This is a genomic window from Sphingobacterium detergens, from assembly GCF_003610355.1.
In the GTDB taxonomy this organism is placed as follows: domain Bacteria; phylum Bacteroidota; class Bacteroidia; order Sphingobacteriales; family Sphingobacteriaceae; genus Sphingobacterium; species Sphingobacterium detergens.
The window spans coordinates 2664227-2779569 of record NZ_RAPY01000001.1 but is presented as its reverse complement, the minus strand read 5'-3'; the positions used below and the strand labels follow the sequence as shown (position 1 = coordinate 2779569).

81 protein-coding genes and 2 tRNA genes (2 of these 83 running past the window's edge) are annotated in these 115343 nt (G+C 41.7%); 60 read left to right on the top strand and 23 right to left on the bottom strand.

The annotated features are described in order from the left end of the window. The 13 genes from DFQ12_RS11820 to DFQ12_RS11760 form a co-directional block, all read left to right on the top strand. Positions 1–13 carry the 3' end of an amidohydrolase family protein gene (locus DFQ12_RS11820; RefSeq protein ID WP_120259111.1) on the top strand. It extends 815 nt beyond the left edge of the window, so only the last 13 of its 828 coding nucleotides appear in the window; its start codon lies off the left edge, out of view; its stop codon occupies positions 11–13. Positions 14–193: 180 nt separating this feature from the next. Next, the gene (locus tag DFQ12_RS11815; protein ID WP_120259110.1) at positions 194–982 is read left to right on the top strand and encodes an L-fucose dehydrogenase; all 789 of its coding nucleotides are present in this window, start codon (positions 194–196) and stop codon (positions 980–982) included. A gap of 575 nt (positions 983–1557) precedes the next feature. Next, a complete protein-coding gene (locus DFQ12_RS11810; protein WP_120259109.1) occupies positions 1558–2706 on the top strand; it encodes a glycoside hydrolase family 172 protein in 1149 nt (382 codons plus the stop codon). Positions 2707–2717: 11 nt separating this feature from the next. After that, complete coding sequence (locus tag DFQ12_RS11805) at positions 2718–3956, top strand: DUF6786 family protein (protein WP_120259108.1); 1239 nt, start codon at positions 2718–2720, stop codon at positions 3954–3956. Positions 3957–3961: 5 nt separating this feature from the next. Next, positions 3962–5725 (top strand): L-fucose isomerase, encoded by a 1764-nt coding sequence (locus tag DFQ12_RS11800; RefSeq protein WP_120259107.1) that lies wholly within the window; start codon positions 3962–3964, stop codon positions 5723–5725. Positions 5726–5755: 30 nt separating this feature from the next. Then, on the top strand, positions 5756–7102 hold the full coding sequence (gene fucP, locus DFQ12_RS11795) for an L-fucose:H+ symporter permease (RefSeq protein ID WP_120259106.1): 1347 nt from the start codon (positions 5756–5758) through the stop codon (positions 7100–7102). Between the two features lie 16 nt (positions 7103–7118). Further along, the gene (locus DFQ12_RS11790) at positions 7119–8783 is read left to right on the top strand and encodes a ribulokinase (protein ID WP_120259105.1); all 1665 of its coding nucleotides are present in this window, start codon (positions 7119–7121) and stop codon (positions 8781–8783) included. Between the two features lie 10 nt (positions 8784–8793). After that, positions 8794–9336: an RNA polymerase sigma factor gene (locus DFQ12_RS11785; protein ID WP_120259104.1), complete on the top strand. Its 543-nt coding sequence runs from the start codon at positions 8794–8796 to the stop codon at positions 9334–9336. A gap of 38 nt (positions 9337–9374) precedes the next feature. Next, the gene (locus tag DFQ12_RS11780) at positions 9375–10391 is read left to right on the top strand and encodes a LacI family DNA-binding transcriptional regulator (RefSeq protein ID WP_120259103.1); all 1017 of its coding nucleotides are present in this window, start codon (positions 9375–9377) and stop codon (positions 10389–10391) included. Between the two features lie 2 nt (positions 10392–10393). Then, positions 10394–11446, top strand: a complete 1053-nt coding sequence (locus DFQ12_RS11775; protein WP_120259102.1) for a hypothetical protein — start codon at positions 10394–10396, stop codon at positions 11444–11446. Positions 11447–11646: 200 nt separating this feature from the next. After that, a complete protein-coding gene (locus DFQ12_RS11770; protein WP_208642511.1) occupies positions 11647–14793 on the top strand; it encodes a SusC/RagA family TonB-linked outer membrane protein in 3147 nt (1048 codons plus the stop codon). A gap of 11 nt (positions 14794–14804) precedes the next feature. After that, a complete protein-coding gene (locus tag DFQ12_RS11765) occupies positions 14805–16562 on the top strand; it encodes a RagB/SusD family nutrient uptake outer membrane protein (protein ID WP_120259100.1) in 1758 nt (585 codons plus the stop codon). Positions 16563–16590: 28 nt separating this feature from the next. After that, entirely contained in the window at positions 16591–18693 is a 2103-nt protein-coding gene (locus DFQ12_RS11760; RefSeq protein WP_120259099.1) for a glycoside hydrolase family protein, read from the top strand. A gap of 65 nt (positions 18694–18758) precedes the next feature. Here DFQ12_RS11760 and DFQ12_RS11755 read toward each other — a convergent pair. Then, positions 18759–18831, bottom strand: a tRNA-Phe gene (locus tag DFQ12_RS11755). 42 nt (positions 18832–18873) lie between these two features. Continuing rightward, positions 18874–18946, bottom strand: a tRNA-Phe gene (locus DFQ12_RS11750). 187 nt (positions 18947–19133) lie between these two features. On the opposite strand from DFQ12_RS11750, the gene mnmA reads away from it, so the two are divergent. From mnmA to DFQ12_RS11730, 4 genes are all read left to right on the top strand, one after another. After that, positions 19134–20225, top strand: coding sequence for a tRNA 2-thiouridine(34) synthase MnmA (mnmA, locus tag DFQ12_RS11745; protein ID WP_046672147.1), 1092 nt, complete (start codon positions 19134–19136; stop codon positions 20223–20225). 376 nt (positions 20226–20601) lie between these two features. Next, complete coding sequence (locus DFQ12_RS11740) at positions 20602–22353, top strand: HEPN domain-containing protein (RefSeq protein ID WP_120259098.1); 1752 nt, start codon at positions 20602–20604, stop codon at positions 22351–22353. 155 nt (positions 22354–22508) lie between these two features. Further along, positions 22509–23573, top strand: a complete 1065-nt coding sequence (locus DFQ12_RS11735; RefSeq protein ID WP_120259097.1) for a PA0069 family radical SAM protein — start codon at positions 22509–22511, stop codon at positions 23571–23573. Positions 23574–23626: 53 nt separating this feature from the next. Further along, positions 23627–24169 carry a GNAT family N-acetyltransferase gene (locus DFQ12_RS11730; RefSeq protein ID WP_120259096.1) on the top strand — a complete coding sequence of 181 codons (543 nt, stop codon included), beginning with the start codon at positions 23627–23629 and terminating at the stop codon, positions 24167–24169. A gap of 142 nt (positions 24170–24311) precedes the next feature. On the opposite strand, the gene DFQ12_RS11725 is transcribed toward DFQ12_RS11730, so the two are convergent. The 4 genes from DFQ12_RS11725 to DFQ12_RS11710 all read right to left on the bottom strand — a co-directional run bounded on the left by DFQ12_RS11725 (position 24312) and on the right by DFQ12_RS11710 (position 28667). After that, positions 24312–25733, bottom strand: a complete 1422-nt coding sequence (locus tag DFQ12_RS11725; RefSeq protein WP_120259095.1) for an amino acid permease — start codon at positions 25731–25733, stop codon at positions 24312–24314. 375 nt (positions 25734–26108) lie between these two features. Further along, complete coding sequence (locus DFQ12_RS11720) at positions 26109–26273, bottom strand: FeoB-associated Cys-rich membrane protein (RefSeq protein ID WP_120259094.1); 165 nt, start codon at positions 26271–26273, stop codon at positions 26109–26111. A 52-nt stretch (positions 26274–26325) separates the two neighbouring features. After that, positions 26326–28428 carry a ferrous iron transport protein B gene (gene feoB, locus DFQ12_RS11715; protein WP_120259093.1) on the bottom strand — a complete coding sequence of 701 codons (2103 nt, stop codon included), beginning with the start codon at positions 28426–28428 and terminating at the stop codon, positions 26326–26328. After that, positions 28428–28667 (bottom strand): FeoA family protein, encoded by a 240-nt coding sequence (locus tag DFQ12_RS11710; protein ID WP_104383169.1) that lies wholly within the window; start codon positions 28665–28667, stop codon positions 28428–28430. The genes feoB and DFQ12_RS11710 overlap by 1 nt, the downstream gene beginning before the upstream one ends. A 131-nt stretch (positions 28668–28798) precedes the next feature. Here DFQ12_RS11710 and DFQ12_RS11705 point away from each other — a divergent pair, with 131 nt between their 5' ends. Then, positions 28799–29248, top strand: coding sequence for a MarR family winged helix-turn-helix transcriptional regulator (locus DFQ12_RS11705; protein ID WP_120259092.1), 450 nt, complete (start codon positions 28799–28801; stop codon positions 29246–29248). On the opposite strand, the gene DFQ12_RS11700 is transcribed toward DFQ12_RS11705, so the two are convergent. Further along, positions 29249–30076, bottom strand: a complete 828-nt coding sequence (locus tag DFQ12_RS11700; RefSeq protein ID WP_120259091.1) for a ZIP family metal transporter — start codon at positions 30074–30076, stop codon at positions 29249–29251. Continuing rightward, positions 30076–30657, bottom strand: coding sequence for a phosphatase PAP2 family protein (locus DFQ12_RS11695; RefSeq protein WP_120259090.1), 582 nt, complete (start codon positions 30655–30657; stop codon positions 30076–30078). The genes DFQ12_RS11700 and DFQ12_RS11695 overlap by 1 nt, the downstream gene beginning before the upstream one ends. Positions 30658–30858: 201 nt before the next feature. Here DFQ12_RS11695 and glmM point away from each other — a divergent pair, with 201 nt between their 5' ends. Then, positions 30859–32241, top strand: a complete 1383-nt coding sequence (gene glmM, locus DFQ12_RS11690) for a phosphoglucosamine mutase (RefSeq protein WP_120259089.1) — start codon at positions 30859–30861, stop codon at positions 32239–32241. Positions 32242–32327: 86 nt separating this feature from the next. Next, positions 32328–34403 carry a Na+/H+ antiporter gene (locus DFQ12_RS11685; protein ID WP_167457248.1) on the top strand — a complete coding sequence of 692 codons (2076 nt, stop codon included), beginning with the start codon at positions 32328–32330 and terminating at the stop codon, positions 34401–34403. A 194-nt stretch (positions 34404–34597) separates the two neighbouring features. Here DFQ12_RS11685 and DFQ12_RS11680 read toward each other — a convergent pair whose 3' ends face one another. The 4 genes from DFQ12_RS11680 to DFQ12_RS11665 form a co-directional block, all read right to left on the bottom strand. Next, positions 34598–35620, bottom strand: a complete 1023-nt coding sequence (locus tag DFQ12_RS11680; RefSeq protein WP_120259088.1) for a WD40/YVTN/BNR-like repeat-containing protein — start codon at positions 35618–35620, stop codon at positions 34598–34600. Positions 35621–35843: 223 nt separating this feature from the next. After that, the gene (locus DFQ12_RS11675) at positions 35844–36317 is read right to left on the bottom strand and encodes a hypothetical protein (RefSeq protein ID WP_120259087.1); all 474 of its coding nucleotides are present in this window, start codon (positions 36315–36317) and stop codon (positions 35844–35846) included. A gap of 1 nt (position 36318) precedes the next feature. Further along, complete coding sequence (locus DFQ12_RS11670) at positions 36319–36876, bottom strand: hypothetical protein (protein ID WP_120259086.1); 558 nt, start codon at positions 36874–36876, stop codon at positions 36319–36321. A gap of 198 nt (positions 36877–37074) precedes the next feature. Further along, a complete protein-coding gene (locus DFQ12_RS11665) occupies positions 37075–38097 on the bottom strand; it encodes a LacI family DNA-binding transcriptional regulator (protein ID WP_120259085.1) in 1023 nt (340 codons plus the stop codon). Positions 38098–38220: 123 nt separating this feature from the next. Here DFQ12_RS11665 and DFQ12_RS11660 point away from each other — a divergent pair, with 123 nt between their 5' ends. From DFQ12_RS11660 to dctA, 9 genes are all read left to right on the top strand, one after another. After that, on the top strand, positions 38221–39705 hold the full coding sequence (locus DFQ12_RS11660; protein ID WP_120259323.1) for a xylulokinase: 1485 nt from the start codon (positions 38221–38223) through the stop codon (positions 39703–39705). A 1-nt stretch (position 39706) separates the two neighbouring features. Beyond that, positions 39707–41035: a xylose isomerase gene (gene xylA, locus DFQ12_RS11655; RefSeq protein WP_120259084.1), complete on the top strand. Its 1329-nt coding sequence runs from the start codon at positions 39707–39709 to the stop codon at positions 41033–41035. 52 nt (positions 41036–41087) lie between these two features. After that, positions 41088–42764 (top strand): sodium/sugar symporter, encoded by a 1677-nt coding sequence (locus DFQ12_RS11650; RefSeq protein ID WP_120259083.1) that lies wholly within the window; start codon positions 41088–41090, stop codon positions 42762–42764. Between the two features lie 251 nt (positions 42765–43015). After that, positions 43016–44968, top strand: coding sequence for a gamma-glutamyltransferase family protein (locus DFQ12_RS11645; protein WP_244211719.1), 1953 nt, complete (start codon positions 43016–43018; stop codon positions 44966–44968). A 64-nt stretch (positions 44969–45032) separates the two neighbouring features. Continuing rightward, entirely contained in the window at positions 45033–45635 is a 603-nt protein-coding gene (locus DFQ12_RS11640) for a 2'-5' RNA ligase family protein (RefSeq protein WP_120259082.1), read from the top strand. 83 nt (positions 45636–45718) lie between these two features. Then, a complete protein-coding gene (locus tag DFQ12_RS11635) occupies positions 45719–47596 on the top strand; it encodes an Nramp family divalent metal transporter (RefSeq protein ID WP_120259081.1) in 1878 nt (625 codons plus the stop codon). 120 nt (positions 47597–47716) lie between these two features. After that, complete coding sequence (locus tag DFQ12_RS11630) at positions 47717–49627, top strand: amidophosphoribosyltransferase (protein WP_120259080.1); 1911 nt, start codon at positions 47717–47719, stop codon at positions 49625–49627. Between the two features lie 300 nt (positions 49628–49927). Continuing rightward, on the top strand, positions 49928–50983 hold the full coding sequence (locus DFQ12_RS11625; protein ID WP_120259079.1) for an alpha/beta hydrolase: 1056 nt from the start codon (positions 49928–49930) through the stop codon (positions 50981–50983). A gap of 4 nt (positions 50984–50987) precedes the next feature. Further along, complete coding sequence (dctA, locus tag DFQ12_RS11620) at positions 50988–52241, top strand: C4-dicarboxylate transporter DctA (protein ID WP_120259078.1); 1254 nt, start codon at positions 50988–50990, stop codon at positions 52239–52241. 287 nt (positions 52242–52528) lie between these two features. Here dctA and lon read toward each other — a convergent pair whose 3' ends face one another. Then, positions 52529–55006 (bottom strand): endopeptidase La, encoded by a 2478-nt coding sequence (gene lon, locus DFQ12_RS11615; RefSeq protein ID WP_120259077.1) that lies wholly within the window; start codon positions 55004–55006, stop codon positions 52529–52531. 346 nt (positions 55007–55352) lie between these two features. Between lon and DFQ12_RS11610 the strand changes: the two genes are divergently transcribed. Further along, positions 55353–56003 (top strand): tetratricopeptide repeat protein, encoded by a 651-nt coding sequence (locus tag DFQ12_RS11610; RefSeq protein ID WP_120259076.1) that lies wholly within the window; start codon positions 55353–55355, stop codon positions 56001–56003. Positions 56004–56219: 216 nt separating this feature from the next. Continuing rightward, a complete protein-coding gene (locus DFQ12_RS11605) occupies positions 56220–56774 on the top strand; it encodes a ferritin (RefSeq protein ID WP_120259075.1) in 555 nt (184 codons plus the stop codon). A 158-nt stretch (positions 56775–56932) separates the two neighbouring features. Here the strand turns inward: DFQ12_RS11605 and DFQ12_RS11600 are convergent, their stop codons facing one another. From DFQ12_RS11600 to gpmI, 3 genes are all read right to left on the bottom strand, one after another. Then, entirely contained in the window at positions 56933–59230 is a 2298-nt protein-coding gene (locus DFQ12_RS11600) for a TonB-dependent receptor (protein WP_120259074.1), read from the bottom strand. 726 nt (positions 59231–59956) lie between these two features. After that, entirely contained in the window at positions 59957–60547 is a 591-nt protein-coding gene (locus DFQ12_RS11590; RefSeq protein WP_120259072.1) for a hypothetical protein, read from the bottom strand. Beyond that, a complete protein-coding gene (gene gpmI / locus DFQ12_RS11585; protein WP_120259071.1) occupies positions 60528–62060 on the bottom strand; it encodes a 2,3-bisphosphoglycerate-independent phosphoglycerate mutase in 1533 nt (510 codons plus the stop codon). The genes DFQ12_RS11590 and gpmI overlap by 20 nt, the downstream gene beginning before the upstream one ends. Before the next feature lie 250 nt (positions 62061–62310). Here gpmI and DFQ12_RS11580 point away from each other — a divergent pair, with 250 nt between their 5' ends. The 4 genes from DFQ12_RS11580 to DFQ12_RS11565 all read left to right on the top strand — a co-directional run bounded on the left by DFQ12_RS11580 (position 62311) and on the right by DFQ12_RS11565 (position 65286). Next, a complete protein-coding gene (locus tag DFQ12_RS11580) occupies positions 62311–62694 on the top strand; it encodes a DUF4783 domain-containing protein (RefSeq protein WP_167457247.1) in 384 nt (127 codons plus the stop codon). Between the two features lie 76 nt (positions 62695–62770). After that, a complete protein-coding gene (nadC, locus tag DFQ12_RS11575; RefSeq protein ID WP_120259069.1) occupies positions 62771–63628 on the top strand; it encodes a carboxylating nicotinate-nucleotide diphosphorylase in 858 nt (285 codons plus the stop codon). Between the two features lie 16 nt (positions 63629–63644). Beyond that, positions 63645–64295, top strand: a complete 651-nt coding sequence (plsY, locus tag DFQ12_RS11570; RefSeq protein WP_120259068.1) for a glycerol-3-phosphate 1-O-acyltransferase PlsY — start codon at positions 63645–63647, stop codon at positions 64293–64295. 160 nt (positions 64296–64455) lie between these two features. After that, on the top strand, positions 64456–65286 hold the full coding sequence (locus DFQ12_RS11565) for a M48 family metallopeptidase (RefSeq protein ID WP_244211718.1): 831 nt from the start codon (positions 64456–64458) through the stop codon (positions 65284–65286). A gap of 161 nt (positions 65287–65447) precedes the next feature. Here DFQ12_RS11565 and DFQ12_RS11560 read toward each other — a convergent pair whose 3' ends face one another. The 5 genes from DFQ12_RS11560 to DFQ12_RS11540 all read right to left on the bottom strand — a co-directional run bounded on the left by DFQ12_RS11560 (position 65448) and on the right by DFQ12_RS11540 (position 74602). Further along, positions 65448–67124, bottom strand: a complete 1677-nt coding sequence (locus DFQ12_RS11560) for a DUF4998 domain-containing protein (RefSeq protein ID WP_208642510.1) — start codon at positions 67122–67124, stop codon at positions 65448–65450. A 24-nt stretch (positions 67125–67148) separates the two neighbouring features. Further along, complete coding sequence (locus DFQ12_RS11555) at positions 67149–68420, bottom strand: DUF4959 domain-containing protein (protein ID WP_120259067.1); 1272 nt, start codon at positions 68418–68420, stop codon at positions 67149–67151. 37 nt (positions 68421–68457) lie between these two features. Then, complete coding sequence (locus DFQ12_RS11550; protein WP_120259066.1) at positions 68458–70413, bottom strand: RagB/SusD family nutrient uptake outer membrane protein; 1956 nt, start codon at positions 70411–70413, stop codon at positions 68458–68460. 18 nt (positions 70414–70431) lie between these two features. Then, on the bottom strand, positions 70432–73557 hold the full coding sequence (locus DFQ12_RS11545; protein ID WP_120259065.1) for a SusC/RagA family TonB-linked outer membrane protein: 3126 nt from the start codon (positions 73555–73557) through the stop codon (positions 70432–70434). Between the two features lie 568 nt (positions 73558–74125). Continuing rightward, positions 74126–74602, bottom strand: a complete 477-nt coding sequence (locus tag DFQ12_RS11540) for a hypothetical protein (RefSeq protein ID WP_120259064.1) — start codon at positions 74600–74602, stop codon at positions 74126–74128. 471 nt (positions 74603–75073) lie between these two features. Here DFQ12_RS11540 and DFQ12_RS11535 point away from each other — a divergent pair, with 471 nt between their 5' ends. Beyond that, a complete protein-coding gene (locus tag DFQ12_RS11535) occupies positions 75074–78316 on the top strand; it encodes a TonB-dependent receptor (RefSeq protein WP_120259063.1) in 3243 nt (1080 codons plus the stop codon). Between the two features lie 211 nt (positions 78317–78527). Here the strand turns inward: DFQ12_RS11535 and DFQ12_RS11530 are convergent, their stop codons facing one another. Continuing rightward, positions 78528–80081: a hypothetical protein gene (locus tag DFQ12_RS11530; protein WP_120259062.1), complete on the bottom strand. Its 1554-nt coding sequence runs from the start codon at positions 80079–80081 to the stop codon at positions 78528–78530. A 593-nt stretch (positions 80082–80674) separates the two neighbouring features. Between DFQ12_RS11530 and DFQ12_RS11525 the strand changes: the two genes are divergently transcribed. The 16 genes from DFQ12_RS11525 (at position 80675) to DFQ12_RS11455 (ending at position 101118) form a co-directional block, all read left to right on the top strand. Next, positions 80675–81271, top strand: a complete 597-nt coding sequence (locus DFQ12_RS11525; protein WP_120259061.1) for a hypothetical protein — start codon at positions 80675–80677, stop codon at positions 81269–81271. Positions 81272–82054: 783 nt separating this feature from the next. Further along, a complete protein-coding gene (locus tag DFQ12_RS27940; protein ID WP_147420393.1) occupies positions 82055–82342 on the top strand; it encodes a hypothetical protein in 288 nt (95 codons plus the stop codon). A gap of 307 nt (positions 82343–82649) precedes the next feature. Next, the gene (gene pxpB, locus DFQ12_RS11515) at positions 82650–83375 is read left to right on the top strand and encodes a 5-oxoprolinase subunit PxpB (protein ID WP_120259059.1); all 726 of its coding nucleotides are present in this window, start codon (positions 82650–82652) and stop codon (positions 83373–83375) included. Then, positions 83365–84321 (top strand): 5-oxoprolinase subunit C family protein, encoded by a 957-nt coding sequence (locus DFQ12_RS11510; RefSeq protein WP_120259058.1) that lies wholly within the window; start codon positions 83365–83367, stop codon positions 84319–84321. The genes pxpB and DFQ12_RS11510 overlap by 11 nt, the downstream gene beginning before the upstream one ends. Continuing rightward, the gene (locus DFQ12_RS11505; RefSeq protein ID WP_120259057.1) at positions 84314–85072 is read left to right on the top strand and encodes a LamB/YcsF family protein; all 759 of its coding nucleotides are present in this window, start codon (positions 84314–84316) and stop codon (positions 85070–85072) included. The genes DFQ12_RS11510 and DFQ12_RS11505 overlap by 8 nt, the downstream gene beginning before the upstream one ends. Continuing rightward, positions 85069–86238, top strand: coding sequence for an NRAMP family divalent metal transporter (locus tag DFQ12_RS11500; protein ID WP_120259056.1), 1170 nt, complete (start codon positions 85069–85071; stop codon positions 86236–86238). The genes DFQ12_RS11505 and DFQ12_RS11500 overlap by 4 nt, the downstream gene beginning before the upstream one ends. 237 nt (positions 86239–86475) lie before the next feature. Beyond that, positions 86476–87615, top strand: coding sequence for an acyltransferase family protein (locus DFQ12_RS11495; protein WP_120259055.1), 1140 nt, complete (start codon positions 86476–86478; stop codon positions 87613–87615). 151 nt (positions 87616–87766) lie between these two features. Continuing rightward, complete coding sequence (locus DFQ12_RS11490) at positions 87767–88549, top strand: NIPSNAP family protein (protein ID WP_120259054.1); 783 nt, start codon at positions 87767–87769, stop codon at positions 88547–88549. 124 nt (positions 88550–88673) lie between these two features. Beyond that, positions 88674–89708, top strand: a complete 1035-nt coding sequence (locus DFQ12_RS11485) for a sensor histidine kinase (protein ID WP_120259053.1) — start codon at positions 88674–88676, stop codon at positions 89706–89708. Continuing rightward, positions 89705–90418, top strand: a complete 714-nt coding sequence (locus DFQ12_RS11480; protein ID WP_120259052.1) for a LytR/AlgR family response regulator transcription factor — start codon at positions 89705–89707, stop codon at positions 90416–90418. The genes DFQ12_RS11485 and DFQ12_RS11480 overlap by 4 nt, the downstream gene beginning before the upstream one ends. Before the next feature lie 111 nt (positions 90419–90529). After that, on the top strand, positions 90530–91666 hold the full coding sequence (locus DFQ12_RS28285; RefSeq protein ID WP_208642509.1) for a glycoside hydrolase family 88/105 protein: 1137 nt from the start codon (positions 90530–90532) through the stop codon (positions 91664–91666). Positions 91667–91672: 6 nt separating this feature from the next. Then, entirely contained in the window at positions 91673–93808 is a 2136-nt protein-coding gene (locus tag DFQ12_RS11475; RefSeq protein ID WP_208642508.1) for a glycoside hydrolase family 31 protein, read from the top strand. 274 nt (positions 93809–94082) lie between these two features. Further along, the gene (locus DFQ12_RS11470; protein WP_120259051.1) at positions 94083–97181 is read left to right on the top strand and encodes a SusC/RagA family TonB-linked outer membrane protein; all 3099 of its coding nucleotides are present in this window, start codon (positions 94083–94085) and stop codon (positions 97179–97181) included. Positions 97182–97277: 96 nt separating this feature from the next. After that, on the top strand, positions 97278–98834 hold the full coding sequence (locus DFQ12_RS11465) for a RagB/SusD family nutrient uptake outer membrane protein (protein WP_120259050.1): 1557 nt from the start codon (positions 97278–97280) through the stop codon (positions 98832–98834). Positions 98835–98858: 24 nt separating this feature from the next. Beyond that, positions 98859–99614 (top strand): hypothetical protein, encoded by a 756-nt coding sequence (locus tag DFQ12_RS11460; protein ID WP_147420392.1) that lies wholly within the window; start codon positions 98859–98861, stop codon positions 99612–99614. A 40-nt stretch (positions 99615–99654) separates the two neighbouring features. Beyond that, positions 99655–101118: a polysaccharide lyase 6 family protein gene (locus DFQ12_RS11455; protein WP_120259048.1), complete on the top strand. Its 1464-nt coding sequence runs from the start codon at positions 99655–99657 to the stop codon at positions 101116–101118. A gap of 96 nt (positions 101119–101214) precedes the next feature. On the opposite strand, the gene DFQ12_RS11450 is transcribed toward DFQ12_RS11455, so the two are convergent. Beyond that, a complete protein-coding gene (locus DFQ12_RS11450; protein ID WP_120259047.1) occupies positions 101215–102450 on the bottom strand; it encodes a DKNYY domain-containing protein in 1236 nt (411 codons plus the stop codon). Between the two features lie 710 nt (positions 102451–103160). Here DFQ12_RS11450 and DFQ12_RS11445 point away from each other — a divergent pair. From DFQ12_RS11445 to DFQ12_RS11410, 8 genes are all read left to right on the top strand, one after another. Beyond that, positions 103161–103466 (top strand): hypothetical protein, encoded by a 306-nt coding sequence (locus DFQ12_RS11445; protein WP_120259046.1) that lies wholly within the window; start codon positions 103161–103163, stop codon positions 103464–103466. A 276-nt stretch (positions 103467–103742) separates the two neighbouring features. Next, positions 103743–106934, top strand: a complete 3192-nt coding sequence (locus tag DFQ12_RS11440) for a SusC/RagA family TonB-linked outer membrane protein (protein WP_208642507.1) — start codon at positions 103743–103745, stop codon at positions 106932–106934. 13 nt (positions 106935–106947) lie between these two features. Next, on the top strand, positions 106948–108846 hold the full coding sequence (locus DFQ12_RS11435; protein WP_120259044.1) for a RagB/SusD family nutrient uptake outer membrane protein: 1899 nt from the start codon (positions 106948–106950) through the stop codon (positions 108844–108846). A gap of 23 nt (positions 108847–108869) precedes the next feature. Further along, positions 108870–110060 carry a DUF5000 domain-containing lipoprotein gene (locus tag DFQ12_RS11430; protein WP_120259043.1) on the top strand — a complete coding sequence of 397 codons (1191 nt, stop codon included), beginning with the start codon at positions 108870–108872 and terminating at the stop codon, positions 110058–110060. 20 nt (positions 110061–110080) lie between these two features. Further along, the gene (locus DFQ12_RS11425; RefSeq protein ID WP_167457246.1) at positions 110081–111259 is read left to right on the top strand and encodes a DUF4998 domain-containing protein; all 1179 of its coding nucleotides are present in this window, start codon (positions 110081–110083) and stop codon (positions 111257–111259) included. 11 nt (positions 111260–111270) lie between these two features. Next, a complete protein-coding gene (locus DFQ12_RS11420) occupies positions 111271–113295 on the top strand; it encodes an alpha-galactosidase (protein ID WP_147420391.1) in 2025 nt (674 codons plus the stop codon). Positions 113296–113304: 9 nt separating this feature from the next. Next, positions 113305–114345: a GntR family transcriptional regulator gene (locus tag DFQ12_RS11415; protein ID WP_120259040.1), complete on the top strand. Its 1041-nt coding sequence runs from the start codon at positions 113305–113307 to the stop codon at positions 114343–114345. Positions 114346–114364: 19 nt separating this feature from the next. Beyond that, positions 114365–115343: the 5' portion of a solute:sodium symporter family transporter gene (locus tag DFQ12_RS11410; RefSeq protein WP_120259039.1), read on the top strand. 617 nt of this gene lie beyond the right edge of the window; 979 of the gene's 1596 nt are visible here — the first part of the coding sequence; the start codon lies at positions 114365–114367; its stop codon lies beyond the right edge, outside the window.

Genomic DNA, 115343 nt, shown 5'->3' with positions numbered 1-115343 from the left:
ATATAATCTATAAAAAAGACTTCAGTATGTATGAAAGGGAAGAATGCATACTGAAGTCCTTTCATGGCAGATAAATCGAGTCTAATCAACTCGCTGCTGTTAGGATAAGCTTTAATCAATAACCAGTGAAACGAGTTCGTTGATGTAGAAAACAGACACTCATCAATGAAACATACAATTCAATAAAATTATTATGGATCTTCATTTAAAAGATAAAGTAGTTATTGTTACAGGTGGTGCAAAAGGGATAGGGCGCGCTGTAGTGCATGCTTTGGCCAAGGAGCAGGCTATTCCTGTTATTGTAGGACGTAAGCAGGCCGACAATGAGAAAGTCAAGGAAGAAGTGAAACAGTTTGGTATTGATGCTTTGTGTATCGAAGCCGAATTGTCCAAACCTGAAGATTGTGAAAAAGCAGTACAAAAGACACTTGAGGTTTATGGTCGTATAGACGGCTTGGTGAATAACGCGGGACAGAATGATGGGGTGGGTTTGGCATCTGGTGATTATGCGAAATTCGTAGCTTCATTACATAAAAACCTGATCCATTATTATTTAATGGCGCATCATGCATTGGATGCATTGAAAGCATCTAAAGGAAGTATTGTTAATATATCTTCCAAAACCGGAGAAACCGGACAGGGCAATACATCAGCTTATGCTGCGTCCAATGGCGGGCGAAATGCATTGACACGCGAATGGGCTGTAGAACTATTGCCTTATTCAATCCGTGTAAATGCTATTGTTGTTGCTGAATGCGCCACTCCTCAATACGATACCTGGATCCAGACTTTGCCAAATCCCGAGGAAATATTAAAAAAGATTACCGATCGTATTCCTTTAGAAAATCGCATGACTACGGCTGAGGAAATTGCAGATACAACCGTATTCTTGCTATCTGACAAGTCAAGCCATACAACAGGCCAATTGATCCATGTTGATGGTGGTTATGTGCATTTGGACCGTTCCATTATTGCGGAATAATATCCAGTAAAAATAAGAAACTTGAAGCATCGTGTTTAGCCAGGCTCTAATGAGCTACGTGCGATAAGAAAATAGGGCTGTGCCTGTTAAAGTCGGAAGAACTACTCTTCCGACTTTTTTGTTTTTATATCCGCTGATGATAGGTGGAATGCCCAAGACCGTGAAAATATACAAATAAGGCCGATTTTACACCTAATCTACTGAGGATTTTGATGTTAATAAAAAAAAATATAAATTTTATTTTGTTTATTTAATCGATTAAGCTTATACTTGTATAACTGATAATTATAAACTGAAGATAAACTAGCGGATCCTTTTGCTTTTTTTTGCCCTTTTTGTTTAAACGTTTAAGCTTTAAAGGTAAAAAGATCCTACAGAACTGATTATATAAAATAAATTCCAAATAAATATTACATGGATTATAAACCGTCCATAGTTAAAATTTCAATTTTATTACACAATTGAATGTAATTTTTAAATAGGAAATGCTCCATCTTACTGATGGGAAAGAGCGTGTAACACACTCATTTGTACTGTTTAAAATATACAATCAATAAGATAATCAATTACAGTATATGAAAAGATTCATGTTTTTATGGTGTGTAGTCCTGTTCGGTTATACATCTTTCGCTCAAAATTCAAATGGATTAGGTAATCTATCGAAACTATCGAATGCTAAAACAAGGTCAATCAGTCCTGAAAACTTTAGCGGTGGAAAAGGTAAAGGTGGAATGGCTGTCCCCAATGAAAAGGAAGCAGTACGTAACCAGGCAAATGCTTCCAAAGCTGCCCGAGAGCTCGGCGTGGGATGGAAAGTTAATCCTTATGTCCATATCGGTGCCGGGGAGACATTTACGCTGGCTGAAATAGATGGATCGGGGATTATTCAGCACATCTGGATGACACCGACAGGCAACTGGAGTCAATCCATTATCCGGTTTTATTGGGATGGGGAGACAGAGCCTTCGGTTGAAGCACCTGTCGGAGCCTTTTTTGGAATGGGCTGGAATAAATACGCCCCTTTAAATTCGCTCGCGATGACGGTCAATCCGGGTAGTGCTTTTAACTCCTATTGGCAGATGCCTTTTCGAAAAAAATGCAAGATAACAATGGAAAATGTCAGTATTCATCCCATGGTTCTCTATTATCAAGTCAATTATGCCGAGACAGAAGTTGGTCATGATGAAGCGTATTTCCATGCGCAATACCGAAGATCTCACCCTACGGAAGGTGCCTTACATACCATTCTGGACGGTGTAAAAGGGAAAGGACATTATGTTGGAACCTATTTAGCTGTTGGTGTTAACAATACGGGCTGGTGGGGTGAAGGTGAAGTCAAGTTCTTTCTCGATGGCGATAAAGAGTTTGCTACGATCGTCACCACGGGCTTAGAAGACTACTTCTGTGGATCTTATAATTTTGAAAACAAAGAAACGCGTAGATATCAGGAATTTACTACACCTTATGCTGGTCTACATCAAGTAATCCGTCCGGATGGCATATATGATTCGCAGCAGCGATTTGGAATGTACCGTTGGCATATTCTGGATCCTGTACGTTTTGACGGTGACCTAAAGGTAACCGTTCAAGATTTGGGCTGGCGGTCCGAAGACCGGTATCTGCCGCAGAAATCTGATATTATTTCGGTGGCTTACTGGTACCAGACAGAGCCTCACGGCAAATTTAAGCCACTTCCAGGAAAGAATGGGATAGAAATCAATTAAAGTTCGGAACCATGAAAACAAAACTATTCAAAGCTATGATGATATTCTCCGTATTGTTCTCAGCCTGTCAGGGTAATAACAAGGGACCCGGACAAGCGCAAAAGGGCAAACCTAATTTCGCTGATGATCTCACTTTTCTGCAAAAATGGGATCAGCAACTGATTGTCCTTTCAGCTTCCGGAGGTGAAGCGAAGCTTATTGTTTCACCCAAATACCAAGGCAAAGTGTTTACTTCTACCGCAGAAGGTCAGGGAGGGAAGAGCTTCGGCTGGATCAACTACAAAGCTTTTGATCAGGCTATTGATCCACATATGAATGCTTATGGTGGTGAAGATCGGCTATGGCTTGGGCCAGAAGGTGGGCCTTTTTCCTTGTTTTTTGCACCGAAAAAGGAGATGGTCTTTGATCATTGGCGCACCCCAGCAGCAATTGACACCGAAAGTTGGTCTTTGGTTTCATCCTCCACGAAAAGTGTGCGACTCGCCAAGGATATGGAACTGCAAAACTATGCCGGGACGCAGTTCAAAATAAATGTGAACCGTCAGGTCGAGATATTGGAACGCAAAGAGATCGAAGGTATGCTTTCCATTGTATTAGGGGATAAAGTGAAATCTGTTGGGTTTAAAACAACCAATAGCTTGCGAAATACAGGTGATTTTACCTGGGATAAAAAGACCGGAGCGCCCTGTATATGGAATTTAGATATGTTTACACCGACTCCGGAAACCGTGATTTTAATCCCCTATAAAGAAGAAGCTGAGGGTAAAGTGGCCACAACAGACTACTTTGGTGAGATTCAATCTGATCGGATTGCAATGGAAAAAGGCGTTTTATACTTTAAGGCTGATGGTTTGTCAAGAGGCAAACTCGGTATACCACCTCATCGCGCCAAACCTATCGCCGGAAGTTATGCTGTTGATGAAGGTGTGCTTACGATTACCCTTTTTGACGTAGCTAATACTGCTACTTATCTAAACCAGGAATGGACGACAAAAAAAGATCCTTTCCTAGGTGATGCAATGAATGCTTATAACGACGGCCCGTTAGCGGACGGCACGCAAATGGGACCTTTTTATGAAATTGAAAGTGTTTCTCCGGCGGCTTTTATCCCTCCCAATGAACAGATTGTACACAATCATAGTGTCTTCCATTTTACTGGGGACAAAACTGAGCTGAATACAATTGCTGAGAAGGTGCTAGGAACCTCCCTCGCCCGTGTTTCAACAATTTTTGGTCAACCTAAAAAGTAACAAATATGAAAACATATCCTAAAATTGGTATTCGCCCTATTATCGATGGTCGCCTGGGCGGTATACGTGAATCTTTGGAAGAGACAACCATGAATATGGCTAAAGCTGTGGTGGCTTTGTTTAACGCTGAATTGAAATATCCAGATGGAACACCGGTGGTCTGCGTTGTCGCGGATACCTGTATTGGTGGTGTAAAGGAAGCCGCAGACTGTGCCGATAAGTTTGAGCGGGAGAATGTCGGTGTATCACTTTCTGTCACACCCTGTTGGTGTTATGGTTCTGAAACAATGGATATGAATCCCCTGTTGCCCAAAGCAATTTGGGGTTTTAATGGTACCGAACGACCCGGGGCAGTATACTTGGCAGCCACGTTGGCAGCTCATAATCAAAAGGGCTTACCAGCCTTTGGGATCTATGGTAAGGATGTACAGGACATGGGCGATCAGCATATACCGGAGGACGTGCGTGAGAAGTTACTGGCCTTTGCGAGAGCAGGATTAGCTGTGGCAATTATGCGGGGCAAATCTTATTTGGCTATCGGTTCGGTTTCGATGGGAATAGCGGGGTCTATCGTTGATGCTGACTTTTTCCAAAGTTACCTGGGCATGCGTAATGAGTATGTGGATTCCTCAGAAATCTTGCGCCGGATACAACAGCATATTTTTGATCCGGAGGAGTTTAAATTAGCATTAAAGTGGACGCGTGAACATTGTCAAGAGGGTGAAGACTTTAATCAACCAAAGAATGTCAAAAGCCGCGAAGAGAAAGATCAGGATTGGGAGTTTGTTGTCAAGATGACGATGATTATGCGTGATCTCATGATCGGCAATCCAAGACTTGTCGATCAAGGCTATGGAGAAGAAGCACAAGGTCACCATGCGCTCTTGGCTGGATTTCAGGGGCAACGGCAATGGACAGATTTCTTACCGGATGGTGATTTTTCCGAAGCACTATTGAATTCGTCATTTGATTGGAATGGCATACGTGCACCTTATTTGGTGGCTACTGAAAATGATGCCTTGAATGGGGTTTCCATGCTGTTTAATTATCTATTGACCAATACTGCGCAGATCTTTGCTGATGTGCGGACTTATTGGAGTCCTGAGGCTGTGGCGCGCGTATCTGGTTGGAAGCCGGAGGGAAGGGCTGCGGATGGATTTCTGCACTTGATTAATTCCGGATCGGCGACTCTTGATGGTACGGGGAAACAGCGCCTTGGGGACAAGCCTGTAATGAAACCACATTGGGAAATTTCGGATAAAGAAGTGGATGCCTGTCTCAAGGCTACGACATTTTACCCCTCCAATCGAGATTATATGCGGGGTGGTGGTTTTTCGTCCAAGTTTGTCACTGAGGGGGGAATGCCCGTAACCATGTGCCGACTCAATCTCATAAAGGGAGTAGGGCCAGTTTTGCAAATTGCTGAGGGATGGACAATCGATCTGCCAGAAGATGTCCATCGTATATTGGATGAACGCACAGATAAAATCTGGCCAACCACCTGGTTTGTACCACGCTTGACTGGAGAAGCTAATTTTTCTAGTGTATATGCCGTTATGGCCAATTGGGGTTCCAATCATGGCGCTATTAGTTATGGGCATATCGGCGCAGATCTGATCACGTTGGCAGCGATGTTACGCATTCCTGTCAATATGCATAATGTTGCGCAGGAGGCAATCTTTCGGCCATCGGCATGGGGAGCTTTTGGAATGGACAGCGAGGGCAGCGACTATAGAGCATGTCAGGTATATGGACCCTTGTATAAATAAGATTTAGGCTTCAATATAATTTTTATCACCATGAACACGACATCCCCAAGAAAAAAGAAAAGATCTCTCTTTGTCAATGAGCAAGGAGTCAATTATCTTGTGCCGTTCATTTTTATTTGCAGCCTGTTTCTCCTTTGGGGTTTCGCCCACGGTTTCTTAGATGTTCTGGATAAGCATTTTCAGGATCTTTTGCATGTCAGTAAAGCGCAATCCGGCTTTGTGCAATTTTCCCTTTATATTGGATACTTGGCCATGGCCTTGCCCGCAGGATTATTCATTAAACGATATGGCTATCAAAGAGGTATTATCCTTGGTTTAGCTATTTTTGCTATAGGTGCGTTTATGTTTTATCCTGCTGCAGCATTAGGTGCTTTTATTCCTTTCCTGATCGCTTTGTTTGTGCTGGCCTGCGGACTCACTTTTTTAGAGACCGCTGCGAATCCCTATTCTACTGTACTGGGGGACAAGACAGGAGCTGCCCGACGAATTAATATTTCTCAATCTTTCAACGGACTTGGGTGGATATTAGGACCACTTATCGGCGGGCTTTTCGTTTTTGGGATGGAGTCAACGGGTGAACATGATAAGTTTGATTCTTTAGTGACACCCTATATGATGATCGGTAGTATCGTAGTGGTGGTTCTGCTTATTTTTATGGTCATCAAGTTGCCCGAAGTCAAAGAAGACCCCGATACAGATGGGGAGGAAAACCCGCCATTGCGAAAGCTATTGCAATATCCAGCTTTTATATTGGCTGTTGCAGCACAATTTTTATATGTCGCCGCGCAGACAGGTACGAATTCCTTTTTTATCAATTATGTCATAGATGCTGTTCACGATCTGCAAACACCTATCAGCAATATCATGGTACACTTAGGTTATTTTGGTGATTTTTTTATGCCCAAAAATAATGAACAGGCAGCCTCGATCCTGCTCGCTATCGGTGGGATGGGAGCCTTCTGGATCGGTCGTCTTACAGGAGCATATTTTATGCGGTTTGTGAGCCCACGTAAATTATTGATGTGGTACGCGATAGCCAATAGTGTGTTGGTCGCGGTCGTTATTGCTGATATCGGATGGCTTTCGGTTTTCAGCCTGTTTACGACATATTTTTTTATGTCCATTATGTTTCCTACAATCTTCGCCCTAGGGATTCAAGATCTAGGTACATTGACGAAGAAAGCTTCTTCTTTCTTGGTGATGGCTGTCGCAGGGGGAGCCTTCTGTCCACCTATTATGGGATTGATTTCAGATCATTCTAAGATGGCTGTTGGTTTTTTTATACCATTACTATGTTATTTGTTTATTGCGTTTTACGGATTTTGGATCAAGCGTAAACTTAAAACGGAACGTATCACTGTGGGCGCGTCCCATTAATAAGGAGAACAGAAATATGAGTAAGAATAAATATGTTATTGGAGTTGATTTTGGGACGGACTCTGTCAGGGCTATGCTGATGGATACAATCACCGGAAAGATCCTTTCTTCATCGGTTTGTTTATATGAACGTTGGCATAAAGGCTTATACTGTGATGCTGGCAACAGTCAATTTCGTCAACATCCATTGGATTATATAGAAGGGTTGACGTCAGCAGTTAAAAACTGTCTACAAACGGTGGATCCGGAAGTCAGACAAAGCATCGGCGCCTTATCTATGGCAATGACGGGATCGACACCCGTAGCTGTTGATGAACAGGGGACGGCCCTGGCTCTTCTTGATACTTTTGAGGAGAATCCCAATGCAATGTTTGTGCTTTGGAAGGATCATACAGCGATCCATGAAGCGGTAGAAATCAATGCAGTCGGAAAAAAAGATCATCGAGGTTACTTGCGATATGTCGGTGGAATCTATTCTTCGGAATGGTACTGGGCAAAATTATTACATGTACTTCGTGTCGATCCAGCCGTCGGGGAAGCTTGTTATACCTGGGTAGAACACAGTGACTGGATGCCTTTTTTGTTGACAGGTGGAAATGATGCAAATCAGATGAAGCGGAATGTATGTGCGGCAGGGCATAAAGCACTTTGGTCACCCGCTTTTGGCGGTTTACCCGATGCGGCTTTTTTTAATGCGATCGATCCGATATTAGGTCCCTATGCCGAACGATTTGGTGATAGGGTATATACGACTACTGAATCTGCTGGATACCTTTGTGCAGCATGGGCTGAGCGACTGGGGCTTTCTACCGATGTGCAAGTTGGTATCGGATCCATCGATGCGCACGTAGGCGCTGTAGGCGGAGAAATAAAGCCTTACTACATTAGCAAAGTTATAGGTACATCGACATGCGATATGATGGTTGTGCCCAAACCAGAGATGGAGGGCGTATTTGTAGAAGGTATATGTGGTCAGGTTGAAGACTCCATTATTCCTGGGATGGTGGGACTTGAAGCTGGACAGTCTGCCTTTGGCGATGTGTTTTCTTGGTATAAGGATTTGCTTCTCTGGCCAGCAAAATTAAATTCTTCGGCCGATTTCAGTGCTGTTTATGAACATTTGGAAACAGAACTTTTAAAGGAACTCAATCGTGCAGCTGCGCAGTTACCATTGCATATCGATGATCCTTTTGCTTTAGACTGGTTTAATGGTCGACGGACACCAGATGCCGCGCCGACGCTGAAAGGTCTGATCGGCGGGCTCTCTTTGGGAACAACGGCACCAGCAATTTTTAGCGCTTTGGTTGAGGCAACTTGCTTCGGGTCACGGGCGATTATGGAGCGTATTGAAAGCGAAGGGGTAAGGGTGGAAGGGATCAATGCGATCGGCGGAATTGCTAGTAAATCTCCCTTCGCCATGCAGATGATGGCTGATATATTAAATCGACCCATACACATCGCAGCTACAGAGCAGGTCTGCGCATTGGGCGCTTGTATGTTTGCGGCAGTGGTCAGCAACAGTTATGATACGATCGAAGAAGCGGCAGCCCGTATGGGAAAGGGAGATAAGGAAATTGTACAGCCTAGGCCTGAATATAGGGCACATTTTGATCATCGGTATGCACAATATTTACGTTATGGCACCGTGCAAAACGATCGTGATAACAAAGCACTGACTTAATGCTTTTAGGATGGAAACGATAACGCAAAAACAAGCCCATAGGGGCGGGCTGCAAGGTGTTCTAGATCATGATACTTTTAATCTGGTCTATACAACCTATCAGGGGACTTTGTATAAAAAGTTTATGTTTCTGCTCAATTTTCAAGAGACAGCGGAAGATATTCTTCAAGATGTTTTTTTGAAGACCTGGCAATTGCGGGATACGATCAAGACCGAAAAATCATTGAAAAGCTATCTGTTTCAAATTGGCCGAAATTTAATTATGGATCATTATCGTAGGCAAAAACGGGAGCAAGGTTTTACCCTAATCTATCGTGATTTTATCAATGTGGTGGATCAAATTGATGAGGAATGTATATTCCATGAGGACAAATTTTCTAAATTAGAAGGAATTATCAATAAATTACCCCCGCGAAGAAGACAGGTGTTTGAACTGTGTAAATTTGAGCGAAGGAGTTATGAAGAAGTAAGCGAATTATTGCATATTTCACCATCAACAATAAGTGACCACATCGTTAAAGCAATGCAGTTTATTAAAGTACATTGGAATTAACACGATAACGGTATCCAAACGATTTAGTATAAAAAAATATGAGCAAGAAGATCTCACTGAAGGATATAGCAGAAGCGGTAGGTGTTTCTACTGCGTTAGTGTCTTATGTATTGAATGATAAAGACGAACAGACAAGGGTAAATAAAGACACGGCAAAACGTATACGGGAAATGGCGAAAGAGATGAACTACCAACCCAATCAAATTGCGAAAAGCTTAAAAAGCGGAAAGTCGCAGGCGATTGGATTATTGGTAGCTGATATTTCCAATCCTTTTTTTGGGAATCTCGCTCGTGCGATAGAAGACGAAGCTAAAAAACATGGTTATAGTGTGCTGTTTGGAAGTTCCGATGAGAATCTCGAAAACTCGCAACGCTTGATTGATACATTTATCAATCGGCAGATAGACGGTTTTATTATAGCACCAGCAGAGGGTACAGCTTCGCAATTGGAATACCTAAAAAAAGCCAATATTCCTTTCGTACTCATTGATCGTTATTTTAAGGATTTGGAAACCAGTTATGTGGTTATTGATAATTTTAATGCAACTTATCAGGCTACTCAGTTGCTGCTGAACCAGGGGCATACTAAGGTTGCCTATGTCTGTTATAAAAACCAGTTGCAGCATACAGAGGATCGTTATAGCGGTTATCTGCAAGCGTTACTAGATCATGGGAATGCTGAGGACAGTAACTTGATATGTGAGGTAGAGTTTAATAACGCGGCTTATTTTAGGGAGCAATTTATCGAGCTGTTGCAGCCGGATCGAGGTGTAGATGCTATTCTCTTTTCAACAAATACCCTATCTATTATGGGGTTAAAGATTATCAACGAACTGAATATTACCGTTCCAGATGATTTAGCAGTTTTTTGCTTTGATGAGAGCGAGGCCTATGATCTGTTTTATTGCCCAATAAGCTATGTCAAACAACCTTTGTCGATGATCGGGAAAGAAGCAGTGAAGATATTGCTTGAACAATTACGTGGGAAAGCATCTAGCGAACAGAAGGTTATGTTGGATGTGGAAATCGTTGCACGAAAGTCTTGTCAAAAATAAAAATGAAACGGCTATTACTCCCTTTACTCTTCTTGGTCGCAGACCTTTTATATGGTCAGGGAAGTTCTATGCCCTGGCAGCAGCTGGCGCCACCGGATACAACGGGGACTTGGGTACAACCTGTTCAGGCGAAGCCGGCGATGCCCGTTTGGGGCCATGTAAATGGTATAAGGATTGGATTAGATCCTTTACCGGGACCAAGAGGGCTGATCCGGATTTATACCCCTTATTTAAATTATGGGTTTTCGGAAGTCATGAATTTTATTGCCTTTGAGCCTATTCCCAAGGGTAAAGAGACCCGCGGATTTTCTGAACTTGAAATGAGTAGTATCCATCCCGGAAAACGCGGAAAGCATTTTTGGAGTGCAGATCATCCGACAGGGGTATCAGCCCTGGATGGAGAATATCCGGCACGGGGAATCGTGGAGCAAAACAATGACGAGGAGACGCTAACGGTATATCTATTTGCAGAACCCTTTGACAATGGTGCAAAAGTTTATGCTAGGCTTCGTTTTTTTGCATCCAGACCCTATGAATTTGAATTGGCGACCTATACCTATGAAGGGTCTCAAGAACTGGATTATTTCATACTAACCGCGACAATGGGCAATAAACCTAGGCTGAGGACACTTTTCTTGCGAGATGGAAAAGAATCGGCGCTGGAGCTATGGCCCGATTACAAAGACATCCATTTTACACCTCATGCCTATTTCCCGCAACAGCGTATGATCAGAGACAAAAAAGGGTATGTTTATTTTATTGCAGCTCCTGATGAAGTAGATTATCTCAAAACCGTTTATACAGCTGGGACTAACCAACATTGGAAGTACCGGGGTAAACCGGCGACTCAATACTGGATTAAAAAGAATCCAAGCGAGCAGCTCAATGGACTGCTGACCGGAAGATTCACCTATTGGGCGAGTAAAGAACCCATACCCGGAGGTGTCTCCATTGAAAATTTTGAATTGAAGGAACCATTTAAGGCAGGAGATTCCTTTATTTTTGGGATTACACCGCTTTCGCCCAAAGCATTCATTCAACATATCAAACATTAACCGACGAAACAATAACCAACGAAAAAATAAACCTTCCCGCATAAAGGGTTTTTAATAAAAAAATAGTTTCCGAGCAGAGGATTTTGTGTGATCGAACGTATTAAGTATATAGTTGCTACATCATTACCGATATTTAGCTTAAACGATTAAATTTTTGTGCCGTAGTATAAACTGATTAATAACACCTAATATTAATGACTATGAAACGCTACCTAAATTTAGCACACTGGCTCAGTATAGCCTTTCTGTTTTGTACACTTTTTTGGCAGGCAAAAGCTATCGAATCCCCGTCCATATTACAGCAAAGGATCATCAGGGGCGAAGTGCGGGAAAGTGGTACGAATACCACACTTGCAGGTGTCAATGTGAAGGTTAAAGGGAAAACCGGCGGAACTGTCACCAACTCAAATGGAAAATATGAAATCCCAATTGACTCCAAGGAAAGTATACTTGTTTTCACGTATACAGGAAAGAAGACTGAAGAACGTTTAGTGGGTGAGAACGATTTGATTAATGTGAGCCTTACGGACGAGAGCAATATGCTTGCCGAAGTCTATGTCGGTTATATGACGCAGCGGAAAGCCGATTTAACAGGTTCCGTTGCTATCGCAAACGCGAGTGATATTGCCAGGAATCCATCGGCGAATGCTATGAAATCACTTCAGGGAAAATTAGCGGGTGTACACATCACCACCAATGGTGGAAATCCGGCAGAGGGCGTGAATGTGCAGATCAGAGGTTTGTCGTCACTTTCAGGCGGAGTTAAACCGCTCATTGTTTTGGATGGTATGCCTACTGAGAATCTCAATTTACGGGATATCAATGCAGCGGATATCGAATCTATTCAGGTGCTTAAAGATGCAGCCTCCGCAAGTATCTATGGTGCACGGGCTTCCGGTGGAGTTATTCTTGTCCAAACAAAAAAGGGCAAAATTGGACAGACAAAAGTGGACTATAATGGTAGCGTCGGGGTAAGCAATATTGTGCGCAAGCCCAGATTGATGAATGCCGAGGAATACGGACGGGCGACCTTTCGGGCTTATGCCTACGATGAGGCGGTCTATGGTGTGCCATTGACGCTGCCCAAAACGTACGATTTTACCTGGCATAGGGATGCTGAAGGACGCGCTGTGCTGGATGCTGTTAAACCAGCGGAGTATCTTAATGCCGAGAAAACGGTGAAAAGCGCCGATACCGACTGGCTTGATGAAATTCTCCGTCCAGCGCTGATGACAAATCATCAGGTATCTGTTTCCAGTGGGACGGAAAAATCAAAAAGCATGTTTTCATTGGGCTATTTTGAAAACCAAGGAACGCAGATCCATACCTTCTTTAGGCAGTTTTCACTGCGGGCCAACAATGAGATTAGTTTAATCAATAACCGCCTAAAAGTAGGGGAGAATTTTGCGGTTTCTTATTTAAGATACCGGGATGCAAACGAAATGCGTTGGGCATTGATCAATCCACCAGCTGTTCCTGTACATGATATTTATGGTGGCTGGGCTGGTGCTGCAGGTTTTGATGACTTCACAAATCCTGTTCGTGTACTGACCGATAACAAAGACAATGTAAATAATTATGTCAAGATGATCGGTAATGTCTTTGTTGATTTAAATATCTGGAAAGGAATTTCCGCCCGCTCACAATTTGGTATCGATTACGGAAATGCCTATCGAAGAATAGTGGAAAAGAAATGGTCGGAAACAGGTGGTCGCAATAGCGATGATGAAAATTATGTGGGGAATATCCAGTCTCATCCCCTCAGCTATGTGTGGACAAATACGCTTTCTTACAGCCTACAAAATGACAAACATAGCTTAGATGCGGTATTGGGAACTGAATACACACGATTTGTTGAGGAAGGTTTCTCTGCCCGACGGGAAGGAATATATCTGGAAGATCGTGACTTTGCACATATTGGTGTAACCAATGGAACCAAATACTCACTTGGAAGCACGGCCGACGAATATGTATACCTGTCATATTTCGCCAAAGCCAACTATGTATATAACCAAAAATACCTGCTGTCAGCGACCCTACGTCGGGATGGATCCTCGCTTTTTGGCGCAAACAATAAATTTGCTATGTTTCCCGCATTTTCGGCAGGTTGGCGGATCAGCAACGAACCATTTATGAAGAAGTATACATTTATATCTGATCTTAAACTGCGTGGCGGATGGGGAGCTAATGGAAGTGTACAGGGGCTGCCTAGAGGTTATACTTCAACACCATTTACAACAGATTATTTTGGTACATCTTACCCGATCGAAGGGAATGAGACCGGACCATTATTTTCAGGATATCGACGGACCTGGCTGGGCAATCCTAATCTCAAATGGGAAACAACAACACAAACTGATGTCGCGCTAGATTTTAGTCTATTTGATAGCAGGCTTAGTGGATCTTTTGGTTACTATTTTAAGAAAACAAAAGATATCTTGGTTCAGACCCCATACATTGCCGCCATGGGTGAAGGTGGGGAGCCTTGGATCAATGGTGCAAGTATGAATAACCGCGGGATCGAATTGGATATTAGTTATCACAACAATCCACAAAATGCATTTCGGTATACCATCTCTGCAAATCTAGGAACTTATAAGACCAAAATTGTTAGCCTTCCTAAAGATGTCATCAATAAATACCCGGGAAATGGTGTCAATGACCTTGTGTTGGGAAGGACCCCAAATATCTTGTATGGCATGGTAGCGGATGGTATCTTTAAGACACAAGAAGAAGTCGATAATCATGCTGAGCAACCCGGCAAGGCCGTGGGGCGGATACGTTATAAAGACATCGATGGCAATGGAAAGATCGAGGAGTTCTATGACCGGACTTATATTGGCGTCAAAGATCCTAAGTTTTTCGGTGGGATAACTTTTGATTTTAGTTACCGCAATTTTGACCTTAATATTTTCTTTCAGGGGGTCTTTGGTAATAAGGTAAATAACCTGTGGAAATTGGAATCTGACCTGTGGAATATCAATGTCCCGGCACACAAAAATCATCCCACACGTATTTTGGATGGATGGTATTTTGATCGTACAGACTCCGATATTCCCGCCATCTCAAATTCTACATTAAATGCGGAGCAACGCCCATCAAGTTATACGGTGGAGGATGGATCTTATTTGAAATTGAGGAATATAGAACTTGGTTATACACTTCCACAAGCGATTTCCAAGAAAGCTGCCATGAATAATTTAAGATTTTATGTCTCTGGACGGAATCTCCTGACATTCAAAAAAGGTTGGGGAAAAGACCGATATACCAGTTTCGATCCTGAAATGCCTGATTATGGCTATCTCACCCCTATGTTTTTGACTTTTGGTATCAATGTAACCTTTTAAACTTCCCTATTATGAAAACGTTTAAAATAAAAATATGCCTTGCGCTTTTCCTATTAACTGTTGTAAGTTGTACTGATTCCCTTGATATTGCTCCCAAACAGGTGCTGGACGAATCTTTTCTGGTGAAGCCAGAGGATATGGACGGTTTTGTGACAGCTGCCTATGCCAGGATGACCGATATTCCGTCATTTGATTCACCTTTTGCCCCCTGGTGGTCGGGTTCCATGCGGGCCGATGATTCCTATAAAGGTGGTGGCGGCACATGGGATGGTGATGGCTGGCATAATATGGAGATCTTTGTCGGAGTCAATCCCAATGGATGGCCCCTAGACTATCCCTGGTATGTATCTTACCAGATTATTCAACGCTGCAATACGGCGATACAAAAGTTGCAACTGATCAAGGAGGAAGAATTTCCACAAAAGAATGCCCGTCTTGGAGAAGTGATATTTATACGGACATTCACCTTTTTTAGGCTAAAGCAATTTTGGAAATATATACCTTATATCGACGAAAAGGTAATTGGTACCAGTGCAGACTTTGAGGCGGTTCCGAATAGAGAAAAAGACCAACCCAACGATCAGTATCTTTGGGGAAGAATATTGGCTGATTTTAAAGAGGCTGAACAGTTGTTGCCAGCGACGCAGCCCGAAAAAGGACGTGTTGATAAAAATGCGGCAACTGCGATGGTTGCGCGCACCCTGTTATTTATGGCTTATGAACAGAATGATAAACATACTGTCGTCAATATCAATAAAGAAAGGTTGAGCGAAGCATTGACTTATCTCAACAAATTGACCGACCAGGAAGGGGGAAAGGTTGGCCTACAAACCGATTTTGCGGAAAATTTTGATATAAATTTTGATAACAAGACAAAAGAATCTATTTGGGAGATTCAATATTCCATTGATGATGGAAGTTCAAGTGGAGGTAAGATCAATCGCGGTGAGGGGTTAAATCACCCCTTCCAATGGGGTGGTTTTCAATGTTGCGGATTTCACCAGATCAGCTATACCATGGCGAATGCATTTAAAACCGGAACAAATGGTCTACCTTTATTTGATACATACAATAATGGGAGTTATGCAGATGGGGACGCCGTATTTTTTGGCGGGAACAGCTTTGATCCGCGATTTAGCCATACAGTAGCTGCACCGGGGCAACCTTGGAAATATAATCCGAATCTTCTTTTTGAAACAAAGGGGATTCGAAATGGTGCCGAATATGGTTATTTGAAATCTATTAAGGAATTGCCACAACCAGATTGTAAATGTTTGCTATACGATGGTTGGCAATTTAACTCGATGAACAAGAAAATGATTCGCTATGATGAGGTTTTACTTTGGAAAGCTGAGGTACTGATTCAGCTGGACCGTTGGAATGAATCATTGATACTGATCAACAAGATTCGTGAACGGGCTGCTAAAAGCACAGGGAGATTAGTGAAAAAGGATGGCTCTCCGGTACTCAATTACAAAATTGCAACCTATCAACCCGGTGTCAATTGTACTTGGGATAAAGCTTTTGCCTGGAAGGCATTACAATGGGAAAACCGTCTCGAGCTGGCCGCGGAGGGGCGTCGTTTTTTTGATCTGCAACGCTGGGGAATATTGGAGCCAACGATGAATGCCTACTTTTCAATAGAAAAAAATAGGTTTAAATGGCTGGGAGCGGGGCGTTTTACAGCAGGGCGGGATGAATATTTTCCGATTCCTCAGCCTCAGATTAACTGGGCGAAAGGAAATTATACACAAAATCCTGGCTATTAGTCCATAACTATAACGAAACCGAAGTGTGATGATAAAAATATTAATCAAGAATAACGTATTTCCTTACTGTTTGTCGATACTGTTGACATTATGTTGTGTATACCAGCAGTGCTGGGCGAATGGGGATCCGGGGAAAATAAATGCATTGATTAAAGCAATTAAAGTTGATAGTATAGGGGGGCAACTACCTCAATTGAGCTATCAGAAAATTGCGCCTCAGGTCGTTAAGGTGCGGGTTTCGGTAGATCTGCCCGAAGATGTGCGCTGCGATGATTGGCGGATCAGAATTTTGCCGGCATTTCAGCCCACATTTCATTGGGCACCACATTTGACACCCTCGGATAACCATATTATTGCACAGCATGTCTTTAGGTCGCCCATGATGATGCTAACCGATCAACGGAAGCAGCTGGTTATTATTCCCGATGTAGATCTGTTGAATAACACTTTAGCCAGAGATTGGTACATGGATATGGATGCGCAGAAAAACCAGTTAACACTGGGGCGCTCGCTGGCGCAAGTCGGCGAACATGTTTTGTTTAAACGGAAATCTGGCAATATATACACGCGTGGTAAATTTGAATTTGCATTTTATGTTCTTGCCTTTGACGATCGGGAAGTGGCCGAAAATCCTTTTCGTAGGCCGCTGGCTTTCTATTGGAAAAATTGGGGCGCAGGTCTTTTTGAGAAGGGCGAACCAATCTCCGGAGATATGGAAACCTATGTTCGGCATAGCTATCACTGGGCATTTCAATCCTGGGTCAAGCAGGTATGGCAGTCGTTTGAAATTAATGGAAAAAAAGTGGGCGCACCGACTTTTATCGTCAATACCACACAAAGCCCCAATTATCCTGGGAAAACCAATGAACGGGAGTTCCGTTCGATATGGAATCAGGCCTGGTTTAGTTCTTTACGTTCAGCCAGTGGCCTATATCGTTTTGCAAAGCGGACAGGAGACCAAGAGCTCTTGGATAAAGCGAATCTGACCAAGGAACTGGCACTATCCTATCCCAAAAAGGATGGATTTTTCTATGGTCTGATCGGAACTGAAATGGAAGAAACTATTGCGGGAGAAGGCGATAAAAAATCCGTCCGGAGTAAAGGTTGGGAACACTATTATTGGGGAAATTCAAATCGAAATCCCTATACCTGGGATGCCCGTAAATCCCCTTTTCATCTGCTGGATATGAGCTGGACCGCGCTGTTGATGTTGCGTTGGTACAACGAACTCGAAAAGGACCCACGTTTGCTCGCTTATGCCGAAGATTATGGAAAATCTCTGCTCAAAGTACAGACTGCAGATGGTTTTTTTCCAGGCTGGCTTGATGTAGAGACATTAAAGCCTCTTGCTCACCTCAATGATTCACCCGAAAGCGCCTTGTCGGTAACCTTTTTATTGACCCTTTATCGCATGACGCAAAAAGAGGAGTATAAAGTAGCAGCTCTACGAGCAATGCAAGCGATTATGAAGGAAATTATACCCAATGGGCGCTGGGAAGATTTTGAAACCTATTGGTCTTGCTCCCGTGTCGGTGCTGAAGATTGGGTGGGGAAAAAGGTATTGCGCAACGACATGTACAAGCAGAATAATTTTTCTATGTTTTGGACAGCGGAGGCGCTATTGGAATGCTATCAAATCACTAGAGTGAAACAATACCTCAAGATCGGCCAACGTACCTTGGACGAACTGTTGATGACACAGGCCGCATGGCAACCGCATTTTATTCCCATAAAAGCATTGGGCGGGTTTGGTGTGATGAATGCAGATGGAGAATGGAACGATGCCAGACAGAGTTTATTTGCTGAGTTGATTATTCGTTATGGTAAGGAATTGAAGCAAAGGGAATACCTCCAGCGTGGCTTAGCGGCTTTACGGGCTTCCTTTGTCATGATGTACTGTCCTGAAAACCCGGATACCAAAGCACAATGGGAGGAAGCCTGGCCATTTTTTGGAAAAGAGGATTATGGTTTTATGATGGAAAACTATGGTCATGGTGGGGAGACAAATGCTAAAGGTCTGGGCATAGGAGAGTTTACTATCTACGATTGGGGCAATGGTGCTGCAGCGGAAGCCTATAATCGGATATTAGACCATTATGGAGCATATTTTTTACAGGGGAGGGGATTGTAGTCTTTTGCTAATGTATTGTGGTTAAGAAACAAAAAAAGCCTGCTCAAATGAACAGGCTTTTTTTGTGGTGCCACCTGGGTTCGAACCAGGGACACAAGGATTTTCAGTCCTTTGCTCTACCAGCTGAGCTATGGCACCAGTTGACCTTTTATTTAAATCTGTGATCATCAGATTGAAGCGTGGTGCCACCTGGGTTCGAACCAGGGACACAAGGATTTTCAGTCCTTTGCTCTACCAGCTGAGCTATGGCACCGCTTTCTGCTATGGGTTTGTTCCCCTATTGCGATGCAAATATAGTGTGATAATTTGAATTCTAAAATTTTTATGTGGATTATTTTTGCTCTTTTTTCGAAAGTGTTGATTTTGATCGAGATAAAATTACAAGAAACTAACATAGAGAAAAAGGAATAAGCTGTATCTTTGCATTTCAATAAATAGAGATGAGTAAAAGAGGAAGAGTTTTAGTTGCAATGAGTGGAGGGGTCGATAGCTCCGTTGCTTCTGTCATGCTCCACGAACAAGGATATGAGGTCATAGGTATCACGATGAAGACTTGGGATTATGCATCCGCAGGTGGTTCGTCTAAGGAGACTGGATGTTGTAGCCTCGACAGTATCAATGACGCTCGTACATTAGCCGTAAACTATGGTTTCCCTCATTATATATTAGATATACGCGATGAGTTTGGAGACTTTGTAATTGATAATTTTGTAGAGGAATACATTGCTGGGCGTACACCCAATCCATGTGTTCTTTGTAATACCCACATCAAATGGGAGGCTTTGATGAAGCGTGCTGATAAATTGGATTGTGAATTTATCGCTACGGGACATTACGCCAATATTCGTATGCACGACAATGGCCGTTATGTCATATCAAAGGGTAAAGATGAAAATAAGGATCAATCCTATGTCCTATGGGGTGTATCGCAAGAAAATCTAGCTCGTACACAGTTTCCATTGGGATCGTTCACGAAAAAGGAAATCCGTCAAATGGCGCTTGACATGGGACAGAAGGAGCTTGCCAATAAATCGGAAAGCTACGAAATCTGTTTTGTGCCAGACAATGACTACCGTGCGTTTTTGAGACATAAAGTACCTACATTAGATCAGCAGATCGGTCCAGGTAATTTTATCCTTTCAGACGGAACAGTTGTCGGTAAACATATTGGTTACCCGTATTTTACCATCGGCCAACGTAAAGGTTTGGGTATTGCTTTGGGTAAACCGATGTTTGTGATTGAGATTCTCCCTGAAAGCAATACGGTGGTATTGGGTGAGGAGCATGAGCTTGAAAAATCACATGCCTATGTACGTAATGTGAACTTTGTCAAATATGCAGGTCTTGACCAGCCAATGGAGGCAATTTCAAAAGTACGTTATAAAGATTCGGGTGCTTTGTCTACCATCTCACAAGAGGGCGATAAAGTGCGTATAGACTTTGTACACAATGTGAAAGGTATCGCACCAGGACAATCAGCCGTATTCTACGAAGGAAATGATCTCTTGGGCGGTGGTTTCTTGATGAAATAATAAAAGCTGATCTGAAATTCAGCATAAGAATTCTAATCCCTATACTGTAGCTACAGTATAGGGATTTTTATTTTACAACCGGTGTAAACGAGAGTACTACTCTAGTTTACACCGGTTGTGTGCAGCTATTATGCCAACGGGATTTAAGTCAACCGAATTAAGAAGTAGCGCATAACTACTTCTTTTTTCAAGATAGAGGGTCGAAAGCGATACCAAGATGGTATCGTAATCTTTATCAGGCGAATCAAAGGTGAGCATCTGTTTTATATTTCTTTCTATTTGTATAGAAAATATTTACAATTTCTTTTTATTTGTTTGTTTTATTTTTACATTTGTATAGATAATATATAATAAACAGTATATTGTAATTTAGATTATGGAATTGAACAAGACTCTATTAATTGAGCGGTTGTCCTCAAAATTGGACTTACAGGCTGTATTTCTATACGATTACTGTATTGGAGATGAAATCACAGCACATTTGATGGTGGTGATTAGACCTGTAAAGGGCGTCTCGCCTTCTACCATGACACCTATTGTCAAACTTTGCATGGCAGACATGCCTGAAATATCTTTTCACGTTGTATTGGAAGGGGACTGGTTAAGCCAACTACGTAATGGATCGTTGTACCACAGTTTTGCTTCGTTGCCGAAACATCGACTATATTATGAGCGGGCCAAAGAGATCGATCGTTTGTTGAATAAAAAAGTAGTTAGCTCGCTTATAGAATTGAATCGTTCGGACTATGAGAAGGCTAAGCAGTTTTCAGAGGAGTATTTAGCTGCCGCTGTGGGGTTTGCATTGGAGGAGCGTTTCGATCAGTCATTGTACATGCTGCATCAATCCTTAGAGGTTCGGATTCGTTCGTTTTATACGCTATTGGGAAGACAGTTGGGTAAGAACCATAATCTAGAGAATATTATCAAGAATGTGCGAGGAATTGTACCTGAGCTTTTATCTGTCTTTGCCTACAACACGGGGGATGTGGAGATGTATAGATTACTTGATCTAGCTTACAGAGCCTGTGTCAAAGGAGAGTCTTTGGAAATTGCTGTGGAACAATATGATTTTATTAGTACGCAGTGTATCTGTCTAGCAGAGATACTTGATGCAATGGTGGAGCGTATGGCGACAGGGGTTGCAGCCTATCGTGCTCTGTTACCTGTGGATAAGCCGGAGGAAGGAAAGAAATCTACTGTCGAAGTTGTGAAACAGAAAGAAAAGTTGAATGTGTCTCAACCGGTAGTTTGTGAAGACTTTTCCGGTTTTCCGTGGCCTCAGCAGTATAAGGATAATGCTAATAGGTTGTTGGACGACATTTATTCGAAGCATAGGCCTGAGCAGATTTTGTTGGTTAATTATCGGACAGCTGGATTAAGTAAAGGGAATCCGTTTCAAGAAGGGACATCCGAACAAATGCCTCGTGAGGAACTTGAAATGCACTTGGTCGTATTGATGAAGAATAGAGGACCATTTCGGTTCCGTGAAGTACGGAACAGAGTAGTTTGTGCCACCATGGTGTTCTTAAATTTATCCTATGTAGAAATAGCATTGAAAGAAGGAAGTCGCTTTGTGAATGCAGTATGGAAAAATGGTTGGCTGGTACGGAAGAAAAGTACGTTTGATACACCTGTGGTGCCTGTGGAAATGAACTGGAAGGCAAAGGCTGATCGAGTGGATACGTTAGTCTGTAACGCAGAGGCTGCCATGAAAAATTTATTAATGCTGATGAGGGACGCTCCGATTTTAATGGATGATAGCTCCTTGCTTATTCTGCATCAGTTAATTGACATATCGGTTAGGACTTATCTAAAATGTGTGGTAGGTTTTATCCCGGAGGGGGTAGTTTTGTATACATTGATCGATTGGTGTACTATTGCTGATACGCAAGTTATTGATTATTTGTCTACTTGGAACACATCGGAAAACAAGGTGTTTATTTTTGCAATGGAACCCCAAAGAGTATTGTGGACAAATCTTACAACAGATTTCAGTTCGGAAGATAGACTGATTGTGCAGAGAAAAGCGAAAGAACTCGTTGAGTTTTTTGTTCATCTGTGTAAGGAGGCGGTTCAATCTATGGAGTCCCATGCCATAGAACCCATAGCAGATCCAATGATCGATTAAAAACTAAACAAACAACCATATAAAAAAAACTTTAGAAACAAATACTGTAGTGGTATCCGCAGCCACCGCTTTGTCTAAACGTAAGGTTTTAGTATTGTAATTATCTTAAGATTTTTTTACTTTCTATTTACTAATAATTTTAGTAATTTTAACTTATGAATCCGTCAGTATATTTTAAGGGCAGAGGGGCACAGATCAACCCCAATAACAAATTTTTTTCCAATCAATACGTTCAGGAACATATTGAAGGTTTGGACGAAGAATTTCTTGGGGCCGAAAAAACACAGTTTATTCCGACGCACCCGAAGTCCATTATCTCCAAATCCAATAGCCCAGACCTGCGCTTTGAAAGGTCAATTAATCCGTATCAAGGTTGTGAACATGGTTGTATTTATTGCTATGCCCGCAATTCGCATGAGTATTGGGGTTTTAGTGCCGGATTAGACTTCGAGCGCAAGATCCTGGTCAAACACAATGCCGCCCAACTCCTAGAGCATGAGTTTCGCAAGTCAAGCTATCAGCCTGATTTGATTATGCTCTCAGGCAATACAGATTGTTATCAGCCTATTGAACGAAAACTGGGGATCACACGCTCGCTTTTAGAACTGATGCTTAAATACAGGAATCCCGTTTCTATCATCAGTAAAAATGTATTGATGCGAAGGGATTTTGACCTCTTACGCGAGCTTGCAGCGCTAAATTTGGTATCGGTTGCTGTGACCATTAATTCCCTGCGGGAGGAGGTCCGGCAAAAGATGGAACCCCGTACCGCTACAGCTTCGGCCCGTTTAAAACTTATTGAGGGATTGACGGGGATAGGTGTGCCTGTGATGCTGATGATGGCACCCATTGTTCCTGGAATCAATAGCGACGAGATTTCAGATTTGATCCGCTCTGGAGCAGATGCGGGAGCAATTACTGCCTCTTATACCATTGTTAGACTCAACGGGCAGATCGGAGGTATCTTTAAAGATTGGTTGTATCAGAATTACCCGGATCGTGCTGAAAAGGTGTTGCATTGGATCGAAGCTTGTCATGGTGGAAAAATTAATGATACTGATTTCGGACGGCGGATAAAAGGGGATGGTAATATGGCAGAGAGTCTGCAGCACCTGTTTAAGTTGTCAGTCAAAAAATATATGAATAACGGGGTGCTTCCGCCCTTGAGAAGGGATCTTTTCCGCTTGCCCGATGCGGGAATGCAGTTGGGCTTGTTTTAGTTATTGTTGTCAAATGACTGCTGAAAATTACGCTATTTGTGTAATTTTAAAAAATGGAAATTATATCAGAGCGACTCCGGTTAAGAACAGTGGAAAATGAAGATTTGGAAAAGATTCATTATTTATTAATGTGTCCGGAAACGGCCTTATTTAATCCGAGCGGGCATCCTAACGGGATAGGGGATACCGCCCAAATGGTAAAAACCTGGTCGGAACAAGAAAAGGAATCTGAGGATAGAAAGAACTATACTTTTTATATTGAAACTATTGTGGGGGCGGAATTTGTTGGTCTGATTGATATCAGTATTGTAAAAGTAAAATATAGAAATTCGGAAGTATGGTTTAAGTTGGTCCCAGAAATGTGGAATAAAGGATATGCAACAGAGGCATTAAAACGAATAATTGAATTTGGATTCAGACAACTTAATCTCCATCGGATAGAAGCTGGCTGTGCGGTAGAAAATATCGCGTCTTATAAGATAATGGAAAAGGTAGGTATGATTAGGGAAGCTCATCGGAGAAAGATCTTGCCTTTAAAAGACGGTTGGAGTGATAATTATGAATATGCAATTTTAGATCAGGACTACTTAGATTAAGGCATAGTAAAGAACGATAAGGATTGATTATTTAATTTATTCTTTGCAAAAGGGCCAGATTCCTAAACGAATCTGGCCCTTTATTTCGTCCGGAGATCGATGGCTCCAGAATTATGAGGCTGATAAAATTGATTTACAATCCCTATTTTTTTCTTTTGACCAATATATAGCTGATATATAGTAATAATAACCAGACTGGGATCAATTCAACCGGCAACTTCATGCCTGTTACCCACATGATACCCAACACAGCGATCAGAAAGATCAGACAGATATAATTGCTCAATGGATATAGAAACGAAGGGAATTTCGTTTTTACATGGGCACCGACCTTGTTTTTTCTAAAATATAAATGCGTGATTGAAATCATTACCCAGTTGATGATCAACGAAGAAACAACCAACGACATCAGGATCTCCAATGCATTCTTAGGTGCAACATAATTGATAAAGACACAGATCGCAGCAAACACAGCTGAAACCAGAATAGCATTTATAGGTGCATGGCTTTTGTTTAGCTTGGACAAAAACCTAGGTGCATTACCCTGTTCAGCAAGTCCAAAGAGCATTCTACTATTGCTGTAAACACTGCTATTGTAAACCGATAAGGCTGCGGTGAGTACGATCAGATTGAGTGCGTTTGCGATAATTTTTGTGAAGTAGAATGTTTTTCCGAATAAGGTAAATTCAAAACCATTGAGTTTGTCAAATACCAGTACAAAAGGGCTTGTATCTGCATTTATATTTGTCCAAGGAGTAAGCGAAAACAAGATAATCAGTGCGCCTACATAAAAGATTAAGATCCGGTAGATAACCTGATTGGTCGCTTTGGGGATATTTTTTTCAGGATGCTCGGCTTCAGCCGCAGTAATACCCACCAATTCGAGTCCACCAAAAGAAAACATAATGAGTGCCATGGCGGATAGCAGACCTTCATAACTGCCATCTCCAGTCTGGTTAAACCAGCCTTTTGGAAAGAAACCACCATGCGAAGTGAGGTTGCTCAGGCTAGCCTGTTCACCTGCGGTACCACTAACCAGGAGATAGACACCAAAGACAATCATGGCAATAATAGCAACAACCTTAATGATTGAAAACCAGAATTCTGTCTCGCCATAAATTTTTACAGAAGCAAGGTTCAGGGCATTGATAGCGAAGAAGAAAAATAAGCTGGATCCCCAAAGTGGAATTTCTGGCCACCAATGCTGTACATACACACCGATGGCTGTTAGTTCGGCCATGCTCACTAAAATATAAAGTACCCAGTAGTTCCAGCCGGAGGCATAACCGGCAAAAGAACCCCAATATTTATTAGCGAAGTAACTAAAGCTACCAGATACGGGTTCTTCGACCACCATTTCTCCCAATTGACGCATAATGAAGAACGCAATTATCCCTGCAAAGGCATAGCCAAGTATCACTGCTGGCCCCGCTAGTGTGGCAGCTTTTCCTATTCCAAGAAACAATCCAGTTCCGATGGCGCCACCAAGAGCGATCAGCTGAATATGTCTATTTTGAAGTCCCCTTTTTAATTGTTTCGAATCCTTGTTATTCTGTTTCTCCATTTGTATGGTTAATACGGTTACTTATTTAGTGTCGATCAGTCTTGATCCTGAATATTCTACTCATCTCTTTTCCAACACGGGATTGAGATGAAAATTGGTTTATCTGCAAAGTACTACAAATTATTTAATTTGCTACTACAGCATTTTGACCTAAGCGCATAAAGTTAATAAAACACTTAGGTATTTTATGCACCTTAAGCTTTGCTTTTTACTGGACCAGAAAGCAATGTTTACTAATACTGCTGAAAGACAGGTTTTTAATAGAAAACGCTACCATGAGAATGGTAGCGTTTCATTTGTTCGTAGCTAGTGTGATTTTTGGCCACTCCACCTTAGAACGAAATTTTGTTTGTAAATGATACAGTAAAAGATAAATTAATTTGCTTTCTGTGGTTTTTCCACTGTTCCGCAGCTGCATCCACAACCTTTGGAGCAACCTGATTTACCTTTCAGTGATTTACGGACATTTCTAACGACATACCATACAGCCGCTAACACCAAAATTCCAACGATGAGATATTGTACTGTTAAATTATCCATGATCTTTTATTTTTTAAACTGTGAAAGCATCTATCTCACTTGCACAGCTAGTTTACTTTAAGAGTTGATAAGCAATCAAGGCACTGAAATAAGCCAGGCCTGTCATAAAACCAACTTGAATTAATGTCCATTTCCACGATCCTGTTTCTCTTTTTACCGCTGCTATTGTACTCATACATTGCATGGCAAAAGCATAAAATAAGAGAAGAGATATTCCGGAAGCAAAATTGTAAGCCGGTAAACCCGTATTACGGTTAATCTCGCTCCGCATTTTGCTTAATACTGTTGTTTTCGTTGCTTCATCTTCAATATCCACTTCATCGCCAAGGCTGTATACGGTTGCCATTGTTCCTACAAAAACTTCCCTCGCTGCAAATGAGGAGATCAAACCGATTCCCATTTTCCAGTCATAACCTAGTGGCTCTACAACAGGTTCAATTGCCATGCCAAGATAGCCGAGGAAGGAGTGTTCCAGTCGGTAAGAAGAGATCTCATGGTCAAGATCCTCACCTGAGAGGTTGGGGTTATTTTGTGTGACATATTCCTTGGCCTTGCTAAACTTGTCGTTTGGACCGAAACTACCCAAAGCCCAAAGAATAACAGAAATTGCCAATATAATCTTACCTGCTCCGAATACAAAGCTTGCCGTTTTCTCCCAAACATTTAAAGCAACGTTTTTCCAGTCAGGAGATTTATAAGTAGGAAGCTCAAATATTAAAAAGGACTTGTGTTTGGATTTAATGATTTTGGTCAAGAGTATGGCCGAAAACAAAGCTGCAAATATCCCAAGGAGGTACATCACAAATAAAACCATACCCTGCAATTGAAATCCTGCATATTTGGTGTCTGGAATAACCAATCCGATCAATACGATGTAAATGGGTAGACGGGCAGAACAGGTCATGAATGGGGTGACCAATATGGTGACAAGTCGTTCCTTTGCATTTTCGATATTACGTGCAGACATAACCGCTGGTACAGCACAGGCTACTCCAGAGATTAAAGGGATTACGGATTTTCCGTTTAGCCCGAAGGGTCTGAGCCAACGATCCATCAGGAAAACCACACGGCTCATATAGCCAGTCTCTTCCATAATGGAAATAAAAATGTATAAAATAACGATCTGTGGGATAAATATCACGATACCACCGATACCTTTGATAATACCATTGCTCAACAGATCTGTGAGCGGACCAGCAGGAAGCGTGGTCTGCGTATAAGCGGCAAGATCACCAAAAAGCCCATCAATAAAGTCCATCGCCGGACCTGACCAGGTATAGATCGCCTGGAAAATCAGGAAGAGAATACCAAAGAAGATCAAATAACCAAAGACTGGATGGAGCAATATTTTGTCGATCGCGTTTGTCTTGTTTTTATTGGAGGCATCGTCCTTTGTATAGATTTCAGCTAAGTTTCCATCTAAGGATTTACTCCGAAGAATGGCCTCTTCTTTCTGTAGTTTCTCCGCTTTTAACTGATGCTTGTCGCGAATTTGCTGAATCGAATCGTTTTTTTCTTTCGATAGAAAAGAGACCTCACCTTTAGCAAGATACTGCCAGGTATGGTACTCCGTGTCTAAAGGAAACAATCGTTTGGTTTCTTCCAATGCCTCGTTTGCTATTGGCGGTAACTGAAATTTGCTGACATACATCGGCGGGGTCGCATCGAAATTTTTGATCAGCTGATCAATACCCTGTCCCGTACGCGCATTTGTTTCGTAAACTTTTGTATTAAGTAACTGTTCAAGCTTTGGGATATCTATACTTATTCCTTTTTCTTTGGCCTCGTCGATCATGTTGATGACGAAGATGGCCGGAAGCCCGAGCTCTCGTGCTTGTTGATAGAGGATGACAGACCTTTTCAGGTTGGTTGGTTCGGCAACGACAATAACAAGATTTGGTCTAAAACTGTTTTCTTTGTTGACCAAGGTATTGAAGACGACTTCTTCGTCCATTGAACTCGGAAACAGGGTATAGGTTCCTGGAAGGTCAATAATACGATAGGTTTTGTTGTTGGCTTTAACTTGTCCCTCACGTTTTTCTACAGTGATACCAGGATAGTTTCCTACTTTCTGATTTAATTTTGTAATCCGGTTAAAAAGGGATGTTTTACCCACATTTGGATTACCCAAAAGTGCAATAATCGGGTTATTCATTATTTCTGATCAATAAGGATGACTTTAGCTTCTGATTTGCGAATGGCAATCAAGGCGTTATTAGCAATAATATTTAAACATATAGGACCATCTAAAGGTGCGATATGTTTCACTTCTACTTCAGTACCAGGCACAAAACCTAATTCGAAAAATTTAGCTGGAATATCGTGCGAATCAAAATCAATAATCACCGCTTTTTCCCCTTTTTTTAGCTTATCTAAGCTATTTTTATTACGCATCTACCTATTTTTTTGTATCCTCCAAATATACAGATTTTCTACCATTTAGAATGATTCTAATGTCATAGTTATGTATTTAGCGCAAAAAACAGCTATCTTTACAGGTAAAAAGGGATTAATTATCAACCAAAATGAAAATCGAGGACGAAATCAAAGTAAGTAAATTCAGTAATGAATGGCATCGTTGTACCGTAAACATTCTATATACGTACAATTGGCTTAATAATGAACTTGAACAAAGAGCAGCCAAAGAAGGGATCACTTTGAACCAATTTAATGTCTTACGTATCCTCCGAGGCCAATATCCAAAGCCTGCAACCAATAACCTGATCAAATCACGAATGCTAAGTACAACACCCGATATCTCCCGTATGATGGATCGGATGGTGACGAAAGGACTTGTTTCCCGCTGTCAATCGGGAGGTGACAAACGCGCCGTTGATCTGGTTATCACCGATAAAGGCTTGAAGATCCTTGAAAATCTCGATGAGCCGATGCTGATGACGGATATTTTAACCAATAGAATCCGTGAAAAGGAAGCAATCCAGCTCAGTACTTTATTGGACAAGCTAAGAGGCTAATTAATGTGCATGGTCATGATGGTCGTGATCATGATGATCATGCAGCTCTTGATTGCCTCCATCATGTCCATGTGCATGGTCGTGTTCGCCAACGAAAGCAAAACTTGCTAATGCAATGGCCACCCCGGCAATTACTGCAATCATCTTTCTTTTGTTGAATTTGTGATGGTCTATAGATCCGGACTCGAACAATATTGTTGTGGATATATGCAGAAATATACCAATAACCACAGCCATGATTTTATCAAAATATTGTTGAATATTCCCCACCTCACCAGCGCTAATCGCTTTGCTTAATAGAAAGCCGAAAGGAGTCATAGCCGCGAATAGGGCCAGTGTGATGATAATCGTATTTTTTTTCAGGTGTGTACTAATCAAGATACTGCCTAGGGCAAATGCAGCTGGAATATGATGGATCGAAATCCCCAATGCAAGTTCGGTCTGATGTGTTGCCGCCAATGGCATTCCCTCCAGGAAAGCATGTAGACATAAACTAAACATGATACCGATCGGAAAACTATGGCTGTGATGACCATGCTCATTTTCGGTATGGATATGCCCGTGCTCAATTCCCTGCGAAAATTGCTCAAGGAATAACTGGAACAGAAAGCCTCCAAGTACATAGATACCCAATATTTCGGGTGAGGTGTTTGTCGACTGATAAACATGGGGAATCAAATGCAGAACAGTAATGGAGAATAAATAGGCTCCACTAAATGAAAGGATCAATTTTAGAAAATTTGTCCCTTTTTTCTGTACAAAAAAGACAGCGATACCACTTGCAAATGCAGGTACGAATAAAATTAAAATCAATAAAATTGAATTCATTATACTTGTTCAGTTTTAAAAAAGCTAGGTACGAACCGCTTAAACAGATAACCTGTAGCCAACCCAACTAGGATTCCCAGCGCGGAGCCACAGAGTATATCAAACGGGTAATGAACACCAACATAGATTTGAGAGACTGAAATCAAGAATGCCCAGGCAATACATAACCAAAGTACATATTTCCATCTTCTTCGGAATAGCACAATCCAGAAGAAAGCCAAGGAAAAGTGATTGGCCGCATGAGAGGAAGTAAAGCTAAATCCAGAGCCACATCGTACCCGGATATTGACATTTTCCTTAAACTCCACATCATTGCAGGGCCTGATTCTTTTGACAGTCTTTTTGATCAAATGAGATGAGATACCATCGGAAATACCAAAAGTAACCAATGTCATCGCCACAATCAGTATACCTGTTTTTCCATAGGTTTTAATGAAAAAAATAACCAGAAATAGATACAATGGAGCCCAGGTGTATGGATTACGCAGTATAGGCAACAGCCAATCAAATACAGGGTTACTTAAACCTTGATTGATGGCAAGAAAAATTTCTTGGTCGATGTGTACTAATTGTTGAATCATAAATCTTGTTGATTACAATAAAATTCCCAAACTTTTAAAAACTCGCTTTTCAAAAGTAAAAATAATTTCATTGCAAACGATTGTTTCTTTTAAAAACAACTTTGTTGCAACAAAGATACATTAAATATTCAATAATTATAATTTTAATTCGATATTTTATTGCCATAATGCTAAATTTACACGTTAATCAATTCAAAGGAAATGACTTTAATTAAATCAATCTCAGGAATACGAGGTACGATAGGCGGTCGTGCAGGAGAAGGACTTACGCCGATAGATATTGTTAAATTTACAGCTGCTTACGGAACTATCATCGTAAAGCAAAGCGGAATAAAGAAAATTGTGGTTGGAAGAGATGCTCGTGTTTCTGGCGAAATGGTCAGCAACCTGGTTATCGGAACCCTGCAAAGTATCGGTGTTGATGTGATTGATTTGGGATTATCGACAACACCAACAGTAGAGATTGCTGTTCCCCTTGAAAAAGCAGCAGGTGGTATTATCCTGACAGCGTCGCATAACCCAGGACAATGGAATGCGCTTAAACTGTTAAATGCGAAAGGCGAATTTATATCTGATGCGGAAGGTCAGGAAGTATTAGCCCTCGGAGAATCCCTGGATTTTGATTTTTCTGCTGTGGAAGAACTCGGTTCAGTACACAAAGATTATTCTTATCTACAAAAACATGTTGATGCTGTATTGGCATTGGAATATGTGGATAAGGAAGCGATCAAAGCGGCGAACTTTAAAGTTGCTTTGGATGCGGTGAATAGTACGGGTGGTACATTTATCCCGGCCTTGTTGGATGCTTTGGGTGTACATACAATTTATAAAATTCACTGTGAGCCTAATGGTAATTTTCCGCATAATCCAGAGCCTTTAAAAGAAAATTTGACAGATTTATCTGCTGCTGTAATCGAAAATAAAGCTGATTTGGGCATTGCCGTTGATCCAGATGTGGACCGTTTGGTCTTTATGATGGAGGATGGTGAGCTATTTGGTGAGGAATATACACTTGTTGCAGTTGCAGATTATCTCTTACAACATAAAAAAGGTAATACGGTTTCCAATTTATCATCTACACGTGCATTGCGTGATGTAACCAAAGCACATGGTGGTGAATATTATGCTGCTGCTGTTGGCGAGGTCAATGTGGTTACTAAAATGAAAGAAGTTGATGCTGTGATCGGTGGCGAAGGTAATGGTGGGGTAATCTATCCAGCCTCACACTATGGTCGTGATGCTTTGGTGGGTGTAGCTATTTTTCTGACACATTTGGCTAAGCTGGGCAAGAAAGCTTCTGAATACCGTGCTTCACTACCGCAATATTTCATGTCCAAAAATAAGATTACGCTGACTCCAGAACTGGATATCGACAATCTTTTGGCGAAAATGGAGGAGAAATATAAAAATGAAGAACACAGTACCATCGATGGTCTGAAAATAGACTTTGAAAACGAATGGGTGCATTTGCGTAAATCCAATACGGAGCCAATCATTCGGATCTACTCTGAAGGACCAACACCGGAAGCCGCTGAGCAGATTGCGCAAAAAATCATTCGCGAGATCGAAGAAATAATTAAATAAAAACAAAAAGCTGCATCCGCAGCTTTTTGTTTTATGATCTACATGGAAAGATATTTCCACAAAATAAAAACACGTTTTCATAATTTATGATTAAAAAGACCTTTATAGCGATTTATTGTTTTTTGAGTCTATTTTTATTTACGGTTCCCCTGATGGCCCAGGAGCCCATTGATGCAATCAATAAGACATTAGATACCTGGCATAAATCTTCAGACGAGGTGAAGTTTGGCCCCTTTATCAATTCACTTGCGGCAGATGCGGTAATATTGGGTGCCGATCGGGAGGAACGTTGGGATAAAAACCATAGCGATAAATTCTCTGAACAGTATTTTAACCCTAAGTATGCCTGGAACTATACTTACCAAAACAGATCTGTCCATTTTAGTACAGACAGTACAACGGCTTGGTTTGACGAAACTTTTAAGATAAATACGAAGTATTTTCGGGGTACCGGTGTATTGAGCAAAATAGACAATGACTGGAAAATCCAACAATATAATCTGTCTATGCTTGCACCCTATGCTGACGTTAAATCCGCTGTCAGCGGGAAGCTTGGCCATGAAGTACATAATAATGTACTCCTGGTAATGGTGTTGTTTTTCTTTATGGCGATGCTGTTTGTACTCAGCCAGCGCTTAAAGATATCCTATCCCATTTTATTGGTTATTGGGGGCTTAGGGATTTCTCTGATCCCTGGAGCGCCCGTGATAAGCATAGATCCCGATATTGTCTTTTTGGTATTTTTGCCACCCTTGTTATTTGAAGCAGCCTGGTATACCAACTGGAATAATTTTCTGAAATGGCGTCGATCCATTTTTATTATGGGTTTTGGTCTGGTCTTTTTCACATCCTTGGCAATCGCTTATTTTTCTGTCAGTATTATTCCGGGCTTTACCTTGGCTTTAGGTTTTCTGCTAGGTGGTATTATTTCGCCACCGGATGCGGTCGCCGCAAGTTCAGTATTAAAAGGTGTGAGTATACCCAAACGGGGTATTGCTATCCTGGAGGGGGAGAGTTTGGTTAACGATGCGGCTTCTTTGACCGTATTTCGATTTGCTTCCATCGCTATCCTAACGGGACAATTTGCCATGGGGACAGCAACAACACAATTTCTAGTCCTGTCAGTTATGGGCGTTGTTGTGGGGCTTGTGATCGGTCATATCTTATATTTTTTCTTGCGTTATGTCGCTAAATCCTCCAGTATATCAACCCCCATTACCCTAATTGCTCCTTACCTGATGTATATCGTTGCTGAACATTTTGAATGGTCGGGCGTCTTGGCAGTTGTTAGTGGTGGTTTATTTCTTTCTTTCCGGGCAGGTGATTATCTCAACTACCATACACGTATTCAAACCAAGGAGGTCTGGGCAACAATAGGTTTTCTATTGAATGGCTTTGTTTTTATCCTGATCGGGCTTGAGCTTCCGGTGATCATCAATGGATTGGGTGAGTACTCGATGGAAGAGGCAATTGATTTTTCTTTAGCCATCTGTGTTATTGTTATTGTATTGCGCTTGGTCGCGGTTTATCTTTCGGCTTATGTTCCACGCTTATTGTTCAAAAGAGTCCGTGTCAGAGAAAAAGGCCCGGGATGGAAACTGCCATTGATTGTCGGTTGGGCTGGTATGCGGGGTGTGGTTTCGCTTGCCTCAGCCTTGGCTATCCCGATGACATTATATGACGGAACAGCTTTCCCGCATCGTAATCTTATTTTGTTTATCACTTTTGTCGTTATTCTGGTAACTCTGGTGTTTCAGGGACTTACACTGCCCCTGCTGATAAAATTGATCAAGATCGAGGAGGTTGATGAACATGTGCCGATGGAAGAGCAAATTGATGAAATTCGTGTTAGGCTCGGTAGAGACTCTATTGCCTATCTCGATAAGCACTATGCCAAAGAGATGATGGAGTACGAGACAATTGCACGGGTAAAAGAACAGCTCATCCGAAGTATAAATGCATCTGAACGTGCCAAAGAAGAGGATACCCGAGCACAGCTATCAGCCGTTAGGGGATTGTACAATAAAATTATGCTGGAAATTCTGGTGGTGCGTCGCAACGGATTAGCGAAGATGAAGGAAAGCAAAGAGTACGACAGCGATGTCATCAAAGATTTGGAATATTCATTGGATTTAGAAGAGTCGCGCCTGACGCGCAAATAAGCTGCTTACACAACTGGCGGTAATAAAGCTTTGTCAGGCGTTGGTATCGTGATAAAGAGTCATTCAAAAAAGCCATTGGCACCTGCGGTGAAGTTCAGTCCCAATATGCCGGACGGGATAAATTGAAAAGGCTTTGGGCTCTTAGATACTATCTGAGACTTGCCTGCTCGCGGGTTTAAAATAGCAAGGTTGGTCTATTGGACCAGCCTTGCTATTTTTCCTTTATCTCCAGCCAAAAAGACGGCTTTACCTTTTTTAGCCTTCTGAACCGCATTGTAGCTTTCTTGAGAGATTGTATACCATGTTTTTCCTTTGTCCGCTGACAGATCCGTTCCCGAGGTTCCGGTGCAGATCAGTTGTTTGTTCGAAAGATAGATTACAGCCGATTTAAAACCCGATACTGGTTGACTTGAGGCCTGCCAGGTTTTGCCACCATCATTGCTCAAAAAACAGGCTTTATCCTTGTTTTTATCATTTCTGTAATCGCCGCCAACGACGATCCCTGATTTAGGGGAACTAAATGCAATGGAAAAAGGACCAGTGCTATTTTGCCCCTGTGCGATCGGGCAACTGTAACGCCGCCAAGTGCCCCCCTGATCACTACTCGTGTAAATATTGGAAACCGTTCCGCCGGTTGCGATCCAGAAATCTCCGGTTGCAAGACTAAAGATGGATGTACCACTGGCGGCAAAACCAGCCTCTCCTTCGGCAATAGTAAACTTAAGATTGGAGGATATATCCGTCCAGGTCTGTCCAAAGTCTACTGTTTTTAATAAGGGCATCTGTGCATTGATGGCATCGCCAAAAGCTATACCGACACCTTTTGGTGTAAAAGCAAAACCATCATAAAATATTTCGGGTCGTGTATCTTTAAAAACCTCTTTCCAGCTTCTACCCGCATCAGTTGTAAGCAATACTAAGGCTGGAGAGCCTGCTGAAATAATCAGGGCCTGATTTTCATCAAAAGCTTCGATATCCCTAAAGTCAATCTTTTCATAACCGATCGGATTGACCCACTGCCAATTTTTCCCAGCATCGGTACTCAAGCCTACTGTGCCGTTGCTTCCGCTGACCCAAAGTGTTTGATCATCGACAACACTTAGTCCCCGATAGCTGCTATTGCGTTCTTGATTCAACAGCTGAATTGTGTTTTTTTGTGCAGATAGACTTTCGACAAGAAAGACCTGAATGAAAAAGAGAAGAAATAGTGGTTTCATGTGGTTATACGAGTTATTGTAGTGGATTTAGCCGCATAATTATGTTAAATTCAGTTGTATTATTGCGTTAGATCTGTTTTTAATTCTCGCAATAAATCCATTTACATTAAATTCAGTCATATAATTGCAATAGATCTATTTGCGCTAAATTCAATTGTATTACTGCATTCAATTGTATTACTGCAGCAAATTCATTCGCGTTATTAGGTTAAATCTACGGATATTATTTAGACAAATCTACACTTCTGCGGGATGCTTTACGTCCTTTTTTCAAGATTGTTTTCCTCAACAGGAGCAAGCCAACTGTCATTTTCCTTGGTGATTTGAAATAGGGGATACTTAATATGACGAGCAAGGATATACAGGCCGATGTCCCCAATGCGCCACCATAGCCATTGAAAAACTTACTGGTGTTGAGTAGGATGGTGGTGAATATAACACCTGCCAGGGAAAGCCCAAAATATGTGGACAGCTGCGTTTTGGATACCATACCGATAAAAGAAGCGCCGATAAATACGGCTGGAATATATTGTGTGAGATAGGTGGAGAGTAGATAGGGAAAGAAATAGAGGAAACCAGATACGATCAACGTCAGTAATGCGGAGGAGCGTACTGCACCCTGTTTGTATTTTGTATTTACATAATATGTCGCTGTACTCCCGATAATTCCGACAAGATATAAAATGAATGTTTCCATGTTATTTGAAAAGATAAAGTAGTAAATAGGTCAACGAAACACCGAGGAAAGCCAGTGTCCCCAATTTGCCACCGACACCATTCAGTAAGCTTTTTGAAATGACCAGAAAGATTGCAGTAAAGACACTCGCTGTCAATATAAAAGAAAAACCATGAGCAACCTGTGAACTCGACATACCCACAAAAGCACCACAATAGATGGCAGCAGGAAGATGGGGAAGGTAGCTGGAATCTTTATTGATATTGGGAATGAACGAGGCCAATGTACCCGTCAATGCGGCTCCCATGACCGGGCCAAGACCAAAAACCTGATTGAAGTAATAGGAGGCGATAGCGCCTATCGGCACCCAAACCGCAATTTTGATCGACTCATATTCATGGATGTGGTGGTGTATCGGCGATTTGAGGTAACTATATAAGATGAATAAGGAAAGTAATCCGATGAATGACAGTACAATATATGAGTTGGTGTTTTCAACAAAAATGGCGACTAGAAAGAGTGCCTGGATAACAAATAATAAGCAAATACTTAAAATTCTAAACTTCTGCCTGGCTTGCATTTATTTCAAATTTCGGCAAAGTTATCAATTATTTGTCTATTCTACAGGTAGATTTTCTTTTTATCAGGATCGGATCGGGTACAAACTGTTGGATATCCTCATCATGATATCAATTAGTTGTCTATTCTACAGGTAGATTTCCTTTTTATTAGGATCGGATCGGGTACAAACTGTTGGATATCCCCATCATGATATCAATTAGTTGTCTATTCTACAGGTAGATTTCCTTTTTATTAGGATCGGATCGAGTACAACTTGTTCGATATCTTCATAAGGATCCTTTTGTTTGACCATCTTCAGAAAGAGTTTAGCACATTCTTCGCCCATCTTGTTGGCCTGTTGATCGATACTTGATAAAGTCGGCGTAATAAATGAAGAGAAAGTCTGATTTGCAAAACCGATGACACCGGTCGCTGGAATAGCAATCTCAGCTGCTTTAAGCGCCTGGATAATGCCAACAGCTGTAAAGTCATCACCACCAATGATAGCATCCGGTTGAATGGAAGATTGCAAGATCTGCTCCGTACCTTTTATCCCCGCTTCAATAGATAGTTCTCCACGGACAATAAGATCATCTAACTGTGGAAGATCGGCCTCTTTTAGAGCGGCTTCAAAACCACTGAAGCGATCTTGGAAGATGGCGATTTCCTTGTTTGTGGTGATAAAACCAATTTTTTTATACCCTTGTTCGATTAGATGCTTGGTTGCAAGATAACCCGCCTCAAAATCATCTAATTTGACCACCGGTGCCGCAATGTCCCGATGTGTACGGTCAAAGGTGATCAGACATTTGCCCTGCTTGATGACCTCCTGAAAATGTGTTATTTGCTGCGTTTCTAAAGAGAGTGAGGCAATGATACCATCCACCTGTGCTTCCAACAAGGTTTTGACACCATTTACTTCATCCGAATAGGATTCGTTCGATTGATAAAGCAGCAGGCTATAGTTGTGTTTCTTTAATTCTTTTTCAATACTGTGAACAGCCTCGGCAAAAAAATGGATTTGCATTGTAGGTACGATAACACCAATTGTATTGGAGCGCCCCGAAGAGAGCGAAGACGCAATTTTATTGACACTGTAATTCAGCTCCTTTGCTTTAGCCAGGACCAACTGCCGCGTAGCTTCACTAATGGTGGGCACATTATTCAAGGCACGGGAAACTGTTGAAACCGTAATTCCAAGCGCCCGCGCAATATCATAGATCGTTGTTTTTTTATTCACGCCCCAAAGTAAATAATTTTATTGAATATTTTGGAAAATACGGAAACATACTCTACTTTTATGCAACCGGTTGCTATTTTGTTTCCGCCAATTGTTTTTAATAACCAGTTTTCAGAAATTCATATGTATTTTTTAGGTATAGATATCGGTACTTCTTCAGTCAAAGTTTCTATTGTCGAAGCATCCTCGCAGCGAAAGGTCTGTTCGGCGCAATATCCTGCTGAGGAGGCTCCCATTATTTCGCCGCAACCCAATTGGGCGGAGCAGGACCCTAGGGATTGGTGGGCCTATTTCAAACAGGCCCTCTCCAAGGCAAATGCTTCCGGCTTGTATGATCCCAAACAAATCACAGCCATTGGTATAGCCTATCAAATGCATGGACTCGTTGTCGTCGATAAGGACCAGCAGGTATTGCGCAATGCCATTATCTGGTGTGATAGTCGGGCTGTTGAACTGGGAAATGCCGCTTTTGAGGAAATGGGGAAGGCCTTCAACCTGCAACACCATCTCAATTCGCCGGGTAATTTTACCGCTTCCAAACTAGCTTGGGTAAAAGCCAATGAACCCGAGATCTATCAGAAAATTGATAAGATCATGCTTCCTGGGGATTTTATAGCCATGAAGCTTTCAGGGACTATTAGTACCTCCATCTCTGCATTATCGGAAGGAATATTCTGGGATTTTCAGCGCAATGAACTATCCACAGCGCTCCTAGACTATTATGGTTTCGATGCGAATCTGATCCCCACAATATTGCCCGTTTTTGCTGAACACGGTCAGATTAAGCAAACTGTAGCGGACGAGTTGGGGCTGTCAGCGGCGGTAACCATCAACTATAAAGCTGGAGATCAGCCCAATAATGCACTTTCCTTGAATGTGCTGCAACCTGGTGAAGTAGCCGCCACAGCGGGTACTTCGGGTGTTATCTATGGCGTGAGCGACAAGCTGATCGCTGACCGCGAATCCCGTGTCAATACATTTGCCCACGTTAACTATCGGAAGGATGAGGTCCGGACTGGTGTATTGCTCTGTATCAATGGTACCGGTATCATGAACAGCTGGGGCCGGAAGCTCTTGGGAAAAGAGCTTTCCTACGATCAGATTAATACCCTGGCAGCAGCTTCACCCATCGGCAGTAAAGGTTTACAGGTTATCCCCTTTGGAAACGGGGCCGAGCGTATGCTGAATAATCAACTGGTGGGTGCATCGATATCGGCAATCGACCTCAATAGACATGAGACTGCTGATATCCTGCGGGCCATTCAGGAAGGAATAGCGTTTGCTTTCCGCTATGGACTGGATATTATGCGCAAAAATGGACTATATCCACAGATGATTCGTGCGGGAAATGCCAATCTATTTCTGAGCCCCGTATTTCGAGACTCATTCGTGGGTGCGACCAATGTTCCCGTAGAAGTGTATGACCATGACGGCAGTGTTGGCGCTGCCATGGGCGCAGGAATCGGTAGCGGCTATTATGCCGATTTCAGGGAAGCCTTCCAGAGCCTAAAACCGGTATATACCGTAGAACCTAATCACGTTGATCAGTATGAAGAAAATTATCAACAGTGGAAGGAAATTTTAGTTAATAAAATCAAAGCGAAATAAGATGAATATAATCAAAGGACAAAAAGAGTTTTTTAAAGGAATCGGACAGATCGAGTTTGAAGGACAGCAAAGCAAAAATCCATTTGCTTTTCGTTATTATAATCCCAAACAGGTTGTTGCAGGTAAAACCATGGAAGAGTATTTTAAGTTTGCCTGTTCCTATTGGCATTCCTTCAATGGTGACGGATCCGATCCATTCGGCGGGCCTACCCACAGATTCCCCTGGGATGAAAGTAATGACCCGATTACACGTGCAAAAGATAAGATGGATGCTGCTTTTGAATTTATCAGCAAAATGAATATTCCATACTACTGTTTTCATGATGTAGACTTGGTGGATTACACGGATAATGTGCTGGAAAACGAAAAAAGACTGGCAACGATCGTAGACTACGCTAAAGAAAAACAGCAGGCGAGTGGTGTCAAGCTTCTTTGGGGTACAGCCAATCTCTTTAGCCACAGACGTTATATGAATGGAGCAGCGACCAATCCGGATTTTCAGGTATTGACGCATGGCGCCGCACAGGTAAAAGCTGCATTGGATGCTACCATTGCTCTTGGCGGTGAAAACTATGTGTTCTGGGGCGGACGGGAAGGTTACATGAGCTTGTTAAATACCAATATGAAACGGGAGCAGGAACATCTTGCACAGTTTTTACACCTGGCTAAAGATTACGCCCGTAAAAATGGTTTCAAAGGGACATTCTTTATCGAACCAAAACCATGTGAACCGACTAAACATCAATACGATTATGATGCGGCCACTGTATTGGGCTTTTTGAGACAGTATGACCTATTGGACGATTTCAAACTCAATCTTGAGGTAAACCATGCAACTTTGGCGGGGCATACCTTCCAACATGAATTGCAGGTTGCTATTGATGCCGGAAAACTGGGATCCATTGACGCCAATCGTGGTGATTATCAAAATGGCTGGGATACGGATCAATTTCCTAATGATATCAATGAACTGACCGAGTCTATGTTGATCATTTTAGAGGGGGGCGGCTTCCAGGGCGGAGGTGTTAATTTTGATGCCAAAATCCGTCGCAACTCGACTGATCCTCAAGATTTATTCTACGCACATATCGGTGGGATGGATCTTTTCGCACGGGCTTTGCTTACGGCTGAACGTATCTTGGAAGACGGTGAATACCGCAAAATAAGGACAGACCGCTATGCATCCTTCGATCGTGGCAACGGTGCCTCTTTTGAGCAAGGTGCCCTGACGTTGGAGTCTTTAAGAGATTTAGCGGTAGAATTTGGTGAGCCTCAAACGATCAGTGGAAGACAGGAGTATTTAGAAAATTTGATCAACAGGTATATATAGTTATTCAAAATATTTCTATATTAGACGATCAAATTAAACCAATTACCAATACATGAATAATTATTTAAGTACAAAAGATTACATCGTTTTCCTGATATACTTTGTCATTGTCGCAGGTTATGGATTATGGGTGTATTATCGCAAAAAGTCTGAATCTGTAGGCTCCAAGGATTATTTTCTTGCCGAAGGATCGCTGACTTGGTGGGCGATTGGAGCCTCCCTGATTGCATCCAATATTTCTGCGGAACAATTTATCGGTATGAGTGGCTCGGGCTTCAAGATGGGACTTGCTATTGCGACTTACGAGTGGATGGCAGCAATTACCCTGATTGTTGTGGCGGTGTTTTTTATTCCGGTATACCTCAAGAATAAGATCTTTACGATGCCGCAATTTCTACACAAGCGTTATAACGGCACTGTAGCCATGATTATGGCTGTCTTTTGGTTACTACTATATGTGGTGGTCAACCTGACTTCGATCCTTTACTTAGGTGCTATTGCGGTGAGCAGTATCTCTGGTATTAGCTTGGATGCATGTATGTATGCGATTGCGATTTTTGCTGTTATCATCACATTGGGCGGTATGAAGGTGATCGGATACACGGATATTATTCAAGTATTCTTTTTGGTGTTGGGTGGTTTGGCAACAACCTATTTGGCATTGAACCTGGTTTCAGAACATTATGGTGGTTCTGGTATCTTGCAGGGGTACCAATTGATGACCGAGAAAGCGTCTGACCACTTCCACATGATCCTGGAACGTAAAAACGAGAACTACCTGGATTTACCGGGACTGACAGTTCTGATTGGGGGTATGTGGATTGTGAATCTGAACTATTGGGGTTGTAATCAGTACATCACGCAGCGTGCGTTGGGAGCAGATTTGAAGACTGCGCGTAACGGGATTTTGTTTGCTGCATTCTTGAAGTTGTTGATGCCGATTATCGTGGTATTACCGGGTATTGCCGCATACGTTATGTGGAAAGATGGCTTATTTCAAACCGAAATGATGCAACATGGTGAGGTAAATCCGGATCATGCTTACCCTGTGTTGTTGAATTTGTTGCCAGCAGGTCTGAAAGGGCTTTCATTTGCGGCTTTGACGGCTGCGGTAGTTGCCTCATTGGCGGGTAAAGCAAATAGTATTGCCACGATTTTTTCATTGGATATTTATAAAAAGGTATTTAATACCGAAGCTTCTGATAAGAAGTTGGTCAATATTGGTAAATTAACCGTTGTTGTTGCCATGATTTTGGCCGTGATTATCGCGCCACATTTGGGTATTGACAAAAAAGGTGGATTTCAATACATCCAGGAGTATACTGGATTTGTGTCACCGGGTATTTTTGCCATGTTCATCTTGGGATTTTTCTGGAAAAAGACAACATCAAATGCTGCATTATTTGCAACGATCGGTGGATTTATCTTATCCATTATTTTCAAAAAATTACCAGATTGGGCAGATCTTTCTTTCTTGGCTTCTACCGGTTTCTCTATTCCAAATCCGACAACGGGGATTTACGAAATTCCGTTTTTGGACCGGATGGGCTTTGTCTTTGCGATCTGTATCATCGGTATGATCATTATCAGTTTGATTGACAACAAACGCGGGGTAGTACCTGCTGGTCTGGAGGTAGATACAACGATGTTTAAACCACATAAAGCATTTTTGATAGGAGCATTGATTGTTGCCTTATTGGTGACAGCATTGTATTCCATCTATTGGTAATCCGATCATCAAAAAGGCGATATAGAGAGCCCATATCAACTGCGGTTGAGATGGGCTCTTTGTTTTTAAAAAATCTGGCTACCGTTTTATGCAGAGGGTTTACATCAATAGCCAGATGATTTTTAAAAAATTCCTATCTTGTCTTCAATAACTATTACATGTGCCGCGAGGCGCAAATCCGGTTTGGTATCCCTGTTTCAATAAGGGAGGAGACCAAAGGGGCGGACTTTGGACAAAAAAGAATAACTCAGATGAAAAGAAGATATGCGCTATTTACTGCTTTTGCTGGAATGATAACAGCATTTGCGCCAGTTCAGGGACAGACACAACGTACCGAGAAGCCGCCATTGCATGGTAAACATTGGATGGCGATTACAGGTAAGCCTTTGGCGGCAACTGCTGGTGCCCAGTTGTTCCACCAAGGGGGCAATGCTATTGATGCCGCTTGTGCAATGCTCGCAGCCACTTGTACCATGTGGGATGTGCTTAGCTGGGGTGGAGAGACACAGGCGCTGATCTATCATCCGAAATTAAAAAAGGTAATTGCTATCAACGCCCTGGGTGTTGCGCCGACGGGGGCAACGGTTGATTTCTTTCGCTCAAAGGGCTATGAATTTCCACCAGAATACGGTCCTCTTGCCGCGGTTACACCTGGCACACCGGGGGGCTTATGTTACATGCTGGCCCAATATGGCACCAAGAGCCTGGCCGAAGTACTAGCACCGGCGTTAGAAATGGCGGCCGGTTATCCCATCGATGCGCAGACCGCTAACAGTATCGAACGTGGTAAAGAGCGTATCAAAGAATGGCCATACAGCAAAAAAGTCTTCTTGGTCCATCAAGGGACAGAAAGGGAAGCTCCCGAAGCCGGCGAGCTCTTTGTACAGCAGGATCTGCTTCAAACATTAACCAAGCTTGTTGAAGCGGAAAAGAAAGCCCTGGCAGCCGGTAAAGACCGAAAAACAGCCATCATGGCTGCCTACGACCGTTTTTATAAAGGAGATATTGCGGATGAATTTGTCCGTGGCAGTAAAGAGCAGGGGGGCTTGATTACCAAAGAAGACCTTGCCAACTGGAAACCCATTGAAGAAGAACCTTTGCATGTTAACTATAAAGGTATAGATGTCTATAAATTACAGGAGTGGACGCAGGGACCAGCTATGCTGCAGAGCTTGCAGCTGCTGAAAAATTTTGATCTAAAAGCCATGGGCTATAACTCCGCGCCCTATATACATACAATATATCAGGTCATGAATCTGGCCTTTGCAGACCGGGATTTTTATTATGGGGATCCCTATTTCAAACCTAAGGCACCTATTCAGGGTTTATTAAGTGAGTCTTATGCCAAGGCACGCGCCGCTACGATTGATCCAAAGCAGAACAATCCACAGGTTCTTCCGGGCGATCCTTATCCTTATGAAGGAAAGAAAAATCCTTTTGCCAAGCTACTTCAACAACGTAGCAAGCAATTCACTCCGGATACGGAGTCAAAAAAAGATTTTGTTCCCAAGCACGACGCGAATTCAACATCATCCTTGTTATCCCTGCCGGATACAGCCCGCTGGGCCTCTCTGGCAACAGATAGTGTCTATATGGATCGGCTATTGCGTGGAACGACCAGTGTGGAAGCGGCAGATGCCGAAGGCTGGGTTGTTTCGATTACGCCGAGTGGAGGCTGGCTACCGGCCTGTATCGCAGGAAATACGGGGGTGGGCATGAGCCAACGCCTACAAAGTTTTGTCCTCGACTCCCTGATCAATCCCTTCAATGTCGTGGCACCGGGCAAACGGCCACGTGTAACGCTTACACCCGCGCTAGCACTAAAAGAGGGAAAACCATATCTATCTTTTGCGGTACAGGGTGGTGACACACAGGATCAGAATCTGCTGCAATTCTTTCTGAATACTGTGGAGTTCGGCATGACACCACAGCAGGCAAGTGAGGCACCGAATATCAATAGTAATCAACTGTGGTTATCTTTGGGTGGCACCAAAATAGACGACCGAAAACCTCGTGCCGGAAGCTTATTACTGGACAAACGCACGCCGAAGGAAGTTGTCGAAAAACTTAAGACAATGGGCTATAGCATACAGTTTGGTGAACGAAATAGTGGTCCGATCAATGCGATCTATTTCGACCAGCAACATGGTACACTCTGGGGCGGTAGCAGCAACAATGGGGAGGACTATGGAATAGGATGGTAGTATCGTTTTGTTATCTCCATCGTATTTGGTATCTTACCTACTGATCAAAAGGTGATTTTTTGTTATGGAGGGTAGTGTCAATAAGTATTCGTTTGTTTTTCAGCCTGATGAAGCGGGTTTAGTATTAGTGGACGGTTTAAAGCAGCAGTTGAGAGCGGCCTTGGCCGAAGAATTTCCAGATAAGGACAAAGGTTGGTATCACAGCTGCAATTCCAAAGCCCATGTGACCATCTGTGCTTTTGCCGGAAATGAGGATACACTGGCACAGGCCATTGCAGCTTTACAACAAACGATGCTCTATGAGCGTAGTCAGTATGTTTATTTTGATCATTTTTCCTCTTTCGCTGGAGGAGCTTTTTATATTGCTCCCACAGTACATGCCCGAAGTTACCTAAAGGATCGGGCCCGAAAGGTCGTACATACCCTCAACTCCTTTGATCTGATTGAAATCAGTGATGAACCGCATATTTCTATTGGACGTAGATTGGAACCAGAACGGCTCGATTTCGCAAAAAAACTATTGCGCTCAGTTGATCTGAGTTTTATGTGTAGCGGTGTGCATATCCGCCGCTTTAATCCGGACATGGGACAGTATGAACCCGTTGATTTTGTCAAATTTGGCAATCAGTCGAAAGAAAATTCCGGGCAACTTTCATTTAAATTCTAATTATATGGCTGTTTAATTGCCTAGTAATGTAAAGCTTTTTATCTTTAGCCCTAGCAATAAAAGATATTGTCCTCATGTAAACTATGCATCACGACGACTCCCATCATAAATCATTATCCGATATCCATGAAAGTGTGGATGTCAATCAAGGAAAATCCAAATTCAAAAAGGTACTCAGTTTTTTCGGCCCAGCCTATCTGATCAGTGTGGGGTATATGGATCCGGGCAACTGGGCGACGGACCTCGCGGGGGGAAGTCAGTTTGGCTATGCTCTGATCTGGGTCTTGCTGATGAGCAATATTATGGCGCTATTGCTGCAAAACCTTTGTGCGCGTTTGGGTATCGTGAGAGGGAAGGATCTGGCGCAATGTAACCGCGAGACTTACCCCAAGCGGATGAATTTTGTGCTGTATGTCCTAGCCGAGATTGCGATTGCTGCTTGTGATCTGGCCGAAGTACTGGGTATGGCCATTGGCCTCAACCTGTTGTTCGGTATTGATCTGCTTTGGGGGGTACTGATCAGTTTTGCCGACACCTTCCTATTGCTCTACTTACAGAAGTTGGGGATGCGCAAGATGGAACTCTTTATCATCGGTTTAATTTCTATGATCGGCATGTGCTTTATGGTGGAGATGTTTTTGGCTAAGCCTGATTTCTCTGAAGTAGCCACAGGTTTTATTCCCAGTATTCCCAATAGTGCTGCGCTCTATATAGCGATTGGTATTATCGGTGCTACTGTCATGCCACACAACCTTTACCTGCATTCCGCGTTGGTGCAGACCCGAAAGATTGACCGAAATGAAGTCTCCATACGAAAATCATTAAAATATAATTTTTGGGACAGTGCCATCGCATTGAACTTGGCATTCCTAGTCAATGCGGCAATATTGATTCTTGCGGCATCCGTATTTCATAAAAATGGTATGCATGATGTAGCCGAACTGGAAGATGCCTATCATTTATTGGGCAATTTACTTGGTACAGAATGGGCCTCGAAGCTATTTGCTGTGGCATTGATCTTGGCGGGCCAAAGTTCAACAGTCACCGGAACCCTGGCTGGACAGATTGTAATGGAAGGTTACTTAAGGCTGCGCATCAGTCCGACGCTGCGTCGGATTATCACACGACTTTTGGCAATTATACCCGCCGTATTGGTGATCCTGATTTCTGGAGAAGGACGCGTAGGGCAGTTGTTGATCTTTAGTCAGGTGATCTTGAGTATGCAGCTGGCCTTTGCGGTCATACCATTGATTCACTTTGTCAGCGACAAGGCCAAGATGGGCATCTTTGCAATTAAACCCCTGACCAAGGCTTTTGCCTGGTTGATTGCTGCTGTGATAGCGGTTCTGAATTTTAAATTGGTTTATGACGAGGTCACTGGATGGATTACCGAAGCAAACAATCTTTTGGTCACAGTGTTACTTATCCTGGGAGCCGTTGGTCTGCTTTTTCTGCTGATCATGACGGTCTTAATCCCCATTATGCGCAAATCAAAACCAATCGAGTTGGAGATACACCCACCATTTGAAGCTTTACATTTTGAGGACAGAGGATCTTTCAAGAAGGTGGTGATTGCCTTGGATTTTTCAAATTCAGATCAGAAAGTAATACAATACGCGTTGCAGTTGTCACATGCCGATACCAGCTTTGTCGTTGTCCACATTGTTGAAAGTGCTTCCGTTAAATATACAGGCGAGTCTACTGATGATTTTGAGTCACGACAGGATTTGGAACGCTTAAAGCTATATGCTGACTTTTTATTGTCCAAAGGGCATCAAACGGAATATGAACTTGGCTACAACAATCGGATCAAGAGCATTGCCGAAGTCTGCGAAAAATATCATGCAGACCTCTTGGTCGTGGGGAGTCATGGTCATACCGGAGTCAAAGACTTTGTGTTTGGTGAGACGGTAAACAAATTGCGTCATGCTGTAAAAGTTCCGGTTTTTATCGCACAATAAGGCTTTGAAACCTACCGCAAAGAGACACTGTCTATTCACTGTAATTTTATTGCGGAAAAAGTGTGGAGAGGGATCGGTAAGTGCTAAATAATTCTTACTTTTGCGTCATCAAATCAAGATATGAGCGACGCTATTAAACACGAGTGCGGAATCGCACTAATTCGCCTGTTAAAACCCTTATCTTATTATCAGGAAAAATATGGTACGCCATTCTATGGCATCAACAAATTGTACCTATTAATGGAAAAACAGCACAACCGTGGACAAGACGGGGCTGGAATTGCAACCATTAAATTTGATGTTAAACCTGGAAATCGTTACATTTCGCGTTACAGAGCTATGGGCTCAACTGCTGTGGCAGACATATTCGAATATGTACAGAAAAAATTTGCTTCTGTTCAGAAGGCATTTCCAGATGAGTCAAAGGATACCCAATGGTTAAAAGATAATGTCAGTTTTACTGGAGAAGTACTTTTAGGACATTTGCGCTATGGAACGCATGGAAAGAACAGTATCGAAAGCTGTCACCCATTTTTAAGACAAAACAACTGGATGTCACGCAATCTTGTTGTTGCGGGTAACTTCAACATGACCAATGTTGATGAACTTTTGCAACAATTGTATGAGTTGGGACAACATCCAAAAGAAAAAGCGGATACCGTAACCGTTTTGGAAAAAATTGGACATTTCTTAGATGATGAAAACCAGGAGCTTTTTGATCAATTCAAAAAAGAAGGGTATTCCAATGTCGAGATCAGTTCATTGATCGCCAAAAATATCGATGTCTCCAAGATCCTAAAGCGTTCAGCAAAGACTTGGGATGGTGGTTATACCATCGCTGGTATCTTTGGTCATGGCGATGCTTTCGTGATGCGTGATCCTGCGGGTATCCGTCCGGCATTCTACTATCAAGATGAGGAAATCTTAGTTGTAGCTTCCGAAAGACCAGTTATCCAGACTGCATTCAATGTGCCTATCGGTGCCGTGAAAGAAATTAAACCGGGCCATGCCTTGATCGCTAAAAAAGATGGTACTGTGTCACAGGAAATGTTTAGACAACCTGTTGAACAACGTTCTTGTTCTTTTGAGCGTATCTATTTCTCTCGTGGGTCAGATGCTGATATCTATAAAGAGCGTAAAGAATTGGGTAGATTATTAGTACCACAGGTACTGGAATCTGTCAAAAGTAATATTAAGAATACCGTATTCTCTTTTATCCCCAATACGGCCGAAGTATCGTACTACGGTTTGATGGATGGTATCAATACCTACGTCAGGGATTTCCAAAAAGAGACCTTATTAAAACGTGCAGACAAAATTTCTGATGAGGAGTTGGATGAGATTTTGAGCATCAAACCTCGTTTTGAAAAACTGAATGTAAAGGATGCTAAATTGCGTACCTTCATTACGCAGGATGCGGATCGTACAGATATGGTACAACATGTGTATGATACGACTTATGGCATTGTTAAAGATCATGAAGATACCATTGTTGCAATTGATGACTCCATTGTACGTGGAACGACCTTGAAACAAAGTATCCTGACAATCTTGGATCGTTTGAATCCGAAGAAAATTGTGATCGTTTCCTCTGCACCTCAAATTCGCTACCCAGATTGTTATGGTATCGATATGTCACGTATGGGTGAATTCGTTGCATTCGAAGCAGCAATCAACCTGTTGAAACAACGCGGTATGGCACATATTATTGATGAAGTGTACCAGAAATGTCTGTTGTCGATGACACAGGATGTCAATGAAATCGAAAACTATGTGAAAGCCATTTATGCGCCATTTACAGATCAAGAGATTTCCGAAGAAATTGGCCGTATCGTTAGACCACACCATTTAAAAGCGGAGCTTGAGGTAGTGTATCAGACCTTGGATAATTTACATAAAGCATGTCCGGCGCATACTGGAGATTGGTATTTCTCTGGTGATTACCCTACCCCAGGTGGTAATAAGGTTGTTAATAAAGCCTATATGAACTGGATTGAAGGTAAAAATGTACGTGCATACTTCAGTAGCTAAGTATAAAAATATCAAGAGAAGGGGGCGTTCAAGATGGACTGCCCCCTTTTTCTTTCATCTTGTTTTTACTCCGCGAAGTCATTTTTTTTTATATGCTAGACCCAAGGGAGTCGCTAAGAAGAGCTTTTACTTTTTGTACAGCTTCTTTTTTTATATATTCGTAATACGGAATTGATTATAATGACACAGCAGGCATATCATAAGGTATTTGCTGTATTTTGCCAATATATACTTTTATGATTCAATCAACCTTTGGCCTTATTAAAATTAAGGTTTTTAACAGCGTAAATAAATAGCTCCATGAGAGGACAACTTTTCTATCTTTTTCTTCTTTTTTCAATGGTTTCCTGTGATATAGCCCATAACGTGCCCAAGGATCCTTACCCCAATTCATTTGACAAACCGAATATCGTGAATTCCTTTGTGGATCAGAATGGAAACTTCTATCCGGACAATTGGCGCAAAACGTATGGTGAACCACCTAAAAGTGGTGATGTGAATGCCTATTCTCTGATGAAGATTGCAACAGAAAAGGGTATTGAAAGCCAGCTGAAAGGTTTTGAGAAGACCCGTATGCTGGCTGTGGGCAGCAAAGTAAAGGCGAAAGACCGTGTATTTATCTTTGTGCATGGGTTCAATGCACCATCAGATGAGGTCAATGAGAGCTATGAGTATATGCGCAAGTTATTAAAGCTCAATACGAATAAAGATGAGGTGGTTAAGTTTTATTGGGATGGATTACATACGACAAATCCTTTTGGCGGCGCTAAAGTTTGGTTTTCTGCTACCTCATTTAGCCAAATGGCAGGTGAGTTTGGATTACGCAACCTCCTTAATAGCATCAGCAATAAGAAGATTATCCTGATCTCACATAGTCGGGGTGCTTCAGTTGTATTGAGTGCTCTGAGCAGTGCAACATTCAGTACGAGCTTCGCAAAGGGTACACTGGAAAATCATAATGTTGATGTTGATGGAGCAAAAAAACTTGCCGAAAACGGAAACGATATCATGTGTATTATGCTCGCTCCGGCGATCGGTATCGAAGATTTTAAATCAAAAGATGTAGAGAAAGGAACCGATTCCTACCGAACCTTTAGTAAACAGGTCAAGAAGATTCACATCACCGTCAATAACACCGATGTGATGTTGAAGAAGTTTGTCGGTTTTCTTTCCAATAAGCTGAAAGCTACCGACCTGGGGTATAAAGTAGATGTGTACAATGAGCTGGTCAAGTATTATCCTTTTATGCAGTATACTGATTTTACGGGGATGAAAAGCCATGATTTTAATAAATATATCCGAAACCCCAAATTCAAGGGCATGTTAAAAGCCGATGGGATAGCCGTCACTCGTTAAGACAATGAAGCATATTTTTAAGAGTCTCTATTTTCAGGTTATCGTCGGTATATTGATCGGTATTTTCTGTGGGGTCTATTTCCCCGATTTTGCCGTTAAACTAAAGCCGCTGGGTGATGTCTTTATCAAGTTGATCAAGATGGTGATTGCACCATTGATCTTCAGTTCGATCGTGATCGGTATTGCAGGGATGCAAGATGTGAAGAAAGTAGGGAAGATTGGACTGACATCGATTATCTATTTCGAAGTCATGACCACGATTGCATTGATTATCGGTTTGATCTTTGTCAATCTGATTCAACCCGGAACGGGCATGAATGCCGATCTGGCGAGTTTGGATACATCTTCGGTATCACATTATATTACCGAGTCCCAGAAGCCACACAGTTTCATGGACTTTATCATGGATATTATTCCGGAGAACGTTATCGCTTCGGTTGCCTCAGATAATATATTGCAGGTACTGGTTTTTGCGGTGCTTTTTGGGATAGGGATGACCAAGATCGGTCAAAAAGCTGCTGAACCCGTTATCAATGTGCTGCAATCTTTTCTAAAGGTACTTTTCTCCATTATTAAGATGGTGATGTATCTGGCTCCATTGGGAGCCATGGGGGCGATGGGATTTACCATTGGAAAGTTTGGTATTCAAGCCTTGACCAAGTTGGGGATGTTGATGTTAAGTTTCTATCTGACCTGTTTTATTTTTGTCATTATTGTCATCGGCGCGGTATTACACTTCTACCTGAAGGTTAATATTTTCAAATTCCTGAAATATATCAAAGATGAGATTTTAATTGTATTGGGAACCTCTTCTTCGGAATCAGCATTGCCGGGCATTATGCAGAAAATGGAGGATGCAGGTTGTGCGAAGTCCGTGGTAGGTTTGGTGATCCCGACGGGGTATTCCTTTAACCTAGATGGGACGAGTATTTACCTGACCATGGCAGCGGTATTCATATCGCAGGCACTCAATATGCACCTGACCTTGCAGCAGGAAATTACCTTGCTGTTGGTGCTGTTGCTAACCTCCAAAGGAGCTGCGGGTGTAACGGGAAGTGGCTTTGTGACCTTGGCGCTGACTTTGCCTGTGGTCGGACATGTGCCTGTTGAGTCCGTGGCATTGGTGTTTGGAGTGGATCGGTTTATGAGTGAAGCAAGGGCCATCACCAATCTGATTGGCAATTCGGCAGCAACACTCGTGATTTCCAAATATGAAAATAGCCTGGATGAGGAAGTCCTCCATGACAAACTTGGTTGATAGCGCATAGAACTGCATGTTTATGCTAACTTGTGGTAATGTTAAAACGATAAGTTCTTAAAAGAAATGATTTGTTCAAAAGCAAAAAGTGAATGCGCTGAGCATTGAATATTCGAAATTAAATAGTGAGTGATACGAGGGGGCAAAAGAATAAAAGTAAATCCCTGCGTGTTGAATAGTTGAAAGGGTAGAATGGAGAATACGGGTGGCATAATAGAAAAACGGGGATCCAATATTTTTGGATCCCCGTTTTTCTGAATAAATTTATCTAAACTTTTGGGAGGTGATTAAGCCTCTTTTTTTGTGTTTTCAATTCCTTGGGTTAGATCCAAAGCACCATCTACTTTTTCTTCTAGAAGTGCTAGTTTGATCACCTGTGCCATTTCGGTCACATAATGGAACTGCATATCTTTGATATAATCTTCCTTGATTTCAAGGATATCTTTTTCATTGGATTTGCAAAGGATAATATCTTTGATGTTTGCACGTTTCGCCGCAAGGATCTTTTCTTTGATACCGCCTACTGGTAACACTTTTCCGCGTAGTGTAATTTCACCTGTCATAGCCAATTTCTCTTTAACCTTACGTTGGGTAAATAAAGATGTAAGCGCAGTCAGCATTGTTACCCCTGCGGATGGACCATCTTTAGGAATAGCACCTGCAGGCACGTGGATATGGATATCCCAATGATCAAATACCCTGTAGTCGATCCCGAAATCAGCAGCATGAGCTTTTAAATAAGCTAAGGCGATTGAAGCGGATTCTTTCATGACATCACCAAGATTACCTGTCAGGCTCAAGCGTCCTTTACCGGGACTTAAAGACGATTCGATAAATAGAATATCACCGCCCACGGAAGTCCAGGCCAAGCCAGTCACCACACCGGCAACATTATTGTTTTCGTAGATATCTTTATCAAAGATCGGAGCGCCCAGGATATCCACAACATCCTGATCGTTGATACTTGGATTATAATCTTTTTCCATGACAATACGTGTCGCAATACCACGGACGATCGAACCAATTTTCTTTTCCAGTCCACGTACGCCCGATTCGCGGGTATAGTCTTCAATGATTTTTTCGATAATCTTACCTTTTAGAGCAACATCCTTGGCAGCCATACCGTGCATTTCACGTTGTTTGGGTAGCAAGTGTTTTTTCGCTATTTCAATCTTCTCCTCAATGGTATATCCATTGACCTCGATAATTTCCATACGGTCCAATAAAGCTGGCTGGATAGCACTTAGCGAATTGGCCGTTGCAATAAACATTACTTTGGAAAGGTCAAATTCCATTTCCACATAATGATCGTAGAAATGTGTGTTTTGCTCCGGATCCAATACCTCAAGTAGGGCAGAAGAAGGGTCGCCTTTAAAATCTGCGCTCATTTTATCGATCTCATCCAGGATAAAGACCGGATTGGCAGCACCAGCTTTTTTCAGCGATTGGATAATACGACCGGGCATTGCACCGATGTACGTTTTGCGGTGGCCTCTGATTTCGGCTTCGTCGCGCACACCACCCAAGGCCATACGTGTATATTTACGACCCAATGCTTTGGCGATCGATCTTCCTAAGGAGGTTTTACCAACTCCCGGAGGGCCCACCAAACAAAGGATAGGGGCTTTCATGTCATTTTTCAGTTTCAATACCGCGAGGTATTCAATGATACGTTTTTTGACTTTTTCCAACCCATAGTGATCCTTGTCCAGGACTTTTTGTGCTTTATTTAAGTCAAAATTATCTTTGGTCGTTTCATTCCAAGGAAGATCAAGCAGCAGTTCAAGATAGTTTAACTGAACGGAATAATCTGCTGCAGCTGGATTGATACGTGATAGCTTTTCAAGTTCCTTGTTAAAATGTTTTTCGATATCAAGGCCCCATTTTTTTGTTTTACCACGCTTTTTAAGCTCTTCCAGCTCAAGGTCAGGTGTATTTCCACCAAGCTCTTCCTGGATGGTTTTCAATTGTTGGTTCAGGAAATAATCCCGTTGTTGCTTGTCTAGGTCGACACGCACTTTATTCTGGATCTGATGTTTCAGTTCCAACATTTGGATTTCCAAGGTCAACAATTCCAACAAGAGCTTTGCACGGTTTTCAACCTTTGGTATTTGAAGAAGCTCTTGTTTTTTGATCATTTCGACATTGATGTTGGACGAAATAAAATTGATCAGAAAAGAAGGGCTTTCAATATTTTTGATTGCGATACCAGCTTCGCTGGGTAGATTGGGTGAAAGCTGAATAATCTGTAATGCCATTTCTTTCAAGGTGGATATTGTCGCCTTGAAATGTTTTGTCATCTTGGGTTTTGCCTCGTTGAATTTCTCGACACGCGCCTTGAGATAAGGCTCGGTTTCTAAGATCTCTATCAAGTTAAAACGTTGCTTTCCCTGGATGATGACTGTGGTGTTTCCATCAGGCATCTGCAGCACTTTGATAATATGGGCAACAGTACCCACCTTATTCAACTCCTCAAACCCAGGGTCCTCTACTGTCATATCCTTTTGTGAAACCACACCAATTGTTTTGTTGCCCTTATAAGCTTCTTTAACCAATTTGATGGATTTATCCCTTCCTACAGTGATCGGAATGACAACACCGGGAAATAATACGGTATTGCGTAAAGGCAAAATAGATAGTGCTTCTGGAATTTCAGCATTTGCCATATCGTCTTCATCCTGCTGTGTCAATAGGGGGAAGAATTCTGTGTCTTCCGTAACGATTGGAATAGCCTGACTGAAATCAAAAGTTTCGAATTTGCTCATAGTGTTTATTTTGTGTATTTGGCAGTCGCTGACATGTTGTCGGCAGACCTTCAAATTTTAAGCTTCAAATATTGTTTCCCCTATATTGCAAGGGAAGTGCCAATTGCTAAAAGGTAGCAAAATTACTAATCTATTTTCTAGAATATGCAAAAAAGGCAGGTTAAATAAAATTTATCTGCCATTTGTTGGATAAATAGGCATAATAATTGTAATATTGGAATGTGAAAGAATAAACGATGGCAGATTCTTGCAAGAGGTGAAGCAACAGGACTATTTTTTCTTGGGATAATAAACGATCAATATTGATCATTAATAAGGTATATTGAAAAAACGTAACTATTTAGATATGAACTTAAAATCACTTAAATTAGGTTTGTTCACAGGAGTTTTTGCTTTGGTTGCACTTGGTGCCAATGCACAACAAAAACAAGCTGAGCATAGCAATGCCAATGTGAGAATGGGCCAAAAAGCTCTTTTGGATGGTGACTTCAAAAATGCAGAGTCATACTTGACAAAAGCTTTACCGCAGGAAGGCAAAGATCCGGATGTCTTGTATATGTTGGGTTACTCCCAATTTCAAAATGGTGATTATAAAAAGTCAGCTGAAACTTTCGGTAAGGTTGTTGCATTAAGCCCTAAAAATGCAAATGCATTGTACTTTAAAGCAAAAGCAAACAATACGCTTGCAATTCAAGCAAACAAAGTGTCTGCGGCAAACAAAGAACAATTGTTGCGCGTAGCGATTGAAGATTATTCAAAAGCGATCGCTATCACACCTACTGACTCAAAGTTCTATCAAAATAGAGCAATCGCAAACCGCGATTTGGGTATTTTGATCGGTACAGCTGGTACACCTAATTACAACAAAGCAATGGCTACAGATGCTTATAATAATGCAATCAAGGATTATGAAAAAGTATTGAGCTTTGATTCTTCTAAAAAAGATATTCAAACAGAAGTCAAAAAAGCAAAAGTATATAGAGATAACTTGAAATAAGCTTATCTTATAGGATAGAAAAAGGGAAACTCAACTGAGCTTCCCTTTTTTTATGAAGGTACTTAACACCTTGCTCTTTTCATTCTTTAGGTTATCCAATAGCTTCTGAGGATTCTCTTGATACGACTGATCCGCTCTGCCGTCTGTCTTTGATAAATTTGCAAACGAAATACTTCGCAATACTGTTCCTTTATTGAATCAACAGGAATTTAGTATATGGAAACGAATCGATTGTCTGCAGAAATGCAGGATATTTTAATCAGTCAAATGACAAAAGAAGCCGAAGCTGCGCAAATTTATCTGGCTTTGGGTGTATGGGCCGACGATCAAGGTTACGGTGGTATCGCCAATTTCCTATATCGACATGCGCAAGAGGAACGGAATCATATGACCAAAATTATGGGGTACATACTGGAAAGAGGAGGGCGTCCCCGGATCCAGGCCATTTCAGCACCACCAGCAGATCCAAAGACCTTGACGGAATGTTTCCAGCGGGTATTTAAACATGAAGTAGATAATACCGAAGCGATTTATACCATTGTCAATCTGTCTATGGAGCAGAAAGATTGGGCGACATGGAATTTTGCACAATGGTTTGTCAAAGAGCAGATCGAAGAAGAGAAACTTGCGCTTGAATTGATCGATAAATTGAAGATCGCCGGTGGAGATCGGGCCTCAGATGAATCGTTATTTGCATTAGATTCCTCATTGGAAAGCATGCCTGACGATGTGGCTTTGGCACGGGAAGGCACCGCAGATGACCCTAAGTAGGGCGAGAATTTAAATTCTGAGAATAATTTTTAGTGCGCTGATCGCATAAAAATAATGTCCGAATTCGTTAAGAATTCGGACATTATTTTTTAGACTGAAGTCTCAAAATATTATTTAGCACATTTGCCAAATCTGCCTTTTGAGAAAACTTCGGCGCTTTATTTTTTTATGCTAAGTGGGAGGTAGATTCCAAAAGTAACGTTCCTGCCCATATTATAAACGCCATAAGTAGGATTTTCTTGCGATAATCTTCCCGGACGTAGTCTACTTAAAGCATCGTAATAACGCTTGTTGGTGAGATTAGACGCAGTAGCGTACAGCTTCACTTGTTGTTTTCCTAAATGTAAGGTAGTGCCTATTCCGGCATTGATCAATGAATACGAATCTGCTGCTGTTTCAAAAGTTTCGTCAACGCGATTCTGTTTAAAATAATTGTCTAAACCTACCGATACATAAAAAGCATGTAATCCATTTATTTTGGGCTCAAGGCGTAGTGTGTTGTGTAAAACACCTGCCGGAATCAATGCTAAGGGCCTATCAAAAGTCCTGTTTTGTGCATGGGTATAGGTAAAGGTGTTGTCCAAGTGTACCCAGTTCAGCGGATGGAAGTTTAGACTTCCCTCAAAACCATAAAGATTGGCATTTACCTGACCGTAACGATAAACATCATAAGTCTGTTCATTATTGTCCTCATCAACGATGGTTTTTGTATCGCCCTTTTTTGCTGAAGCATAGATAAAATTATGAATATAATTTTCATAGATCCCGATACTACCGGTGACGATGCTATGTCCAAATTCAAGGGTTGCATCCGCTTGGAAACTACGTTCTGCTTTCAGATTTTCATTACCGATTTCGTAGCGTGATGTACCTTCGTGTACGCCGTTAGAACCCAATTCTGCCGGGTTAGGTGCTCTGAAGGCCGATCCGGCATTTGCTTTGAAGTTGAAATCTTCGCTGAAACTATGTGTAAAACCTAAAGCACCGCTAATATTGCTGAATTTATTTTTAAAACCCGGAAATTGCTCCTCATCCTCAACGAAAAGCTGTTTGCCCTTGCTATTGACATAATCGTAGCGTAGTCCCATATTGAAGGTGTTATCGCCCCAGGTTTTCTTGGCATAACCAAAAACGCCCAATTCGACCTGGTCATAAGCAGGAATCAGAAATTCAACACCCTTGTTGACACTATGCTCCTGACTGGCACTGATACCAACGACATGCTGCCAGCCGTTTCTTTCAGCGAGGTAATATTTCGCATCAAGGGAGTAGGTATTTAAATCAAAAAATAGGGAAGGTGTCGCTTCTTCAAGTTCGCGACGTTGATTTTTCTGGTAGCCCAGGTCCAGTTTTAAATTTCCTGAGCCAATCACAAAATTATTATTGAGTGCGAGCTTATAATGGCGGATATCCTGTTTGGGGAAATCCAATGTCCGGCTTTTAGATTCATTGTATAATGGATCGCCGACTTCACCATCGTAAAAACCAATATTATTTTTGAGGTAGGAAAAATTAAGGTGTGAATATCCCCATTGCTTATTTAAACCCAGCATACCACTGAAGCTGGTGTTATTAAAACCACTATTGATATAGCGCCCTGCTGGTGTATTGTAGGAATACGCATTTTGATAAGATCCACGTCCGCGCCATACAAAGCCGTTTTCATTGCCTGTAAGCATGAGCGAGTTGTTGGTGAGTCCATTGTTGGTTGAATAACTAGATAGCAGTTCGCCTTTTATTTCACCTGCAGTGGGAACGCTGGGCTCGAGGATATTAATCACACCACCGATGGCATCAGATCCGTACATCAACGAAGCTGCACCCCGAAGTACCTCTACCCGGTCGGGCTGATTTTGGTCGATCTCGATACCATGTTCGTCACCCCATTGTTGGCCCATTTGCTTCACACCATCATTGACGGTGACAACACGGTTATAACCAAGACCGCGGATGACAGGTTTGGAAATACCCTGTCCTGTTGTAATCTGACTTAAACCAGGTACCTGACGGGCTAGTGCGTCGATCAGATTTGTCGCACCACCCTGTAATTCGTCTTTGGAAATAACAGAGACAGAGGTACTGTTGCGACGGCTTTGCGCAGTCACAAGTGTACCTGTAACCACCACCTCATTTGTCTCGATTATACTTTCTGTCAATGCGAAATCGACCGATACATCCGCCGATGTCAGATCTATCGTTTTGATCAGCGATTGGTACCCAATAAAACGTACTTCGACAAGATAACGTCCACTCGAGGGCAGTGATTTGAATGTATAACGCCCCTGTTGATCCGAAGAGGTACTTGAGCGGAGTTGGAGCAAAGATATGGTCGCTCCCGCGATCGGTTGATTTGTTTTTGAATCTGTCACCTTACCCGATATGGTCGCAGCGTTAACTGTGAATAGAAGGAAATAGCAGACAAGCATACATATGCCGCCTTTAATTTTGAGTTTCATCTGTAAATATTTTTATGCCATCAGTAGATGGTGCCTATCCAAATGATAGCCTGTCGCATTAAAATTGCTTTTTCATCAGTCATGAAAAATAACTTGTTCAATACGGAGAAATTCATCATTGAATTGCTTGATTGTTAAATTAAGAGGGAAATCCATTATGAATACGCCAGTAGCAATCACCAAAATTTTGGTGCTTTGCTTCCTGATCATAGTAAACAAGGCTTTCCATAAAAGCTTTGTTGTCGCATCGTGGATGAAATTTAACAAATGGGGGGACCGCGATTGCCAGATAGCAATGCACTGATCATTTGGTCACTGGGGACAAAGAAACCAAATGCTATTTCCCGTTCAGGAAGAGAAATTTCATTTTGGCTAAAATGAAAGAGTAACTGCGGGTGTGAATTTTGGTCGCAAATAGAACATTTTGGATGGTCCGCATGGTGTTTTTTGGGACTGCAGTCCACTATACTTAATGCCGGCGACTCATGGGAATGGGTATAGACAATGAACTGACCGATTAGAAAGGTCATTAAAAGCGTTAACGCTGCTAATTTGTTCAATGAAATATTGCGCACTTTATTTTTCTATACGAGGCCTTTGCAGGCCATTAATGAGGCAAAGATAAGAAAAAATACAAATAAAGCAATGATGTTGCATTTCTTTGTTTGTATTGGGGGATAAAAAAATGTCTTTATGAATGGGTATAAAGACATTTTTCAGCATGAGTTATTTTTTTGATTGTACAAATCGCCCAATAATTTCATATTGGTTTGCATCGAGTCCTTGTACATCCTGGAGTTTTACAATACTGTACAATGAGTCGATATAATAATCCAGTTTTTCCTCACTATCATAAAGAGAGTTTGCGATCTTTTTATCGATCTGGATGTGTTTAACCTTTTCGTTTTTACGATCAAACTCAATTCGGAGTTTTTGTATCTGCAGTTCCTTCTTTTTGGCAGTAAATTCCGTTACACAATCTACGGCTTTGACATCGTAGAGTGCGGGATCAAAATTTTTGCTGATATCCGCAGACTGGAACGCTGAAAGTTCATTTTTCCAGTTTTCAATTTTGAGCTCACGTTGTTCTTTTTCACCGTCTTTGTTGACGGATTTTAACACCGAAGGGTTGAGTTGCTGCAAGCGTTGTGCTTCGGCACTGAAAAAAGAGTCTACCGAAAAGATATCCGTCGTTTTTTTAGCTTTCTGATGGCTTGAGGGGGAGCTACAGCTCCAAAAAAGTAGCGCACTTCCCACCAATAGTGGAAGTGCGCTGCTTACTTTTTTATATAAATTCTTATTCTGATACCAATACATTTCCTGTCATTTCAACGGGGATATCTACGCCCAAAAGTTTGAGAACGGTTGGAGCGATATCACCCAATTTACCATCTGCGATTTTTTTGTAGTGATCATCAATCAAGATACAAGGAACCAAATTGGTTGTATGCGCCGTATTTGGTGATCCATCTTCATTGACCATAAATTCTGAATTACCGTGATCAGCCAAGATGATAAATGAATAACCATTTTTCAATCCTGTTTCCACCACTGTTTTTGTGCATTGATCTACCGTTTCTACTGCTTTTACGACAGCCTCAAATACACCGGTATGACCTACCATATCTGGATTTGCAAAATTGAGACAGATAAAGTCGGGCTGAAGAGTTTCCATATCATTGACGATTGCTTCAGTGATTCCATTTGCAGACATTTCAGGTTGAAGATCGTAAGTAGCCACTTTCGGAGAAGGGACCAAAAGACGGTTCTCACCTTCGAATTGTTGTTCACGGCCACCCGAAAAGAAGAATGTCACGTGTGGATATTTTTCAGTTTCGGCAATACGGGTCTGTGTTTTATGATTGGCTTCCAATACTTCACCCAAAGTATTCGTCAGGTTATCTTTTTGGAAAACAACACGTACATTTTTGAAGGTTTCGTCATAGGCTGTTAGTGTGACATAGTACAGGTTCAACGGTACAAGATCATACTCAGGGAAAGCTTTCTGTGTCAGTGCAATGCTGATTTCACGACCGCGGTCTGTTCTGAAATTGTAACAGAAGACCACATCACCTTCCTGGATTGTTGCTACGGCAGTACCATCTTCATTAACCAAGGCGATTGGTTTAACAAATTCGTCTGTTACTCCAGCATCGTATGATTTTTGGATTGCAGCAACCAGGTCATTGGTTTTTTCACCTTCGGCTTTCACCAAAAGATCATAAGCCAACTTAACGCGTTCCCATCTGTTGTCACGGTCCATCGCGTAATATCTACCAATGGCAGAAGCGAATGTGCCTGAAGTCGTTTTTAGATATTCTTGTAGATCTTTAACATAGCCGATTCCCGAATTAGGGTCAGTATCACGACCATCCAGAAAAGCATGAATGAAGACCTGCTCACTGTTTAGTCCAGCATGTTTGGCGGCATCACAAAGACCTTTAAGGTGCTTGGTGTGTGCATGTACACCACCATCCGAAAGTAAACCGATAAAGTGTACTTTTTTATTATTTTCAAGCGCATACTTAAATGCGTCCTGGATAACGATATCTGTGTTGAATACGCCATCATTTACCGCTTTGTGGATACGTCCTAATTCTTGATAGACAACTCTTCCGGCGCCAAGATTCATGTGGCCAACCTCAGAGTTACCCATCTGTCCATCAGGAAGGCCAACGGCTTCACCAGAAGCTTCCAGACTTGAATTTGGGTATGTTTCCAATAAATGATCTAAAAATGGGGTATTTGCAGCTTCAACTGCATTTGATTTATCATGTTTTCCGTATCCTAGTCCGTCTAGGATCATGAGTGCAACTTTTTTCTTATTCATCGTATAACAAAGATAACCTTAATTTTAGAATCTATCAATGCGTCTTTAAAATCTTCCCTTGTTTATATGCAATAATTTTATAGGTTTGTGGCATAGTTTATGTTTGGTATAAACTATGCTACCTAATGATTGATTACATCTATTGTGGAAACTGTTCTGTCTTATTTTGAGCTATATGAAACTTTTAAGCTATTGCGTATTTATATTTGTTTATAGTCTTTTTATACACACTAACGCCTCAGGGCATCTTTTGAAAGATTTAAACTATTCATCACAGCCTGTTGTACGGGAAGGAGAGGAGTCTTTGGGAAGTATTTCCGAAGAACTTAAAACGTATTTAAGGGAGGGGAATGCGAAGAATATCGCGAAGTATTTTGGTTCCAATCTGACCTTGTCCCTATTGGGAGAAAATGGTGTGTATACCAAATATCAATCCGAGATTATGTTGGGTACATTTTTTAACCAACATAAACCCAAGACCGTCAAACTGACCCAAGCGAGTAATGCAAACAATGGTTATCAATACTTCACCTTTTCATTAGCGACAGAACAAGCCAATTACCGGGTATTTATCAAGATAAGTGCGGGATCCAATAGTCAGACAATAGAAGAACTTCGGATCGATAAAAGTTAGGTCAGACGCTATTTTTTTATCATTCTATTTTTCGATTAAAAAATTATTCCACATCTTAGCCCAATAAATTGTATTTATGGAGAAGGAAATCAAGGATTATTTGGCGCAGTTTGTAAAACAATCAGTCGCGGAAGATCTCGGAGATGGTGATCATACCTCTTTATCCACGATAGAGGTGGACGCACAAGGAGAGGCAAAACTGATTGTTAAGGACGACGGTATTTTGGCAGGCGTAGAAGTTGCTCAGGCGATCATGAGTTACATCGATGAAACCTTGACCTGTGAGGTATTTATTCCTGATGGAAGCCAGGTAAAAGTTGGTGATATCGCATTTTATGTTCGCGGAAATATCCAGAGTATTCTACTGGCAGAGCGTTTGGTATTGAATGTGATGCAACGTATGAGTGGTATAGCGACGACAACCCGAAAATATGTGGAGCTGTTGAAAGGTACGGATACGCAGGTATTGGATACTCGTAAGACAACACCTTTACTGCGGGTATTGGAGAAAGAAGCGGTCAAAATAGGTGGCGGTACCAATCACCGGTTTGGATTATTCGATATGATTCTGATCAAAGACAATCATGTGGATTATAGCGGTGGAATTGTATCGGCGTTGACACGCGCAAATGACTATCGAAAGAAATTAAATAAACCAATTGAAATAGAAATAGAGGTCCGAAATTTTGCGGAACTTGACGAAGTTCTTAACTTTGGCGAAGTGGACCGAATCATGTTGGATAATTTTTCACCTGCGGATGTGGCCAAAGCTGTTAAAATTATCGATCATCGATTTAAGACAGAAGCTTCTGGGGGAATAACATTTGAAACCATTCGGGCCTATGCAGAGGCTGGAGTAGACTATATCTCGGTGGGTGCTTTGACACACAGTGTCAAGAGCTTAGATCTAAGTCTGAAAGCCAAATTATTATAAGAACTGATTTAATTTAATGATATCGATTTATTTAGTAATTGCAGTATTACTAGCTTATTTGTTTGGTTCTATACCTACAGCAGTTTGGTTGGGTCAGGCATTTTATGGCGTAGATGTTCGTGAGTATGGGAGTGGTAATGCTGGAGCGACTAACACCTTTCGCGTATTAGGACCGCGTGCCGGCTCCATCGTGATGTTTGTAGATATATTCAAGGGGTGGACAGCAACAAATCTCGCTTATCTGATTGAGTTGGGCCAAAATACCAGTGATGTTCAGTTCGTTAATTTTCAGTTGGCCTTGGGAGTGATTGCGGTAATAGGTCACCTATTTCCTGTATTTGCGGGCTTCCGGGGAGGAAAAGGCGTAGCGACATTGTGTGGGATGATTTTGGCGATACATACACCGGCAGCTTTAGTTTGTGTATCCGTATTTATCATTATCCTATTGACGACACATTACGTGTCCCTAAGTTCAATTTCGGCCGGTTTTGCTTTTCCATTTAGCTTGGCATTTATTTTTAAGACTACCATTCCTTCGGTATTGCTTTATGGCATCGCCATCTGTACACTGCTATTAATTACCCATCAAAAGAATATTGAGCGCCTGCTAAAAGGACATGAATCCAAGATTTATCTATTCAAGAAAAGAAACAAGGCAAAAGAATAGGCACAATAATTGCATCCTAAAAAAAGTATTTAATAGATTATTATGAAATAGCTGCGCTGGAAAAAACAGAGAACCTGCCGAATCTAGCCCCAACATTCCATACAACATTAAAAACGAGACTGGGCCTGTGAGCTCATGAATGCAATTGAAACAAACACAGATGAATAATAAGATACATATGAAAAGCATGTTTAAGTATTCGGCTATCGTAATGGCCTGTGTGGCACTGGCATCGGGGTTGTCAGGTTGTGCTACTTCGGCTGTTACTGGAAAAAAATATTTGAAATTAGTCAGTGCTGACCAAGTCAACCAACAGGCTGCACTGGCTTACAAAGATTTCTTGTCAAAAAATAATACAAAAGTTATTACTGGTACGGCTGATGCGGCAATGGTAAAACGTGTGGGTAACCGTTTGGCAACCGCTGTCAATCAATACTTGCAGAGCAAAGGTATCGCCAATAAATATAATTTCAATTGGGAATTTAACCTGGTGAAGAGTGATGATGTGAATGCCTGGTGTATGCCTGGTGGAAAAGTGGCTGTGTATACAGGAATACTTCAAGTAACGCGTACCGAGGCCGGTATGGCGACAGTAATGGGACACGAAATTGCCCACGCTATTGAAGAGCACTCCGTAGCACAGGCGTCCAACCAAATGGCTTTACAAATGGGCGGTCAGATTCTGGGCTCAGCAGCAGGAATGACTGGAAGCAGTTCCCTTGGAATTTTTAATAATCTGTATGGTTTGGGGGGAAGCTTGGCTCAGTTAAAGTTCTCACGCAGCGATGAATCTTCTGCAGATCAGGCAGGATTAATTATCATGGCATTGGCCGGTTACGATCCGAATGAAGCTATTGGATTTTGGAAGCGCATGGCAGCGGGAAGTCAAAAAGGACAACCAGAGTTCTTGAGCACTCACCCAAGCGATGCGAGACGTATTGCCGATATTGAGAAGCAGATTCCGAATGCAATGCGGTATTACAAAAAGTAAAAAAATACAAGCATAGTATATATGCTTCACATTAAATAAAAAAACGGGAGTGTCCAAAGGTGGACACTCCCGTTTTTTTATTTCCTTTTTTCGAATCCCCCTTATGGTCTATTTTCGATTATTCCGTGCTAAACGGTTCTTTGAGGGATTATTTCTTTGTGTTATTTTGAAAACCTGAAATTAGCAAAGTAATAAGTAATATCCGCTGGAGGACTGAATGTTCCGCCGGGTTCACCACCAATGTTAATGACAATTACTCTGTTGTGTTTGTCTTTTGCTGAGGACAAATCAATGGTCACATCCTTCCATTTTGTCAGATCGCTGTCCGGAATTGGGGTAGCATTTCTGTCCAGCTCCCAGTACTCCTGACCAAAGGCACTTTCACTGGAAAATGCCCACATATAGTTCATAAATCTAGGCCACAATTTTTGGAAAGCGCTGTAACTGCCGGTAAATTTAGATTTGTCAGGTGCATAGACCTTAAATTTAAGATATTTGTAATTGGCGATATTAAAACGATATTCCTTTGGAAGTGTAAATACAAAGGAAGCGCTCGCTGCTTTTAGCGTGATTTTCATCGGGTTTACAATAGCTGTTCCCGCCGGAGCGTCCGTCGCCGGATTGACAATATCCGTTGCCCAGTTATTGTCCTGAATCTTTCCGTCCAGAAAGAAATTCATCGGAATCAAACTTTCATCCGGAGGTGTCACCCATTCGACAATGTTTTTACTATCATAGCGTTTCAGCAATTCATCTATTCCTAGCGAATTGGGGATATATTTAATTTTTTTGATTATCCCCAGATCCAGGAGGTCTAACATCGCTTGCGCATTGGCATTTGATATGGTTGATACATGACGTATAAAAGGCTGAAACTTACCGCCGCCGATCGTTTTTACCACACTATTTCTGTTGTAATCAAGGGTTTTAACGTTAAATAGCTCACCGCCGGTCAGATCCAATTCAGTTACATTGGAAAAATAGAATAAATCCTGTAAACTGTTGGTATGAATCGGAAAGGTCAATTTCTTAATCCCCGCAGCGACATTCGCATTGAAGGTAGTGACCCCATTCGCGACGAGGATATCCCGTTCTGTTGGATTGAACGTTGTCTCTCCGGTAGGCAAAGTGATATCGAGCGTCTGTGTATAAGTGATCGAGTCTACTATTTCCTGTCCGCCTACTTTCGGGATGACATTATAGGACAGCTTCATCGCTACCGTTGATCCGGGATTGAGATTTGCCGCAAATATACGCGGTGAGGTCCCGCGGGTTCCTGTAATTACTTTTCCGGTCTTATCTTTATATTCAAAAGAAAGGCTTTTATAAGTCAACAGGATGGATGATAGTGAGCTCGTCCAGTCGATGACCATCGCATTTGGTGAAGTCATAATCCGCGGAGAAGCAATGACCAGGTTTTTTACGTCACTTTCGGTAAATGGAATGACAGCGATTTGCTGTGGCACCGACTTATTTTCAAATTCGTCTATGGTATAGACTTTAAAGCGGTACAGTTTAGACTGTTTGAGTCCTTTGATATTGAGCCAGGAAACCAATGAATCAATGGTGATTTTCTGATTGTCATATTCAACAATTGTTTTTTTGGATTTTCCCATCCGGATCTGACTTGAGGGAATCCGTCCTGCCTTTATCAGATCAATTTCGACCCGTTCATAGCCGATTTTGGCGGCGATGGTATCATAGCGTTGCGGATACACAGTTTCCTCCGCGTAGGGTTTTATATTATCGTACATTTTCTTGCAGGAAAAGCTAAAAGCCATTAACGTCAAGACAACTAAAAAACCAGCTATTTTTCTGAACTTATTTTTTGTTTTCATACTTTATGTCTTTGAGGTCTCTATTTAGTTACTTTTGCGTCCGTAAAGCGTGATTTCAGAAAGACAGTTCGCATCATCTAAAGTATAGTCAGATGTAAAACCCTTTACAGCTTCATACCTGAACCATCTTGTCTTCTTCGTGTACTTCGGATTATCGGGATACATATAAGCCATATCGCCAGCTTCCCCTTTTTTCACAAATTCAAGTTCACTGATCCCAAAAGGTACCGGAATAAAGTGCTCTGATACGGGTTCCCAGTCTTGTTTGGCATCATCCCAGATATACATTTTGAACCTTCCGACATTTTCGCTGCGGTAGTACTGCCCTCTGGAGATATTGGCCAATCCCCCGGAGTGCCGTTGTACGGTAATAATGCGGCTCAGTTCATAATAAGCACCCAGATCGATGATAAAGTTCCAGGGCATATTGCCATCAGCCGTTTTTCCGGTTCGTCCCCGCCCATGCGTATGCATAAAGTTGAGGTTGTCACCCCGGTCTATGATATCGTCTATCACGTAGCGCGAGCGCCCTTCCAGTCCGTCGCCAAAGGCCATCGGGATACGGCCGATGGAATCTGCGGCTTTGGGCAATACCCAGTCTTTTTTCGGTATTTTCGTATCTTCGAGGAGGGAAATATTCCCTTTGTCTATGGTTGCAGTGGTATTTCCATAGCTGTCTTCGACACGAACTTTCACACCTACTTTTTCTGTCGATGGGAGCACGAGGTCATTGATAAACCTGCGGTCGGTAGCCAGATTGGACGAAAAGACCGAGGTCAGGCTACGGGGCGTACCATTTTGGTTAAATGTAAAGTCTACATAAACATTGACGTCCTGCTTGAGCTCATTCTCCCAGTCCAGAAAGAAGGAACTGAAGCCCGGTTTCACCTGTATCGAACTGGCTACCCGGGTAAAAGCAGGTTCCAGAGACTGCACCTTGACATCCAGTGGTTCTGACCGGTTGCCCGTACGATCTACGGCATATAGCTTTATGGTGTATTCATCTGTGCTGGGCAGTCCATACACATCTAGGGAATCCACAAAATAAGAGGCCGAAAAGGTGAAAGACTTACCGTTGGGATTGGTGTAAACGGCATCGATGCTGATGAGATCTTCATCCTTTGGTATATTGTAAAAAAAGCGGGCCCCACCATATAAAGGGATATACCTGCGCAGTTCTACCTTTCCGGGTGGCGTACCATCGTCCGCAGCCGGAGAAAATCGCTCAATCTCTTTACAGGCAAAGAAAAGCAGCAGGAAACTAAATGCGATATATTGAAGATTTAATTTGATCATGTTTGTCTATATTAATTGTTACAATAAAAATTTAGCATTACCAGCCCGGATTCTGAATAAGTTTACCATTGGTGTTCATCTCATTGAGATCAATAGGCCATAGGCAGTCGCGGATGGTGAAACGTCTTTCCTGTTTGACATCAAGTACAAAGAATGAAGTGCCTGTGGTCCCGGTATGGTTCCATCCCCATATTGGCATGGAAAACGCCGATGTAGCCCGTTTGTGGCGCATCATATCCCAGAAATGGATACCTTCAAATGCAAACTCAATACCGCGTTCCTGCAAAATAATGTCCCGTAACCCCTCTTTAGTCCGGTGTTTATTGACCGTTTTGGCGAGCGAAGCGTCAGACCAGGCCTTTTCCACGGAGGGGATTCCGGCTCGTTCTCTGACGCGATCTAAGAGGGTGTAGACCTCTGTTGATGGGCCTGAATATTCGTTTAAAGCTTCTGCTTTCATCAGATATAGATCAGCCATTCGGATTATGGGATAAGGGAATTTTATCGTACGCTGCCAAGCACCGGATTGTGACTCTGGGTGTACCATTTTTTGTGTACCAATACCCGTGGCAAAAAAGTCTGTGGTGTGCTGCGAGGAGTTATAACCCCCATGTGAATTTCCATAGAACATGGTATTGATACGAACGGTATGTGCCCGCCAATAACCCGCTGTAATGCCCAGGTTGGCATAGAATCGAGGCTCTCTGTTCATGTATAATTTGATGGTTTCGGTATTGGGCTGCATGTAGCCGTTCCAGTGCGTATAGCTGCTTTCACTGGATGCTGGTGTCTTGATGATTTCATATTTGTTGCTGAAATCATAGGTCAGATCCTCATCAATGGGTAATCCATTTTCGGTGTAGTAACGTTCAGCCATTTGATAGGTGGCACCCATCCATTGCCATGAATAAGAAGGTTCGTTCACGACCCCGTCGCCATAGCCTTCGGGCAAACGGATATTGGAGGAATGGGCCAATTCACCTTGGTTATAGTAATTGAGATTTGAATTCCCCCAAACCAGTTCTTTATTCCATGGATCTACAATAAGCATACGTAAGTCATACAATGTTTGCATTCTTTCGGGATTAGCCGTAAATGCGGGACGATCATAAATAAAAGGTTCCTTGGCAAAATGATAGAGTCCCAGTCCATTTGCTTCGCACAATGTAATCGATTCGTTAAGCGCATCAATGGCTGCTTTCCATTTCTCTTTATCCTCAGCCTGTGGAAAGAAAGGCTGGCCATCACTGTCCATAAAATCGCCAAAGTATTCGCGGTTACCATTGAAAAATGGACTTGCTCTGAACACAAGCACCCTAGCTTTGATCGCTTTGGCTGCCACTTGGTCGATCTGCCCGAGGTTGTTGGAGGATACACGTTCAGTCAGATTCGGAATAGCTTCATTCATGAGGTTTAATACGTAATTAAAGCAATCGTCTACTTTGGAACGGTTCAAAAACAATTCCTCCGGTGTGGATGTTGGCGAAGCAAGACCGGTAGGCAGAACAATAGGTCCATAGCGCTGAATCAGTAAAAAAGCAAAATAACCTTTTAGAAATTTGACTTGTGCTTTCCACTCGGCTTTTTCTCCATCGGTCATATCACGTACTTTGTCAATATTGGCTAGGAAGACCTCACATTGGCGTATACCCTGATAGAGCGGTTTACCACCTTCGGTACCAGACCAAAGACCCAGTTGAGGTGAGGTCTGTGATTGTAAACCCCGCATAATACGGATTGCCCGTAGGTTGCCTGTATTGGTGTTAAGATCCAGCCGACCGAGCCATTCGTCTCCCAGCGACCAGGAAGTGACATGCGTCTGATCATCATTGGGTAGGTAGCTGTATACTTTGGCTAGTGCATTGTAAGCTTCAACTTTGATGTTGAATATATCTTCCAGTTTTAGGGTATTGTCTGGTACCACATCGAGGTACTTGGAACAGGAACCCAAAAAGAATGCTGTTGCAATTGCGATATATTTTATTGTTTTCATGTGTAAGTCCGTTATACGTTAAAATGATAATTGAATACCAACATTAAACCGTCGGTTTGGCGGATAGCCGAGTCCATTTCGTCCCGATTCTGGATCCCAGAGTTTGAATGGGCTGAATACAGCCAGGTTTTCGCCACTGATATAGATCCTGCTTCCTTTGCCAAAACCAAAGCGTTCTAAATTTCGCGGGCTATAACCGATCTCAAGGGATTTTAACCGGATAAAGGAACCATCCCTCAGCCACCAGGAGGACTGCTGTGTATTATTATTAATGGGATCTGTAGACAGACGAGGCCAGAATGCATGGGTATTTGGGTTAGTTTCGCTCCAATAGTTATCGGCGATAATAGCCAATGCATTTCTGCGGGAAGCGAAAGGAGCTATTCCATAAGATCCGGTATTTGGGTTGGATTCAGCGGTGGAGTTAATAAAGAAAGAGACATTTTTGTTCCCCTGAAAGAAGAAGGAAAAATCAAATGCTTTATAACCCGCAGACATACCAAAACCATATTGAATCTCTGGTACGGTAGGGTAGCCCATCGGAATCCTATCGTTATCATTGATAATGCCATCACCATTGATATCCTTGTATTTGATATCACCCGCCATGTATTCACCGAAATCCTGTCTGGGTGAATTATCTATTTCATACTGATCGACAAATAGTCGCTCGGCAAGCAGCCCCCATTCTTGTCTCAAATTGTGTCCAAGTTTCTTTAGATAGGTATCTGCATAATTTTTCTCGTCCAGTGCAAGATATTTGTTGGTGGCATAGGTGAAATTGGCCCGGGCCGAAAGCCAGAGATCCGATCCGAAGAATTTTTGATAGGTCAGCGAACCATCAAATCCCTGTGAACTGACTTTACCCACATTACCACTTATTGCAGCCTCCAAACCGGCAGATGCAGGGAAGTTTTCCCGTCGCATGTAGATCTTGCTCCGTACATCTTTAAAAAAGTCCCCCTGCAATTTGAGTGACTCATTAAAGAAATTGGCTTCTATACCAACATTCCATTTTTCGGACTCTTCCCAGGTGATATCTGGATTAGCGTAGCGGTTTACATTAAATCCATTATAAGCATTCATAAAATCGGTTCCCCAACGATACATGGCATCATTTCCCCTTGAAATATCCGATAGGTAAAAGAAGCGGTCTCTCCGCTCGGCAATGGCGTCATTTCCGACACGTCCCCAGGTACCACGTAGTTTTAATGTACTGACGACCGATTTAAGTGGTTCAAAAAAACGTTCGCTCGAGACCATCCAGCCACCGCCCAAGGAAGGAAAGAAGCCAAAGCGTTTTTGGCCCATGAACTTCTCCGAACCATTTAAACCATAAGCAAATTCCGCAAAGTATTTATTGTCGAAATCATAGGTCAGACGTCCAGAGTTTCCCATATTGCGTTCGGGTAAGGTTTCGTAAATGGAGTTGCTATTACCGGATGTCAGTAATTTTTCCTCGATCATCCCCACGGTCATGGCACCTAAATTGTGATTGCCAAAACTACGGTTCCAGTTAAAACGCGCCTCGAAATAATAATTGGAGCTGGCATCCCTTTTTGGGTCTACATCGCCCAGCGTTGCTCGGCCTGTTGTGGGATTGAGCGCATAGAGACTGTACTCACCGGTAATCTGGTTGTAATTTTCCAGATCGTAATAAAAGGGATCATAGCTCCTGGTACCGGCATATTTGCTCCAAGTTGTTACCGAAGCCCGGCCTTGGAGTTTCAGACCTGGTGTCAGAAATGCCAGATCCTGCATCAAGGTAGCCTGCGCTGTGATGGTATTTTCATTGCGGTCTTCATAACCCCGCACCATCTCCGCATAGGGATTGTTTTTGAGTGATCCTGTTACAAAGGTATTCCCAAATAAAGTGTGTTGAGTAAATTCGTTTTTGGTATCAGGGGAAAATACTGCCGGAAAGTCAACGGGATTGCTGTTCATGACCATCCGAAAGATATCACTTGCTGATCTGAATGGCCCGTTATAACGTTCAAACCGTCCCTGGATCCGGGTGTCTAAGGTGGTGGTTTTTGTCAGTTTGAAGATCACATTTGACCGAATAAAAAAACGGTTGATATTGATGTTGTTATTGAAATTGTTTCGGTCATCCACTTTCAGCAAACCGGACTCTTTATCAAAACCACCCGATACATAATAGGTGGCCACCTGTCCACCACCGCTAAGATTGACATTGGCTTTTGTATTGACTGTATAGTTCTTGAGTAGGGTATTGTACCAGTCGATGTTGGGGAAAATCATGGGATTTTCATTATCTATTGTCGACTGTATTTTCTGTTGGGAATAATAAGGACCAAGAATAGGGTCTCTGGTCATGCGCGCCTCATTATAGAGTTTCATGTAGTCAATGCCATCAACCATTTTGATCATTCGGGTTGGTGATGCGGTATTGACATCTACGCGGGCATTCAATCCTACAGGTCCCTCTCTTCCCGCTTTGGTGGTGACCATGATAATACCGTTGGCACCGCGGGCACCATAGAGTACGGTTGCCGAGGCGTCTTTTAATATAGAGAAACTTTCTATATCATCGGGCTGCATCCGGGCAAGATTGTCGGTGGTTGATTCAAAACCGTCAATCAGGATCAGTGGAGAAGCCTGGTAGCCGAATGTTGTGACCCCACGGACAAAGAACTGGGCATTGTCGGCACCCGGTTCGCCTGAGTTCTGAAAAGAAATCACGCCGGGTATGCGGCCGGCGAAGGCGCTGGTGAGGTTGGTTGCGGGAATTTTTAGATCTGAGGCTTTTACTGTGGTAATGGCACCCACTACCGTTGCTTTTTTCTGCGTACCGAAGGCGACGACGGTGACTTCATCAAGACTCTTTCCATCGTCATACAATAATACTTCAATAATGTTCTGTGGACCGATGACACGCGTTTCATCTTTCTTTCCCACAAATGTAAAAACTAGGCTGTCGCCCACAATACCAGAGAGTTGAAACTCTCCATTCGCGTTGGTCTTCGTTACCGGAACCCTATTCTTGAGAATGGTAACGCCTTCGATTTTTTCTCCATTTGATGCATCTTTCACAATACCGGTAAGCTGCTTTTGAGCAAAAGACAGCATGGGTAGGGTAAAGAGCAATAGGAAAAGAAACAGTTTTTCTTTTCGTTTTTGCATAATTGATAGGTGATTAGATAAATTAATTGGTTGATTTACGTTGGGAAGAAGATATTAGATTCGTTTATCAATTCTTCCTTTTTAAAGACAAGGAGCCCCCAAGACAGGAGTTGCCCTAAAAAATAAATTGGTTTAAGTTTGTTTTAAATTATTTGGTTATTACTTCTTATTCAGGTTTTTGGTACAGCCTTGACTGTCTGTTTTAGCTAGCTCCCTAATGAGCTAAAGCAGAGCATAGCAATAGATGAATTCTTTATTTTTTGCATAAAGGTTAGGTTTTAGATTATACAAATTGGTTATTTTCAAACTGAAAGTATAAGAACTGTCGATCTTATTTTTCCTTTCGTTATTGCTATAACGATTTAAGCAAGATATTGTTTGAGAAAAATTAAATTAAATGAAAAATATTACACAAAAATACTTCGAAAAGATTTGTTTCTCGGATCGTATTATTAGGTTTAGTATAAATAGGAGGGGAAAGGAGAGGGAATCGATAGACAACGGAATAGTGGGACCATTCCGTTGTCAGCCTTGGATATACTGATTGTATTTTTCAGTTAGCTTATTTTTACACGCCAGCGATTGCGTCGGAGATACCTAATATAACGCCTACGACAAGTCCCAGGAAATTAAATCCGATGGTGATGATGGCTATGATCCCGATAAATTTATAATGTTTCTTTAAAGCTTCGAGACAGAGCTCAAGTTGGATGCTATCGCGGTTTTCGACGGCTTTTTTTGCTTTGGATCCAAAATTATAGAGGAAATAGATCGGGAGGCAGGAGAAAGCCATCATCAGCAGGTAAAGTATACCAAAGGTTGATATTGTGCTAGCGGATATATATTCACCTTGATCTAGAGATAAGGCACTTGCCCCGAACATCAGACTAATCATAGTTATGGCCGATAACCCAATAAGTATAAAACAGAGAATAGCCAAAAAAATAGCCCATTTAGCTGCTGAAGCTAAGAAAGAAAGCCCTGCTGGAGACAACTTAATGTCTGCGGGTTCCTGAAAAGAAGAATTTTGAATACCGACTTCCATGAAAAAAGTGAATTATAAAGGTGTGCGAATTTCTAAAAAGTTCTCCGTTTTTAAAAACAGATTTTTAAAGAAACCAGTTCGAACGGACAATAGTTTATAGTTTTTAAATAAATACAAGGCACAGTAGCGCAATTGCTACAAAAAAACGAGTTGATTAATAAAATTCTCGGTTGAAAGAAAGTTAATGAATTTTTTTAAAAAAGCTCAAGTTGGGAATGGAAGAATGTTGTTACAAATAAATCGGAGCGATTGACTGTGGAAAACTATTTTATATAGACTTGGTTCTTTGGAAATGGTGGTTTAAAAGGTGTTATAACGTTTTTTTTCTTTAAAAATTATATAGGAAGATAAGAATTTCTTCCTGTATAGTATGAAGTGTATGTGCTGTAGTGTGTTAAGTTTATATTAAGTCCTTTGTTATTTGAAATCTCTTAGTAATTTTGCTTAACATTTTTTAACAAATCACATTATATGAAAAGATCTTTACTCTTTTTCGCTCTTGTAATGGCCAGTTATGGTGCTGTACAAGCTCAGGTCACGACAAGTAGCGTTACAGGTATTGTAAAAGAAGCAAACGGCAGTCTAACTTCGGGAGCTACTATCAAGGCAACACACGTGCCATCGGGAACAGTTTATACTGGATCGGCAAATGCTGCTGGAAGGTTTAACTTAGCAAACATGCGTGTTGGAGGACCTTATACGATTGAAGTAACGTATGTCGGACAGAATCCAGTTGTTTATAATGATGTTTATTTACAGTTAGGACAACCTTTTGTGTTGAACCCTGTATTTACGGATAAGAGTACTACTTTAGAGGAAGTAACTGTTACTGCTCGTAGAGGTGCCACAAAAACTGGGGTATCTACTATTGTAAGTAGAAAGAAAATTGAGGAAATGCCTGCTATTTCCAGAAGTATTACGGATTTGACAAAATTAAATCCACAGGCAAACTCGCAAGGGGACGGCTTTTCGTTTGCTGGTAGAAATAGTTTGTTCAACTCTTTGACCTTGGATGGTGCACAAATGAATAATGCATTTGGTTTGTCATCTCTTCCAGGTGGTCAGACAAACGCACAGCCTTTTTCATTGGATGCGATTGAGGCTATTCAGATCAACCTTTCGCCATATGATGTGAAACAAGGTGGATTTACAGGAGCAGGTGTCAATGCGATTACAAAATCAGGTACCAATACGGTGACCGGATCGGCCTACTGGTATTTTAAGAATCAAGATTTACAAGGTTATACAGTTGATGGTGAAAAATTACCAAAAACGGAAAGTTATAAAAATAATCAATTAGGCTTTAGTGTTGGTGGTCCAATTATTAAGAATAAATTGTTTTTCTTCTTGAATGGTGAAACTACCAAACGTACAACACCAGGTTCTAATATTCTTGCAAATAGAGGTACAGGTGCTGCAAATGAATCGATTGTGAAGGCTTCCGATTTGGATTTGGTTCAGAAAACTTTAATGGAGCAATTTGGTTATGATCCGGGTGTGTACGAAGGATTTAATAATGATCAGAAAGCCAATAATATTACAGCAAAAATTGACTGGAATATTAATGAAAAGCATAAATTTACACTCCGTTATAACCACCTAGATTCTTATAGAGATATTAACCCAAGTACATCTAACAGTAATAGAGGACGCGGACCTAGTACAACTTCTTTGATTTTCTCTAATCTTCGTTACCGTCAAAACAATAATATCAACTCTATTACTGCGGAGTTAAACTCAACATTCAATAGTAAGTACGCGAATCAGATCCAAGTGGTTTATTCGGCATTTAGAGATTTTCGTGATCCTAAGGGCAGTCTTTTCCCAACCGTAGATATTGAGAATGGTTCGGGGGCTAATTATATTTCTTTTGGTTCAGAGCCTTTTTCAATCTTAAATAAACTAGACCAAAATCTATTTAGTATTACAGATAACTTCAATATTTTTGCCGGAGCACATACCTTTACTTTTGGAGGGTCATTAAGCTATCAAAAATTTAGTAATGCTTTTGCTCAATTTATGAACGGACAGTACCGTTATAAAAATATGGATGACTTTATTGCTGCTGCTAAAGGTGATAAAACAGTACTCCCTATACAATATCAATTAACGTATTCTGTCGTACCGGGTAACGAAAGGCCATCAGCAGATTTTAGCATGATGCCAATTGCTCTGTATGCGCAAGATGAGTGGTTTGTGAAGCCAAACTTTAAATTAAGTTATGGTATTAGAGCAGACATTCCAGTATATACGACGGACATCGTAACGAATGAGAAAGTTCTTGGTATGACCTTCGCGAATGGGGAAAAATTAGATGTATCCCGTTTACCAAAAGCTAGAGTACTGGTATCACCAAGAGCAGGATTTGATTGGGATATCAGACAAGATCGGTCATTTGTATTACGTGGAGGAACGGGAATCTTCACAGGGGGGGTACCAGGCGTATGGTTAACAAATCAGGCTGGTCAGACAGGTATGACATTTGGTAACATGCTTGAAAATGTAAAAGATGCTCCGGTTAATAGACCATTTAATCCAGATCCCACTGCATACTTGCCAGCGGACCGCCAGAATCCAGCAACCTATGAAATCGATGTGACTTCGAGAGATTTTAAAATGCCACAAATCTGGCGTTCAAACCTAGCCGTTGAGTACGCCTTGCCATGGGATATGAAGGCTACTTTAGAAGGGATCTATACCAAATCTATTAATGAAGTCTATCACCGGGATGCAAACCTAACAGATCCAAAGGGCAATTTTTCCGGTACAGGGGATACAAGGGCATATTGGTTAGCTAAAGATAATCCAAGACAAATCAATCCATCTATTACACGTGCGATTGTATTAGATAATACTTCCAAGGGAAATGCGTATAGTATTACAGCACAATTGGAGAAACGTTTTGGTAAATATGGTGATGCAATGATTGCCTATACACATAGTAGTGCAAAAGATATTACTTCAAATCCAGGTTCTCAAGCGAACTCAGCATACACTGGTAATGCGATGGTAAGTAATCCGAATTCCCCGGTTTTAGCTTATTCAAGTTTTGTAGTTAGAAATCGTATCATTGCAGCAGTAAATGTGAATTTCAATATTACTCCACAATTACCTACTAGAATTGGTTTAGTCTATGAAGGTAGACCTTATGGAGATGTCTTTGGTGGAACAAGATTTAACTACACTGTAAGCGGTGATATATTAAATGGAAGTGGGCGCTTTTCTAATGTTTTAATGTATGTACCAAAAGATCGTGCAGATATTGCCTTAGTTGATATAATGGATAGTAAGGATAAAACTAAAGTTTTAGAAACGGCAGATGCGCAATGGGCAAGACTTGATGCCTATATTAGCCAAGACAAATATTTAAGCACTAGAAGAGGGCAATATGCCGAAAGAAATGGTGCAGAGTATCCTTGGATGAATCGTTTTGACATTCGGATTATGCAAGAATTATCTAAAGTGTTGAAAACAAAAGATAATCACAGATTGCAAGTTTCTTTTGATATTATCAATGTAGGTAACTTATTGAGCAGCAAATGGGGCGTTACAAAAACACCTAATATTACCAACTTTATGCAATATCAAGGTGTAACTGACAATAAACCGACGTATACTGTTAGTCAAAATCTTAAAGAGAAAACATTTAGAAATAATACAGGTATAGATTCTAGATATCAAATGCAATTAGGTATTCGTTATATCTTCAATTAGGATATACGAACTTAATAAAATTAAAAATCCCCGATCTATTAATAGACTGGGGATTTTTTTTAGAAATAGTTTGAACCATTATTTTAATATCATATATATTTATTCCATAATATTATCGATAGGTCTGCCGATATTTTTGTTATTTAATATAGCTATACAATTAACAATTGTATGGACTGTTAGTGTAAGTATAGGTGTGTTGGCTTTCTTGTTAATCCAAATTGTGTTCATTTATTTCATAGTTTTCAATTGCTACAAATTCTTTCATGAATATTAAATCCTTGGTTGAAGTCGGGTCATCATTTCTCTTAAAAATAAACTCTAACCCTAAATCGCCACTTCTGTCGCTCATAAATCCATCATTTGTAGAACAAGTAAGTTGCGTATTACTTGTTAATGATATGAGTTCATCCGAAGGAAGACGGTCTGGTGGATTGGTTAATTTTATTCTGATAGATTTAAGTGTTAATCCGATACTGGGATTAATCTGTAAATTAGTTGTTTTTAATAGATCTCCATTAACAGTGAAAATCGCATTAGACCAACTATAAGGCTCGATATCACCAAAAGGCCCTGAGTTGTACCCAGTATAATGGTCTATTTTTCCTCCTATTAGGATTTTAGTTTTAAGAGAGAATATGCCAAATTTTATATCGCGTACTGGCTGATAATAGCTGGGTGTTATATTTCCTTCTTTTTTCATTGACAGCGAGATGGTGTGTAGCGGAATGGATGTTACTACAGATCCATCTAACTTAAGAGTTCCTTCAATCTTGACAATGGGGTCGAAACTTGGAGCAGAACCACCGCCGCCGAAAAATCCTTTACTAATTCCCAGGTATTTTCCGACTACAGGAATAATTTCTCCATAACCCAACGCTTTGTTTAAAAAGCTTTTATCTTTTTGACTTTGAGACGTTTTAAGCTTTTCTAGAAGGTTTTTTGAATCCAATAAAACACTTGTGAGTCCTTCGGCACCTTTTACAACTTTGCTGCCATCTGCTAGAACTTTGCCGACCCCGTTTTCATAAGATGGGGTGATCTGACTAAGATATTGTGGTACTGCGCTAAATTCAGTTGAAGCAAGTTTAATTTGTGAAGTAAGGACGCTTTTGATATTTAAGTCTAAAATTTGATTTGCCTGAACGTTTGGATCATAGTTCATTAAATTGAAATCGAAATTCATCCATGAACCGAATTGATTTGCTGTTGCCATAACCTCTTGATTTTCTGTTTTATCATAAGAATCTAGGTAATTTGCGTTAGAAAAAAAAGACAGACTAGCGTTGGTATAAGTTGAATTTCTAAATTTTAAAGAGCCTAAAAAATAAGAAGTACCTATACTTTGGGAGTTCATTACAAAAACTCTTAAAATGCCTCGGTATTTATTGTAAACCGCAAAGTACGGCATATATACCCCCCTCGTAGGTGTACCGAAATCTTTATAGACTAGGATCCATCCGTCTTCTGTTTTTATATCAGGATTTATTTGATTCATTGGATTTCCCTGTGTTTTCCACGGAACTAACATATTGTGTTCATTGATGGTTGATCCAGCTTGTGTAGTATAATAAACCTTAACCGTGTTTAGAGCACTATTATTCCAGTCCCAATTTGGATCGAGGTTGGGGGCGTTGGGTTGAGTGATATTTGCTTTTAACGAACGAGATTGTTCTATAGGGACTTCGGGATTTTCGTCAATTTTTGAACAGCCCGTGATACTGATTAGCAGTATCGATAATAGAGTGAAAATAATACTTCTCATAATGTAATTTTGTTTATTTGATCTTTTGTCTTATAAATATAAATAATGTTTATTTTTTTTATTTTCTTTATATTAAATTAATGTTTTTTGTTCGCCTATAGATTCTAGTTTATAGCGAATTTTTTCAATTTCAACCATTTTTTAGCTCAATTAGATATTTTTAATTCGGTGTTAAAAGAAGAAAGTTTTTCTTAAACGAACTTAAAAGTGATTTTCGTCCATTGGTTGCTTTTGCTGGGACCTAAATTAACACCAAGTTATTATTAACATTGGACTGAAAGCAGAATGAACAATTTGCAGAAGATGCTTATCGCACTAACTTCCTGCTTTCTTTGCTATTTTTCCTGACCTTATTCGTCCATTGACCTACTTTTGACCTACATTTTTCCTACAGTTGACTTATAGGAGTAGGTCAACTGTAGGAAAAATGCAGAATGATTATAGTAAATCTTTGAAAGAAAGGGCCTGTTTAGTAGCCAGTTTCTTAGTACTGACTTGGAGTAATTATTACTGGTCGCTCTTGAAAAAGAAATGATAAATCAATATAAACTAAGAATTTTATGATGTAAATTCAATCCGATAAAAACTTAAAGATGAAAGCAAAATTTACGGAAGTCTTAAATGATACATTATCTTATTTTCTACTTGGAGATATTGAATTGCTGCACGATTACCAAGTGAAAAACGGTTTACCCAATGATCTGGCAACCGAATTTACAACAAAAGAAACAGGCGACTGGGTTGTCGAAGCGGGGATCATGATTCCTTTGTCACAGGTTGAAAATTTACCCTATACCATTATCTTTCTAACTGATGATGAAGCACCTGAACTATTGAAGGAGGGGAATGATCTTCAGATCCGGGAAGATGGATACATCTTGAACATAGTGAACGGTAAGATCATGTTATTTACCTGGTGGATACTAAAAGATTTTACCGCAGAGAAAATGAAAGAGCGGATCGAACACCAACATAAGTTCGGAAAGCCTCAAGTTGAGCTGGAAAATGGCTGGTACAAGCTTAGTATACTTGCCGGACTCACACAGCAAGAAAGTTCTTTCAAAAATCAGGATGGAGAAACAATGTATATTACTGGGTTAGAACCTACGTTTGAATTTGTGCTGACCAAAACAACCGTAAAAGATCAATGTACCGCCGATATTTTTCGATCCTATAAAATAATGCTGTAGATTGTTTTGCTTCATATGTTTGAATAGCAATAGCTATACGGTGCTGCTTTAGACAAGAGGAGTGTTGGTTTTGCTCATGCAACACGGAAGATAGCTATATGGAGAAAGCAGTCCGTAACAACCTGTTTTGTATAGGTAATTAGCTTGTGTTCAATAGAAAATAACAACTTTATCATTGAAATTCGAAACTTATTTTTCTTTCAGTTCCCGATTGATAGCTATAAATTTGTTCGAGACTTATTAATATATAGATTTGTCCAGGTTATCATGGACAATGATTTACTTTCTCTACCCTCCCAGGCAAACAGAGTGATTAGAGGAAGTGTAAATGTCCCGTAATTGTCTTCGTGTTTTTGCAAAATATACTGAGCGATTGCGGGCATTTGCTTTATTCAATAGGCTTTTTCGCAAACAAGCCAGTTATATATAAGTCATCTATCTCCCTCATCATTTCCTGACATAAGATTCTTTTCCAAAGCTGTTTTTTTACATTTCCAGCGCTTTTTAAGTACGACCTAAATACAGATTTTACGCCACCGACCAACCCGATTACTGGAAAAAAGGTCGACAGAATTTAGAAAACCGATTAATGACTTACACACTTTATGGGATACTGCCAAATCTTGAAAAAAAGGTCAGATTTCTCTGAAATATATGGCACCAAAGAGGGACAGTTAATCGAGAGCAATTCTGTTATTGTTGAATAATATGTGCCTAAAGGTGACTACTTTTTGCCTTTTGCTAGTCACTCCTTGCTAAAAACTGAACACTTTTTCTGAACAAGTGATCACGTTTTCAGAAAAAGTGACCGGTTGTTCAGAAAACGTGATCACTTTCTTGGTGGAAGTGATTAGAATTTACACAGGAGTGAACAGTCCCTGGCAGGAACTGTTCAGGATTTTGAAAGAAGTGATCAGTATGTTGGAAGGACTGACCAGTCCCACTGAAATACTGTTGCCTTTCTGGAAGAAAGTGAACACAATATGCAAAAGAGTGTTCGGACTGCTGAGGAAAGTGATCGGTGTTTACAACATTCCGATCACAAATTGTAACAAACTGATCAGTCTTTAATAGAAACCGAACAGTCGGTTGAAAAAACTGAACAGTTACTGAAAAGGACCATTCGGTTGTTTGAAAAAAGTGATCAGCTTGTTTGGAGTACTGTTCAGCTTGTCGGAAATACTGTTCGGTTTTTCGAGAATACTGTTCAGTTTGTTGGAAATACTGTTCACTATTTTCCAAAGAGTGTTTAGCAAAAGCCAAAAACTGGTCAGGGATTGGGGTAGTTCTTGCATTTTTTACGAACTGATTTTTAAATTCTGTTGTTTGATTATCGTCTGGTATTTATAATCTTTGTATAGATTATAACATACAAATTATGGGAAGTTCCCACGAGCAGTCTTTAGGTATAGCCTTACCAAATACCATTCGGCATTATCCCATGGGAGATCAGGCGATTGTCCTTTCTTTTGGTGATTCGCTTTCCGAAGCTGTCAATACACAGGTCCGTAAGGTCGTGGCCTGTATCGAAAACTGGTCGCAGCCAGGTGTTATTGAGTATGTTCCGGCCTATACAACAATCACGATATACTATGATCCGCTGACGATTACCTATCAGGAACTATTGACTGCATTTCAAACAATCGTACAAGATATATCAGATGATCCGAAATATAAGGCTGTAAAAAAGGAAATCCCCGTCTATTACAATGGGGATGACCTCGCTTATGTGGCCCAATACAATGGGTTGACGGAAGAAGAAGTTATCCATATCCACAGTGCTCCGGAATACCGAGTATATATGATCGGTTTTGTTCCTGGATTTCCCTATTTGGGCGGTCTAGACAGCCGGATCGCAACAGCACGAAAAGAAGTACCCCGCTTGAAGATTGAGGCTGGAGCGGTGGGGATTGCGGGACAACAGACAGGAGTGTACCCGATCGCGACACCTGGAGGCTGGCAGATCATTGGACATTCGCCATTGCAGCTGTTTGACCTCAAACGTGAAAAACCCTCCTTGCTTGAAGTGGGGGATCTTGTGTGTTTTGTGCCTATAACTTATGATGAGTTTGTTCAACTAAAAGCAGCATCCTATGGGTATTAAGATCATCAGGGCGGGCATGTTGACTGCAATACAGGACTTGGGACGTTATGGTCTACAGCGCTACGGTATGGCCGTTAGTGGGGCAATGGATAGCTATGCTTTACTGCTGGGTAACAGTATACTTGGAAATGCAGAAAACGAAGCCGCAATAGAATGTACTATCATTGGTCCTACCATTTATTTCGAACAGGCACAGCTTATCGCTGTGACAGGCGCAGACCTGTCACCCAAGGTTGATGGTCAGCCCTTACCAATGTGGAAACCTGTCTTGATTGAGGCTGGTTCACTGCTTTCCTTCGGGAGACCAAATTCAGGCAGCCGGTCTTATATCTGTTTTCGGGGAGGACTTGATATCCCCGAAGTACTGGGCAGCAGATCAACTTATAGCAAGGGAGAAATAGGTGGCTGGCAAGGTCGGTCACTCAAAGAACAGGACCGGATTGCTTTCAACCATCCCTATGATAGTGGAGAAACCCAATTCTCCTGGAGCATTGACCCTGCGCTGTATCCAGACCTTTCTACTGGAGTGATCCGGGTGATGGACGGCCCACAGCGGGATCAGTTTGAAAGCGACTCACTGAAAAGCTTCTTTGCGGATGTGTTTACCATTAGCAAAAACTCGGATCGGATGGGATACCGCTTACAATCCAGACCGCTACAGCTCAAAAAACAAAGGGAACTTTTATCAACGGCGGTCACCTTTGGTAGTATACAGGTGCCACCGGATGGCAACGCAATTATTTTAATGGCTGACCATCCGACCACAGGCGGTTATCCCGTCATTGGCCAGGTTGCTACTGTAGACCTTCCGCTCCTGGCGCAAAAGGGGCCCGAGGATAACATCCGTTTTGAACGGGTCGACCTGGATGAGGCCCAAAATTTATTGAAACAGCGTCATCAACAATTAATTAAACTGAAAAGTGCAATCGCATTGAAATATGAATAAGCAACTGACTATAGATTTAAATTGCGATATGGGCGAGAGTTTTGGCGCTTGGACAATGGGCAATGATGAGGCTATCCTGCCTTATGTTTCCGCTGTCAATATTGCCTGTGGTTTTCATGCCGGAGATCCTTCGACTATGATGAAAACCATTCAGCTGGCCCTGAAATATAATGTTAAAATAGGCGCCCATCCCGGTTTTAAGGATCTGGTAGGTTTTGGAAGACGGGAGATTCAGACTACAGCTCGGGAAGTTTACGAACTGGTTGTCTATCAGATTGGTGCACTTGCGGCATGTGCCAAGGTCCAACAGACAACATTACGACATGTGAAGCCACATGGCGCCCTCTATAATATGGCGGCGCGCAAACCTGAATTGGCCGATGCCATTGCAGCAGCGATCTACGCGATCGATCCAAACCTCATCCTATATGGTCTTTCGGGCAGCGAACTCATTAACGCAGGTCGGAATAAAGGCTTGAAGGTATATAGTGAGGTCTTTGCCGACCGCACTTACCAACAGGATGGCACATTGACAGCAAGGTCGGATAAAAATGCGCTTATTCATGATCCTGAGCAGGCGGCAGAACAGGTCTTGTGTATGATCAGAACAGGAAAAGTGACTTCCCTACAAGGTAATGTGGTGGACATCCAAGCCGATACCATCTGCCTGCATGGAGATAGCCCAGAAGCCGTACAATTTGCCAAGACAATCAACCAAACGTTAAAAAACCACGATATACTGATCCGATGAAACAAAAAAATACTTCAGCACTTATTGGTGCGGCATTGTTGATGGCGACATCGGCTATCGGTCCGGGCTTCCTGACACAAACGACGGTTTTCACAAAATCACTAGGCGCGAGCTTTGGATTCGTGATTCTGGTATCCATACTAATTGATATCGGGGTTCAGTTAAATATCTGGCGTGTGATCGCCGTATCCGAAATGAGGGCACAGGATATCGCGAACAAACTGTTGCCCGGATTGGGTGGTTTTATCTCGCTACTGATTATCCTCGGCGGTCTGGCATTCAATATTGGCAATGTCGCTGGAGCGGGACTGGGGTTGGAAGCCCTCTTTGGTATAAATGTCATGACGGGGGCCTGTATATCGGCATTCATTGCCATCGCTGTTTTCCTAAACAGACAGATCGGCAAAGCCATGGATCGCTTTACACAACTGATGGGGGCGATCATGATTTTAGCATTTATCTACATCACATTGATATCTTCGCCGCCATTGGGCGAGGCTGTACTGCGTACAGTAGCTCCGGCAAAGATCGACTTTGTTTCGATCATAACATTGGTAGGGGGCACTGTCGGCGGATATATTACTTTTGCAGGTGGTCATCGCTTGATTGATGCTGGGGTAAAAGGATTTGATGCCTTACCTACCGTCAATAGAAGTGCCGTCATGGGGATATCTGTTGCTTCCCTAGTTAGGGTCTGTCTATTTTTGGCTGCCTTGGGTGTGCTGAGTCAGGGTTTGCTGATCGACGATGGTAATCCTACAGCCTCAGTTTTCCGGCTTGCGGCAGGCAATTTTGGCTATCGCCTGTTCGGTCTGGTCATGTTCGCAGCTTCGATTACCTCCATTATCGGTTCAGCTTATACTTCCGTTTCATTTATAAAAACATTCAATGCACGGATTGCAAAAAATGAAAATTGGATTATCATTGCTTTTATATTGATTTCCACCCTAATATTTGTTTTTGTTGGTAAGCCTGTCCATCTATTGATTATCGCTGGTGCAGTGAATGGTTTTATATTGCCGATCTCGTTGACCGTGATGTTGATAGCTGCCTACAAACCTGCTATTGTGGGCGTCTATAAACAACCGATCCTGCTGACATTGATTGGCGCAACGATCGTTGTGTTAATGGCGTTTATGAGCCTAAGAGTACTCATGGATATGTAAGTCTTTCGAACATCAGGTCATAGTTTTCAACATACAAGTGCCAATATCCTCAACTTTCCGTCGGGTATCCAATTTTGGAAAGAAAATCAGCTTGAAGCATTTGCAGGCGAGCTTTATCAAGGGAGATAGAAATCAAGCTGAAATTGTCGTTTGACACGTTAAATGAACTTTATATGTAAAATATTTTTATAACTTTCTGGTATCACGTATTTTAATTTGATCAATAATCCTTTTAAAATGATGACCGTCCAACGTTATTACCGCCCTGAATTAGATGTATTACGCTTTATTGCTTTCCTCTGTGTCTTTTTTGTACACCGCATGGATCTTGCTCCCTTTGATCCTGTTAAACAATACTGGCTCTATAACATTAATTTGGTAGGTAACTTCGGTGTTCCGGTCTTTTTTTTACTAAGCGCATTCTTGATTACGGAATTACTGACCCGAGAGCAGGAGCAGACTGGTCGGGTGCATCCAAAAGCTTTTTATATCCGACGTATACTGCGTATCTGGCCACTTTATTTTTTGGTATTCTTTGGCTGGGTATTGTTGACCCCGTTTTTTTTTCCTGCATTTGCGCTACCGCCACTTGCCTGGGGTTCTTTTAGTCTATTTGCAGGTAATATATACATCAGTACGCATGGATGGTTGCCAGCTTATCCGCTCAACCCACTATGGAGTATATCTGTAGAAGAACAGTTTTATATCTTGATTCCCTTGTTGGCTGCCTATGGCGGTCGTCGCGGTCTGAAAATGGCAGCCTATCTGTTCCTCGCGCTAGCCTATATTTTTCTTATTTATTATGGGCTACACCCGACCAAAGAGTTTAACAGTGCATGGACCAATAGTTTTGTGCAGTTTCAGTTTTTTGCCGTTGGCATATTACTGTCGTTATATTTCAAAGGTTGGATGCCCCAATGGTCACTAATCACACGTTTTCTGCTGATTGTCGCGACTCTGGGATGTTGGTTGCTGGCTTCTATTGCCTGTGGAATACATGCTGATGCCCCCCATCTCTCGAATGTGCCACAAACTGTAGCCGGCTGGATGCTGATATTGCTTGGTAGCGTATTATTGTTTCTCAGTTTATTGGGGATGCCCGAACGCTATTTACCCAAACCTATGATCTATCTTGGCCGTATTTCCTATGGTCTCTATGTATTTCATATCTCTTTTTATTGGCTGATCTATAAAACATTTGCAACAGAACTGACAACTTTAAGCCAGTCTCTGGGGCTAGAAGAATGGCGGAATACGCTTGGCTTTGTGATCGCTTTTATCGCCACGGTACTGCTGTCTATGTTGTCCTATCATTTTTTTGAAAAACCATTTTTGAGACTGAAAAAGCGCTTTACCCTCGTTCCCTCTAGAGATTAATACGAACAGTTTTAAGAAACAAAGAAAATGCAATCCATGTTAGTGGTATAAATACAGGTAAATCATTTAAAATAAATATATTACAAAGAATAAATTAATTAACTTTAGAATATAACTTAGATGACTTTCAACCATTAAACTTAAATTAAATATGGAACGTAGAAAATTTCTCCAATCTTCACTGGCAATGACCGCCGGTATGGCTGTAGGTGTCGGCCCCGCGATGGCGGGGGAAGGGAATTCCACAAAAAAGGAATTGTATGAATGGCGCGAATATGAAATACGCTTTGGAGGAGATATCGACCAATTGGAACAATATTTTAAATCCGCACTGATACCTGCGCTCAATAAATATGGCATAAAAACAGTAGGTGTTTTTAAAGAATGGAAGAGAACTGATCCGGCCAAACTTTACTTGCTGATTCCCTATACGTCCTTCGAAAGCTATACCACTGTAAACGCAAAAATACTTGCAGATGCTGATTATATTAAAAATAGTGAAGTCTATACTAATTTACCTGTTGACAAACAGGTATATAACCGATTTACCTCTTCCCTGATGTTGGCTTTCGAAGGCTGGCCTACGATGACTGTACCGGAAGGCAAGCCTCGGATCTTTGAATTAAGAACCTATGAAGGTTATAGCGAAGGTGCTGTCAAAAGAAAAGTCAAAATGTTCCATGATGGAGAATTCCCGATTTTTGTACGGGCGAAATTAAAACCCGTATTTTTTGGGGAAGTGATTGCAGGCGATAAGTTGCCACGTATTACTTATTTGCTCACCTGTGATAATATGGATGAGCATGAAAAAGGGTGGAAAGCTTTTATAGCTGATCCCGAATGGAAACGGTTAATATCGGATGCCCAGTATGCAAATACAATATCGAAAATCAGTAACGCGTTTCTGGTACCCACACCTTACTCGCAAGTGTAATAGAGGCAGGCCCCATTTTTAGCCGCTTGGACGGATTTTCAAGCGGCCTTATTTGCTTTTTTGTTGTTTTCATAAGAGATTAAAATAAATTTTCATTTTATTCATAAGATCACCGTAATATACCATGCGTATTCAAGCCTATCTGAACTGGTTTATAAACAAAAAATACACTTACTATTTTCTGTTTATTCTGATCCATATAGGTTTTATGCTGCTCAACAGGAAATTATATGCTGCGGATGACGACTGGGTGCCCTTTGTACCTATCTTTTTTGTCCATTTTTGCCTCATGGTCGCTATTACTTTGGTCAATGGCTTTTTATTGTTTCCTTGGTTTGAACGGACAAAAAGGGGATTTGCTTATCTCACCGCCGTGCTCTTTTCTATTCTCCTTTACGTATCGATCATTGTGCTGACAGAATATTATCAGCTTATCGAAAAACTTCCTCACTTTGCAACTACGGACTATAAGCAACTGGCCTGGAGTTCCTTTTTGGATGCATTATGGTTTGTCGTGGTCTCCTGCATGATCTCTATTACACAAACACGTTATGAAAAAGACCAGCAATTGAAGAATTTTCAGATCGCACAGCTGAACTCCGAACTGAACTACCTGCGATCACAGATCAATCCCCACTTTTTGTTTAATGGTCTGAATACGGTTTATGGACTTATCGATAGACATAATGGTACCGCCCGAGATGCATTGGTACAATTTGCAGACCTATTGCGGTATGGATTATATGAAGCTAATGCAGATACCGTCGATCTGGCAAAAGAAATTTCTTACCTGAAAAGCTATATGGAAATTCAGCAGATGCGAAAAAATGAACTGTTAACCGCGGAACTTACAGTCGATGTAACGGATGAGGGAAAACGGATTGTACCCTTATTATTCTTACCTTTTGTAGAGAATGCATTTAAGTTTAGCGGATATACAAATGAAAAGGAAAGCTTTGTCAAGATTTTACTCCGGCAGAAAGAAAATGAGCTTTTATTTGAATGTGAAAACTCGTATGGGCCCAGCGTACAGGAAACTGGTGGTATTGGATTGGAAAATGTCAGACGACGTTTGCAACTATTGTATCCTGCAGCCCATACATTACAGATCGAAAATGATGGTGCAATCTGGTCTGTTAAATTAAATATTATGATATGAATAAATTGAGTTGTATTATCGCGGATGATGAACCTATTGCAAGAAAAATATTGCGTGAATTTATAGATGATATTCATTTTCTACAATTGGTAGGTGAATTTGAAAACACCAATCAACTTGATCAATGGCTTCAACAAAATAAAGCAGATATTCTATTCCTAGATATTGAAATGCCTCAAAAAACAGGAATTCAGTATTTACGGGAAATCAACCTCAGACCTGTCGTCATATTGACTACGGCATACCCCGAATATGCTTTGGATGGCTACGAACTGGATGTGCTTGACTATTTACTTAAGCCAATCGCCTTTAAACGATTTTTGAAAGCAGTGTTAAAAGCTAAAGAATACCTGGAATCGGGGCGGACAGAAGTACCTGCACCTTCATTTCTATTTGTTCGTTGTGAAAAGAAGATCGAAAAGATAAATTTTGGGGATATACTCTTTATAGAATCTGCCGGAAATTATGTTTTCATCCATCTACCTGAAAAGAAAATAATGGCCTATTTGACATTAAAAAGCATTGCTGAACAGCTGCCCGCAGAGGAATTTATTCGCATACATCAGTCCTTTCTGGTGGCGCTAGCTAAAATTGATCGTATTGAAAATAATATGATCTGGGTGCAAAATAAACAGCTCCCGATTGGTAGAAGTCATCGGGAACCGCTAGCACAGTGTATCGAACGCTATATCCTGAAAAGGGGGAGTTAAATCTGTCGCAGCTTTCTAGTCAATATTTCCACCTAAATGGTCGAAAATTACCCCTCAAAAAAGTAGCTACTTAGCGATATTTGGTCTAATAACTAAATATAAACCCAGCTAATGATAACGATTGTGAGGTCAATACTCGCGGGTATTGCTGTGTCCTTGGCTCTATATGGTCAGGCACAAAACATAGATTTGAAAACCTGGCCCGAAAAGGCTAATCCCATAACCGTTGGGCGTTTGGTCGCACAGCGTTTTGTCGAAAGTCCACATAACAGCTTTAAACCACCAGCGCCCCCAAGATCTATTACCTATCCCGAAGTATGTACCTGGTACGGGGCACTGAAGTTTGCCGACATCAGTAACGACAAGGTACTGCTTGAGCAACTTACCCAACGCTTTATGCCTCTTTTTGATACAGAGAAACATTTGGTGCCACGACCTTGGCATGTGGATTTTGCGGTATTCGGAACAGTTCCCCTGGAACTTTATCAGCAGACAAAAAACAAGACTTTTCGCGAAATGGGAATGCGCTTTGCCGATGCCCAATGGAGCATCCCCATTGATTCGCCCCAAACCGTGAAAAATGCCTACCAAAAGTTTTTGGATAAGGGACTCACCTGGCAGACACGTTATTGGATAGACGATATGTATATGATTACCATGGTGCAGTCCAAGGCATTTCAGGTGACCAGAGAGCGTAAATACATCGACCGGGCCGCCCATGAAATGCTGGTCTATCTCGATACCATTCAAAAGGAAAACGGTTTATTCTATCATGCCCCGGATGCACCCTTCTTTTGGGGAAGGGGGAATGGCTGGATGGCGGCAGGGATGAGTGAGCTGCTTTCTTCCTTACCTATCGATAACGCCAATAGACGTGCGATATTAGCCTCTTACAAAAAAATGATGGCCAGCCTCAAAAAGTATCAACGTAAAGATGGTCTGTGGGGCCAACTGATCGATAAACCTGAATCCTGGGTGGAGACTTCGGGGTCAGCCATGTTTACCTACGCACTTATTACAGGTGTGAGAAACGGCTGGCTTGATGCCAAAGAATATACACCCATCGCACGCAAAGCTTGGTTAGCTCTCGTTGACTATATCAACGAACAAGGGGATATCTCCAATGTTTGCGAAGGAACGAATAGAAAAGATGACTATCAATATTACCTGGACCGAAAACAAAAGACAGGTGACATGCATGGGCAGGCACCGATACTCTGGTGTGTAAATGCTTTGTTGAAAAAATAACTTATTATGCAGAAAATTCTGATTATCCTCTTGCTGCTGCTTTGTAGTCAGGCAAAAGCGCAACCTATTCAATGGAAAGAACAGTATCCCGGTGTATGGAAAGGTACCTTTGGTCAGCCCGAGAAATATACCTTGCTGAGTGCTGCTGATAGTAAACCGCGCGCTGCTACACTTGAACAGCTGCAATCAACTGATTTTCCATTTCCGAAAATGGAAGTTCATGCGGAACTGATAGATGGGAAAACCTATGTGCGCATGCCATTGACAAAAAATGAACAGATCTATGGTTTGGGCCTGAATTTTCAAACTGTTCACCAACGTGGTAAGATCCTTAATCTGCATGTCGACCACTATGGTGGCAAAGATAATGGCCGGACGCATGCTCCAGTCCCTTTTTATGTGTCCTCCAAGGGTTATGGTGTACTTGTTAATTCTGCGCAGTATCTGACCTACTACGTGGGTACGGGTGTTCGTAAAGATGCTAAGGAACCGGCAGAACCCAAGGATCGTAATACCGATAAAAGCTGGAACTCGCGTCCTTATTCAGATGCGGTAGAGATTTATATCCCAGCAGCAGGTGTGGAAATTTATGTCTTTGCAGGTATCAATCCCTTGGACGCAATCAAACGATATAATCTATTCTGTGGAGGTGGTACATTGCCGCCACGATGGGGACTGGGATTTACACAGCGGGTACAGAAACTCTATACCGCCCAAGAGGTACTCAATGAAGCCGCCCAGTTTGAGGAACATGGTTTTCCGCTTGATTTTATTGGGCTTGAGCCCGGATGGCAGTCGCGTGCCTATCCATGTACCTTTGAATGGGATAAAGGGCGTTTTCCGGATCCAGCTGCTTTGATTAAGAAATTGGCCACGAAGGGAATCCGTCTAAATCTTTGGACAAATCCTTATATCTCGCCAGAAGCTGGTATTAGTAAGGCGATCGAACCTTATACAGGTTCTCATACCGTCTGGAATGGGACAGTGCCTGATTTGAACCATCCCGAAGCTAAAAAAATCCTCGCTAAACAATTTATGGATGCCCAGCTCAACATTGGCGTCAGCGGTTATAAAATGGATGAGGTAGACGGCTACGATTATTATCTTTGGCCCGATATGGCCAAATTTCCATCGGGTATCAGTGGTATCCAGATGCGGCAAACCTATGGTGTACTAGCGCAGAAACTGACCGATAGTTTATATAGAAATCAGAATAAACGCACGTATGGATTGGTGCGCGCATCCAATGCCGGAGCCAATAATTTGCCTTATGTCATCTACAATGATTATTACAGTCATCAAGATTTTATTACAGCACTGGTCAATAGTGGATTTTGCGGTGTACTATGGACGCCGGAAGTACGGGGATCGAAGACAGGACAGGAATGGCTACGCCGCTTTCAGTCCGTTGTCTTTTCGCCAATGGCCATGATCAATGCCTGGTCCAGTGGGACAAAGCCCTGGTCTTTTCCCGAAGTCGCTGATCAGGTGAAATATTATGCACAATTAAGGATGGAGCTGATGCCGTACTTATATTCGGAATTTGCGAAGTATCATTTTGATGGCACGCCTCCATTTAGGGCCATGGTATTGGAAGAAGGTTTCCAAGGGCAGGCTAAAGCTGTGGCGGGCAATCAGGATCTGGAAACAAATCCTTACCTGGAAGCTGTGAATAGGGAAGTAAAGGATCAGTATATGTGTGGTGAATATATACTGGTTGCGCCGCTATTCGCTGGTGAGTCATCGCGAAAGGTGTTATTGCCAAAAGGTAATTGGTATGATTTCTATACCGGAAAATATGTGGGCAATGGAGAAGAGATCGTTGCCAATCCGGATATGGATCGCATACCGGTCTATGTCAAAGATGGTGGTATTATACCTATGATGGGCAGTCGTCTACATACGCCACTCCCCAATGAGAAAGTTGATTTGACCATCCGTCATTATGGGGAGAAGGAAGGGAACTATCAGCTATATGATGATGACGGTGTAAGCTTTGATTACGAAAAAGGAAGTTATGTCTGGCGTCGGGTGTTGGTCAAAAAAGATGAAAAAGGAAGCTTGAGTGGAGAAATGTCCAAGCCGCAACCAGGAAAACCAAATACGTTTGGGCGGGTTCAATTTGAATTTATGACAAAATAGAAAAAACAAAATAGCTTATCCCTACTGGTTTAATAAGGTGATTTTTGGGATTAAATGACCATTTTTTACTGCTAAAAAGAACAGAATTTACACCATCTGACAGGAGGAAGTAAGCGATATTTGGGTAATAACGAATTATAAACAAATAACCAAATAAGGGAATACAGATGAGTCTGTCATTAGCTTCGATCAATATGGAAGCTGAGACGAAATGTGGCCTTTATGGCCAGGATGCCTGAGTATAATAAATAACCAATTAATAAATATCTAACTTATGATGAAAAGTATCACAAAAATGGGGTGCTTTGTACTCTGCCTATTTTTAATAATGGGAAGTATGGGTTTACCGCTCTTTGCCCAACAAAATGTTCGGCTTTCCGGCAAAGTGAGTAATAGCAAAGGTGACGCATTACAGGGGGTGAGCGTCCGGGTAAAAGGAAAGAGCCAAGGAACAAGTACAGATGCTGCAGGGAAGTATCAGATTGAGGCTGCTCCGGCAAGTATACTCGTTTTTAGTCAAGTGGGGATGAAAGCCGAGGAGCGTACTGTTGGTGCTCAACGACAAATCGACGTACAGCTGGTTGAAAATGACAATGCCTTGGATGAAATTGTCGTAACGGGCTACGGTAGTGCTGTTAAAAAGCGCGATCTGACTGGAGCGATCTCTTCTGTCAGTGCAAAAAAGATTGAAGAGCGCCAGCCGATCAATATTTTTGATGCCTTACAGGGACAAGCAGCAGGGGTACTCGTCACCAATGATGGTGGTGGTGCTCCCGGAGCAACAGGTAGCATCCAGGTGCGGGGGACTTCGACGTTAAATGGTGGAAATGGCCCTTTGTATTTGGTGGACGGTATCATTAATCCTGAAGGTGCAAATATCAACCCCACAGATATTGAGAGCATTGAGGTCCTAAAAGATGCTGGTTCGGCGTCAATTTATGGTACACGGGGTGCCAATGGGGTAATTTTGATTACGACCAAACGCGGATCGGAGGGAAGACCATTGATCAATCTAAATTACAATCATCTTTTTGGTCGCTTGTCGCATTACATTCCTGTCAGTAATTCTGCCGAAGTTCGTGAGTTCAGAAATATACAGGGAAACGCAACCAATACGGATTCCATAAATCCAAGTTTCAATGCCGATAATGACCTTCAGCGTTTATTATTAGGGAACCTGGCTCAAAAGAAAGAGATTAAATTGAGTATTGGTGGTGGTCAGAAAAATCTTCGCTACTACAGCAGTTTGAACTATTTGGATGATAAATCCATTATGTTGAACAGCTATGCAAAGAGATTGCAATCACGTATCAATGTCGAGTATCAGATGTCGTCCAAATTGCGCTATTCCAATAATATTTCCTTTTCTTGGCAAAAAACAAATGCGACACCAATTGGAAATACCATTCGTGTCCTTATGGATCGACCCGCTTATTCTTTAATTTATTATCCAGATGGATCGTTGACGAGTTATATCGGATCGAAGCGGAATCCTATTGCCAATGCGCTGTATGAAGAAAATCTGATTCAGACCTATGCCGGACAATTCAATAATCAGCTTGATTATCAAATAAGAGATGATCTGAAATTCACAACATTATTTAATGCGCGATTGGACAATACGCAGACTACAGAATTTTCGCCTCGTTTTCTGTCTGCAAAATTGGATCAAAATTATGGAACAAACGAGTTTAATAAGGTCTTTACATGGGAATTCCAATCCTATCTGAATTATAATAAAACCTTTGCACAGGATCATAATGTGTACGCGCTATTGGGTTTTAGTGCTGACCGAAAGCGGGCAGATCGCTTTCACTCGGAGTATATGAATAGTGTCAATGAGGAAATCCGGGTCACATTGCCCGATTATCTGGTGTTGGCGAATACAAACACCTGGGCAACGGCTAATGCGACGGCATCTATTTTTGGCAGAGTCGGTTACAATTATAAAGGGCGCTATTTGGTACAGGGCTCTTTCAGAAGAGATGGTTCCTCGCGATTTGCACAGGCCAATAAATGGGTGAATTTTTTCTCAGGATCCGCAGCATGGCGATTCTCGGATGAAAACTTTATGAAGTGGGCGAAACCAGCATTACAGGATGCGAAGATCAGATATAGTATCGGTCAGCTCGGGAATGATCAGATCGGAGATTATGAATCCTATACTAAAGTAAAATTCGGTGGGAACTACAATGGAATCGGTGGTGCTTCATTGACGCCGACATTCGGAAATAACTTGATCAGATGGGAAAAAACAACACAGCATAATGCAGGGTTGGATCTAACCTTCTTAAGTGGACGCTTAGGCGTTACAGCGGATTATTACGTGAAAACAACCACAGATTTACTATATCCAAGAGAGTTGGCTAAAGAAGCTGGATTTTCAAAAGTTAACGTAAATTTTGGTTCAATTCGTTCCAAAGGAGTGGAATTGATCGTGAATGGTAAACCGATTGTGACGCGCGATTTTACCTGGGAAGTTAGTGGAAATATATCTTTTGAACGTAATAAGATCTTGAAGCTGGCAGATGGTGTGCCGACATTTGCGGGCAATAAATGGTATGTAGAAGAGGGTGGTCGAATCGGTAATTTTTATGGATGGCGCAATCTGGGTGTCTATGCCTGGGATGAATCGAATGCCTATAACGATAATTGGGATAAGTTAACACTCGTATTGGACGATCAGGGCAAACCGCTTTACCGCGATGGAAAACCTGTCTACACCTTCGATGGCCGTGACTATAATGGAACAGTACAGCAGTTATATGCACCTGACGGTAAATTAAAAGGTGGAGATGCTGAATGGCTTAATAATAAAAAAGATAGTTTGATTAACGATGAAGACCGGATGGTCCTCGGTAATGCAACTCCCGATTTCTACTTCGGTTTTATGCAGACTTTTACCTATAAACGGTTTTCTTTAAATGTTCTTTTCAACGGTTCCTTCGGGCGCGAAGTGTACAATGCTTTATTGCAGCGCCAGAACTACCCTACAAATACAGGTGCGGGCTCGCCGGATATGGTCTATAATGTATGGCGTAAGCCAGGCGACCAGGCCAAATACCCCTATTATATGGAAAGAAATAACCGTGGAAATATGAAAACCAATCAAAATAGCCTATATATCGAAGACGGATCGTTTGTGCGCCTTGCCAGTGCACGCTTATCGTACACATTTGATCAGCAATTGATCAATAAGTTGAAAATGAAAGGACTTACGGCTTATGTCTATGGAACGAATCTATTGACCTGGACCAATTATAGGGGCTACGATCCGGAATTCAGCACAACGAATCCATTGACACCTGGTGAGGACGATGGCCGTTACCCAAGAAGAAGGGAGTATGGTTTTGGGGTAAATATCAATTTTTAGGGGATTATAAATATGAAAACATCAGGATTTATTTACATCCATTATGGAATGGATAAATCTGATTGCTTTATCACCTTTTTATAAAAAATTATAAAGATGAAAACAAAGATTTTAGCACTATTACTTTTGTCTGCTACGTTAGGAGGCGGGTGTAGTAAATTTCTGGAAGAAAAACCTTTGGCAGAAGTTGCACTGGATCAGCATTTTAAAAATCTATATGATGTACAGGCTGCTATGGCAGGAATGTACAGTGGATTTCAGATCGAAATGATTGGCGTAGGTAATGCAAAAGATAACTTTTTGGAGAAATACTTGTATTGGGGAGAATATCGCTCAGATAATTTTGACCGGAGCATTAGCTATACCAAAGATTTTATTGATGAGATTGTTTTAAATGGTATTACTCCAACCAATCAATTTTCAGATTGGAGTGGTTTATACAACATCATCGGAAGAGCCAATCTGAATATTAAATATATTCCGCAGGCGGCTAAATTAGATAGCCGGATTACAGCACAGATGGTTGATGATTATTTGGCACAATGTTATGCCCTTCGGGCAATGTGTTATTTCTATCTGGTTCGTGTATGGGGAGATGCTCCCATCTGGTTGGAACCTTATGAGGATCTTAACCAACCGGCATCACGGCCAAGGGACAAAAAGGAAAAGATCATGGATGAAGTGATTATCCCCGATCTGGAAAAAGCCTATACTCAGGTGGATAAGGATGCCAAAAACCCACTATGGACGATCGGTAGTGCGGGGATATGTGCCATGATGGCCGATGTTTATATGTGGAAGAAAGATTATTCGAATACAAAGATATGGATCGAAAAATTGTTTTTGGCCAAATCTCCTACGGGCGCAAGCTATGCGGGTACCAATGAGAAAAATTTACAGGACGCTGCCACCTGGAAAGCAATTTTCACTGGGCCATTGAATAGTAAGGAAGCCATTTGGAGTATACATTGGGATTATACAAAAAACGGATGCGCTTGTATGCAAACCTCATGGGCACCAAATAATAAACCCATTGTCGTCGACGAAACAGCATGGGCGGATCTGTTCCAACCACAGACGACCGGCACACCGAGCCCTGATATCCGTCCACAGCAGACCCTTGATGTTTATTACGGTTTACCGAATAACAAGCGGGACCGCTTTATAAAATGGTACCCTACAAGTGCGGCTCCGACCAAAGAAGATCCTTGGCCAGCAACCAATCAAATGCTTCCGGTCTATTTGACGATCTATAGATTGGCTGATATTTACCTCTTATACGCTGAAGCTTTAAATGGATTGGGAGACAAGGCGAATGCTTTAAAATACCTCAACTTTGTGCGCAAAAGAGCCAATCTCCCGGAGTACGAAGCGAGTAATCCTGATTTGGCGACTGCTTATCAGCTCGAAACTGCGATTCTGAACGAACGCCGCATGGAACTATATGGTGAAGGGAAACGCTGGTTTGACCTGGTGCGTACTGGCCGTGTAAAAGAAGTGATGGACCCTATTCTAAAACGTAGACAAGAAGATGCTGGGAGTTTAGACAAACCAGGCTTCCTGGATCCACAACGAAGAGTGTATTGGCCTATTCATCGAAATGTGTTAAACTCCAATACCCTATTGGTTCAAAATCCAGGATATACTGATTAATAGATGAATATAAATCAAAGAGACATGAAAAGATTGTTTAATATAAAATGGACACAATATATGGTTATTGCAGCAAGTTTGCTGCTGACAGGCTGTTCGCTTTTCGATTTGGAATTACAGGAAAATTACGATTACAAACATAAAACACTGGATCCGAATATTGGGATCAGTGCACGTAAATTCTTAGAAAATCGTTCCTATGAAACTACAGAGAATCCATCGGATACGATCTTTAAATGGATGCGCAAAGGATTGGAGTATGCTGGTATAGGTCTTGAGGAATTGGAGAAGACGGATCGCACATTTATTTTTTTACACAATGACGCGATAAAAACATGGGATACCAAAACGAAAAAGGTGACTGCTGGACTTTTCTTCGATGTCCCTATTGTGACTGGGGTGGATGGTACAGGTAAACCAATTACCAGACCAGCTACGAAATGGGAAGATTATAACCGTGACGATGTACGCAATTATTTTCTTTATCTCATTTTACAAGGCAATTACAACTTTGATAAATTGACTATTTCCAATGTCAAAGCCAAAACATTGCTTCCCGTAAATACAGTGGCAAGTAAAAGCTCCCTGTTGGGCTACATGAACGAAGGGAAAGGTTTTAACCAGGAGGGTGTGATGTATCTAAAATTGGTCAATAACAATGATCTGGCGCCGATTCAGATCAACGATAAAACAACAAATAGATCTGGTGGTTACGTGACAACGAATGGCGTGGTCCATGTTTTTGGATCCAAAGGAAATACTACGGTGTATCCTTTTTAAGTACTGTGGGGCAAAATGAACCTTATAAACAAATGTAAATATGATGAGAAACTTTTCGGTATTATCCGCTTTATCACTTTTATTAGTGATGGGGAGTAGCTGTGAAAAACCAGCTGCGGTAAAATTGCAATTAAATGGTATCGCCTGTGTGCAATGCCATACCATTCAATCGGCTGCTGATTTGCAGGCTTTAAGTCTACAGCCAGGCGACACGGTGATTATGAAATCGGGGCAATGGACAAATCAGGAACTGACATTTAGTGCGCAGGGAACAAGTCAGCAGCCTATTGTGCTGCTCGCTGAACAACCTGGAGCAGTGATCATGAAAGGTACTTCTTCCATTAGCATTACGGGTAAATGGCTCGTGGTTAATGGACTGGTATTCCAAAATGGGTATACCTCTGGAAAAAATGTGGTTGATTTCACCTCTTCTTCATCAAATTGTCGGTTGACAAATACGGTTATTGTGGATTATAATCCACCGGCAGCAACGACTGACTATAGATGGGTATCCATTAATGGATCGAATCATCGTATTGATCATTGTTACCTTAAGGGGAAATTGCATCAAGGGCCTACGATGGTGGTCTGGGGGACAAATAAAACGATGAAGCATCGGATCGATCACAATTTCTTTGGGGAACGGGCAGAGCTACCGAATAACGGCGGTGAAACCATCCGTATCGGAACAAGTGACTGGTCTATGACCAGTGCATTCACGACGATTGAAGATAACATCTTTCAACGTTGCAACGGTGAAACTGAAATTATCTCGAACAAGATGGGCGGCGATACCATCCGCAATAACTTCTTCCACGAGAGCGAAGGGACGCTGTGCTTGAGACATGGAAATGGTTCTGCTGTTTATGGGAACTATTTTGTCGGTAACGGCAATAGTGCAGCTGGTGGTATCCGGATCATTGGAGAGGATCATATTGTCTACAACAATTACTTCCAAAATATGGCGGGAACAGGACAAAAAGCACCTTTGGCTGTCATGGATGGTGTACCTAATTCGCCGTTAAGTGGTTACTATCAAGTAAAACGTGTGAAGGTGGTGGCCAACACCATGATTAAATGTAAGCAATCATTCGATATCGGTTCGGGAAAAGGGGGGAACAGTCGCACCTTGCCACCAACAGATGGACATATCGCCAATAATGTGGTGTCGCAAGCTGCAAGTTCAACCGTGCTGACCTTTACAGATCAACCCATTAATTTTACCTACCAGGGAAATATTGTATTTGATGTGCCGACGAGCCAACAGCTTCCAGCTGGTTTTACACGTCAAAATCCAAAATATACGTTGACAACTGATGGAATCTATGAGCCGACCAGTACCAGTCCGGTGTTGGGTGCTTTTGTCGGTAATTATCCTTTTGCTGCCGCAGCGGATGCTGGTGCTCCAAAATTGGACGCTAAACATCGGGATTTACTGAAAGCACAAAATATCGGTCCGGGATTTATGACGGGACTGGGAAATAGCTTGGTCATCAATCCGTAAGGGTTTGTGTCGGAAGGACCCGGTTTGCCCTCATTTCTTTCTATTTAAATAGAAAGAAATGAGGGTGTTTTTTTTAGGGAATCTGTTGGCTCCGGATTACTTTACTTTTTCACCGCGGTAGTATTGGTTCCACCTATCTTTGGCATAACCTTTTTCAAGGTACTCAAATGAAGAAGCTGTCGCGTCTTCCACTTTCTGACCACGGTAGAAAACTTCCCAGCGATCTTTAGCATAACCGCCACCAAGAACGGTAAAGGAACTGGCAGTGGCATCGGTTATTTTGATGCCCTGATAATAAACTTCCCAGCGGTCTTTGGCATAACCATCAGCAATATATTCAAATGAAGAGGCTGTTGCTCCCTGCAGTTTTTCACTTTTATAAAACACTTCCCAGTTATCTTTGGCATAACCGCCACCAAGGACCTTTACTGCGGCCCCGCCTTGTTGGCCACTCTTCTGACCTTTGTAGTAGCTGTTCCATCGGTCTTTAGCATAACCTTGCCCCAAATTTTCAAAACTGGAGGCATTTGCTTCCGCTATTTCTTTCCCGAAATAAAATGCCTTCCATGAATCTCTGGAATACCCATCCCCTAAGACCTTGAAAGTGGAGGCTGATGCATTGGGGATTACCTGTCCGCTGTAAAAGACTTTCCAGGAATCCCTGTAATAACCATCTCCTACGAGTGTGAAGGTACTGGCTGATGCATCTTTGATTACTTGTCCTCTGTAAAAGACTTTCCAGGAATCTTTGGTATAATGATCACCTAGTATCTGAAACGATGAAGCCGACGCCTCTTGCAATAGCTCACCTCGAAAATATACTTTCCATGAATCCTTGGAATAGCCATTGCCTAACAATTTGAAAGAAGAAGCTGATGCATTGGGGATTACCTGACCGCTGTAAAAGACTTTCCAGGCATCTTTAGTATAGCCGCCTGTTAATACTTGAAATGATGAAGCCGAGGCATCTGGCATGGGTTCCCCTCGGAAGTATACTTTCCAGGCATCTTTAGTATAGCCGCTTGTTAATACTTGAAATGACGAAGCCGACGCATCCTTGATTATGTTGCCACGAAAATAAACTTTCCAAGCATCTTTAGCATGACCATCCTTGAGATATTTGAAAGTAGAAGCATTGGCATCCTTCACCTCTTGGCCTCTATAGAGGATCTGATTGCCGATTTTGATATAGCCACCCCCAAGTTCCTGTTGGAGTAAAAAGAAGTGGTTTGGCTGATCCTTAACGATTGGATAGCCCAAGCTTACATTGGGAATAGTGACAGCTGTTATAGACAGTGTTAGCGCGAGAATTTTTAAAGTAGCCTTGATCATAAAATAAATCTTCTGTGTAAACTTAAAAGAAAATAATCGTATTTTTGTTATTTATTGATAAGACAAAAGAAAGTTGTTTAAGGTTTAATGGTGATTTTATTTTCTGTTAATTTTATACCGATTCTCTTTTTTGTGAATCATTGACCTTTTATCAAAGTTGTACCGTTGCTAAAAACGGAAAAACTAGCCCTTCTTAAAAAGATTGCCTCTTTTCTTTGCTTATTCTCTGCTTATTTATTGCTATTTCTTTGCTTATTTATTGGTGATTCTTTGGTTATTTATTACTTATTCTAGGCCGTTTCTAGGCCGTTTCTTCGAACCTTCTTCGAGACTGCTAGGGACCTGGCTTGCTATTTCTTTGGTATTCCGTTGCTGTTTCTTTGTTATAATGTTAAAGAAATAGGATCAAAACGGTAAACAAAAAGCAAAGAAAATGCAAACGAGGGGTTAGGTTGGTTCCTATAATCTTCCTGAAAGGTACCTATCCTAAATTAGCGATACCAATTCATGAGTAAATCCCGAATTGGTTATACACGATAGTTTTTATTCCAATGGGTATTAACACTGCACAAGAACTAACTAAGGACAGCGGGAGGTTTTGATATCAAAAAGCAGGACTTTATGGAAGTATAGTCATATTTGCGTTGGCTTTCTGTCCTCATCTGAGTAATTATTTGGATAAGCAATATTTTTTTTGTATATTGCTGGTTATGAGTTTTAAAGACAAATTAGAGAACTGGCGCACGTCAATCAATCGCGCCGGTAGTGGTGAGGAATTGTATATTTTGCTTTTGAACTACAAAAGGTTTATCAATAAAAATTGGATGGACGATTTTGGTGATCCGGGCAACTGGAAATCCGAACTAAATCAGGTCATCAGCAAAGTAAGAAAGAAAGTGGATGTGGCAGACATTCGAAATTGTGGGGATCTGTCGTCTTATCAGGACGATGCCCGGCAGACTGCACATTCGCTCAATCATACCTTAAAATATCACCACTCATTGACAAAAGGGTAGGCTAGGCCTACCTTTTTTTTGTGTAAAATTTTCTAAATAGATTCCCTAGCGGTATATAACCTCACTTTTCACGGTATATACCGCTTTTATTTTTATAACAAATCCCACCTTTTGTAGTTGCCCACTGGTGCCATATATCGTACAAACAGAAGCTATTATTAAAAAATATTTGCGGATGTCGGAAAATGTTTTTACTATTGTATAGTAGTATAGAATAGTATAGATTGATACTCGCCATACTACTGTATAATAACCAATCTATAAGAAGACCAATTTATGATCTACCACATGTATTACCGAATCTGTAAATGGCAGCGATGTAGTCTTGTCTTCCTTTTTATGCTAATGGCTGGTTTTGCGCACGCACAGAACCAATCGTTTGAATTGAGAGGAGTTGTATTGGATAGCGTCGGACATTTACCCATTTCCAATGTTACAATTGCCTTTATGGGAAAGAATGCAGTTGTATCAACGGATGCACAGGGACAATTTCTGATTAAAGATGCACACATCAATGATTATCTTGTCCTGACTTCGGTCGGATTCGACCGCAAAACTGTTCAGGTCACGAGTACCAACCGCATGACCATTTACTTATCCTCATCAAGTTCCAATCTGGATGAAGTGACTGTCGTAGCCTACGGTACGCAGAAAAAAACGAGTATGGTGGCCTCCATTACCTCGATCAATCCGAAAGAAATTAAGGGACCAACATCCAATCTGACCTCCATGCTGGCGGGTCGGGTAGCAGGACTAATTGCTTACCAGCGGAGTGGGGAACCAGGTAATGACAACGCTTCCTTCTTTATTCGCGGCGTCGGTTCTTTTGGCGCTGGGAAAAAGGATCCTTTGATTTTGATCGACGGAATGGAATCCAATACCACCGCACTGGCCCGCTTACAGCCTGATGATATCGCTGGTTTTTCCGTATTGAAAGATGCAGCAGCCTCTTCGTTATATGGCGCTAGAGGTGCAAATGGGGTTGTTTTGGTCAACACCAAAAGCGGTATTGTCGGTAAGGCAAAATTCAATGCACGTTTTGAGAACTCCATCTCAACCAACACGCGTAATTTTAAATTCGCCGATAATATCACCTATATGAAGATGGCTAATGAGGCGGTATTGACCAGAGATCCGAAAGGAACCCTTCCTTATAGCCAAAACAAAATTGATCATACTGAACGGGGGGACGACCCGTTGCTCTATCCCAATAATAACTGGATCGACCAGCTGATAAAGGACTATACCAACAACCAACGCTTTAACTTCAATGTCACCGGTGGGGGAAACCTTGCTCAATATTATGTCGCAGGTACCTTTAATAACGATAAGGGAATTCTGCGATCCGAAAATAGTAATAGCTTTGATAATAATATCAACCTGAAAAACTACTCCTTACGTTCTAATATTACCTTAAATGTTACCCCAACGACTATTGGAATTATCCGTACTTCGGCCCAATTTGATGACTATACAGGACCAATAGGGGGCTATGATAAATGGGGAAATCTGATCAATGGTGGACAGCGCGTATTTCGTGAAGCAATTTGGTCCAACCCGGTAATGTTTCCGGCAATTTATCCATCTTCCTATTCTCCATTTGCGACGCATCCGCTTTTCGGAAATAACTTTATTCCAACCACCAAAACGCTATATAACAATCCCTACGCCAATATGGTCAATGGTTTTCAGGAATATAATAGCTCCACAGTCAATGTGCAATTGGAACTGAAACAGAATTTCGATTTTATTACCAAAGGTCTATCCGCTCGCTTAATGGCCTATACACAACGCTATTCTTATTTTTCTGTCACGCGGAGCTTTAAGCCATTTTATTACAATTTGGTCCGGATCCCAGGTACCAGCAATACGGTTTTAAGTCTGCTCAACGAAAATGAGGGTACGGAATATCTGGATTACAACCAGGGAAATAAGATTCTAAATACCACGACTTATGGTGAGTTTGCTGTCAATTACAACCGCACCATCGCTGAGGACCATGATATCACAGGGATGTTGATCGGTATTATCCGTAATTATCAGACCGCTAACGGTGGCGACTTGCAGGCTTCTTTGCCTGCTCGCAACCTCGGGGTGTCAGGTCGCGCAACCTATGCCTACAAAAACCGCTACCTTTTTGAGTTCAACTTCGGCTACAACGGTTCTGAACGTTTCTCCAAAGATCATCGTTTTGGTTTCTTCCCATCTTTTGGTGTAGGATGGAACCTAAATGAGGAAAAAATGTTTGAATTTATGACCCCTGTCGTTTCCCGCTTAAAATTGAGAGCAACCTATGGTCTGGTGGGTAACGATCAGATTGGCGAAGACCGGGATCGTTTCTTCTACCTATCGCAAGTGAATCCGAATAACGGTGGCCGAGGTTTCTCTTGGGGAAATAACTGGGATTACACACGGCCTGGTTATTCCATATCGCGGTATGAAAATCGTGATATTACCTGGGAACGGGCAAAGACCTTCGATGCTGGATTTGACCTGAACCTAAAAAATGGCTTAGGTGTGGTGTTTGATTATTACAACTCTACCCGCAGCAATATCCTAATGGTGCGTTCGAATATTCCTTCTACAACTGGTTTTCAGTCCGATATTCAGGCTAATATCGGAAAGGCGCAGAGCCGAGGATTTGACTTGGCCCTGGATTACAATAAGTCCTTTCAAAATACCTGGTGGACTCAGTTGCGGGCAAATATGACCTATGCAACCAACAAATTACTGGTTAACGAAGAGCCTGACTATCCGGCAAATTTATCCTACCTCTCTCGGCTGGGACATCCGATCAAACAATCGTATGGTCTGATTGCTGAACGTCTGTTTGTCGATGATATCGAAGCGGAAAACTCGCCGCTACAAAATTTTGGTGGCGCCTTTAAAACCATGGGTGGTGATATCAAATACAGAGATATCAATGGCGATGGTAAAATCACGGATTTAGACAAAGTGCCGATCGGTTATCCGACAGATCCCCAAATTATTTATGGTATGGGTTTTTCTGTGGGTTTCAAAGGCTTTGATGTCAGTGCATTCCTACAGGGATCTGCCCGTTCATCATTCTTTATTGATCCGGGAAATATTACACCTTTTGCGATCAACGGACCTTATCAAAACGGTTTGTTGCAGGAAGTGGCAAACAGCTATTGGTCCGAAGATAACCAGGATGTTAGGGCCCTGTGGCCACGCTTGACGGATGGTTTTAACAACAATAATAATCAGTTTTCAACCTGGTGGATGCGTAATGGCGCATTCTTGCGATTGAAATCTGTTGAATTGGGCTACAATCTACCAAATCAGTTTCTCAACAAGTTTAAGATGTCCAATGTCCGTTTTTATGTCAATGCACTCAACCTTGCCGTATGGAGCAAATTTAAGATGTGGGATCCTGAAATGGGTGGTGAAGGATTAGGCTATCCTGTGCAGGCTGTGTATAACGTAGGTATTAACGTAGGATTTTAAAAGGCAGTTTATCATGAAAAATCTAAGATTAATTAAATTACTGGTTGCGTCAGGTTTATTGTTTTTTCAATCCTGCAACTATTTGGATGTCGTGCCGGATAATGTGGCGACAATAGATAATGCATTTACGATGCGTAGCGAAGCAATAAAGTACTTGGCTACCTGTTATTCATACCTGCCGCCGGATGGTGATCCGACCAGAAATCCAGCTTACCTTGCAGGGGATGAATTCTGGCTGGACTACCCAACTCTCAGTATTGATGGAACAAACTGGAATATTGCCCGTGGAAATCAGAACGTCACCAATCCCTATGTGAACTATTGGGATGGTTATATGTATAATGCCATTCGCGACTGTAATATTTTTCTGGAAAATATTCGTAATCCCGAAAAAGTACGTGATATGACACAGGACGAGCGTACCACCTGGGAAGGAGAGGTGATGTTCTTAAAAGCATACTATCACTTTATGTTGATGCGGCATTACGGACCTATTCCTACAATGGATGTCAACTTATCTGTAAATACTTCTATCGAGGATGCAAAAGTTAAACGCCAGCCTATTGATGAGGTTGTCGATTATATAGTCAAGGTTCTTGACGAGGCAATTCCTAAACTACCCAATACGGTCCAGTCTCCGGTTACGGATTTGGGCCGTATTACAAAGCCTATTGCCTTGGGGATTAAAGCAAAAGTATTATTGTATGCCGCGAGTCCGCTGTTTAACGGTAATACGGATTATGCAACCTTTAAAAATGTCGATGGTACGCTGTTTTTCAACCAGAGCTTTCAGTTGGAAAAATGGCAGAAGGCCGCCCGTGCTGCAAAAGAAGCGATTACCGCATGCGAGAACCTGGGAATGGGTTTATACCAATTTCCTGGTACTGTATTTCCGCTCTCCGATACGACAATGATTCAAATGAGCGTTCGGAATGCTGTGACTGAAAAATGGAACAAGGAAATTATCTGGGCAAATCCGACTTCACGGGCCTGGCAGATGCAGTATTCATCCATGGCACATATTGATCCTAATAATGCAGGTAATAACAGTGTACATGGTACCTTAGCACCTTCCTTAAAGATTGTTGACCAATTCTATACCCGAAATGGCGTGCCAATGGATGAAGATAAAACCCTGGATTTTAGTAATAAGAATCAGCTTCGTTCGGGTAACTATGCAGAGCGGTTCAATAATATTCAGAATTATCAGACTGCACGTGTACATTTTGATCGCGAAAATAGGTTTTACGCCAATGTTGGTTTTGATGGGGGGATCTGGTTTATGGAAAATAGTCCGAGCCGTAGTGATGAGAATACCTGGACCACACAGTTGCGCCTGGGATTATTTGGCAGCGGACTCTCTATTCCTGTGACGACATACTATCCCAAAAAATTAGTGAATTGGAAATTTGCTTTCAAAGATGGCAATAGTTCACACATTGAAGAATATCCTTGGCCGATGATGCGCCTGGCGGATCTGTACTTGATGTATGCCGAAGCCTTGAACGAAAGCGAGGGACCAACAGCTGACGTCTTTTTATACCTCGATAAAATTCGGAAAAGGGCTGGGTTGGAAGGTATCCAAGAATCCTGGTCAAAGTATGCGTTAAACCCTGCTAAACCGACAAGCAAGCAAGGCTTGCGCAGCATTATCCAACGTGAACGGAATATTGAAATGAGCTTTGAGGGATCACGTTTTTGGGATCTGAAACGCTGGAAGCTGGCGGCACAGGAGCTGAATAAAAACATTACCGGCTGGGATAGAAACCAGGATAAAGATCATCCCGAACTTTTCTATAAAGAGCAGACCTTTTTTCAACAACGTTTTGTGGCACCGAGAGATTACTTCTGGCCGATAAGGGAAAACAACCTTTTGGTCAATCCCAACTTAGTACAAAATCCAGGTTGGTAATCCCTTATTTAAATAGAAAAATTATGAAAAATCTAAAATATTTAAACTATTGCTATGTCCTGATCGGTCTTTTTTATCTATTGGCTGGTTGTAAAGAGGAAAAGGGATGGACGCTGATTGAAGATGACCAAACGAAACCAGGTATTGTGCAAAATACTTCTGTTACCAACGGCTACGGACAGGCAACGATACATTACAGTTTACCGTCCAGTCAAAATGTATTGTATGTAAAGGCCGAATATGTCATGGCCAATGGACAGACACGGATCGTAAAATCATCAACCTATAAAAATGAGATCTTAATCGACGGTTTTCCGGATACACAAAAACATATTGTAAAGCTTTACGCCGTCAATAAGGCCGAAGTGGCTTCAGATGCTGTGGACGTTACAGTAGAACCTAAAACACCGATTTTTGATCTCGTATTCGGGCAAATGAAAATTGCACCGACATTTGGCGGCGTCCGGATCAGTTCAATCAATCAGGAAAAAGGTGATGTCGTTATTGTCCCTATGGTTGACTCCCTGAATAATGGGGAATATTTGCCTTTGGACAACTATTATAGCCAGGATTCCCTGATCTTATATAATATCCGCGGACTGAAATCCCGTGAAATGAAATTTGCCTTTTATGTGCGTGACCGATGGTTAAATAAATCGGATACGTTGTATACTTCGCTGACACCTCTGGAAGAAAATCTTTTTCCGAGACAGCAGTTTGCAGCGTTACATTTACCGGGGGATGCGCAGTATATGTACGGGACCACTTCGGAAATGATGTGGGACGGCAACATGAATCCCTCCCGATGGCCAGCCTTATATACGGTTGAAAGTGCCGGTGCTCCGCAATCCCTGACTTTTTCTATCGGTAAGGAAGCAAAATTAAGTCGTGTCGTGATTTTCCCACGTCGGGAAAATGGTTTTTACGATAAGGGTAACATGCGTGAATTTGAAGTCTGGGGAAGTAACAGTCCAAATCTAGATGGCTCCTGGGAATCTTGGTCTAAACTGGCAACCTGTACTGTGCGAAAACCTTCGGGTACTCCAGCTGGAACAAATACCAACGCAGATGAAGTATATGGCATCGCAGGTTGGTCTTTTGATATGCCCGAAGATGCACCAAAATACAAATATCTACGGATCCGCAATCTGCGCAACTGGCGTGGTAGTTACTTTATCCAGATTGCCCAAGTACAAGTATGGGGTGTTTATTAACTATTAAAAAGAAAATGAAGATGAGAACATATCTATGCATACTGGCCTTGTTCGGCGTTTGTTTATTCGGCGCATGTTCTAAGATGGATGAATTTACGAAATTCACCGATGGACAGGAAATAGTATATCCTGCGAAGCTGGATTCCATCAAAATACGTTCGGGAAAATATCGTGTACAAGTAGATGGCATCTTTCGGGTGAACGCCGGAGTTTCCGAGCTGCGCGTGTATTGGAACAGTAAACAGGATTCCATGAAGTTTCCGGTAAAATTGACTGATGCTATCGATACCGTACATTATGTGATTGAAAATCTACCGGAAGGGCCCATGAATTTCGAAGTCCGTACAGTAGATAGCCAAGGGAGATTTTCGGTTCCAACCTTTCTTGTCGGAAACGTTTATGGCGATCGTTATCGTGAAGGACTTTTCCAGCGGACAATATTGGATCAGAATTTTATGGCTGATCAACAATTTCAACTTGCCTTACAGGATGTGACACCAAGTGTGGGATTCTATGCCGTTCGCATGACTTATAAGAATCAAAACAATACAACTACGGATACCGTGGTGCGGACGAAAGAGCTGAATGAGAAAATTAATCTCTTGGACTATCTGCCGAATCAAGAGATTGCTTACCAGACTGTATTTCGGCCTGATAGCAATGCGATTGATACCTTTATGGTGCAGCGCAACAAACTACCGATAAAAAAAGGCGACATCAGTATTTGGTGTCTGAAGAATTACAAAACTCCGTTTACAGCGACGGCTTTCGATGGCAACCGTTGGGGAAATCTGGATCATTGGATAACCAATACGAGCATGAAAAACCACAATGGTTATGGTGGCTTTGGTTCGGATGATGGGGGTGTGGTTAATATTGAAGCCGGATGGGGCGCTCCAGCGATCGTAAATGGTAAAATTGAGCAAAAAGTAACCTTATTTCCCGGTAAATATCGTTTTTTTTGTAACTTATCCTGGACAAATTATGATCAACCGCCGGCAAAACTGGTCGTAAGCAAAGCAAACAGTGGAATTCCAGATCTTGAGCAAATTCAACAGGCAATGGCCCATGCAGACGTAAAATCCGATGGGGTCTATTTTGAAATCAAGGAAAAAGTCACCATAAATATGGGGATGCTGGTCAATTTTCAACCGGACCATTACATGAAGATTAACGCGTTTCAGATCAATTTACAATAATATCAAGCAGAATGAAGACAGCTATTTTCGCGCTATGTTTTATGCTCAGTACGGTAATGTTAACGGCCCAGTCCTTTCAGGTAAAAAAAGGGGGGATAACCTTGGCTTACAACAAGCAGACCGGAACATATTCGCTAAGCAAAGATCAAGTCACCTATTTAAAAGATGCCAGTGCTTATCTAACGCTTGCCAATGGACAAAAAATTAGTACAGACAAACTGAAGGATGGCCGTAAAGTGACTGAGACGGTAATTCAGGATAATTTGGGAAAGGGTACACGTTATACGGTTTCTTCCAAGACTACTACTGGAATAACGTTGTTACAGCATTTTTATTTCTATGACAACAGTGATATGGTTATCCTTGAATTGGAAGTCAAAGGAAAAAACCTGTCAAGTAATGAATTGGTTCCGATATGGTCCAATGCGACCATATCATCGCTTGGGAAATCACTTTATCAGGTCGCGGTTCCTTTTGACAATGATACCTTTATCTCCTATGAAAATAAGGCGATTTCTTCAAACAATAAAGTGAGTGCGGAAGTTGCTGTGGTCTACGACAGAGAGCGTACGCATGGCGTATTGATCGGTTCGTTAGATCAATCAGTCTGGAAATCGGGGATTGATATCAAAGGCGACAATGGACAGTATAACTTGATTGCTGCTAAAGCGGGATTTACCGATGTGGCTATTACACGGGATTCAATGGGCCATGGTTTTGTGAGCGGCAATGTGATCCGTTCGCCGAAATATGCGGTGTCTTATGTAAATGACTGGCGTATGGGATTGGAAAACTATGCTAAAATCCACCGTAAGTTGTCACCTCCCTATGTGCAAAAATGGCAAGGTGCGACCCCGGTGGGTTGGAATAGCTGGGGTGTGATACAAGATAAAATCAATTTTCAGAATGCCACGGCCACAGCCGAATATTTTGCGAAGGATATACCTTATTTCCGTAATGCAGGTGGCGAAGCTTTTATTGATCTGGACTCCTTTTGGGATAATATGACACCAGGCGGAATGTCGGGCGACTATACACAATTGAAGCAGTTTGTTCGCTATTGTGATTCTTTGGGTCTTAAACCCGGTGTTTATTGGGCTCCTTTTACAGACTGGGGCCATGGAAGTGGACCGGATCGCAAGGCAGAGGGAAGCCAATTTACCTTTGGCCAACTTTGGACCAAAACACAAAAAGGCTACCATAATTTAGACGGGGGGCGGGCCTTGGATCCAACACATCCTGGTACACAGGCCCGCATGGATGTGATCTTGGGAAAATTGGTCGACTGTGGGTTTAGAATGATCAAGATCGACTTTCTTTCTCATGCCGCAATCGAATCCACGGGTTTCTATGATAATAAAATTCAGACGGGTATGCAGGCATACGCTGTAGGAATGAAGCATTTGGTCGATGTTTTGCAGGGTAAGATGTTGATCTATGCAGCGATTTCTCCTTCCTTGGCGACAGCACAATTTGCACATATGCGCAGAATTGCCTGCGATGCCTGGAAGACGATCGACCAAACACAGTATACCTTAAACAGTGTCAGCTACGGTTGGTGGCAGACCCATCTCTATGATTTTATTGATGCAGACCACCTGGTCTTTCACGATGAAAGTCCTGAAGTCAATAAAGCAAGATTGCTTTCAGGCGTTGTAACGGGTACCATTATCCTTGGCGATGACTTATCGAAAAAGGAAAACTGGCAACCTAAGATGAATCAATATCTGCAGGATCCCGAAATTTTAAAGATTATAGCTGATGGTAAGAGCTTCCGTCCGGCAGGATTTGTAGAAGGAAAAGCTGCAAATACCTATTATTACAAAAAGATAGGAACAGATCTGTATGTGGCGGTATTTAATTACAATACCACCCCGGCAGCAATAAACATAGATTTTAAACAGATTGGCCTAACGCCAAACAAAAAATATAAGGCGGTGGACTTGTTTGATAAAACAAATCAAGAGCTTAGCGCTGAAAAATCCATTGCCTTTGAGCAAGCAGGAGCAAAATTATTTAAAATTGCCCTGCTTTAATCACAACGTATGAAGATAAGCAAAGAAGAACATTTTAAAGTATTGATCGATCGGATCAAACGCTTGGAAGCATTGAATACTCTGTCAAAACATGAATGTATTGTACAAGGGGTATTGGACGCCATTGACGCTAATGAGCTGGAGGTACATTCCAGCTTACCTTCTGTCAATAACTTGATCCAATACCTAGGCTATGCACGCGAAACATTTGCCAAAGCTTATCGGGATCTGATTGCCCATGGTGTCGTGGAATCAAAAAACAGAAAGGGATATTTTGTGGTGAGCAACAATACGCAGATGAAACAAAAAGTTGCGGTACTGTTATATGCGTACGATACCTTTCAAGATACATTGGTGAATGAATTGCGGGCCAATCTTCCGGAGGAGGTAACAGTGGATCTCTTTTTCCATCACAACAACATGGAGACTTTTGAAGATATTTTCAATCGTATCCAGGGACGATATACCGTATATATTGTCGCTCCAATTGAAAATAAAGAATCTGAATTGCTGCTACGTTCCATCCCGGCTTCCAAATTATTGATTATTGATCGCTTGGTGGACCTTGGCGAAGACTATTCCTATGTGTCACAGGAATTTGAGGAGGCAACCTATGCTGTATTTCAAGAACTTTACCCAAAGATCAAAAAATATAAAGAAGTGATCTTCTATTTTCGGGAAAATACAGCCGAACCCAATGAAATCAAAGATGCTTTCTTACGCTTTCTAAAAGAGTATAAAGTAAAAGGGCGGATCGAAAAGCAATATCATGTAGGCGACCTAAAAAAAGGAAAGCTCTATTTTACCATTCATAATCCAGAGCTGTACCAAATGCTGAAAGAAGTTTTGCAAAAAGATTGGACTTTGGGGCAGGATCTAGGTATTCTTTCTCATAATGATGATGTCATCAAAGAGATTATTAGTGGCGGTATTACCACCTTTTCGACAAGTTTTGCTCGGATCGGATCGGAGGCGGCCAGGTTTGTGCTGGAAAGAACATTGATCAGGGAAGTTGTACCAACAACATTGGTAGACCGCAACTCCGTATAAAATAGGAAAGGTTTTTACGATGATAGTTTTTAGTTTTTGTCTTTTTACTGGTCTGGTTGCTTTGGGATCCTTATGGAAGTTTAAGACCAATTATTCCAATACATTAAACGGTTTCTTTCTTGCCGGAAAGAGCAACAGTTTTTGGATGGTCGGTTCGGCTTTGCTATTGACCAACCTGAGCGCCAATCAGTTTATAGGTGAAAATGAATCGGTCTATATCAATAATCTTTCGGTGATCGGTTGGGGGGTAAGCTCTGTGGTCGCCATGCTCTTGGTTTCGGAATTTTTGCTGCCCATCTATTTCAAACATGGCTTTCGTACAGTACCGGACTTTTTAGCATTACGGTTTGACTCCAAAACCAAAATATTGGTCTCTATTCTGATCTTGATCGGGTATATTGTTAACTTATTGCCGCCGGTATTATACGGTGGCGCGCTTAGTCTGACCACAATGTTTGATGTGCCAGGACTGTTGCATATCAGTTATTGGCAGAGTATCTGGCTATTGGTCTGGGCATTGGGTATCATCGGTAGTTTATACAGCATATTGGGGGGATTGAAGCTGATTTCTTTGTCCGACATGGGACTCGGGCTCTGTTTGTTTATACTTGCTGTGCTCATTCCGATTTTCGCGTTTTGGCAGCTGGGTAATGGTGATATCTGGACTGGTGTATTGCAACTGTTTCACGATAAAAGAGATCACCTCAATGCCGTGGGATCAAAACAGGACGCAGTGCCTTTCTCCACCTTGTTTACAGGGATGTTGCTGATCAATTTCTATTACTGGGGAATGGAACCTTATATTGCGCAACAGGCATTAAGCGCTAAAAATTTAAAAGAAGCACAGAAGGGAATGACTTTGGCTGCCGGTGGGAAACTCCTGATGCCACTATTGATCAATTTACCTGGTCTCCTGGCCGTACACTTATTGCCGCATGTGCAGCCTACAGCTTCCGTTTTTCCAAAACTTATTGTACTGATCTTTCCAGATGTGCTGA

Bases quoted from the DNA above. Each gene is read 5' to 3' on its own strand.
- DFQ12_RS11560 (WP_208642510.1), bottom strand. From the start codon at position 67,124: ATGAAAACAAAAAATAAGTTCAGAAAAATAGCTGGTTTTTTAGTTGTC.
- DFQ12_RS11550 (WP_120259066.1), bottom strand. From the start codon at position 70,413: ATGAAAACAATAAAATATATCGCAATTGCAACAGCATTCTTTTTGGGT.
- plsY (WP_120259068.1), top strand. From the start codon at position 63,645: ATGATATCGATTTATTTAGTAATTGCAGTATTACTAGCTTATTTGTTT.
- DFQ12_RS11685 (WP_167457248.1), top strand. From the start codon at position 32,328: ATGATTAAAAAGACCTTTATAGCGATTTATTGTTTTTTGAGTCTATTT.
- DFQ12_RS11590 (WP_120259072.1), bottom strand. From the start codon at position 60,547: ATGTATTGGTATCAGAATAAGAATTTATATAAAAAAGTAAGCAGCGCA.
- DFQ12_RS11765 (WP_120259100.1), top strand. From the start codon at position 14,805: ATGAAAACGTTTAAAATAAAAATATGCCTTGCGCTTTTCCTATTAACT.
- DFQ12_RS11650 (WP_120259083.1), top strand. From the start codon at position 41,088: ATGAATAATTATTTAAGTACAAAAGATTACATCGTTTTCCTGATATAC.
- DFQ12_RS11635 (WP_120259081.1), top strand. From the start codon at position 45,719: ATGCATCACGACGACTCCCATCATAAATCATTATCCGATATCCATGAA.
- dctA (WP_120259078.1), top strand. From the start codon at position 50,988: ATGAAGCATATTTTTAAGAGTCTCTATTTTCAGGTTATCGTCGGTATA.
- DFQ12_RS11490 (WP_120259054.1), top strand. From the start codon at position 87,767: ATGGAACGTAGAAAATTTCTCCAATCTTCACTGGCAATGACCGCCGGT.
- DFQ12_RS11430 (WP_120259043.1), top strand. From the start codon at position 108,870: ATGAAAAATCTAAAATATTTAAACTATTGCTATGTCCTGATCGGTCTT.
- DFQ12_RS11700 (WP_120259091.1), bottom strand. From the start codon at position 30,076: ATGAATTCAATTTTATTGATTTTAATTTTATTCGTACCTGCATTTGCA.
- DFQ12_RS11455 (WP_120259048.1), top strand. From the start codon at position 99,655: ATGATGAGAAACTTTTCGGTATTATCCGCTTTATCACTTTTATTAGTG.
- DFQ12_RS11510 (WP_120259058.1), top strand. From the start codon at position 83,365: ATGGGTATTAAGATCATCAGGGCGGGCATGTTGACTGCAATACAGGAC.
- DFQ12_RS11675 (WP_120259087.1), bottom strand. From the start codon at position 36,317: ATGGAAACATTCATTTTATATCTTGTCGGAATTATCGGGAGTACAGCG.
- DFQ12_RS11610 (WP_120259076.1), top strand. From the start codon at position 55,353: ATGAACTTAAAATCACTTAAATTAGGTTTGTTCACAGGAGTTTTTGCT.
- DFQ12_RS11770 (WP_208642511.1), top strand. From the start codon at position 11,647: ATGAAACGCTACCTAAATTTAGCACACTGGCTCAGTATAGCCTTTCTG.
- DFQ12_RS11525 (WP_120259061.1), top strand. From the start codon at position 80,675: ATGAAAGCAAAATTTACGGAAGTCTTAAATGATACATTATCTTATTTT.
- DFQ12_RS11565 (WP_244211718.1), top strand. From the start codon at position 64,456: ATGAATAATAAGATACATATGAAAAGCATGTTTAAGTATTCGGCTATC.
- DFQ12_RS11440 (WP_208642507.1), top strand. From the start codon at position 103,743: ATGATCTACCACATGTATTACCGAATCTGTAAATGGCAGCGATGTAGT.
- DFQ12_RS11500 (WP_120259056.1), top strand. From the start codon at position 85,069: ATGAAACAAAAAAATACTTCAGCACTTATTGGTGCGGCATTGTTGATG.
- DFQ12_RS11680 (WP_120259088.1), bottom strand. From the start codon at position 35,620: ATGAAACCACTATTTCTTCTCTTTTTCATTCAGGTCTTTCTTGTCGAA.
- DFQ12_RS11495 (WP_120259055.1), top strand. From the start codon at position 86,476: ATGATGACCGTCCAACGTTATTACCGCCCTGAATTAGATGTATTACGC.
- nadC (WP_120259069.1), top strand. From the start codon at position 62,771: ATGGAGAAGGAAATCAAGGATTATTTGGCGCAGTTTGTAAAACAATCA.
- DFQ12_RS11810 (WP_120259109.1), top strand. From the start codon at position 1,558: ATGAAAAGATTCATGTTTTTATGGTGTGTAGTCCTGTTCGGTTATACA.
- DFQ12_RS11735 (WP_120259097.1), top strand. From the start codon at position 22,509: ATGAATCCGTCAGTATATTTTAAGGGCAGAGGGGCACAGATCAACCCC.
- DFQ12_RS11480 (WP_120259052.1), top strand. From the start codon at position 89,705: ATGAATAAATTGAGTTGTATTATCGCGGATGATGAACCTATTGCAAGA.
- DFQ12_RS11630 (WP_120259080.1), top strand. From the start codon at position 47,717: ATGAGCGACGCTATTAAACACGAGTGCGGAATCGCACTAATTCGCCTG.
- glmM (WP_120259089.1), top strand. From the start codon at position 30,859: ATGACTTTAATTAAATCAATCTCAGGAATACGAGGTACGATAGGCGGT.
- DFQ12_RS11460 (WP_147420392.1), top strand. From the start codon at position 98,859: ATGAAAAGATTGTTTAATATAAAATGGACACAATATATGGTTATTGCA.
- DFQ12_RS11720 (WP_120259094.1), bottom strand. From the start codon at position 26,273: ATGGATAATTTAACAGTACAATATCTCATCGTTGGAATTTTGGTGTTA.
- DFQ12_RS11425 (WP_167457246.1), top strand. From the start codon at position 110,081: ATGAGAACATATCTATGCATACTGGCCTTGTTCGGCGTTTGTTTATTC.
- DFQ12_RS11780 (WP_120259103.1), top strand. From the start codon at position 9,375: ATGAGCAAGAAGATCTCACTGAAGGATATAGCAGAAGCGGTAGGTGTT.
- DFQ12_RS11790 (WP_120259105.1), top strand. From the start codon at position 7,119: ATGAGTAAGAATAAATATGTTATTGGAGTTGATTTTGGGACGGACTCT.
- DFQ12_RS11530 (WP_120259062.1), bottom strand. From the start codon at position 80,081: ATGAGAAGTATTATTTTCACTCTATTATCGATACTGCTAATCAGTATC.
- DFQ12_RS11605 (WP_120259075.1), top strand. From the start codon at position 56,220: ATGGAAACGAATCGATTGTCTGCAGAAATGCAGGATATTTTAATCAGT.
- DFQ12_RS11800 (WP_120259107.1), top strand. From the start codon at position 3,962: ATGAAAACATATCCTAAAATTGGTATTCGCCCTATTATCGATGGTCGC.
- DFQ12_RS11705 (WP_120259092.1), top strand. From the start codon at position 28,799: ATGAAAATCGAGGACGAAATCAAAGTAAGTAAATTCAGTAATGAATGG.
- xylA (WP_120259084.1), top strand. From the start codon at position 39,707: ATGAATATAATCAAAGGACAAAAAGAGTTTTTTAAAGGAATCGGACAG.
- DFQ12_RS11470 (WP_120259051.1), top strand. From the start codon at position 94,083: ATGATGAAAAGTATCACAAAAATGGGGTGCTTTGTACTCTGCCTATTT.
- DFQ12_RS11600 (WP_120259074.1), bottom strand. From the start codon at position 59,230: ATGAAACTCAAAATTAAAGGCGGCATATGTATGCTTGTCTGCTATTTC.
- DFQ12_RS11640 (WP_120259082.1), top strand. From the start codon at position 45,033: ATGGAGGGTAGTGTCAATAAGTATTCGTTTGTTTTTCAGCCTGATGAA.
- DFQ12_RS11435 (WP_120259044.1), top strand. From the start codon at position 106,948: ATGAAAAATCTAAGATTAATTAAATTACTGGTTGCGTCAGGTTTATTG.
- DFQ12_RS11725 (WP_120259095.1), bottom strand. From the start codon at position 25,733: ATGGAGAAACAGAATAACAAGGATTCGAAACAATTAAAAAGGGGACTT.
- mnmA (WP_046672147.1), top strand. From the start codon at position 19,134: ATGAGTAAAAGAGGAAGAGTTTTAGTTGCAATGAGTGGAGGGGTCGAT.
- DFQ12_RS11555 (WP_120259067.1), bottom strand. From the start codon at position 68,420: ATGATCAAATTAAATCTTCAATATATCGCATTTAGTTTCCTGCTGCTT.
- gpmI (WP_120259071.1), bottom strand. From the start codon at position 62,060: ATGAATAAGAAAAAAGTTGCACTCATGATCCTAGACGGACTAGGATAC.
- DFQ12_RS11535 (WP_120259063.1), top strand. From the start codon at position 75,074: ATGAAAAGATCTTTACTCTTTTTCGCTCTTGTAATGGCCAGTTATGGT.
- DFQ12_RS11775 (WP_120259102.1), top strand. From the start codon at position 10,394: ATGAAACGGCTATTACTCCCTTTACTCTTCTTGGTCGCAGACCTTTTA.
- DFQ12_RS28285 (WP_208642509.1), top strand. From the start codon at position 90,530: ATGATAACGATTGTGAGGTCAATACTCGCGGGTATTGCTGTGTCCTTG.
- DFQ12_RS11625 (WP_120259079.1), top strand. From the start codon at position 49,928: ATGAGAGGACAACTTTTCTATCTTTTTCTTCTTTTTTCAATGGTTTCC.
- DFQ12_RS11420 (WP_147420391.1), top strand. From the start codon at position 111,271: ATGAAGACAGCTATTTTCGCGCTATGTTTTATGCTCAGTACGGTAATG.
- DFQ12_RS11815 (WP_120259110.1), top strand. From the start codon at position 194: ATGGATCTTCATTTAAAAGATAAAGTAGTTATTGTTACAGGTGGTGCA.
- pxpB (WP_120259059.1), top strand. From the start codon at position 82,650: ATGGGAAGTTCCCACGAGCAGTCTTTAGGTATAGCCTTACCAAATACC.
- lon (WP_120259077.1), bottom strand. From the start codon at position 55,006: ATGAGCAAATTCGAAACTTTTGATTTCAGTCAGGCTATTCCAATCGTT.
- DFQ12_RS11760 (WP_120259099.1), top strand. From the start codon at position 16,591: ATGATAAAAATATTAATCAAGAATAACGTATTTCCTTACTGTTTGTCG.
- DFQ12_RS11695 (WP_120259090.1), bottom strand. From the start codon at position 30,657: ATGATTCAACAATTAGTACACATCGACCAAGAAATTTTTCTTGCCATC.
- DFQ12_RS11485 (WP_120259053.1), top strand. From the start codon at position 88,674: ATGCGTATTCAAGCCTATCTGAACTGGTTTATAAACAAAAAATACACT.
- DFQ12_RS11740 (WP_120259098.1), top strand. From the start codon at position 20,602: ATGGAATTGAACAAGACTCTATTAATTGAGCGGTTGTCCTCAAAATTG.
- fucP (WP_120259106.1), top strand. From the start codon at position 5,756: ATGAACACGACATCCCCAAGAAAAAAGAAAAGATCTCTCTTTGTCAAT.
- DFQ12_RS11465 (WP_120259050.1), top strand. From the start codon at position 97,278: ATGAAAACAAAGATTTTAGCACTATTACTTTTGTCTGCTACGTTAGGA.
- DFQ12_RS11670 (WP_120259086.1), bottom strand. From the start codon at position 36,876: ATGCAAGCCAGGCAGAAGTTTAGAATTTTAAGTATTTGCTTATTATTT.
- DFQ12_RS11505 (WP_120259057.1), top strand. From the start codon at position 84,314: ATGAATAAGCAACTGACTATAGATTTAAATTGCGATATGGGCGAGAGT.
- DFQ12_RS11785 (WP_120259104.1), top strand. From the start codon at position 8,794: ATGGAAACGATAACGCAAAAACAAGCCCATAGGGGCGGGCTGCAAGGT.
- feoB (WP_120259093.1), bottom strand. From the start codon at position 28,428: ATGAATAACCCGATTATTGCACTTTTGGGTAATCCAAATGTGGGTAAA.
- DFQ12_RS11450 (WP_120259047.1), bottom strand. From the start codon at position 102,450: ATGATCAAGGCTACTTTAAAAATTCTCGCGCTAACACTGTCTATAACA.
- DFQ12_RS11710 (WP_104383169.1), bottom strand. From the start codon at position 28,667: ATGCGTAATAAAAATAGCTTAGATAAGCTAAAAAAAGGGGAAAAAGCG.
- DFQ12_RS11415 (WP_120259040.1), top strand. From the start codon at position 113,305: ATGAAGATAAGCAAAGAAGAACATTTTAAAGTATTGATCGATCGGATC.
- DFQ12_RS11540 (WP_120259064.1), bottom strand. From the start codon at position 74,602: ATGGAAGTCGGTATTCAAAATTCTTCTTTTCAGGAACCCGCAGACATT.
- DFQ12_RS11805 (WP_120259108.1), top strand. From the start codon at position 2,718: ATGAAAACAAAACTATTCAAAGCTATGATGATATTCTCCGTATTGTTC.
- DFQ12_RS11475 (WP_208642508.1), top strand. From the start codon at position 91,673: ATGCAGAAAATTCTGATTATCCTCTTGCTGCTGCTTTGTAGTCAGGCA.
- DFQ12_RS11545 (WP_120259065.1), bottom strand. From the start codon at position 73,557: ATGCAAAAACGAAAAGAAAAACTGTTTCTTTTCCTATTGCTCTTTACC.
- DFQ12_RS11730 (WP_120259096.1), top strand. From the start codon at position 23,627: ATGGAAATTATATCAGAGCGACTCCGGTTAAGAACAGTGGAAAATGAA.
- DFQ12_RS11645 (WP_244211719.1), top strand. From the start codon at position 43,016: ATGAAAAGAAGATATGCGCTATTTACTGCTTTTGCTGGAATGATAACA.
- DFQ12_RS11445 (WP_120259046.1), top strand. From the start codon at position 103,161: ATGAGTTTTAAAGACAAATTAGAGAACTGGCGCACGTCAATCAATCGC.
- DFQ12_RS11660 (WP_120259323.1), top strand. From the start codon at position 38,221: ATGTATTTTTTAGGTATAGATATCGGTACTTCTTCAGTCAAAGTTTCT.